Raw genomic sequence first — 115,343 nt, forward strand, 5'->3', positions numbered from 1 at the left:
AAACGCTCGTCCCGGGACTACCATCCCTGGTACGAGCGTTTTCGTCATTCCTTCGCCGGCTACAGCGGCCGGATGAGCACGGTCTCTCCCGCGCGCATCGACAGCGCGAGCAAGCCGTCGGGGTGCCGCGCCGCCGCGTCAATCGGGCTTCCGTCTGGCCATATCGCCCGGACCGGCAACCCTACGCCTGCGCGCAGCCGGAGCGTCTCGCCGCCGGTCGACGTCACGCGCGCTTCCGTCAGGCGGCCGTCGCGCCACGCCAGATCCAGCTCGAAGCCGCCGCGCGCGCGAAGGCCCGAGATGCTGCCCGCGGACCATGCCGCCGGCAGCGCCGGGAGCAGCGCGATATGGTCGAGATGGCTCTGGAGCAGCATCTCGGCGATGCCGGCGATCGCGCCGAAGTTCCCGTCGATCTGGAAGGGCGGATGATTGTCGAACAGGTTCGGCAGGGTCGACATGCGCAGCAGAGCCATCGTATGTTCGTACGCTTTCTCCCCGTCCAGGAGCCTCGCCCAGAAGTTGATGATCCAAGCGCGGCTCCATCCCGTATGTCCGCCGCCGTTTTCCAACCGGTGCAGAAGGGTCTCCTTCGCTGCATTCGCGAGCGCCGGCGTCGCGGCCGGACTGATCGTCGTGCCCGGATGCAGGCCGAACAAGTGGGAGATATGACGGTGCCCCGGCTCCTGCTCCTCATAATCCTCCAGCCACTCCTGCAGCCGGCCGCCCCTGCCGATCTTCATTTCCGGCAAACGTCCCTTGGTCTCCTCCCACAGGAGGCGATCCGCCTCGTCCGTGTCCAGAATCAGACTGGACTGAATGCAGGCATCCAGCAGCTCCGTAATAATCTGCGTGTCCATCGCCGGACCGTAGCACAGCGTGCCGGTCTCGCCGTTCGGCAGCCGGTAGACGTTCTCCGGGGAGACGGACGGATTCGTGACAAGATACCCTTCAGGGCTCTCCACGAGGAAGTCGACGAAAAACAACGCAGCTTCCTTCATCGTGTCATAGGCACGCCTTAAAAACCGCTCGTCCGGATTAAAACGGTAATGCTCCCACATGTGCAAGGTCAGCCATGCGGCGCCCATCACCCACTGCGTCGCCGGTCCGTAAATATCCTGCGGCGCGGTATCGGCCCAAATATCCGTATTGTGGTGCGCGACGAAGCCGCGGCAGCCGTACATCTCGCGAGCCGTCGTTCTGCCGCTCTCCCGCATGCGCTCGACCAGCTCGAACAAGGGCTCGTGGCATTCCGCGAGATTGCACGACTCCGCCGGCCAGTAGTTCATTTGCGTATTGATGTTGATCGTATATTTGCTGTCCCACGGCGGCGTCATCGAGTCGTTCCAGATTCCCTGCAGGTTCGCCGGGAGCGAGCCCGGCCTGCTGCCGGAGAGGAGCAGGTACCGGCCGAAGTGGAAATACAGTGTGATCAGCCCGGCATCCTCGGCGCCCTGCGAGACTCGCTCCAGCCGCTGCGCGACGGATCGGCCGTTTGCCACTTCCTCGCGCGAGCCTAACGTCAGCTTCATTCGATCGAACAGCGGCGCGAAATCTGCGATATGCCTCGTCTTTGACCGCTCATACGTCTCCGCCGCCGCGCCGTTCAACACGTCCAGACACTGAGCCTCGGGCTCCGGGTAACGGAACGTGCTTGCCGCCGTCAAAATCAGCGTCACGGCGTCGGCACCTTCAACGAATAGATGCTCGCCAATGACGCGGACCTTCCCGCCGCTGGCCACGGCTTTCACCGCTGCCGTGTAGGACAGCCCATCCCGTCCGCCGCAATCGTTGCTCATCGTGACCGTATCGGTGCCAACTCGGCCCGACCGGTCCATATAGCGACCTTTGTTCCGCTCGAATCGCGTATTAAAGGAGATCGCCCCCGGGCGGTCCGCCGTAAAGCGAATGAAAATCGCCTGATCCGGGTAACTGCTGAATACTTCCCTATGGTACTTAATCCCACCGTATTCGTAGTCAACCGACGCGACCGCCGATGCCAGATCGAGCTCCCTGCGATACAGCGACGTCTCGCCCTCGGGATGATCGTACCGGATGACCAGATTGCCCGCCGTCAGGTAGTGCCGCTCGCTCCGCGGCGTAGCGGACAGCGCGGCTTCCGCCAGACGATGCGCTTCCTTCAGCCTGCCCTCGAACACCAGCTTCCGCACTTCGGGCAGATAGGTCAAGGCGTCCGGATTGTTGCGATTGCGCGGTCCGCCGTACCAGACGGAGTCTTCATTGAACTGGATCAACTCCTCTTCGACCGTGCCGAACACCATGGCGCCCAGTCGCCCGTTCCCCACCGGCAGCGCCGAATTCCAGTCCTTCGCCGGCTCATCGTAGGACATTAGCGTTTCAGATGACAGATTCATTCGCCGCTCTCCTTTACTTTACGGGACTTTCCGAGCATTCCCCTTAAGTATAGGACAACAGATCGCCAATATCTTGGGAGAGCGGCGTTTCTTTTTCGCCAATTTATATATTTTTGTCCTTCTCACGCAAACAAGCCGACCGCTAGGGTCGGCTTGTTTGTCTATCCGCGCTTATCGCTATCGTTCAGCGGCTTCCGCATCCGCCTTCGTCGGATGAACCGTGCCGAACGGGTGCTGCGGCGGCGCATAAATGACGTATACCTTAAGCGGCTTGTCGCCCGTATTGGTCACATTATGCCAGGTGCCGGCAGGGACCATGATCGCATCGCCCTCGCCAGCCGCGACTTGGTAGTCCAGCCGGTCCTTGGATTTCCCCATTTGAACCAGGCCCTGACCCTCTTCGATCCGGATAAACTGATCCGTGTGCGGGTGCACCTCGAGACCGATGTCGCTGCCGACGGGAATGCTCATCACGGTCACCTGGAAGTGCTCCCCGGTCCATATGGCGGTTCGGAACGTCTCGTTCTGCTCCGTCGCCTTTTCAATGTTGCTGACAAGCGGTTGCTTCCCATAATCCTTCATGGCCGTCCCTGCTGCGGGCTGCGAGCTGAACCGCTCATTGCCGTAAGGGCTCGGATACGCAGGCTGCCGGAAATAAGGATAGCTGAAGTTGCGATACAGCTGCCATACATAATAGGAATACGCAGGGTTCGAAACGGCTTGAGGCAAAGCTTGCATCGGGTTCATCCCTTCATGCTTAATTACCTCATCCTATGCCCAGTATGGGTAAACGTACCTTGGTCATCGCAAGCCTGCTATGATAAGGGTATAAAGCGCTTTTTCATTTTGTGGAGGTGAGCTCCGTGTCAAAAGGAACCCGAAAAATCGCGCTTGCCGTCATCCTCCTACTCATCGTCTACTTCCTCTTTTTCCCTTCCATAACGCCTCAATTAGCCGTGAGAAAGCAGCTATTGATCTCCTTTCACCCGATTAAAGCCGTCACTGTTGAAGTGCGACAAGGAAAAAATAAACACGATCCTAAGTATGGCGACCTCTATGAAGTATCGGATCCTGATATCGCCGAATCATTTATCTATGTAAAAAAGTCATGGCTAGGTTGGCGAGTAACCTCTGTCGGATCGGGGCCTTAAAGGATTTGCAGCACGCAAAAATCCCCTCAAACGGCGCTTCCGTTCGAGGGGATTTCCGTTTTATTCTCGCTTCAGCTTAAGTCCCGAGTATCCGCTTCCGATTCAGCACCGCCGCATTCGGCGGCCCGTAATCGTGCATCACGTCGACCTTCGAGATCTCGTCGTTATACACTTTGAACGAGCGGATGGCCGAATACGAGTCGATCTCGGTGACATACACTTTGCCGTCGAAGTACGACATGTAATACGGCACGCCTTTGAAGCCCATTTTCGTATACAGATCCTCGGCGGTGCTAAAGTCGGACAAGTCCTTCAGTCGAATGAATCGGTTGTAATACACCGTGATGTAGTAATAGGAACCGATCTTCTTAATATCGTTCATTGCGCGGTAGCCTTCCGGCACGTCGTACTTTTGCTGCAAGGAGAAGGTGCCGTCTTTGTAGTTAGCGACCAGGATCTGGTTGGGTCCGCTTACGAAGTACATCAAGCCGTCGATGATCGAGAACGATCTGACATAAGACGCCTCCATATACGGAAGGTTCTTCTTGCTGTCGATCACGACATGGCCGTTTTTGACCGACAGGGTGTACATGTTCTGCGTGTCCGAGGTAAGGACATAAAACTTCTGGGTGGCAGGATCGTAGATGGTTCGATGCGGTCTGCCCTTGATGTCGCCGATCGCCTGGGTTCTGACGAAGCCCTTGGTCGTCAAGGTATAAACGATCAGGCGATCCCGGCCAGTGTCTTCGGCGATGAAGATGGTGCCGTTGCCCGCGATGGAGTGAGGAGCGGCTATGTAATCGTCAAGCACTTTCCATTGACTGATCGGAAGCTTTACGTCCTTGCTGTAGATGATTCTATGATTCCAGGAATCCGTGATGAAGTAGAGGCCCGAGATCTTGGTAATGTACATCGGCGAATACAAGCGGTCTGCATAGGTGGCGGTAGCGGCGTTTGTTGGCGTCGATTGGAACAATAGCGCGATCAAGGCTACGAGCATCGTCAAGCGCAAGCCAGCTTTTCTCAAAAAATATCCCTTCCCCTCTAGTTGATGGTCACAGAATATATAACCGCAATTTGCCTGTTTCGTAACAGGAGAGGACAATCTGGGACAAAAAGAGGGGCCGCTCGCGCAAAAAATATAAGCGCCTCTTCGAGAGAAGCGCTGCGGTACAACGAGTTTCTATTGTTTTGGATCGGAATCGGCTGGTATCGCCGGATGGCTGAGCGCGTAGCCTAACGGCACCGGCTTAGGATCTACCCATGTAAAATGCTTGCGCTCTTCTTGCGGACGCGGGGAAGGTTCTTTTGCGACAACAACGCCGGCATGATTGGCTTTGGCATAGTTGAGCGATTGAACGACAAACGTACCTCCCAGCACAAGCACGCAGAGTCCTCCGATCGCTACCGCCAACTTGGTTCCCTTTACGTTCAATGTATCGCCTCCCATTTATTGTTATTCATACAGACGCAATGGAAGGCGCGAAGTTGCAGTCATCGCCGGGCAGATATCCTTTGATGAAACATCTCGTCTAACAACAGGATTTCCGCTTTTTGGCTGATGGCATGGTTCCCAAGCTTCACATCGATGATGAAGTCATTGCTCAGCATCTGCTGGTATCGGGAAATAATCTCACTTTCGGGCAGCTCGCCCATTGCCATCGTTTCGGCTGGGATTACCGGAATTCCGGCTTGCGCGACCAGGCGAATGTTCCGTTTAATATCTACGGCGATCTTGCTTAGCGTGCTTGCACTTCTTGCCGTCTCGATATCCATCATTCCGTCATCCGTATAGAAATGTTTGTTGACGATCGCGAGCGCCGTATGCGAAATGTGAAAGGCCTGAATGTCCTTTTGGATTTCATAATGCAAACCCGCCGATTCAAATATTTGGGCAAGCTCTTTCACTCTTTCGGTCGTCAGTCCGTTTATTTCGCCAAAAATGGTTCCTTGATGTTTTTCGGAACCGAATTGGGCATACAGGACATCTTCCTTGATGTCTCCACCGGCGCCAGGGAATCCCGGAAGCAAGCGATCGCCCACGATATCAAGCCAAGCGTCATAGCCAATGGTGTTGGTCAAGGTGACGATGGTCTTGCTCCGATTGTGCTTGATCGCCGACAGGGCGGATTCGGCCTGATCGTATCGAACGGGAACAAAGACATAATCATAAATATCGTCGTTATCCAGCTTTTCTATCGTCTTGATCGATATTTGCTTGATCGTCCCGTCATCGTTGTATTTCAGACCGTCCCTTTTCAGCGCCTCCAGTCTCTTCCCTCGCGCCAGTATCGTGACGTCAAGTCCCGACTGTGCGAATCGGAGTGCATATACGCTGCCAATCACGCCGGCGCCAAAAATCAAAAGTCGATATGGTTTGGTAATCATAATGCTCCATCCTTTCATTGAATCAGTCACAGATTGTTTAAGCAACACCTGTTTGATAGGATATTAATATCGCATGCTTATGAATTCAACCGGCAGAGCGGGATGATCGTCGCATAGGCAACACATGGTAAGATCTGATGTGTAACAAGGAGATATAAAAATGGTCAATCAGGAAGATCCAAGGGTGCTGCGCACACGGGAGTTAATACAAGCGGCGTTTAGAGATTTATTGCGGAGAAAAGGATTCGATGCGATCACCATCAAAGATATCGCCCAGAAAGCAACCATTAACCGCGCCACCTTTTATGCCCATTTTGAAGATAAATACGCTTTGCTCGACGAAGTCACGGAACTGGCTTTTGATGCCATGATTCCTGAGCAAGTGACGCATGCGCAGGCGTTCACGGATGATATATGCGACCGGCTGATTTTGGCGACGCACCAGTACATCGTTGATTTTTATCGGAACTGCAGGATGGATTCCCATTCGATGGCGACGCTTGTCGATGAAAAAATAAAGAAAATGCTGCAGCAAACGATAGCGCGCATTTTCCTGAAAGGGGATTTTCCCCAACGGGAGGACAGGCATCATATAGAAATCATGGCGGCCATGACAGGTTCGGCGATCTATGGCGCTGCGCACTATTGGTTAAATGTCGAGGAAAAAGATCGAACCGACGTGCTTGCAGACTTGGTTCGTCCCTATGTCATGAACGGTCTGGGGCTGTATCGCAATGGCGATGCATAGCCCTATTGATGAATCGCAAAGTCCCTCGCGCACTTCTCGATCAGCATGCAAAAAGAACGATTGTGCCCGACAAGAAAAGAAGAACAGTCGTATCGGCCGCGAGCGGGCTCGAAAGTGACTAGCAAGCGATGCTTCATATAAGCCATCGCCGCCTGCACGAACCGATCCGCCAGAGGAGAGGAAATGAACGTAATATAGGCGTACAGGGAGTGATCCTCCGGCTCGTCGAGCACGCTGACCCCTGCGCAGGAAAACTCCGTGGCGATTCCGATTCGCTTGAACTGCGTCAGCGCGCCGAGCAGCTCCGCGTCGATCTCCGTTTGCCCGAGCCTGGCCGTCTGCTTGGCCTTTCGCCTGACCTTCGGCCGCTCCATCCATTCGGCGAGCTCCAGTCTTCGCCTCTGCCACCGCTGGTCGGAATGCCGGCTGACGACGAGCTCTCCGGTGTCGCCGATGTCTGCATAAGTCATCTTCCTCACCTCCCGCTGCGCTTGTTTCTTTCATTACCCCGCGGCCGATTGTTGTACTTAACGCGTCTCGCGTGTCTCGAGAGCAACTTTGGATTCATCGATGACGTCTAGTTTAAGGAAACGATTGTAAGGGGGCCCGATTCATATGACGATCCTCAACCGATTGCTCGCCGTCACGATTCTGGCGGGCGTTCTCGTGACGGCGATCGGCTGCGCTTCTTCCGAAACGAATCCTAAAATGAATGCCGTTGCTTCAGAGAGCGCCTCTATTATAGCCGAACAGACGATTCAGCCATCCACCGCGTCGGTGTCAGCCCCCATTGAGGCGTCGCAGGAGACATCCGCATTTGCTTTAAAAGTAGGAGATGAGCTGCTTCATCTGCAGGATTGGGACGACCGCACGGATCTTGAAGGCTTACTCGGCAAGCCGCTCTCGCAGAAGACCGAAGCGCTGAAAAACGCCTAGCGGAATCGTCGTCGGAAGTACGGTAGCAGAGGTGAAAAAGGCATACCCGGATGTTGGATTCGGCGACGGACGCACAGATCCGGATAATGCCGCTTATCGTCTAAGCGATAAGGACGGGCGAAATCTTGAGTTTGACGTCAAGAACGGAGCGGTCGCGAAGATTCGTTTGTTTTTCTTGATTCCATGAGTGAAATAAAGTCCTAAAATATGCAATTCAAAAAATATAGATTTATAGAATGAACATAAAAACGCTAGGCTTTTACTTCTCCTAGCGTTATTTCAATCGGCATCGATATTTATGCTTATCCCAAGTCTGACCACGATCAGGTTGCGAATCGTGCTCTTGCCACTGCCATTGTTCCCGGCAAATACATACATGATAGGTGTCCAATCAAGCATTCGAGGACCGTTCACTGACGGCTACAACATAAGATCTTTAATCTGATCCATTGACCTCACCATCCAAGCACGTTAGTTATATTTGCTTAAAATTATACCATACCGGCGCAGCAATCATTCCTCATACTCATTCACCCGCCACGCCCCTCCTTCTCGACCCCTTCATCGACACCGCGAAGCAAATCAGCAGCACCACGGCGGCGAGCGTATACGGCGCATTGATCTCGATGTCGAACAGCACGCCGGCGACGATCGGTCCGACGATGTTGCCGAGGCTCGTGAAGGCGGAGTTTAACCCCGCGACGTAACCTTGCTGGTCCTTGGCCAATTTAGACATCTGCGTGCCAATCGTGGGGCGCAGGATATCGATGGCGAGGAACACGACGAAGGTGACGGCAAAGATCAGCCAGAACTGGTGCACGAACAGCATCAGCAGGACGAAGATTCCCGCGACGAGCAGACAGGCGGTGATGATGCTTTTCTCCCCGAACCGGTTCAGCAGCCAGCTGAAGATCGTGAGCTGCACGAAGGCGCCGGCGATCGAGCCGAACGTGATGACGAAGGCGATGTCCTTCGGATCGAAGCCGAACTTGTGATCGACGAAGAGCGAGTAGATCGTCTCGAAGTTGGCGAGGCCGAACGACATGACGAACACGATGATCAAGCTGAGAAAATAAGGCTCGCGGTACGAATACTTCAGTTGCGTGAGCAAACTGTTGGGCTTCTCGGCCACCACAGCTTGCGCAGGTTCGGCTCCTTTTACAGGCAGAGATTCCTTGAGGAAAAACAAAGTCACGATGGCCGCGACGACGCCACCGACGCCTGCGGCATAGAACGGCGCGCGAATGCCGAATTCGGCGATATAGCCGCCGATGCCGGGACCGATGATGAAGCCGGTCGTGATCGCGGCGTTCACGTATCCCATGCCGGCCGCGCGCTCTTCTTCCGTCGTGATGTCCGCCGCATAAACCATGACGGCCGGCATGATCATCGCCGCGCTGAGGCCGCCGAGCGCCCGCGATACGAACATCAGCACCGGCGAGTGCGCGATGCCGAACAAGCCTTCGGAGGCGGCGAATATGAACATGCCGATGACGATCATCCGCTTGCGGCCGACCGTGTCGGACATACGTCCGGCCAGCGGCGAGAACAGGAACTGGGCAAGCGAAAAGACGGCGATCATCAGCCCCATCAGGCTCCCGCTCACGCCCAGCTCGTTCATGAAGCTCGGCATGATCGGAATAATCAGGCCGATGCCGGTGAATACCAAGAAAAGGTTCAGCATTAAGATGAGCAGCGCGCCCTGTTGTTTAACCAAGATAGCCATTTTCTAACGTCCTCCAAGTCGTTTCGCGAATACTGAATATTCATTCTAGATGTGGGCAAAAAAAAGGAAGGCCGCGGTCAGGCGATCCCATGCAGGAATACGTCCACGGCAAGCCGGTACGCCGCTAGCGCCTCGCTCCGTTCCATATGCCGGGCGTGCTGGCTCAGTCCGAACAGCAGGCTATCGAGAATCATGCCGAGCGCGGTCGCGTCCGCCGCCTTGAACTCTCCGGCGTCGATCCCCCCCTGCAGCAGCTGCTTGTTGAAGTCGACGTACCCTTTTATCATCTGGCGGATCCGTTCTTCAACCTCCGAGCCCTTCTCGGCATTGTGATAGAACTCGTCCATCGCCTTGGTTAGCGGATGGTTGAGCTGCTCGTGCGCCAGATGCTCGGCCATGCCGTACAGCTTGTCGGCCGTCGTCGCATAGAGCGACTCCTTCGCGCGCCACGTCTCCTCCCACTCCCGGTCCCATTCCTCGATCAGATGCAGGAACAGCCCTTCTTTGCTCTTGAAGTGGTAATAGATATTGCCCGCGCTGCACCCGGTCGCCTTCACGATCTCCTCGATCGCGGTCGCTTTATAGCCTTTCTTGATAAAGAGCGCTTTAGACGCGTCGGCGATTTTCTTCTTGGTCTGCTCGGTTTGAAGCTGCTTTTTGTTGATGGGGATCACCTCGAATGCGATGTGACACTAAGATACTGAATGATTATTCAGTATTATAGCGTGCGGGAGGCGGCGATTGCAATGGCGGCTTAAGCCAATGTGTAATTGCGGCTGCCCCTCCGTTATATTCAAACGTATTGGAGAACCCACTCTTTTATCCGAGAGGAAACTTCGGTTACATCCGTATCTGTCGTATCGATAGTCGGCATAGGCGGGTTATAGACCTCATCGGCAATCTCAAGCAATCGTTTCGCAAAGCTTTTATGGTTTTGAATTTCTTCCTCCGGCCAATTCCTTTCACGCAAACGTTTCTCCCGCGTTTCTTCGTCACAATGTAGGTTTAGGTAATATACATGTTTAAAAAAGTGAAAGTCCGCACATTTTTCAATATCCCAAGGCATCATTGTTCCGCATAGGATCGTCATGCGTCCGCTTTGAGCAATATTTCGAGCCACTCGAAGCCAAATATTCCGATTTTTCTCCCAATCGTGCCCGATGAATTCATTAAGATCATCCGGGTCGAAAATATCAAAATCAGACATCATTCTTCGTAGTTCCTTGATGACATAGGTTTTCCCTGAACCGCTTGCGCCCGTGACGATAAATAAAGGCAACTGCCTTTCCACTTTTGCATCCCCGCCTTATCAAAATTCAATTAAACGAATGCCGGCCCGTTATTTTAAATATGGCACCTTATACGGATGTCCGTTTCTAATCGTTCATTATCCCCATACAATGCGCCGAGGGGGTGATGAACAGTGGCGAATCCTGTTTTCATTGGCTCGAATTGTATCGTTAAGATAGGCAATCAATTTTTTCTGATCGCTGAAATTGAAGCAAAAACGACAGGCGTCGAAATCGACCCGATTTTCGCTATTAGAACGACTCCTTTTCAAGCTCGCCGTCTCATTCGTGCGGGTGTCATGCGTTGCAAGATCCAAACTACTGCCCCGAGACCGTCTCGAGGGAAAGAGGTTGAATTAAAAGGGGTACTTTTCGCAAACGGTCAGATCTTTTCAGTATTCGACGTTGAAAATTCCACCGATGTTGCGGTACTCGTAAAAATCAACGCAGCAAAGGCGCAGCAACTGATAAGTAAAGGGGTACGCATCATTAAAGTTATTCGGCGCCCATTTAACTAAACCAAGAACAAAGTGAAAGACGCAACTTTAGGGATGCCCGGATCATCGCCTAAATTGCGTCTTTTCGATACGCCCTCGGTTTTAATGCACAATGAGGACCGGGCAGCTTGATAGCTGTGAAACCTTGTGGCTGACGCTTCCAAGCATCATTTCTTTTATGCCCCTTAGCCCACGGCTTCCGATAATAATAAGTTGCTGCTCGGTATCCCTTGCATAATTTAATAGTTCATGTGCGGGATCTCCCTGAAGTTGAACGGTTTCCGGGTTAATCCCCGCAGATAGTAATTTAGATTTGGCTTGTTGCAGCTGTTCCAAGCTCGCTTTCTCCATTTCGTTCAACATTTCCTCTAAGAAATGCTCTGGTATATAGGTCATGCCATTCGACACAAATTCCTGGCTGACATTAACCAAGGTAACTTGCGTTTGTTTGTATCGGGCCATTTCAAAGGCTGCATCGAGGAGCTTGTTCGTTATTTCAGCTTGATCAATGGCCACCATAATCTTTTCAAACATATTTATCATCCTTTCCGTGGCAGATCGTGACGATTTCGGCTACCTACAAAACGGTTTTTTGCTGCGCCTATACCGACTAAAAAGAGTAAGACCGAAGCGCCAAGCAGAATGAAAAGCGGCAGGTTCCAACTATTCGTCGCATCGTGCAGATATCCGATTAGGGCAGGACCGACTGCGGCAAGCAGATATCCGATCGATTGCGCCATGCCGGACAGCTCCGCTGCTTGATGCGCATTTTCAGTACGCAACCCGAAAAACATCATGGACAAACTAAAGGCGAAGCCTCCGCCGATTCCGAGTAGGATGATCCACAACAGAACGATATTGGAGCTTCCGTAAAGAAGTCCGAGCGTTCCCGTCAAAAGCAAAGCGGTTGTGATGACCACCAGCAAACGTTGGCTAGACAAGCGCCCGGCAATAACGGGGACCATAAAGGTAAATGGAAGCATCGCTAACTGCATGATCGAGAGGTACCATCCCGATTGGTTGGATTGAATGCCTTGCTGCTTTAAAATTTCGGGCAGCCATGCGATCAACACGTAGAAGACCATGGACTGTATACCCATAAACATCGTTACTTGCCAGGCAAGCGGGGATCGCCAAACATTCACATCGTCGCCGGCCGTCTTCTGACTCGTGGTGGCTGTTTGCTTCGTTTGATTTCTTAATTGGGGTAACCAACAAAGGATCGATACAAAGCTCAGAATCCCCCATATTCCCAATGCGCCCTGCCATTTAAGACCTGCGTTCATGGCTAGCGGCACGCTGATTCCCGATGCGATAGCTCCGCTTAAACTCATTGAAATGGAGTAAACGCCAGTCATGGAGCCCATTTTATTCGGGAAATCCCTTTTGATTATACTTGGCAGCAATACATTACATACGGCAATCGCGAATCCAAGAATGGCCGTCCCCATAAACAGATTAGCCGCGCCAGATAAAGAACGTATGGCAATACCAACGGTCAGAAAGATGAGGGCAATCAGAATGATACGTTCAACCCCAAACCTTCGCCCTAATTTGGGTACGAGAGGCGATAATAAAGCAAAGGCAAGCAAAGGTACCGTCGTGATCAGGCCCGCTAATGTATTTGAAATATGAACGTCATCCCTTATGAGACTCACTAAAGGACCGACTGCGGTTAAGGGCGTGCGTAAATTAGCTGCAATAACAATAATGCCGAGAATGATCAGCCCTATAGAGGATGGTACGGCTTTATTATTTTGTTTGTTCGGCAATCTTCACTTCCCCTTCCTGAATGAATACTCAACAACATTCGCGCGAACAACAAAAGTATATTATAGTATATTATTTTTAACAATAAGTATTTTATAATAGACAATAGAACATTTAAAAACAAAAATACAACTCTGAAATCCCGCCATGGAATTCGGAGTTGTATTTAATAAGCGAATTTTCGATTTTTAGAAACCATACTTTAAGGAAATATGGAGCACGGTTTCGCTGTTCGTAGGGTTGGTATAAGCGTGAGGACAATCTGCGCGAAAACTGATCGTATCATATTGATTCAGGGTGTAAGTCTCTCCGTTGACTTGAATTTCAATGGAACCGGTCATTACTGTCGCGATTTCGGTTGTATTCACATGATGACCTTCAGGGTGATACGAGCTGTTGGGCTGTAAGTAAGCCCGACACATTTCAATATCGTTGCTTTTAAAAACGGGTTCAATGATCCAATTTTTTTGATCGTTCGAAAACCGCAGTCCTTCGCCCGCTCGATACAAACTAACGGGGTCCTCTGATTTGAACAAAGCCAATAGCGGTAAAGATATGCCTTTTGAAATTTTCCATATAATCGCCAAAGTCGGATTGGTCTCGCCGCGTTCGATATTGCCCAGCGTAAGTTTGCTTACGCCCGTTAATTCCGCTAAGTCGTCTAAGCTCATGTTTTTTTCTTTTCTGTACTTTTTCAAGGCGCCGCCGATTTGTAATACCATTTGTTTGGATTCATCGATTTCGTCCATTTGATATTCTCCTCAACAAAAACAGTTAAAGCTAGTATATGGTTTATCCAGATTCTTTTCTAGAACGTCTATATAACTAATCTGCCGGTTCATTGTCTATCTATACATCCACATCAGGGCGAAGTATCCCTCCATCCTAATAAAACAAGAAGACCGGGCCCCGGTCTTCTTGTTTTTCGTCGTGCTTAAGGACACGCGTCACTTTACAGAAGGAACCGCCTCTGGTTCGGCTGCAGCTTCGGTAGCCGTCGGAGCGGGCGCCGTCTCCGGAACGGCGTGTGCTTCGTCAGAGGGAGCCACCGCCGCCGATGCTCCAGCGGATTCGGCCGCAGCAGGAGCGGGCGCCGCCGTCGGAACGGCATGTCCTTCGTCGGAGGGAACCGGAGCGGCTGTCGGATCGGGAGCCGGCGCTGCCGTAGCATGCGGCTCGTCGGAGGGCCCCGCTGCTGCTTCTTCTTCGGCCGTTGCCGTCGGAGCAGGTGCCGTCTCTGCAGTAGGAACTGACGTCGCAGTCGGTTCCGCCCCGGATGGCGCCGCTTCGACTGGAGCAGCCACGGTTGGCGTATTGTCCGAAGCCCATACGGCTGCGGTCGTGCTGACGCCGGCAATCAAGAACAAGGCGGCCACCGTCAGAAACATCGTTTTCTTTTTCATTTTCTTTGCGTTCAGCATAAGCGTTAGTCTCCTTTTGAACTGTTTGCCGTCGCCGGATAAGGAGGCGCTAAACCGCGCCGGTAAATTCCCCGAACCGGCCATTACGTTAAGCAGCGTGATGCCATATCTTTTTCGCTCGGAATGGGACATCCCGATGACGACTTCTTCATCGCAGGACAGCTCGCTCCAGATCTGAATCTCCTTGCGGAGCAGGTGAGCCAGCGGGTTATACCAGTGCAAGGCGCCGACGGCCAGCGCGAATGCCTTGACCCACAAGTCCTTCCGTTTCAGATGGATGAACTCGTGACGGAGCACCATGTCCAAATCCACGTCCGCGGGAAGCGCTGCAGGAAGATAAATAACGGGCCGCCGCAGACCGACCAGAACGGGACTACGGATCATGGAACTGCCGGCGAGCGCGACGTTGCCTTTTAGACCGAGCTCCCGCTTGATCAATGAGAGCCGTTCAGCAGCTTCACTGCGATCCGGGAGAGCGATGCGCGTACGCGCCAGCGCCGCGGAGAATCTGCGATAATCGTACAACTGCCGCGCCGCAAATCCGATAGCGCCGATCGCGCATATCCCTAGAATGACAAAGGCTGCGCTGACCGGAATGGTCGGGACCGACAAGGGGGGCTCAGCTACCATCAAGCCTCCTCCGTCGGATACGGACGGCGAATCATGCACGGTCGCCGGATTGGAGCCGATCAGCGGCCAAATCCAAGAAATGCCGACGGCGATAGGCAGCAGATAGAACAAGATCGCGATCTTTTGAAGCCGGTAACGCCACTTGGCAGGGAACAGATCCACGGGGACTTTCCGCAAAAATACAATGCAGGCGGCGACAACGCTCCCGGCTACGGCCATCGCAAACAGCATTTCAAGCATCGCGTTCATCAGAAGCACCTACTTTTCCGAAAACCATTTTTTCAGATCGGCGATGTCTTGATCCGTCAGCTTGTCGCCGTCATACATAGCCGCAATCAGGTTTTTCACGGAGCCTTGGTACAACCCGTCCAAGACGTGCTGCGTCTCGAGCAGCTTATAGTCCTCGGGCGAAATGCGCGGCACGTACTTGTTGGTCCGGCCATCCCTGGTAGCCGCAAGAGCTCCTTTATCCACCAAGCGCGACAGAAAGGTGGAGATGGTCTGCGCCTTCCACTCGCGTCCCTTTTGCGCAAACATGCGCAGCAGCTCGGTAGATGTGACCGGGGGCGCGCACGCCCAGATCACTTCCATTAACTCCATTTCCGTATCCGACAGCTTTTGAATCAAGGTCACGGGGAAACACCTCTTTGCTCCGTCATGCGTCCATAACGGCATCGATTACTACACCACGTAGTAATATTAAATTACTACATCGCGTAGTAGTTCGTCAAGTGAGGCCGAAGACGAAAAACTTCGTTCGCGCGGACGGAAGTTCGTTTACAATCAAGGTAGCATGTGGAAATGGATTCAAAACAAGGGGGGACGAAGGTGCGGATGACGAGGGAGTCGGCTCCGGAGGAGCTGACGTGGAATCTGGCGGACTTGTATGCGGATCAAGCGGCTTGGGAAGCGGCACTGGCCGAGGTCGAGGGAATGCTGCCTGACCTGCAAGCCTATCGCGGGAAGCTAGGGGAAGGGGCGCTTACGGTTGCCGAATGTCTGCAAGCCCAGGAAACGCTGCACGTTAAGCTCGTGCGGGTTTCCACGTACGCAAGGCTTCAGCAGGCGCAGGACGGGACGAATTCGGAATTTCAAGCGAATTCCGCGCGCGTGGGGGATTTGATCTCCACCGTAAATTCCGGGCTGGCGTTTATTCGCTCGGAGCTGCTGCGCATGCCGGACGGCCTGCTGGAGCGCTTTCTGGAGGAGGAGCCGGCGCTTGGCGTGTATCGCAAAAGCTTGCTGGACCTCCTTCGAACGAAGCCCTACGCGTTATCCCCGGATACCGAGGCGGCGATCGCGGCGCTCGGCGAGGTTCTCGGTTCGCCGTACACGGTCTATCAGAGGAGCAAGCTGTCGGATATGACGTTCGCCCCAGTTAAGGACGGCGCCGGAGCGGAGAAGCCCGTATCGTTCGCCTTGTTCGAGGCGGACTATGAGGAGTCGCCGGACACCGTGCTTCGCCGGGCGGCGTTCGAATCGTTTACGCAGACGCTGACGGCTTACCGGCATACGATCGCGGCGGCTTATGCGACGGAAGTGAAGAAGCAGACGGTGTTGTCCCGGCTGCGGGGGTATCCCTCGGTCACCCATATGCTCTTGGAGCCGCAAGAGGTCGAGCAGGAGATTTACGAAAACGTCCTTCATACTATCCGAATCGAGCTTGCGCCGGCGATGCGCCGGTTTGCCAAGCTGAAGGAGCGCGTCCTCGGGCTGGACCGCATCCGATTTTCCGATCTGAAGGCGCCCCTCGATCCCGGCTTCAGTCCCCCCGTCACCATCGAGGAAGCCGGACGCCTCCTGAAGGACGCCCTCGCCGTGATGGGCACGGAATATTCGGACATCATCCATTCGGCGCTTACGGAGCGGTGGGTCGATTATGCGGACAATATCGGCAAATCGACGGGGGCGTTCTGCTCCAGCCCTTACGGCGCGCATTCCTACGTTTTGCTGACTTGGACGAACACGATGCGGAGCGCCTTCTTCCTTGCGCATGAGCTAGGACACGCGGGGCATTTCATGCTGGCGGCGCGGACGCAGCGGTACGTGAATGCCCGGTCTTCGATGTTCTTCATCGAGGCGCCGTCGACCTTAAACGAGCTGCTGCTGGCTCGCCACATCGTCAGGCAATCCGAGGACCCGCGTCTGAAACGATGGGTGCTGCTGCAGCTCATGAATACCTACTACCATAACTTCGTGACCCACCTGCTGGAAGCGGACATGCAGCGCCGGGTATACGAAGCGGCCGAGCTCGGCACGCCGCTGACCGCGGCCAAGCTGACCGCCTTGAAGGAAGCGGTGCTGCGGGAGTTCTGGGGCGACGCCGTGGAGCTGGACCCGGGCGCGGGTCTGACCTGGATGCGGCAGCCTCACTACTATATGGGTCTGTACCCGTATACGTACGCAGCGGGTCTGACGGTGTCTACGCAGGTCGCGGCGATGATCGAAGCGGAAGGCCAGCCGGCCGTGGACCGCTGGCTGCGCGTCCTCAAGGCGGGCGGCACGCGCTCGCCGTTGGAACTGACGCAGCTTGCCGGCGTCGACATGAGCGGCCCCGCGGCGATCCGGTCCGCGGTCGGACACGTGAGCTCCATCGTGGAGGAGCTGGAGCGGATGTTTTGAGCTTGTCCGTGGTGAAATGCGCAACAAATAGCCCTCGCCTGTTGGCGAGGGCTTGTCGACTATATCTTCCTAGCGCGTCACGCGCCGCTTGTCAGCAGCCTGCGCAGCCGCTCGTCCCGCAGCCAGAGCGCGCCCCAGACGAAGACGGCCACGTAGACCGGGAAGAGCGCGTTTGAGAAAAGCGGCGCGTCGATTCGAACTTGCGCCGCCACTGCGCCGCCCAGGTACCCCGTCAGCAGCAGCGCGCCCAGGAAGGAGGTGCGAGGCACGATGTACAGCAAGGTGGCCAGCAAGCTAAGGACGCCCATGATCGCCATATGGCTCTCGGCGAATCCGAGCTCGCGCGTCGCCTCGACGACCGGCGCCGGCCCGACGAGCTTGCCGATCCCGTCGAATAGCATGAACAAAATTACGATGCCGCCCAAAGTCCGCGCCGTCCAGCGCCTCGCGCTCGAGATATTCGCCCGATGCGCGGTTGCCTGCAAATTCATTTCCCGTTCGATGATCATGATTAAATCGCCCTCTCGATGTTGATATATTCGAATCTAACGAGGCCCCGAGGCTCTTCGCTTATTGCTTCACGATCTGCCAATGGATCCCGTACTTGTCCTCGACTTCTCCATGGTGGCCGCCCCATGGCTGCAGCCCGAACGGGAACTTGATCGTCCCGCCGTCCGCCAGGTTCGCGTACGCCGCGCGCGCCTCGTCTTCGCCCGAGAAAGAAAGCGCCAGGGTGACGGCGCGTCTGCCGCTCGGCACCGCGACGTAAGCGTCGGCCAGGAACAATACGTTCCCTCCCGCCACCTCGAGCGCCAGATGCATCACCTTGTCCTGCATGTCGGCCGGCGTGCCCGGCATCTGGCCGAGCGTCATGACGGAAAGAACCTGCCCGCCAAGCGCTTCCGCGTAAAAACTCGCCTGCGCTCTTGCATCCTCTGAGTGAATATAAGCGTTCAATTGTGCTTTCATGTCCAACATCCCTTTCGAATATGGTGGGTTTGGCTGCTTCTATATAGGCAACGAACGGCTGACGACGGAATCGACAGACCGGCGAATATTTTTTATAAAAAAAACCGCCCGAGAAATTTCGGGCGGTTCGCGCTAGGGATGAGTGAGCTACTTGCGCCGAATTATCGGAAGAAATCCGCCAGTACGGGCGCCAGCGCGGCGGGCTTGACGATGTGCGTCTGGCCGGGCAGCGTCCGATGCTGCGCATTCGGGAGCGCCTCGGCGAGCGCCTCCATGCCATGGCGCATCCAGGCCGGGCTCTTGCCGCCGACCGCGACCAGCGTAGGCGTCCGGACGGTCGACCACCGGTCGAGCGGCTCCTTGCGGCCCTGCTGCCCTTCGATCGTCAGCCGCGTATCGTACGGTAGCGTATGCGCGACCGCCTTGAGCTTGGCCCAGGCCGGCATCAGCGGCATCATTGCCACGATCGGCGCGGGCAAGCCGACGCCTTTTCGCATGAAAAGCTTGATCGCGGCGCCGCGCCTATCCTCCCGGATCAGCGCCTCCATCGCGCGCTCGTAGTCGCCCGTCACGGGCTCGCGGCTGTCGTCCGTCACGAACGGCGCCTCGTACAAAGCCAGCTTCCGGATCGACGGCAGTCGCATCGCCGCATCGAGCGCCAACGCGGCGCCCGAGGAGATGCCGTACACATACGCGGATCCGCCCGCTTCCTCGATCAACGCTTCGATATCCTCGACCTCGCGCTCCGTCGCATAAGGCGCACGGTCGCCGCTCTCGCCGCGGCCTCTGCGGTCGTACGTGTACACGGTAAAATGCGGCTTCAGCAGCGCGGCCAACGCGCCGTTCGGACCGTTCGTCCGGCTGCACAGCGCGCCGTCAACTAATATAAGCGGCATCCCTTCGCCGATCCGATCGAATCCGATCTTCGTGCCGTCCTTCGAAATGACTGTTTTCATAGCGTCCCCCCGATTGATATTGACCTCTATGAAGACGACGATCGGCCGAGGCGGCAATCGACAGCTCGGTCGTCATTTTAGAAAAACTTCGACGTTCGGGAGATGGAACCCTGCCTGCCGCCGCGCAAGTCGCCGGACATAGCCTCAACTATTGATCCACTTGCATACTTCAGACGCCAATCCCCCGCAAACGCGCCAACTATTGATCTTCATGCATACTCCAAGCGGTTTTTCTAAAAAAAACGAGCTCGCATCCGTAGATGCGAGCTCGCTTCGAATTCCCCATTCCTGCGTTAAGCTTCAAATACGACCGCAGTCGAGACTGCCGTATCCTGCGTAAGCGAACGGATCGTGCCGCCGAAGGTCATCGCGAACGTATAATTGCCGGGCAGCAGCTTCCTGCGGGCCTCGCCGCCGGCATCCGTCGTGCCGAAGGTTCGCCAGCCGCCAGCGTAGAAGCTAGCCTCGCCGCCTGCGATCGGATTGCCTTCGCCGTCCTCGAGTCGGACCGCGACGTCGGTCGTCTGGAAGACGACGTTCGCGTCCGTCCCGACGTCCTGCTGCTTGCTCAGATTCGAGCCTTCGTACAGCACGTTGAACGTATAGTTCACGGGCAGCAGCTCCTTGGTCGCTTCGCCTCCGTTCAGGACGCCGAACGTGTGCCAGCCGTTCATGTAGTAGCTGGCTTCGCCCCCGTCCAGCGGCTGGCCCTCGCTGTCTTCGAGCCGCACCTTGACGCTCTTGGTCTGGAAGACGACGATCGGGTCGCTGCCGACATCGTGAATTTTGTTCTGATAGGCGCCTTCGTACGACAGATTGAACGAATAGTTGCCCGGCAGCAGCTCCTTGCGGGCCTCACCGCCGCTCGTCGCGCCGAATGTCCGCCAGCCGTCCGCATAATAGCTGATCTGGCCGCTGCTTTCGAGCGGGCTGCCCGCGCTGTCTTTCAACTGTACCTTAACGAGCTTCGTCTGGAAGACGACGTTCGCGTTATCCCCCGTGTTCTGCGCCTTCTGGCTGCGCGTGCCTTCGTAGGAGATCGAGAAGGTATAGTTTTTGTCAGGCAGGGACTTGCTGACCGAGCCGGAGGCGCCGGTGACGCCGAAGTCCTTCCAGCCGCCGTCATAGTAAGACACGGCGGCGCCGCTAAGAGGCAGGCCCGCGCTGTCCTTCAGCGAGACCTTGACGGTGTCGGGGGCTTCTTCGATAGCGGTAGGCCGGTAGAAATACACCTCTCTCACGCTGAAGAAGGCGCCAAAGACATTGTTTCTATTGTTGCCTTTCCCGATCAGGCGAATATAACGCGCCTGTACGTCATCAAAAGTGTACGTCTCCACGCCCGGCGTCACGCTATCGCTTTGTCCGGTATATACGTTGGTCCAGTGAACCTTGTCGGTGGAGACGGCAAGGTCGAACAGCAGATGCCTGCCCACGCCGTTGTACCAAAGGATGCCCGCTTCGTTCACCGTCTTGACCTCGTTCAGATCGAACTGAACGTACGGATAGCCCTGCGGGTATTCGATATACTCGGGTTTGACGCTGTCCGACCAATAGGTGATCGGATCCTCGTCATAGGCATTCACCGGTTCCAATGAAGGAGGCGAAGTGCCGTTGGTCGTTATGCCGTAAATCTGCAGCAGCCTCGATGGATGAATATGCACCGTGTAGGTCCGCTCGGTTCCGTCACCGGCAGTGACATGCAGCTCGGCCGTGCCAGGGATGGCTCCGTCGTAGTCCACCTCGACGGACGCGGCGGCCGATCGCGGCAAATAGGTGATGACCGGCGTCGGTTTGTTGCTCATATAGTCTACGTCATACGTGAGCGTATCGGCTGAAAAGCCGGTCACGGCCTTGCCGCCCACCGAGATGGAAGCAAGTCCGGCATCGCTCTCGTCGGCGCCGGTGCCCGAGCCTTCGACCTCTGTCACCGCCCCCGTCGCCAGATCCAGCTCGACGGCGATGCCGTCGGTCTCGAACGTCCATTTGTCTCCGTCCCGGACAAGCGTCACGTTCGGTACGACCGTATTTTTCTTGCTCCAGCTGAATGCGACCGCATTTTGCAGGGAAGTCTTGTCATTGCCCAGCACGCGGAATGCCACGCGGTCGTTGGATGAGACCAGATTCGTGTAGGGGACCGCATCCGCCCTCAGCTCCGCCGCTTCCGGCGTCAAATCCTTGAATCTCAATTCGCTCTTGGTGCTGGAGATCGAATATTCGCCGGCGGATATGAGGTTCACCGCTTGCTGCTCCGGGAAAAACCGTAATTCCAGATCCTTCTGCGACGAAGTGGCAATGTCGTCCACGACGATCAGTACGTCCGGCTTCAAATAAATCAGATGACGATTGAATTTCGTCAATCCGACGCTTGCCGGATACGTCTTCGCAGCATCGCCCAGCATATAGTCGAACTTCTCGTTCGATATCGCATGGCGAATATAAGCGTTCGCTTTAGCATCCTTGGCCGGTTGAGATTGGAAAAAGTCGTTACCTTCCCCGATCTGCCCGACGCCGTCTACCAGCAGCGTGTTATGATTGGATGTCCGCTTGTGGGCATATCCGTCATCCCTGATCAGATATTCGCCATTGGCGTAGATCAGAAAATGGTTGGCATCCGGATGCTGATGGCCGCCTCCGAAATAGCCCTTCATCTCCATGTCCTTGTGCCCCATCGAAGGACCGGACTTGAAGGCGACGATACTCTCGTCCCCCGTCCAGCCGGAACGCGAGATGACCAATCCGAGATTGTCGAAATGGTGCATGGTCGGCAGTTCGCTCGTCGGCGTCGCGGTAACGGTCGGATCGTAATACAGGATGCCGAGCCATCTTGAGCCGCCGTTATATGCCTTTTTGCTGCGGATCCGCTCTGCCATCGACTGGGCCAATCCGTCCTTGTGCTCGCTTGCCATCACGCGCATCAGATGATCGGGCCCGGATAGATGATAGTCCGAGGTGTCCGCAATGTTGAGGAAGCTGCTGTTAAACGTCCAATAGTCTGCGCTCAGCATGGAATACGCCACATATTCGCTGCTGTTTTCGTAAAATTCGCTTTGCAGCATGTCCCAGCCCACGATCTTCCGGGCCAGCTTGGCGAACTTGATGTCCACATCCATGGTAAGTTCCCAATAACCAAGCCCCTCGTAGCTTGCGCCATCGTCCGGCGCCCAGGCATCGAAGGCCGCGAACGCGTCGATGCTGTATTTAAACCAGTCGACCGCCTCCGGCTCCTCGTCGTAGATCGCCAAGGCGGCGGCGGCCAGGCCGGTCACCAGGACATGATAATAGTTGTGCCCCGGCGTGGTGGACCACCAGACTTGAGCCGTCTGTCCGTTGTACGGCTGGCCGGTCGCTTTGCTGTAAATCTCTTTTCCATGCGCCTTCAACGCGTTTCGAATCGTCGATTTCTGCTCGACCGAGAGCTCGTCATACAGCCAGTCGTATACGGCGGCAAGCGCAAACAGCTGGTTGCCCGCTGCCAAGCCGGCATTCGTAGAAGCAGGATCAGTCGTGGGACCGATTCCCCAGAAAGGATATCCCGCAGATGCGATAGCGTAATCGATGGCTGCATTTTTGTACTTGGTCTTGTCAGCAACGGTCCCGGCCATGAGATAGGCAAATGCAAAGTTCACGGTCTTGTCCGAAGCCTGGCCTTGCCAACCCATTTCATCTGCGCCTTTATCATTGAGATTGACATGGTATGCCGGCACGGCCTCCAAGACCTGACTGTCTACGGTTTGTTTGAACTCACTCCATAGATCGGCATGCGTGCCTCCGGGCTGAATGGCCGTCTTCAATGCGTTGATCTGGTCCTGGTCCAGTATGAGACGGGCATGGATGCCGGCAAACGCCTGAAGCGCCGCAGCCGCGCTCTGCACTTGGATCGTCACGGTCGAGACGGCGGAATGTCCGGCCGCATCGACGACGCCCACCCTAAATGCATCCTCGCCGGAAAAACCGCCGGCCGGCTTATAGGTCCAAGACCCGTTGGACGATACCGTCGCGTTGCCATGCCCGGCGGGCAAGAGCAGCGAATACGTCAGCGCGCCGTTGTTCGTGTCGGTGGCCGCGACCTGTCCGCTGACGGGCACGCCGATCTTCGTCTCTTCGGTATAATCCGGCACGGCGATGTTGGTGCCGGCGCCAACCTGAACCACGCTGTGCTGCGTATAACCGCCATCGTCCGTTCGAACGGTGATGAGCGCCAAGCCGTTGCCGACCGCGGACACTTTGCCCAAAGCGCTCACGGTGGCCACCGCTTCGTTCGATGAGGACCAGGTTACCTTCTTGTTGTTCGCGTTCGCCGGAGACACCGTGGCGTGCATCTGCAAGGTGCCCCCGACTGCTAAAGATACCGAATCTGTATCCAGCGCGACTCCGGTCACGGCGTTCCATTCCTGCAGGACGACGCCGTCGAACCAGGCCGCGCCAGCGTTGCCGGCAGCCCCAATGTAGCTATTGGCTACGACGACGATCGCAGCCTTGTCGGCCGCAGTCGGACCGTCCGTCGCCTTGACGATGACTTCCGTCAAATGCCATTCGCCGTTCGAGCCGCCGGCCGGCACGTTGTAAAAGGCTGTTCCATTGGTATAGATCGGCGCATTGCTAGCGTTGCGGAAAGCATACTCCAGTCCCGCATTCGCATTCGTAGCCTCGTTGGTTCGGGTCCATTGCGACAGCTTGTACGTGCGACCGGGCACGACGGCCGCCGACTGGTACGCCGACATTTTTACGCCGGCGTCCGCGGTTAACTTCAACGAATAATCGCCGTCATGGTGCACGTCGCTCACTCTGGCAGCGCCGTATTGGCCGCCTGTCGGCTGAAGGTATCCCCAAGTTGCCGGCCGCCCGTTTGCGCCCAGCGATTCGAAGGAGCCGTTAACGAGCAGATTCACGACCGGCTGTTCCGGAACGGCTTCGACCGATATGTTCGCCTGAGCGACGAATCCGCTCGGCTGCAGACGGCATCCGGCCGGCGTCTGGATCGAACAGCTCGAACTCGTATAACCGCGGTCCTCAGTCGTCACTGTGATCGTCGCTGTTCCAGAGCCGACTGCCGTCACCTTGCCCTGGCTATCCACGGTCGCTACCGCCGGATTCGAGGACGCCCACGACGTATTCGGATTGCTGGCGTTCGCGGGCGCTACTGTCGCGGTCAGCTGCAGCTCGTCGCCGACCGTCATGTCCGCCTCGCTCTTGTTCAGCGCGACGCCGGTCGCCGCCGTCCATGCGGGATCCCATTCCTGAACGATGACGTCATCGAACCAGGCCGCGCCTGCGTTGCCTGCGGTCCCCGTGTACGCATTGGCTATGGTTAACTTAGACGCCTTGTCGGCCGAAGTCGGACCGTCCGGCGCCTTCAGGATGACCTCCGTCAGGCTCCATTCGCCGCCTTGACCGCTAGCGAACTCATTGTAAAAGGCCCTTGAATTCGTATAGATAAGCGCATTGCCGGCGTTGCGGAATACGTACTCCAGCTCAGATTTCGCATTCGTGGCATCATTCGTTTTGGTCCACACCGACAGCTTGTACGTTTTGCCGGCTACGACGGCAACGGTTTGGTACGCCGACATCCGCACGCCGGCATCCGCCGTTATTTTCAAAGAATACGCGCCGTCGTGGTGTACGTCGCTGTCTCTGACCGCGCCGTATTGACCGGGGCCCGTCGGTTGCAAATACCCCCAGGTTGCCGGACGCGAGTTTGCTCCCAACGTTTCGAATGAACCGTTAACGAGCAGATTCGGCCCCGCCGCACTCGCCGGTGCCGGGTGTACCAGCGTCAATGCGCCTCCCATCGCCAATAAGCTCATTACCATGCTGACGATGAGGGCAAACGACAAGCCTTTCTTCAGCCTCGCTTTTACTTTAGCCATTTCGAAAGCCCCTTCCTGTTTGAAAAAGAGCAAATGAATGCAGTCGCTTTCATAACGCAAGGAACCAATCGGAGAATTTGCTCAAATCTTGTCCTCCAATACGATTGGAATTCGCTTGAAGCAGCACGCGGAGCCTCCTTTCCCGATGTCTCCGCCTCAAGGGCTTTTCACTATTATCTAGCGGTCCAATTCGAAATCATAGGGGAGCCGTTTGACATTCGGGAAGCATTTTTTTGACTTTTGCGACGTAGAAAAAGGCCAACCAGAGATCCCTGGTTGGCCTGATCTAACGCTTATTTAGGAGATGAGTTCCGAGTTCCGCAGCAGCCGGCGAATCAGCGCCGCGACCTCGGATCTGGTCACGGGCGACTGCGGCGCGAGCAACGACGCGCTTCTCCCGTTGACCAGTCCGGCGCGCAGACTGTCGATCATCCGGTCGTGCGCCCAAGACGATACTTTGGTCGCATCGCGATATCCCGAGAGCAGCGCTTCGCCCTCTGCGGGCGTCTTCGCGGCCTCCAGGCCGGTGAGTTCGATCGCTCTGCCGACGATCGCGATGGCTTCTTCCCTCGTGATCTTCGCCTGAGGCCGGAACGTGCCGTCTTCGTAACCGACGATCAGTCCGCGGCCGGCTGCCGCGTTCACTTCGCCCGCGAACCAGTCCGCCGCGCCGACGTCCCGGAACTGCGAATCCCCCGTCACCGGACGAAGTCCCAATCCCCGGGCGATCATCGCGGCGAACTCCGCGCGCGTAATGTCCCGCTTCGGTTGAAACAGGCCCTTCTCGTCTCCGAAGACGATCATCCTCGATCCCATGTCGTTGCCCTCCGGCAGCGCCCAATATCCGGCCAGATCGGCGAACGTACGAGGATGACGAACGACGGCATTCGTGCCGTCCGCCAGACTGCGGGCAACGACGTAAGTGACGCCGTCGATCGATTCGAGCTTGGTCGGGACGTGCCTGGCGGTCCCGTCGGATGCCAAGACCAAGGATGTCGTCACCTGTGCCGGATCGATCGAATCCGGGAGCGCGAGGCCTTGCTGCACGTAATGGTCGTAGCCGGGTGCCGCTGCCTGCTTGTCGCCGAACACGGCGCGCACGGCATAGCTGAACGGAGACGCGAGGATCGTAAATTCTTCGCCCGACGCCGCTCGCCGGGCTAGATCCGCCTGCTCCGCCGTCGCTTTGGCGATCTCGATCTGCACGCGGGTGCCTTCTGACGTCGAAGCGGCGCCTAGCGAAGCCGTCAATGAAGCGGTGCCGATCTCCGGCACGGAAAGCGTGTAGAACGCCTTAGGCGTGCGAAGCGTCAGCGTGGCGTTCTTCTCCTCCAGCGTCTTCGCCATCCCGGCGCTGAGATCCGCGATGGCCGCGTCCGGATCGCCGCATATCGAAATCACGACGATGGGGCGATCCCCCGCATCGGCGATGCGCTGCGCGAGACGCTGCTCATTTACCTTTGCGACCACTACTGTGCGCCCGTCCTTTACGGTCTGCCGGCTTGCGCAATCCTGCTCCGCCTTGCCGTTCACGATCACCTGCACGCAGCAGATGCCAGGCGGGGTCGGGGTCGGCGTGGAAGGGGCGGGACCGCCCGCAGACACCGTTACCGCAGCCGCTTGGCTCGCCGCGTATGCTTTGCTCGCGCCGGTCAAATCGTTGTTCGTGTTCACTGCCACGGCGTAATAGTACTTCGTCCCGACGGCACCGGTCGGCGGCGTATACGTATCGCCCGTCGCGCCCGCGATCGGCGTTCCGCCGCTATTGCTGTCCGTCCCATTGCTGTACCACTGGTAGCCGAGCGTACCCGCATCGCTAATCGTGGCCTTGGCGCTCAGCGTGACGCCGTCGCCGACGTTCGCGCCGGTGTCCGCAGGGTCCTGAGTGATGGCCGGGGCGGCGGCCGATTCGAGCTCGACGTATCGCAGCCGACCGCCCGGCGCGGCTGGTGGAGAGACGTAAGTGGACAGGTAAAGACGATCTGTGCCCAAAGCAACGGCGTAAGGCATGCTTAATTTTGCGAGGTCCGACATGCCGCCGTCGCCGGAATTGCCAGCGGTTCCGTCGCCCGCCACGTTGATCAGAATGCCATCCGGCGTAATCTTGCGAATGCGATGGTCCGTCGAATCCGTGAAGTAAACGTCGCCTATGGCGTTCACGGCGATGCCCGTCGGGCCGCCAAGATCTGCGTCTACGGCAGCGCCGCCGGGGCTGGCATCGCCGGAGAGTCCGGTGCCGCCGATCGTACGGATATTGCCGTTCGTATCGATCTTTCTGATGCGGAGATTGCCTAAATCCGCGAAGTATACATTGCCGGCCGCATCCGCCGCCACGCCGACAGGCGATTTCAATCGGGCAGCGGCCGCAGAGCCGCCGTCACCAGCGAACCCCGCCGTTCCGTCTCCCGCCACGGTACTGACGATTCCGTCCGTGCCGATTTTTCGAATGACATGGTTGGTCAGCTCCGACACGAATAGATTCCCTTGGGGATCGAGCGCAACCCCGATAGGAGCATTCATCGCGGCTGCGGTCGCGGGTCCACCGTCACCCGAATAGCCTTGAGTCCCGTTCCCCGCTATCGTGGAGATAACGCCGTTCGCATCGATCTTGCGGATGCGTTGATTCCCGCTGTCCGCAATATACAGGTTGCCGGCCGCATCCAGCGCAATGCCGGTCGGAGACGTCAACTGAGCGGCAGCAGCCGGTCCACCGTCTCCGAAGAATCCCGCGACATCCGTGCCTGCGATGGTCGTGACGATACCCGCGGCGTCGATCCTTCGAATCCGATTGTTTTCGGTATCGGCGTAGAATAGATTGCCGGAGGTATCCATCGCCATGGCGTACACGTTGCCGAGCTGCGCGGTCGACGCCAATCGCCCGTCGCCCGAATACGACGTCGTGCCATTGCCCGCGACGGTGGAGAGGATGCCTGAGTTATCCACCATTCTGAGCCGGTTGTCGGTTGCCGTGAAATAGACGTCCCCGGCGCTAGTCTGAATATCTATCGGCGTGTCGAAGCCGGCATCGGTTGCTGCCCCGCCATCCCCCGGAACCGAGACCCCTCCCCCGGCGAAAGTGGTGATATTTCCGGTTATATCTACCTTGCGAATTCGCTTGTTAGTCGAGTCGGCGATGTAAACGTTGCCGTCGGAATCCGTCGCGACGCCGAGCGGTCGGTAAAGTTTGGCGAACTTGGCGTCTCCCCCGTCGCCCGCGTATCCAGACGAGCTGTCTCCTGCGAATGTACTCATCATGTCAACGGAGCCGATTCTCTTAACCTTCCATACCTTGTGGTCGGATACAGTCGCAATGTACACATTGCCGCTAGCGTCTACCGCCACATCGGAGGGATACTGTAGGATAATATCGGTAGCCGGCGCGTTGTCTAACGCGACTGCGATGTTCCCGACGCCCGCATATGTACTGATATCCCCGGCGGTGTCCACCTTCCGGACCCTGAGATTCTGACTATCGGCGATGTACAGATTACCTGAGGCGTCGAACGCCAGTCCCTTCGGTTTGTTCAATTCGGCGTCCCCGGCTGGCCCGCCGTCGCCGTCAAATCCTGCGGCGCCGGTGCCGACCACCGTGGTGATGATCCCCGTCGCGGCATCAATCTTTCGCACCCGATTATTTTCAATTTCGGAGATGTACAGATCCCCGCTTGCGTTCAGCGCGAGTCCGTACGCAATGCCAACCCGTGCTTCCTTAGCCGGGCCTCCGTCGCCAGAATAGCCGTCTACTCCATTCCCCGCGTAGACGACCTCCTGCTGCGTCGACCGGTCGATACGCCGGATGACATGATAGAAGAGATCAGACAGGTAAATATAATCGTGGTTCATCGCCATAGCCGTCACATTCTGAGCGACATCTGTCGCTTGTCCTACGCCGTAGCTCCCGGCGACGAATCCGATCGGCGCCTTGGCCGCCGACGCAGTGCCGGAGCCAAGTCCCTCCGCTGCTCCAACTAAAATCATGAAGGCCATCAGGCATTTAAAGATGTCTCCCAGGCTGCTCTTTCTGCGTTGCTTCACCAATTCGTCTTTCTCCTCTCGCGCCGTCGATCAACTTCCAAGTCGACTTCATTCGCCATAAATTTACATATTTCTCTCCCTATTATAAACACTGCCGGGTTGACCGGACATCCATCTTTTGGCGGATAAAAAAAGCAGACTCGGACGAAGTCGAAGAAGCATACGCAGCATTTTCCGGTTATTTCGGCTTCGCAGACCTTACCTTCAGCACCGTTATCCGTTTTTTCGGCTATCTCGTCTACCTTATTAACAGCATGGCTTACTCGGAACGAACCATCTAACCGTTGAACATCGCTTGTAAGTACAGCGCTTCCCCCGCTTGCGATTCGGTTATTTTACAAGATTTTCGAAAATAAAATCTCTAAAGGCTCCTGCTCTAGCAGCAGGCATCCCGCATCCCGATATCCGGAATTTCTATAGAAATGCTGCGCCTCTTCGTTAGACAAGGTGGATGTCATCACGACTTTAAAGCCTTTTTGCTTCATGTCCTCTTCCCAGAATCGCACGGCCTTCCTCCCTAATCCCTTACTGCGATAGGGTTCGTCGATCCATATCATATTCATAAACGGCGTGTTATCCCAAAAATAGCCGTAACGCATCCAGCCTATAACGACGTGGTCGTCGGTTGTAAAAATATATATTTCTTTTTGACTGATTTTTTGCGCAATTAAGCTTTCTAACAAATGACGATCATGCTTCTTGATGTAGTCGTAGTCCGATTCAGTCGCATAAATAATTCTCAAACGGTCCCCTCCTAACGAACGGTTCATATGTATAATCATACTATGTATCTAAAAATCTTAGCATCGCCTTCCGGGAGGTAGCACGTGAGCTACAAAGCGATTCTCTTTGATCTCGACAATACGCTGTTAAACTACTCGATGAGCGAACTCAAATCCATGCAAAACACAGTAGAAAAGCACGGACTCATCCATAAAGAAGCATTTTCGTGGGACGCTTTTTGGGCGCTTTTCAGCGACATCAACTTCCGTTATTGGAATGAGCGCCTCATATCCAACTATACGATTCATCAAGTATTAGAATATTCGTTCCGGGATACGCTCGAAGGACTTGCATTAGATCATTCGGAAGCGAGCATTCTCTCTGCGTTATACTGGAAAACCTTTTGTCTCGCTTGCGACTTCGAGGAGCATGCCATGGAGACCCTGACATACTTGCATGGCAGGCACAAGCTGGCCATCATCTCCAACGGCATCGGCGAAGCCCAAAGAAGCAGGCTCGCCGCGGGCGGGATGAATCACTTTTTCGACGCCCTGATTATCTCGGATGAAGTCGGCTACTGGAAGCCCGATAAGAAAATATTCGACGAAGCGCTTAAGCAATTAAGCATAGACCGTAGCGAGGCTTTGTTCGTTGGCGATTCGTTGCGGGACGACTACCATGGCGCGATCAATGCCGGCATCGATTTTTGCTACTACAATCGACAGGGTCAACCGATCGATGCGGATGTTCGCCCGAAGTATGTCATTAATAGTTTGATGAATGTGGCTAGCTTACTGGGGAATTAAGGGAAGACCGGCGCTTTATTGCAAACCAAAAAACGCCCGCGCCGTCTCCGTCGTCGCCTTCGCCACTTCCTCGGCCGGCCTGCCGATGCATTTGGCTACGGCTTGCAAAATGTGCTGTAGGAACGCAGGCTCATTCCTGCCCTCCGCCGGCTTCTCCTTCAGATCCCGAGGCGTCAGGAAAGGGGCGTCCGTCTCCACCATGAGTCGATCGAGCGGAATGTTCCGAACGAGATCGCGCAGCGGCTTGCCCCTTCGCTCGTCGCAGATCCAGCCCGTAATGCCGATATGGAAGCCCATATCGAGGTATGCTTTAAGCTCTGCGTACGTCCCCGTAAAGCAATGAACGACTGCTTTAGGCGCTCCATGCTCCTTCAGCATCGATACGAAATCCTGATGCGCCTCCCGCTCGTGCAAAAATAGCGGCATGTCCAACTCCATCGCCAGTTTGATCTGTTCGCCGAACCATCTGCGCTGCACGTCCCGCGGCGAGAAATCCCGATTGTAATCCAGCCCGCATTCTCCGATCGCGACGACTTCCGGCTGAGTGGCCAACGACTTCAGTTTTTGAATCGTTTCTTGGCTGCAGCTCTTCGCATCATGGGGATGCACGCCCGCCGTCGCATACAGCTTACCCGGATATTGTCGGGCGTAGCGCGCAGCTTCTTGGCTGCTCCTAAGGCTGGTCCCGGTAATAACGAGCGGCGCCACGCCGGCGGAGGTTGCCTTTTCCACGACCGTCTCCCGGTCCTGGTTAAACGAACGGTGCATCAGATTTACGCCAATATCGATGATTGGATCGGAATTATTCATCTCTTCTCCCCTCCAGTGCGTCCCATACTGAGCAGCACGATGGCGGTACCCGGTCAGCTAGCCACACCTCGTTGCCTGCATAATAAAATGAAATGCCCAGCTCCCGCGCGACGGCCGTGTTCACGCGTAGAATAACAAGCTCTCCCCTTCGGCTTCCTGCGATCGTCGCAAAGTGAGTGCCTTCCGAGAGATGGACATACTGACGGCTCATAGGGCTTAACCCCTCTGCGAGAATGGAGGGGAGCGCCTTCGTATTCGTGCCGTGATACAGAATCTCCGGCGGATCGCCAGGCGTATATTGAACTTTATCATGACTGTGTCCGTATCTAGCCCGTATACGTTCCTGTTCGATGATAAATCGCTGTTTATCGGAATTACGCACGACTTGCTCGAGATCTTCCCGCGTCACCCACGACCAGCTTGGCTGAGCTTGAATGGCTTCTATCAAGGAATTCAGCGGACATGAACCGTCTTCCGGATCGAGCGCCACGCCAAACATCTCGGGACTGTGCCGCAAAATCTTGGTCATCAATTTGCTCAGGTTTTTCTCCGATTGCTGATTCAACATAGTTATCCTTTCCTGTGCTACATCATGACATCGTATGATTTGATATGATATGGCGTTGTGGTCCGTATAGCTTAGACGGTAAATTTTGGAACAAAGTTGCGTTTGCGCATTTAATCGGCTAGCGCTTTTGCAACGATCTTGCGTTTCTACGCACATACTCGCCGACGCTCAACAAAAAATAGCCATGAAAAACCTCCCAATGAGGTTCTTCATGGCTCGCTTTCGTTAACAAACCGTCTATCGATCAGCTCAGCCTCATCGCCCCGACATAAGCGGCGAATATATCGGCAAACGCATCGGCCGTATTCAGCGCCTCCTGCAAGGTGTTGTTGGCGCCGCCGAACTCGAGCAGCATGCTGTTAGGCGACAGCGATTGGTTGTATTCGCCGTCTCCATGCGCCTTGTCCTTCATCAGCACGCCCCGCGACAGGCCGGGATACTTCTTTTCAAGCCGTTCATGCAGCGCTTCCGCGAACCGCTGGTTGGCCTTGTAGTCGCCATTCCCCATGCCGATGACGAACAGGATCCGGGCATATGTCTTGCCGCCCACCGTCACCGTCGTCTGCTTGCGCGGCACGTCGCCGTCCCGGTGAATATCGAAGAAATAGCCGAGCGACGCATTCTCCTTCATCGCCGTCTGCACGATCTTGCGGGATTCGGTATACGACTGCGAAAAGCTCAGGTTCTTTTCCGCAAGACGCTCCGTAATATCGTCATCCGCCGTGAAGGCCGAGACGCCTCTCTTCTGCAGCGCGGTTCCCAGTCGATCGCCCACCAACGTGATGTTGACCTTAGGGTCGTCGATGGACGAGCCTTTGGTCTGCGTCGCGACGTTCTTCCAAGATTCCCGGTTGTGCGTATGGTAAATATAAACCTGCCGGCCGCTCGTCGCCGTCACCGTCTTCGTTCCGGAAGTGCCTGTGCCGCCCGTCGATACGACCCATGCAGCCACGTAGGCTGTCCCCTTCGTACCGCGAGAGATTCGATACCAGTCCCCTACCTTAGCGAGAATGGGGTACGTCTCTCCCGGCTGCGCCTTGCCGACGATCTCGTCCTCGGTGCTCGGACCTTTGCGCAAATTCGTCACGTCCGTGATCTTCACGACCGCAGGCTCGTTACTCGTCTTGACGACCGCCGGGATGACGTTTCCGGTCGTTCCTCCGGTCGTCTGCTTGATATAATCGGCGAATACCCAGCCCGTCTGCTTGTCCGACAGTTGAATTTTCAGCCACTCGCCCTGCTTGTCCAGCACCTCGTAGCTGCCGCTTTTGCCGATCATCTGGATGACCGACGCAGTCAGCTTCGGCGACGTCCGTACGTTCAGACGGTCGACGGTGCTCTGGGCATACGTTTTGCTCGCCTTCACGTCAGCCGTTTTCACCGCGGCGCCGCTCTTCGACTGGGAGGAAGCCGCCTGTGCAATAGACGGTCCGGTCGTACCGAGCAGCAGACATGCGCTGATTACCGCGCTTCCGATCGCATAACGCAATAAGTCCGCCCCTTTCATATTAAAAAAATAGGAAGATGACTCATCCGGCTTCTCGACCAACACGAATTCGACATCAATCTCCGATTTCCTGCTTGGATCGCTAAATTCCGTCGTATAAACGGCAAAAAGACCAGCCGGATTTTCCGGCTGACCTGCTCTAGCGATTATCGAACCTCTTTTCGTTAGCAAAATCCCTTTGAAAGGTAAAGGTCGAGACTGCCTAAATTAAAAGCGAGATTTCGGCGCCAAGCGTGGCAAGAGACGCTCCACAGCGTCTCTTGGCGGGAATCCGGCGTCAAGCGTGGCGAAGAGACGCTCCAAAGCGTCTCTTGGCGGGAATTCGGCGCCAGGCGTGGCGAAGAGACGCTCCAAAGCGTCTCTTGGCGGGAATTCGGCGCCAGGCGTGGCGAGGAGACGCTGCACAGCGTCTCTTGGCGCCAAACAGGGTACCAGTTGACGAACGGTCCCCATTTGAGGCCGTACCACTCGAGCTCTATAACAGCCGCCCGCCGTCGTGCCACTGACCGTACAACTTGTTTTGCCTGGTGCATTGAATAAACTTCTCTAGTCTCTTGTTGAATAAATCGACATCCTTTTTATAGCTTTGAATGGTGTCGATTCGGACGGTTCGGTACAAAACCGGGAACTTGGAGAAATTCTCGTACGCCGTCTCATCCTCTCTTAGCCGTTGCTCGATGAGCGGATCTATCCTGAACGAGTCCGGACGCATATCCGGAAGAACGCGCCTGCCCTCCTCCGTCATCAGCCCCAGTCTCTCAAGACGGCGAACCCGCGCTTTATTCAGTTCGGTCCATGCGCTTTTTCGGCTCCTAGGGGATAGTCTCTGCGCGAGCGCCGTCTCGGAGATTTTCTTTCTCGTGCCGTCGATCCACCCAAAGCATAAGGCCTGCTCGACGACGTCCAGATAGAGCAAAGTACCCGCAGCCGGCTTCATGCTGACGATCGCCCAGCATTCTTTTTCGGTCCCGCCGTTTTCGCGGAGCCAGGCTCTTAAGTCTTCTTTGGTCGTTGCGGCCAGCAGATTTTTAATTTCCATTCATCGAGCGCACGCGATCCAGAAATTCATCGGCGTCGCTATTGAACTTCCAGACGATGCCGAACGGATCGACCAGCATCCCGAAGCAAGAAGACCACGGCGTATCGGATAGCGGCATGATCACGTGGCCGCCCGCCGATAGACGCTCGAAGTAACGTTCCAACGTCGGTTTGCTTTCATTGGCGATGCTGATGAGCACATTGTTGCCTATAACCGGCTCGCCGGCTCCTTGCTTCATCGCGGACAACAGGTCCGATATCATGATTTTCCCGCCTGCAAACGCGATCGACGACTCCATGACCATGTTTAATTCGTCTTCCGGCAAAGGATAATTGGGGTCCTGCGGGAGATCCCCGAACTTTACTTGCTTGACCTCGTCCGCGTCGAACGCCTTCGCATAAAAATCGATCGCTTCCGCCGCATTCCCGTCAAAATTCAAGTACGCAATGACCGCCATGAATAAAACCTCCTCTTTGTTATATCTGCAGCATACGCTATGATAGGTGACAGCATATTGTCATCTTTCTAAGCGAATGGGAGAAAAAGATGGAGAAAATCGAGCGGTTAATCGCGATCGTGATGATCCTGCTGCAAAAGGAAATCGTCGCAACGACGGAGTTTTCGCGGCTATTCAATGTCTTTAAACGAACCATTCTTCGCGATATGGAGACGCTCGGCTTGTCGAACATACCGATCTATTCGATTCATGGGGCGAATGGCGGCTACGGCATTATGAACGAATATAAGATCGATAAGCGCCTTTTGAACAGCGGCGACCTGGAAAACATATTAGCTGCCCTAGGCGGCTTGGAACAGATCTATTTGAGCCGGGAAGTCGAGGTCACGATTAAAAAAATAGAAGCCATGTTACACGCCGCACCCTTGAAAAGCGCCATTCAATTGTCCTTCTACGATTGGAACGGCCGCGGCGAGATTGCCGAGATCTTGAAGTCATGTCAAGAGGCGATCTTGCATAACAGGCAGTTGACCTTCGACTACATCGATAAAAACGGCATGCCGACCAAACGGACGGTCGAGCCCTATCAGCTTCACTTTAGCGAGATGAGCTGGTATCTGATCGGATACTGCTTGACGCGCTTGGAGTATCGAACGTTCAAGCTGTCCAGAACCGACAATCTGACGGTGGACAAGCATACGTTCGTGCCAAGAGATCACCCGGCGGACCGGGGATTCGCCGAAGATTATTCGCCGCGGCTCGTTCAAGTGAAGGCGCTGATCTCGCCTGCGATCAAGGATCATTTCATCGAAAGATACGGTCGCAAGAGCATCGAGCCCCACAGTGCCGAGTGGCTGTCGGCCACGGTCCCTATCCCTCAAAATCAATTCGGCTTCCGGCACTTAGCGAGCTTCGGGACGGAACTTCGAGTCATAGCGCCTCCTTCCTATGTGGAGGATTTTCGTCAGTATGTAGCGGACATCCTCAAAAATTATAGCTAAAAAAGAGAGGCTGTTCGCCTCTCTTCGTTCGGTGACTTTTATCTTACCGGCGCATACCGCCTCTACCGCCGCCTCCCATGCGCGATTGCGGCATCTCCGTGATTTTCTCGCCGTTGACCGTGACGTCTCCGCCGTTTAACTGTGCCGTGCCGTCCGCGTCGAACGATGAAGTCGGTGCCGTCACCTTGATCGTACCGCCGTTGACATACAGATCGCCGTTGGAATCGAACGCGTCCGTATCGCCGCTGCCCACGGTCACGTCCAGCGTGCCGCCGTTGACTTCGATCGCCACGTCGCCGTCGACCTTTTGCGCCGCATTGATGCCGTCGTCGTTCGCATACAGCGTGATCTGGCCGTCGTAGATCAGGATATAATTGGCTTCGATGCCTTCTTCGCTCTTCGTAATGCCGATCGTGCCGCCGTCGATTTGAACCAGGCTGGTGCCTTGGATCCCGTCGTCGGCTGCGGTGATATTGAGGGTGCCGCCTTTTATATAGATATATCCGAGCGTGGCATCATCGGCATTTTCGCTGTGCAGGGCATCCTTGCCCGCATCGATCGTCACGGTGCCATCGTTGATCAAGATCGAATCGTTGGCCTCCAGCGCATCCGCAGCCGATTGGACGTTATAGACGCCGCCGGTCACCTTCAGATCGTCCTTGGACGAGATGCCGTTCCCTTCCTTCGATACGATATCCAAGGTACCGGTCCCATTCAGCGTTAGATCCGATCGGGAAAAAATGACGGCATCCAGATTCGTTTCCCCATCCGCCGCATAAGTTCCGGTGACCTCCATATGATTCGTGCCTTCGGCAGAGGTCACGAATACTTTATCCGCCGCCTTCACATAGATGGCAGGCGCGTCTTCATTGGTGATGGTGACGCCATCCAGGACGAGCTGTACCTTGGCATCGTCGGGCGCCTCGACGATCACGGTCGCATCGGTCGCCTCGCCGCTCAGGACGTAGACGCCTTCGGCATCGATCGTTACGTCTTTGCCGCTTTGCAGCTTCACTTGCGCAGCCCCCGTCAGATCCGCCGTTTGCTCCAGATCCCGATCGCTGAACAGGGCCGATGCGTCCAGCTTGGTCGTTGCGGCTGCCGACGTTCCGCCGGATGCTGCTGTCGTGCTTGTCGTCGACGTCGAATCGGACTGCGTGCTCGTCGATTGCGTGCTTGCCGCCTGCGTGCTTGCTGCCGGCGTAGTGGCTGCGGCATTCCCGTTGCCGCTTTGCGCCTGGGAACATCCCGCAATGGTTGCGCTCAGCAGTACGGCCATCGTTACTGCGCTTAGGGTCTTCGCTTTTTTTGATTTCATTTTTCAACACTCCTCGAAGCTCGGTTGCGAGCATTTATGGATAAGACGGCGTCATCGCTTCATGTCTTACTTCAATCATGCGGGACGAGGCTTAAATCAACCTTAAACCTTTAACCTCGAAGCCCTAGATCGCGCAAAACAAAAATCCCCTCAAACGAATCGTTTGAGGGAATGCGGAATGCGTACAGACCTATTTAATTTTATGATGAGTACGATCATTAAACGTCGGCTGCAGCGGTCTCCGGGCCTGTCCGGCCGTCTTTCCAGATGACCTGTTCGCCGTAATTTTTGCCCCAATCGTACATCATCTTCAAGACAGGGATGAGACTTTCTCCATACGCCGTCAACGTATATTCGACCCGTGGCGGGACGACCGGATACACTTTGCGGAAAACCAGCTGATCCTCTTCCAGTTCGCGCAGCTGATTGGTCAGCATTTTCTGCGTGATATGGGGAATCAGCTTTTTCAGCTCGCTGAACCGTTTCGTGCCTTCCAGTCCCAGATGCCACAAAATAATTAACTTCCATTTGCCGCCGATCACCGCCAGCGTCAATTCCTTCTCGCAGTTGATCGTCGTCAAGTCGATTCGATCCTTGATCTCCGTCGCCATCGTTATCCCTCCTCTGGACAGTATACAATGAGGCCATATAAGAAGTAAAAGCTTATACTCCCCTTTTGGAAACTAAAGAACAGCCCTCGCCGCGAATGCGAGGACTGTCACTTCATTGCGCGGAGCAGAGTCCGCTATTCCAGGTTGGCATGCCTGCCGTACATCCGGCGGTTGTCCTGTCCCTGCTTTTCCATCATCCGGAGAATGACGGCGTCGTAAAAGATCAACAGCGTCTGTTCGAACAGCGAAGCCATCGGCTGAATCGTCGTATAGCTGCCGCTCGCTTGATCCTTGGGCGATCCCGGCAGCTTGACCACCGCGTCCGCCAGGCTTGCGATCGTCGACTCGGGCGCGATCGTGACGGCCGCTACGGATGCGCCGAGACTTTTCGCTTTTTGGGCCATCGGGATCAAGCTTTTGGTCTCCCCCGAGCCCGTCCCGATGATCAAGACATCGCCTTCGTCGATGCCAGGCGTGATCGTCTCCCCGACGACATAAGCGTTGGCCCCGGTATGCATCAGGCGCATGGCAAATGCCCGTCCCATCAGACCCGATCTTCCTGCGCCGGCAATGAAAACCTTTTTCGATTGCAAAATGAGGTTCGCCAGCTTCTCGGCTTCCGCATCGGCGATCTGTTCAGCGGACTGCTGGAGCTCCTTGACGATCTCGGCGACGTATTGGATCGCTTCCATGCGTTTAGGCCAAACTGACCAGTTTTTTCATTTCGGCCGCAGTGGCCTTCTTGTCATTCTGGCTGGTGATGCCTCCGCCGACAATGACCAGGTCCGGCTGGGCCTTGATCACTTCCGGCAGGGTGTCCAGCTTGATGCCGCCGGCGATGGCCGTTTTAGCTTGCTTGACGACGCGCTTGATCGCCGCAAGCTCCTCGAAGGAGTTTTTGCCTTCAGCCTGGTGGTCGTACCCGGAGTGAACGCAGATGTAATCCACGCCAAGCGCGTCGATCTCTTGGGCTCTGCCTTCAATGTCCTTCACGTTGATCATGTCCACCATGATTTTTTTGTTTTGCTTGCGGGCTTCCTCGACGGCGCCGCGAATCGTCGAATCGTCCGATACGCCCAGCACGGTGATGATATCCGCGCCCGCTTCGGATGCCTTCATGACCTCATAGCCGCCGGCGTCCATGATTTTCAAGTCGGCCAGTACGCGCAGCGACGGAAATGCTTCCTTGATTTCCTTGACCGCTCTCAGTCCTTCGTTGATAACGACCGGCGTGCCGATCTCCACGATATCTATATGATCCGCCACTTCCGCAACGACTTGCTTCGCTCCGGGAATATCTACAAGATCCAGCGCCAATTGAAGTTCCATGGAATGATCTCTCCTTCAAAATGTTGTCTTGTTCAGCTCTAGCCTATTGTAGAGTCAGCGTTTCATTTTCGTAAGTAGGCACTTTCGCGTGAGGGAGTTACCTGGAGGATACTATTACGGGACAAAAAAAGACGCTTGGGCAATCCAAGCGTCCCTCCGACCACTATGATAAAAGTTCTCCTCCCGGTCACGGTACCGTTCTCATACCGATAGCCGGTTTCCAGCCGCACATTCGTTAACCAGTAAGCAGGATCTGCCACTTCATCCTCCTCCTTTGCCGCAGCCGTTTGTCATTTAAAGGGGTCACGCCCCTGCTTTGATTAAAATGTCGGCAATTTCTTGATAGCCTCTTTGCCGCGCATGCCTCAAGGGGGTGATTCCCTCTCCATCGCCAATATTCACGTCGGCTCCATGGTCGACCAACAGCCGTACGATTTTTTGATGCTTGTCTCCGCCGTTGCCTAAAATGACCGCTTCCAACAATGCAGTCCAGTGCAGGTTATTGATATGGTTTACGTCGATGTCTGAACGGCTAAGCAGTTCTTCGACGACCTCAACATGTCCGCGTTCCGAAGCGGGAATCAGCGCGATTCCCCCGAACCGGTTCGTCAGCCTTGTATCGGCACCAGCGTCGATCGCGAGTTTGACGATATCTAGAAACCCCTCCGCCCCGGCATACAAGAGAACATTATTGAATTGGTTGTCGCGAATGTTGATGTCAGCGCCTTTTTGAATAAGAATCTTTACCATATCTGCTTTATTGTTATAGGTTGCTGCCATGACGGCCGTTCTTCCGCTTCTATCCGTTGCATTAATGTCAGCTCCGTCTTGAAGCAGCTTCAGCACGCGTTCAACCTCTCCTTTTTCTGCCGAAGCGATCAATTGCTCGTTCATTCCTTTCACCTTCTTCTCCTCAGAATGGGATTGACACCCAGCCATTAAGACAACCATTGCAATCAGCAAGAGACGCGCCAACGCTTGGCCTCCTTTGCCGTTCTTACACCCATGCTAACATGAAGATCATTAAACGAATAATATATAAAATATAAGTGTGCTATACGTTTTCCATAAGAGAGAGGCGCTTTAGACGAGAAATAAAAAATCCCCCCAAACCTGAGTTTGAGGGAACCCTAATTAATTACAACGAAGCCCAAACGGTTTCAAGCCACTTATCGAAGTCAGCGCCTCTTTCGCCTTCATAAGCATCGTAGACGTCGAGTCGCATCTTTTTTAGCTTCTCTTTAAATTCTTCGAAGGAATGACCTGCCGGCAAGCTTTTCTTAATTCGTACCAGGATTTTGGTAACGCCTTTTATTAAGTCGCCTGTTTTCCTCGATGGCAACTGAACGTCTTCGCCCAATTGCTTGAGCTTATGATACGCGGCCTCTTGAACTTGGTAGACCGTGTCGTTATTCAACCTGTGCTTGAGCACATCGATGGTTTTTGGCGTGTTCCACCGTCCTAGCTCCTCCACGGCGTTCAAACGTTCTCTCCAGCTGGACGTTCGATTCGCGGATACCTTTAATTCTTCATAATTCGGAGGCAATTCATTCTTCGCTTCATCTATGCTCAATCGAACCCATCCCGTCCATTGTGATGTTGCGCAAGTGGATACGCACCTTGATCTATATAGTATAGGCTTCGTTTCTAACAAGCAACATGGTGCGCCTTCCTCCACTCCATCTTCCGTCAAAAATGATAAGAGCGCCCCCATCCGGGACGCTCTCATGACCTGCATACATTCCTACACGACATTCCTACGATCAGTTGGTCTCCCGTAACCGAATCAGCTTGCCCGCGCCAGGCTCCAGACGGATCGACAAGGACGGCGCATGATCCAAGACAATGACGGATACGGCTTGATCATCGTGACTGAGGTTGACCACGAATAACGAATCGGGCTGCCCGTCGGCGGAGAAACAACCCGCGACGACCGGGTCTCCTTCCAGGGCGGTCACCGGGCCGAAGGACGGCAAGACGCGTTCGACGCCGTCCGGTACCTTTCCGCATACGAGAATGCCTTCCGGCCGCAAAGACTGCAGCACCGGACCCACGACGGCAAGCTCGTTATTTATTCGCTTTACCCTTTCGTACTGTTCGGTTCTGGATCCGTCCTTGCGGATGAGCGCTTCTCCGAAGGTCTCGTTATTCCAATCCTCGGGCGACCAATAGGTGAAGTATTGGATCCCCACCGCTCCGAAGGCAAGACTCAGATTGACCTGCCAACGAAGCTCTGCTTCATTCGGTTCCCTGTACTTGCCGTTGAACGACAACGTCTGAATGAAAAGCCAAAACGGCACGCCGTGCTGGCGGCAAGCTTCGCTAATCGACCATAAGTTCGCAAAGTAGTCCGGCTTGTTCTTATTCATAAGCAAAGGATAATGATCGTACGACAACACCTTCGGCTTAAACGTGCTGAGGAATTGCTCCAAATAGTCCGCGTACGTGTCCGTTCCCCACATCGGAGGCTTCGCGTATGTCGGCAGCAAATTAACGTAAGCCAGACCGTCTGGCACATGCGAGTAGTAGCGATCGGCAAGCGCGGCCAATCGTTCGAACTCTTCGGTGCCCGGCTCGTCGTAGAACAAATGCCCCAAATAGGCGGGATGCGCGGCATAAGGAGCGACGAGCGGACCCATTTCCGATAACTCGTCCAACGCCAGGTTTTTCACGCGCGGATCGCTGACCAGGTACATGAGGCCGTTCGCCTCGGCGCAATCGAGCGCCTTGAGCACCGCCTCCTCGCCATCCTCGATTTCCCTGAATCCGATCACGAAAGTAAATCCGCCGTCGCGTATTTCCTTGTATCGCTCGATCGAAATCTCGGATGACGGAGGCGGCACCCACATACCGACCGGAAAAGATTGCGCGCCAACAAATGAAGCCTTGCTCATGTCCCGATCCCCCTGGCTACATATAGTGGATTTGCGTTCGGTACTGCTCCAGCAGCGCTCGGTTATAGGCGTCCCCGCCGTCCCGATTGCCCGACATGAACACCGGCGGCGTCATGCCGCGTTCGACCAGGAGCCGGAGCGTTTCCGAGATGACCGCATGCATCATCGTAATGCCGGTAACCGTGGAGATGGCTCCCGTCTTGACCGGCAGTCCCGCGATATCCAATGCCGCGTCGCCTTCCGGGCACATCAGATCCAAAATGAAGTCCGCGATCTCGAACAGGCGAAGTCCGCTGGCATGCCGGCTCGTTACGGCTTGGGAGTAAGCCATCGAAGTCAATGCAATGACGGATATTCCTTTGTCCCGCGCCCACAAGGCCATCTCGACGGGAACGTCGTTGCGTCCGGACACCGAAGCGATGATCAGTACGTCCCCCGCTTCGATCGGCGATCCGGACAATACCGCTTCGGCGATGCCCGATATTCGTTCATATCGGCTCGTGAGCGTGACCGGCCGAACGTCCAGCGTCATGCCCGGCAGCAGGATCGGATTCATGAGCAGAAAGCCTCCGGCCCGATAGTACACTTCCTGGGCGAATATGCTGGAATGGCTGCAGCCCGTTATGTAAATCGAACGTCCGCCCTCCACCTTATCCGCGAGCAGCGCCGCGACGGCGGTCATCGCATCGCGCTGCTCGCTTTGGATCCGCCGCACCGCCTCGGTGATGCTATCGCAATATGCCGAGATCGGGTCCATCTCAATGTCCCGTCTCTTGATAGCGCTGCATCTGCGTTTCGTTAAACTTGTCGCTGCCGGGGTTATTAATCGACTTGAGCACGGTCGGCTTAATCCCCCGCTCCAGGAGGATTTGAACCGTCCTGGCTTCGATCGCCCACATGATGACGGCCGACGAGATGCCCGAAGCCGGGCAGATCGGCGCGTCCATGTCCGGCACCTCGATCATGGCATCCAGCGCAGGCGCACAGTTGTCGATCACCAGGTCGGCCAGCTCGAACAGCCTTTTACCGCTGGAATGGTCGCTCTTCAAGAGCTTCGAGTAAGACAGGCTCGTGAGGGCGATGACCGTGACGCCCAGCTTCCCGGCTTCGAACGCGAGGTCGACGGGAAATACGGTTTTGCCCGATACGCTGCCGATGACAAGAACGTCGCCGGGCTGGACGTTGCTCGACTTCAACGCATACTTCATCAGACCTTCAAGACTGCGATCCTTCTCCCCGTCCTGGGGGCGCTTGCGAACTTCGTTGTCGATCTCAAACTTCATGGAGAGCCGCTTGAAGCTGTACAGCCCTCCCGCTCTATCGATCAATTCGCTGTCCAGCATGTGGCCGGTGTCGAATACGTGAAGGCCTTTTCCATGCTCGATCGCCGCAGCGATGATGGCCGAAGCCTGATCGATCGCCTGGCTTTGCGTTTGCTCCACCCGTTGAATTAACTCGTTAATCTTCTGAAAGTAAACTTGCTTGAGATCGAACGGTTGTACAAGGATAACCATACGCCTCCCCATAATAGAATAACAGTTCGAAATAGCTGAAGACTTTCACTTTCTTTCGTTTATTAACGATTTTATTATATTTACCTGCTTTTAGACTGTCAATTTTTATATTTATTTCGTTTTCCATTGTAGATCGTAAGCTATTGATATAAAATCATCATAAATCCATCCGTATAAAGAATAGCGCAAGGAGAGATCGACGATGTTCGCTTCGCAAAGAAGAGACGAGATCTATAAGCTGGCCCAGGATCGTCAATTCATCTCGGTCGCCGAGTTAAGCGGGATCTTCCAGGTATCCGACGTCACCATCCGGTCCGACCTCAAGCTGCTGGAGCAGCAAGGCAAGATTACGAAAAACTACGGAGGCGCGTCCATCCTCAGGGAAGACGTGCAGCCGCTTTCTACGACCTCTCAACTATTGAGCGATATCAAAGCGGCGATCGCGCATGAAGCATCCGCTTTGATCGAAGAAGGCGACAGCGTCTTTCTCGATTCCAGTTCGACGACCATCCTGCTGGCCGACGCGATTGCCAAGATGAGCAACGTGACGGTCATTACGAATTCGATCCCGATTTTCGACAAGCTGAAGGAATACCGGAACGGAACGGTCATCGGCATTTCCGGCACCTTGAACCCGTACACCCAATCGTTCGTCGGCCCCTTCGCCGAAGAGATGGTGTCGAAGCTCAGGGTGAGCAAAGCCTTCATCGCGCCGAAAGGCATTTTGCCGGAAGGGCTGCGGGACAATATCGTGCAGGAAGCGGCGATTCGCGACAAAATGATCGCGTCCGCGGACAAGGTTGTCGTGCTCGCGGATCACAGCAAGTTCAATAACGAGAACGTCGTCTTCAGTATCAGCAGCTTCGACAAGGTTCAGCACGTCGTCACGGATCAAGCCCTGAAAGAGCCGTTCAGCAGCCTTTTTCAGCAGAAAGGAATCGAGATTCGGGTCGCTAACCTGACGTAGGCGGAGGATGTCGGATGAGATATGTCGCATCGTTGGATGGGGGCGGCACCAAGCTTAGCTGCCTGATCGCCGACGAACGAGGGAAGCTGGTGGGCCGGGCTATCGCGGGCTCGACGAACTCTCAGTTCGATACCGTCGATGAGATCCAGTCCGCCATTCGCTCGGGCGTAGCCGAGGCACTAGCGTCCGCGGGAATCGCAGCTGCCGACCTCTCGGCGATTTATACCGCCATGCCCGTTCTTCGGATCGAGATCATCGAACAAGCGCTGGACACGCTTGTCGGCGGGAATACGGCCCTTCATATCTCGGACGAATTTACGTTTTCCCTGTTCGGCGCCATACAAGAGCGACGCGGGAGCCTCGCGCTGGCGGGCACCGGATCGTTTGCCGGCGTGCGCAATCAGGGCGGTTTTGCGGCTGTCGGCGGTTGGGGGGCGATGATCGGAGACGAAGGCTCGGGGACGCACATCGGCCAACAGGCGTTGGCTGCTTGTGCGCGCATGACCGATGGACGCGGACCGTCCACGATGTTATTGGAGCAAATTCTGCGCCTCTGGCATCTTCCCCGTCTGCTGGACGTCATGATCAAGCTCTATGCGACGAAGCTGAACGAGCAGCGCAAGCTCGTCGCCTCTCTCTGCCCGCTCGTCGGGCAGTGCGCCGCATCGGGCGACGAGGTCGCCGTCCGAATCCTGAACGACGCCGCCGGACAACTCGCCGATCAAATGGTTCACTTAATCGGGAAGACCGACGCGCATGACTTGCCGCTCACGGTATCGGGCGGCGTATGGAAGTCAAGCCCGCTGCTCTTCCGGTCGTTCGGCCGGCGCGTGCAAGAGAGTTACCCGCAAGTCGCCATCCTCCCGCCGAAGTTCGACCCCGTCATCGGCGGCATCATGCTCGGACTCGAAGCGTTTGGCGTCGATGTTCGGCGGATGGAACAGGATACGTATATCGACTTTGCGTTTCCTCGCTTCTCTTTGGATTAAATAAAAAGAACGCCCAATCAAGGACGCTCTTCAACCTCGGCTCGCCAATTTTAGTCTTCTTGAGTCCTATCGACGACCGCTCATAGCTTCCTTAGCTCATCCAGAATATCCTCCGGCGCCAGACGCTTCATAAAATCAGGGTTGACGTACGCGGAACGGATCACGCCTGACTCGTCGATCATGAACGTGGACGGAATGGGGAGGATCCATCGGTCAGTCGCATTGTACTCGGCCAGATCCAGCTTGAACTGGTTCGTCATGAGCTCCTGAAGGTACGGCGGCACGTCGTATAAAATATTGTAAAAGGCGGCCACCAAACCGTTCGTATCGCTGAGCACCTCGAACTGCAGCTCTTCCTTCTCCTGATGAGACAGCGTGTTGTCCGGGCTCTGCGGGCTGACGGCGATGAGCCTGGCGCCCAGCGCGTTAATATCCGGGAGCACCTTCTGATACGCGCGAAGCTGCGCGTTGCAGTACGGACACCAGCCGCCCCGGTAAAAGGTGAGCACGACCGGTCCTTTGGCCAGTTCGTCGTATAAGTGAATCGGGGTGCCCATCGCGTTTTTTAGCGTAAAATCCTTCGCCTTCTGCCCTTCCTGCAGACCATACTGCACGCCCGACTCCTGCTGCTCCCGGATCGAACGGAACATCGCCGCCTGAATCTCGATAGGCGAATGGGCGATAAACTGCTGCTTCATTTCTTCGAGCGTTTGATTTAAGGACATGGATGATTCCCCTCCTAATGTGATCAACCTATTATTTCATAAATCCAATCGCGAGGAAAAGAATGCCAAGCACGATGGAGAGATAGCCGGCGACTTTTTTAACGGGACCGCCCCATTTTGCCAATTTGCGCAGGATCGAAATGGAGAAGACTGCAACAGCCGCGAGAATCACGCCTTTCCCCAGCGAATAGGCCGTCATGAGCAGCGCGCCGTGAAGCGGACTTCCTTGAAGGGCAATATAGCTGATCAGCGCGAAAAAGATCGGGATCGCACAGGGAGAAATGACGAGTCCGTAAGGAATCCCCAGTTTGAAAGCGGCCACGGCGCCTTTCGGACTTTCCGGCCGGTTCAACGACTTTTGAAAAGTCGGCATGGCGAATGAAATGACGCCAAGCAGCTGCAATCCGGCCAAGATGTCAAAAAGAGGCGGAACCCAGGTCAGTAACCGATATTTCTCGACAAAGGGCAGAAACTGTTGGCCGAGAAGCGCAATGATCAAACCGGTCAACAGCGAAGTGACAACCATGCCCAGAATAAAGTTGATCGCGATCAGCACGGCTTTTCTTTTATCGCCGACCGCTCCTCGCTGGACATAACCCGCAAACATTGCAAGCACAGGCAAGTAGCAGGCCAACACCGCACTCACGATGCCGACGAGAAACACAAGGATGTAGGTCGAGACGGAGACTCCGCCCGTAATCGTAAAATGATATAAGTCTTCCATTCGTTTCTCCTTTTATCTAGTGATCTTCTTCGTAATCCAACCATGCATACACACGTTCGCGAAGCTCGGACAATTTGGGTAAAGAGCCAAATTCCGTTTTGCCATTAATGAGAATCGCTCCGGCGCTGAAAATGTTCAGTTCCTGGAGACGTTCGAACTGCTCGACCACATGCAGCTCCCGAATCTCGATTTGCGAAAATTCCGCCGCCACTTGCTTCACGAGACTTAACGCCTTTTGGCAAATGGAACAACCCGGTCCGGCCGATACCACCTCGATTAACAAAAGACCTTCTCCTCCTTCATTCCATTCTGTTCAGCATCCTCCGCGCAAAAGGAAGATTTGCTTTGATTATAGAGATTGGGCTGTTAAATCCTTGTTAAGAAAGCGCAGGAGAGCTGTATGTTTTTCCTCGCATCGCGAAAACGCGAATGCTGTGCTATTGTCGTAACAGGAAGGAGTGGTCAAATGCGAATTCTCATCGTTGAAGATGAAGAAGACCTTTCGCGCGCGTTAGCCAAGGGTCTAAAGCGGGAGGGCTACGCAGTGGACAGCGCGCTTGACGGGCTGACCGGTTGGGAGTTGGCGGATACCAACGAATATGACGTGATCCTCCTCGACATCAACCTTCCGGAGCTGGACGGCATCTCGCTTTGCCAACGCATTCGCCGATCCTCGCACCAACACGATGTATGTATCCTCATGCTGACCGCGCGCAGCCATCCGGACGAAGTGGAAGAAGGGCTCGATTCAGGGGCGGACGACTACCTTCGCAAACCGTTTGTGTTCAATGAATTGCTCGCCCGCATCCGGGCGCTCCTTCGCCGGCGTTCGTCCGTAAAAAGCACGGTCCTGCGGTTCGACCGGCTTGCCCTGGATTCGAAGACCAAGGAAGTCTGGTTCGAAAATGCGCTCATACCTTTGACGAAAAAAGAATTCGGCCTGCTCGAATATTTGATGCTGCATCCCGGCGAGGTCATCTCGTCCGAGCGGCTGCTGGAGCATGTGTGGGATATAAACGCGGATCCCCTTACCTCAACGGTGCGGGTTCATATTAACTCCTTGCGCAAAAAGCTCTTGCACCATGATCCGGCAGCCGGAGAGGCGTATATTCAGACCGTTCAAGGTCATGGGTATCGATGGTCGCCGCGCGCAGCCGGAGAGAAAGAGGCAACGACATGAGACCCTGGAATCGCCTATCGCTGCGTTTCAGATTGACGCTGTTTGCCATTCTTAATTTGGCGGCCATGATTATTCTGTATGCCGCCTTAGAGTTCTTTTTCACGGCTTCCGGGATTGTATCGGAGCTGCAGGGGCGCATTATCAGCTTGCTTGTGGCGCTCGCAGGCATGATCCTCAGCGCGCAATGGCTCGCGGCGATGATCCTTAAGCCTGTGAAGCGGATGAGCGAGACCGCTGCCGGCATAACGGCGACCACGCTCGACAAGCGCCTGGAGATCGATCAGCTTCACGATGAATTGAAAAAGCTCGGGATCGCTTTTAATACGATGCTGGACGGGCTGGAACGCGCCTTCGATCAGCAGGCCCGCTTCGTCTCCGCGGCCGCGCACGAATTAAGAACGCCGCTGTCCATCCTGCGCACCAATCTCGAGGTGGCCGGCGACGGCGATGGCATAGATCCGAGCGATTGGCAAGATTACAGGGCGACAACGGAGCGGACGCTATCGCGATTGGAGTCATTAACGGAGGATTTGCTGCTGCTGGCCGACGGATCGTACGATCGTACGCAGCGTGAGCACAACGTTGTGGAGCTTGCCGACATCCTCACGGATGCAGTATCGTTTATGGAACCCATGGCAGTCGAATACGGCGTGAAGCTCCAACTGGTCGAGCCCTTCTCTGCTACGATCAAGGGGGACGAGAGCTTCCTGTTCTTGGTCTTTCGAAATCTGCTGGACAACGCCATCCGGTACAATCGGCCAAACGGGAGCGTTACGCTGCAAGTTGCGCATGAGGATGGGCGCATTGCGGTTCGGGTAGCGGACACCGGAAAGGGAATATCCCCTTCGGCAAGGGAACTGATTTTCGAGCGGTTTTATCGCGTTGATGCCTCACGGGCACGCAGGCATGGCGGGGCCGGTCTGGGTCTGTCGATCGTTCGCCATTTGCTGGGCTTTTTTGAGGGGACCGTTGAATTGGAGAAGAGTTCGGAAGAGGGAAGCGTGTTTAGGGTTACTTTGGTAAGGGGTTAAGGGACATGTTTACTTCGAAGGGGCTGTTAGCGGAAATGAGCGATACGCTCAGGAGGTTTGACCAGGACGAGCCGGCAATCGAATCGGCCCGCCCCAGCCGGCTTGCGGCAGAGGCGCGCTGACGTGGCCGCGGCGTATACGGCCGGCTGGTGGGTCGGCATGATCGCGGCTGGAGCGGCGCTGCTGGCCGTGTTCTCCATCGTCTGGCACAGCTGGCGCAACGGCATCTCGCCGATGCCGGCGTCCGGCCCCGTCCGCCGTGCGGTAGCGGCGGAGCTACTGCGGCTCGGCCCGCGCGGCTCGGCGGTAGAGGCCGGCTCCGGCTGGGGCAGCCTGGCGCTGCATACGGCGCGGCACTGTCCCGGCTGGCGGCTGATCGGCATCGAGAACTCGCCGCTGCCGCTTGCGGTGTCGCGGCTGCTGGCGAGGGGACGGCCGGGAATGCGATTCATGCGCGGAGACTTGTTCGCGTACCCCTACGAGGACGCCGACGCGGTGATCTGCTACCTCTATCCCGGCGCGATGAATCGCCTTGCGCCGCTGCTCCGTCGGTATCTGGCGCCCGGCGCCTGCGTCGTCAGCGTCTGCTTCGCGCTGCCGGGCTGGACGCCGGTGCGGACGGTCGTCTGCGCCGATCTGTACCGGACGCCTATCTACGTTTATATCCGCTAGGACGGAGAGATTACCGCGATCCGTGCATGCGTAAATCAACGATCGATTAAAAGCGAAGGGCCCTTCACGGGGGCTATCGCGCAAAAGTGCACGATCGAGAGCCGCACCCGTTCATCGCTTCTTTCTATCGCGCAAAAGTGCAGGATTTTCACCCGAGACAGCCCGGTTCTCTCTTAAATAGACGAGCTACCGTGCACTTTTGCGCGATAGATCGCAAATCTCCTCCCAACCAGGCTTGGATGATGCACTTTTGCAGGCTAGCGCTAGCGGGCTGCGGTTCCTCCGAATGCCCGGCACTTCGCCAGACACACCTGACACAAGCGAGCGCCTCGAACGGAGAAGTATTCCTCTGAATCCTCGGATGGCGTATTTTGGTTTGCGGAGATACAGTCTAAAGTGAGGTTAGCCGTTGCAAAAAACGGTTTATGCGCCACATAAAACGAAGTTTATCGTTGTTCAGATCGTCTTGTAGGCAGGATTATACCAGTACTCTATATTGGATGTATGCGCTTACAAAGCGCAAATCCATTGTGAGGTGGTTGATTTGATGCTTCGAAGAGTACGTCTGGTCTTGTTTGCTATTCTGGCGGTCTGCTTGCTCCTCCCCCCTGGCTGGGGTCCGGCAAGCTTCTCTGCCGCGCAGGCGGCGGGAGACAATCTGATCCAGAACAGCTCGTTTGAGACCTACACCACGGATTCCCAATCCGGCTGGACAGCGAGAAGAGCCGCCAACTGGTCGATTTGGGTGGACGCGGCATCCACGCCGGTCGCTCCGACGGTCAGCGTGGAGTTGTACCACGCGAGCGCGGGCAGCCGTTCCGTGAAGATTAGCTCGCCCTATCCGAACAAAAGCCGGTTAACGGTGTATCAAGGGAATATTCCGGTCGTTCCCGGCCAGGAATACCGGTTATCCGGCGCGTTCAAAACCCAGCAGATTACAGGAGCGACCGCCGCTTACGGCGTCAATATCCGGGTTGCCTACCTCAACTCGAATGGGCAGGTGCTGCGGATGGATTATTTGCTTCCTTCCACTAAGCCGGTCCGGGGCAACGTAACGGACTGGCCCAGCTACGCCACGGCCACGATTGCTCCCGAGGAGGCCGTTACGGCGAGAGTCGATCTCGATTACAACCAGGTTTATGGCTACGCCTGGTTTGACGACATTCAATTCAAACCTTGGACTTCCCTGAAGGGTCTCTCCTTCCAGGAGCAGGGGGCCATGATTCTCGTCGGCGACACGAAGCAGGCGCCCGTTCAGCTCACGCCCGCCAATCCGTCCAATCCGAGCCTGACCTGGTCTTCGTCCGCCCCCGGCGTGGCGACTGTAGACGGACAGGGCGCGATTACCGGGGTTGCGCCGGGCCTTGCCACGATTACGGCCACTTCGGCCGAAGGCGGCTATACGGCGTCCTACCTCGTGACGGTAGCCCCTGGCGGGCTTGTGAAGAACAGCGGCTTTGAAACGGTGACGAGCGGTTCGCAGAACGGCTTTACGGATAAGACCCCTTCCTTCTGGTCGGCTTTAACCCCTTACGGAAGCCCGGTCGTCACGGTCGATGAAGCCGTATACGGAGCTGGAAGCCGCTCGCTGCGCATCAGTGCAGCGGTTAACAGCAATGCTTCCGCCGTGCAGTATAATATGCCGGTGACCGAAGGTCATTGGTATCGCTGGAGCAGCCTGATCGCGACAGAATCGCTAACCGGCACCGGGGCCTCCCTCCGGTTGAAATGGAACGGTCCCGGGGGGACTGCGGTCAGCACGGAATACTTGCCGGCGACAGCAGTGAAAGGCACGCAGCCCTGGAAGAGCTACGCAGGCCTCGTTCAGGCTCCCGCTGGAGCGACTGGGGCTAGCCTATATGCGAATTACGATAAAGCAAAGGGAACAGCCTGGTTCGACGATGTACAGCTCACGCCTTGGATTCCCGTTACAGGGCTTACCGGGGACGTACCCTCCTATCAAGCCCTCAGTCCCGGCTCTAGCGTAACGCATGCCGTTTATGCCGCCCCGTCGAACGCGACGGATCGACGGGTGTACTGGACGTCCTCCCAGCCTGAGGTTGCCGCAATCGACGCATCCGGCAAGGTGAGCGCCAAAGCCGAGGGCCAAGCGGTCATTACCGCTGCGACCGTAGAAGGCGGCTGGTCGAAGTCTTACACGGTGATTGTGTCGGGGGCTTTTCCCAACGGCGGGTTTGAGAAAACCGTCAGTACCACCATGCCAGGTTGGTTGAATGGGACGAAGCCGGACATCTGGACCCGTTATTTTGGTTCGACGGGGACGAACCCCCAATTATCGGTTGATACGACGGTGAAGAAAGAAGGCGCGAATTCGGTCAAGATTGAGGCTTCCTCCCAGGGGAAGGCTGTCGTTTATAATGAAATCGTCGGGGCCGCAGCCGGCAAGAGCTATAGAGTTGGCGGCTGGCTGAAGCAAGCCAACGGCGGTACGAATGTCAGCCTGCGACTGGTCTACCAGGATGATAACAATGCGATTATTTCGAAGGACGGCAATGTCTATGAGAAGCTTCCCGCCATCGGAACGACAGGCGCAGACGGCTGGAGCTATTACGAAAAAATCGTCACTGTCCCTGCGGGCGCCACGAAGGCGCGGCTTGAGGTTGCCTTCGAGCTCGGTACCGGTACGCTGTGGGCGGACGATATCCAGGTGATCCCGTGGATTCCGGCATCCGGCATCCAGTTGGATAAAAACAAGGGCCTGATCGGCGTCGGCGAGAGCGTGGCCTTGACGGCAACGGCGCTGCCCGCGAACGCCACCAATCCGGCTGTGTCCTGGGAATCGAAGAATGAGACGGTAGCCGTCGTGGAGGCGAATGGAACCGATCCCTCCAAGGCTACGGTCAGGGGGGTCGCTCCCGGCATCGCTACGATCAGCGTGAAAGCAAAAGAAGACCCGCAAGTTTCTGCAACTTATGCCGTCGTTGTGGGGACGGATTCGGACATTGCCGCCTCCGACGAAACCGTCGACGTCAACGAGGATCAATCGATCAGCCGTCCGATACTGGCAACCGACGCAGCGGGAGACCCGCTTACCGCATCCGTGCTCCTGGCACCGTCGCATGGTACGGTCGCCGCGCGCGACAACGGAACATGGACCTATTATCCGAATGCCGAATATGTCGGAGCGGATACGTTCACGCTGCTGATCGCCGACGGCCATGATCACTTTGCTTTCTCGGTCATCCAGGTCAATGTCGGGTCGCAGCAGGATGCCCCGTCCATGGATAAGCTGCAAGTCAACGTAGGTACGGTTCGGGGTCAAGCCCTGTCGGGTCGCGTGACGGCCAAAGACAAGGATGGCGACCCGATGACGTTCGCCCTCCAAGCGGATCCGGCATCCCAGCCCCAGCACGGCAGCGCTGCCGTTCAGTCGAATGGCGATTGGACGTATACGCCTGCAGCGGGATATACGGGCTACGATTCCTTCCAGATCGGGGTTTCGGACGGACATGGCGGTACGTCCGGCACCAAGATCGTCGTGTATGTCGGCCTGCCGGGAGCGGATATGATTGCGTCCCTCGTCTCCAGGCATTCCGCACCGGGGTCGGCTCACCCTAGGTTGTTTGCAACAAGCGATGACTTCACGAGAATTCGCGGGCTTATTCAGACTGATCCGATCATGCAGGAGTGGTACGCCAAAGTGAAGGCCGACGCGGACCTCGAAGTCCCCAAGCCTTCGATCCAATACTATACGACCAGTTCGGGCTCCAACATCAATATCGTCAACCTGGCGGATGAGCTGAGGCCGCGGATTGAAAAGCTTGCCCTGATGTACCAATTGACAGGCGACGCCAAATATTCGGTTCCTGCTATCAATCAGTTAAATGTGATGGTGGATTATCCGGATTGGCATGGCGGCGTCAAAAATTTCCTCAGCATTTCGGAAATGGGCGTCGTGGCTTCCATCGGCTATGACTGGCTGTACGATGCGATGACGCAGCAGGAGCGGGACAGTCTCCGCGCCAAAATGATTCAGGAAGTGCTGATCAACGCAAAGTATGAATACCTGGAAGGCGGGGCCAAGAACAATGCCTGGTGGACGGTTTCCCCATCCAACTGGAACTTGGTAGTCAATGGCGGCATCGTGACAACCGTCCTGACCATCGGAGACGAAGCGGATGCCAATCGCGTCCATACGGAAGCTTCCGATCCGCGCTTCCAGGTTCCGATCGCCGAGTCGGTGCTCCAGTCGGCGCTGTCCTCCACGCAATACGGTCTCGGCGCCTTCGCCACCGACGGCGATTGGCCGGAAGGGACCGGGTATTGGAATTACGCGACCGAATATTTCGGGTATATGATGTCGGCGCTCCATACGACGCTTGGCGCCGATTACGGCTTTATGGACCAGACCGGCGTCCGCGAGACCGCGAAGTATATGGCAAACCTGCACGGCCCGAAAGGTCCGTTCAATTATGCGGATGCGCATCCGACGGTTCTCGATACGCCGCAGCTTCTGCTGTTCGCGGATTTGCTCGGAGACGCGGATGTATCCTGGTACAGGCAATTCAGCTATAAGGAGAATCATAAAGCGCTTCCGATGGATCTGATCTGGTACCGTCCGGGACTGTACGGCGCCAGCGTCGATCCGCAGCAGCTTGACGTGTTGTACGACCATCCGCTCAAGAACAATGTCGCGGCCTTCCGCGATTCCTGGAGCGATCCCGGCGCCAACTACGTCGCGATCAAGGGCGGGGTCAACGATTATGCGATATCGAATACCCTGCATAACCATCTCGACGTCGGGACATTCGTTCTGGATGCGCTTGGCGTCCGGTGGGCCGTCGATCTTGGGAAGGACGACAAGGACTATAACGTGCAGGGGTACTTCACGAGCAACCCCGAGGCCGATCCGAACCGATGGGATTGGTACCGCACGAGGGCCGAAGGCTCCAACACGCTGGTGATCAACCCGGACGACGGACCGGATCAAGCGCTCGACGCCAACGCGCCGATCATCGCTTACGATTCCAAGCCCGAGGGCGGCTACGCGGTCGTCGATATGACGTCGGCCTACAAGGATGACGTCGTGTACGCGAAGCGGGGCATGATGCTGGGCCAATACCGCAGCAGCTTCCTCGTTCAGGATGAGCTTCAGTTGAAAGCCCCTTCGGACTTGTATTGGTTCATGCACACGGATGCGCCGGAGATCACCGTTGCACCGGACGGCAAATCGGCGATCCTCACGAAGAATGGCAAACGGCTCTATGCCCAGCTCCTGTCCCCTGGCGCGGCTAGCTTCGAGGTCCGGACGGCGACCCCGCTCTCGACAACGGATAGTTACGCCGGCCAGACGTTGAATGCCAATGTGAGGAAGCTGACGATTCACATCCCGGCTGCCAAGGATCAACTGACGATTGCCGTTCGATTCACGCCGTTGTCCGTCATTGAAGCGCCGCCTGCCGATGTGCCGACCGTGACGCCGCTGCAGGCGTGGAGCCTGGATTCGACGCCTACCGCGCTCTTGTCGCAGCTCAAGGTCGATGGTGTGCCGGTGACCGGCTTCCGATCGATGAAAATGAAGTACGCGGTGGAAGTTCCCTTCCTGACCCAGACCGTACCTGCGATCACGGCTGTCGCTGCGGACCCGAACGACACGGTAACCATTACGCCCGCTTCCGGCATACCGGGAACGGCCGTTGTGGAAGTAACGGATGACCAGGGCGTCAATCGACCGGGTAAATATTTCATCGATATAACCCGGGGCATATTCTCGGGCGTGCTCACGGATGTCCCGGCATTGCCTGTCGCGTACTTGGCCGACAGCGGACCTGTTAACAACCAGTGGCCCGGGCCGCGCGCTGCGGATCACGATCTAACAACGTACTGGTCCGTCAGCGGACCGAACACCATTGATTTCGACCTCGGCTCCGAGACGACGGCCACGTATGTCGGCATCTCCTGGCGGTTTGGCAATCAGCGTCAATTCTACTTTGATCTGCTGACATCAACGGATGGACAGACATGGACGAAGGTCTATCAAGGGCCGAGCTCGGGGAAAGTGACCGACGATTACGAGATTTACGATATCCCGGATACGACGGCACGGTATCTTCGCATTGCCGTATCCGGTAACAACCTCTCGACGGCAACCAGTATTATGGAAGTGATGGTTTACGGCGAGTAAATAAAATAGCCGTTATGCCGAGGACTACGCGTCCAAGGCTAACGGCTTTTTATTGTATCCGACAAGGCAAAAGGGGAGCTTCACCCCTTAATCGCCCCGATCATCACCCCTTTAACGAAGTACTTTTGCAGGAACGGATACAGCAGCAGGATCGGCCCTGTCGCTACGATGATCGTCGCGTATTTGATCGTCTCTCCGATCGGCATCTTGTCGGAGCCGCCGACGCCGGTCATCATCGTATCGGTGCTGTTCGTGATCAGGATCTCCCTCAGAATGAGCTGGAGCGGATACAGGTCGCGCGTGCGCAAGTAGATAAGCGCGCTGAACCAGGAATTCCAATGGGCTACGCCGTAGAAAAGAATCATGACCGCAACGACGGGCATCGACAGCGGCAGAATGACGCGGAATAAGACGGTAAAGTCGTTGGCCCCGTCCAGCTTGGCCGATTCCTCGAGGCTGACGGGGACGCTCATGAACGAGGTGCGCATGATAATGAGATTATAAGCGCTCATCGCTGCTGGAATGATCAGCGCCCAACGGGTATCCACCATGCCTAAGTCGTGAATGAGCAGGTACGTGGGAATTAAGCCGCCGTTAAAGAACATGGTGAATACAATGAGGAACATGGCCGGGTTTTTCCACATCACCTGTTGCCTGGATAAGGCATAAGCGCCGAAGGAGGTCATGAGGATGTTCAGCGAGGTGCCCAATGCAACGTACAGGAGGGTGTTCAAATAGCCGGTTAGAATCGAAGGATTGCGGAAAACCAGCCTGTAAGCTTCCAAGGTGAAGCCTTTGGGATACCAGATCAGGCCGCGCGTTTGAAGCGCCCACGCCGGATCGCTTAACGAGGAGATCAACACGAACAGGAACGGATATAAGGTGATCAGAGACAATAAAATCAAGAGCAGGGAATTCGACACGTCGAAAAGATGTTCCCCCCAGCTTCTGCGCATGTTGGACGGCCTCCTTCTTACCAAAGTTTATGATCGCTGGTGCGCCGGCTTAACGCATTGGCCGACAGAAGCAGCGTAAAGTTAATGAGGGAGTTGAAGAGGCCTACGGCAGCGCTGTAGCTGAAGTTGGATTCGAGTATCCCTTTTCGGTAAACGAAGGTTCCGATGACATCGGCGGTCTCGTAAGTCGTCGGGTTATAGAGCAGCAGGATTTTGTCCGCGCCGACGGACATGAAGTTGCCGATCTGGAGAATCAGCAGGATGACCACCGTAGGCATGATGCCCGGCAATGTAATGTGAAAGGTCTGCCGCAATCGGCTGGCGCCGTCAACTCGGGCGGCCTCATAGAGCGAAGGATCGATGCCGGCCATGGCCGACAAATAGATGATGGAGCCCCAGCCGATATTCTGCCATATATTCGAGGAAATAAAAACAAAACGAAACCAGCCGCTCTCCTGCAGAAAGGCGATCGGCTGCGCGCCGAACCAGGAGCCGAGCAGATTGTTGACTAACCCGTCGCGGGCCAGGAAGTCGATCAGCATGCCCGAGACGACCACGATCGATATAAAATGCGGCATATAGGTAATCGTTTGAACCGTTCGCTTCAGCATCGCGCTGCGCAGCTCGTTCAACAAAAGCGCGAGCACGATCGAGGCCGGAAACGTGAACAGCAGCTCGTACAAGCTGATCAGCAGCGTATTGCGCAGAATACGAGAAAAGTAATGGCTTCCGAAGAAGTCCTTGAAGTGCTTCAGACCGACCCAGTCGCTGTGCAGAAAGCCTAAACCGGGCGAGTAATCCTTAAACGCGATCTGCAGGCCGTACATCGGCACATAGTAAAAGACGACATAATAAACCACGACGGGAAGCAGCATGAGGTAAACGTATTTATTGATTTTGGCATCGCGGACAAACCGATACTTGAACCCGCTCTTGTCGACCGCGGGCTTTAAAGAGTCCGATTTTCGCTGGATCGCCGTGGACATCGCGAGCTCCTCCTTGAGCGAAATGAGTGTGTCAAAACGGGCGCAAAAAGACGCCATACGGCGGGAAGGTTCTCCCCCACGCCGTATGTTCGCTCCCTGCTTTTCTTATTTTCTGCTGAGGTAACGATCCAAGGCTGCCTGACGCGCCTTGATCGCTTCTTCGATCCCCATGCTTTCCAGCGTCTTCACATACTTATCGAAGTTCTCGATCGGCTCGGCGCCCATGACGAATTTATTGAACATCTCGTCCCGGTAGGTCTTCACGTCGTTCATGATCGAAGCGGTTTTCGAACTTTCGTCGGCATTCAGGGCAATGCTCGGCATTTGCTTGGAATGGTCCGCTTGAGCCCACGTCTTTTGCGCTTCGCGCTGCGCGGGGATGGTGTAATATTGCTCGATCACCCGTTTATCCTGAACAAAAGGTCCATTCCAGCCGGATTGGAAATACTTCGCCATCGCCTGCGACATCGGCAGCTTATCGGGGTTGTTCATGATCAGGTCGGTATACTTCGGATAGCCGTTCTCCATCTTGTAGCTTTCGCCTTCGATCCCGAAGTTGATCAGCATATGGCCTTCCTCGCCATACTTGTAATCGAGCCATTTCACGATTTGTTCCGGGTTTTTGGCCCCCGCGGATACCGCCGCTCCGTAGCCGGTGAAAGGGTTCGTATATTGACCGAGCGGATTCGCGCCGCCTTCCTCAAGCTTCGGATACGGAGCGCCCACCAGGGAAAAGCTCGGATTCGTCTCTTGAACCAGGGTTAAATAGCGGCCAAGGCTGGACCCGGCAAATCCGGAATAGGCCCCGACTTGATTATTAAGGATTTTATTATCCTTCAGCTTGGCGTCCGTAATGCTGGCATAGTCTTTGTCGATCAGGCCGTTCTTGTACCAGCGCGCGAGCGTGGCCAGGAACGCCTTGTACTCGGGCTGGATCGGACCGTACTTCACCTTGCCGTTATCGTTGTAAAAGTCCGTGGTAATGCCCCAGGCGCCGACGAACAGGTGGTTCAAATCGAAGTCGCCGTACAGATTCATATAGAAGGGGATCTCGTCCTTCTTTCCGTTGCCGTTCGGGTCTTTATCGCGAAATGCCGTCAGAACCGTTTCCCATTCGGGGATCGTGGTCGGCACCTTCAAATTTAATTTATCGAGCCAATCCTGGCGGAAAATGGGACCGTTCACGACGCTTAACTGCTCGTCGCCCAGCAGGAACGGCATCACGTAAATATTTCCTTCATCGGTCGTGATCATTTTCTTAAACTCGGGATGGTCCTTCAATACTTGGCTCAAGTTAGGCGCGTACTGATCGATCAAACTCGTTCAGGCGCAGGATCTGTTTTCCTTTAATCAGGGCATCGGGACTTTGGGAGGCCGACAGCCCCACGGTCGAACCGAAATTGTATTCCACCACGTCAGGCAGGTTGCCCGAAGCCAGCATGATATTGAACTGGTCTTTCTCCTGCCCCGTCGGCGGATGCTGGAACTCGACCTTCGTGCCGGTTTTTTTCTCGATTTCCTGGTAGGCAGCCATCTCGTTGTACGTCTTCATGATTGCGCCCGCATTGCCGTTCATCTGCACCCAGTACGTCAGAGAAGCGGGATAGTTCACTTCGGCAGCCGTTGGATTGGCTTGGGCCGTCCCCGTCCCCGTCGCCGTCCCTGCCGGTGCCGAAGACGAGGCGGTTCCGGATGAATTGCCGTTACTGTTGCTGTTACTGTTGCAGCCTGTTGCCAAGACGGCAAGCAAGGTTGCCGAGACCAACGTGAGTCGAAGCGATTTCTGCTTTCGGTTCATCCTTCGATGACCCTCCCATGTACGATTGTATTGCGGTTGCGCCGTCCGCAATTTCAATATAGTCGAGACGTCTCAGGCTGCCTACATAACGTTCGAATGAAGGATAAACGCCGCTTTAGATGAAGAACAAACCGATTTTCACAGTACCTAACCTTCTTTTGGATCCCCGGATAATTGCAGCATTTCCCGGTACTTTCCGGGGGTAATGCCTTCTATTTTTTTAAAAGTGCGGATGAAGCCGATGTCGGTGGAATATCCGACCCGCTGAGCGATCTGCAGGACGGTCATTCCCGGATCGGCAAGCAGACGCTTGGCTTCGGATATCCGCAGCTCGATCATATAATCGGTCAGATTGAAGCCATACTGCTTCTTGAACAAGGCGGACATGTACGCCGGATTTAATCCGAAGTGATCGGCGACGTTGGTCAAGCTGAGCGAAGGGTCTGCGTAATGCAGGTCGATATACTGCTTCATCCGCTCTTGCCACCGTTCATGCTGTTCGGAACGCACTTCGCTCACGCGGTTGCAAATGAATTCAATCCACTTTTTGATTTTTCTTACCATCTCGTCCGCCGACGCGCTGTTCAGAATCTGCTTCACGGGATCGTTGTCCGTATCCAGCGACAGCTTCTCGTCGATCTTGAGCGCATTCGTAACCTTCAGCAAGGTGCCGAGGATGTTCATGAACAGCAGCTTGCCCAGTTCGGGCGTAGTCTCGCGGGAGCCGATATTTCGTTCGTAAAGCTCGTCCAAGATCCGCTCCGCGGCTTCCAGTTCGCCGCTTTTGAGCACGTTCATGAACCGCGCTTCGACTTCAGTCGGATAGTAGTAGTCGGTGCGTTCCATTTCCCGGATTTGATCATAGTGGATGATGGAGCTTATCCCGTGAATGATGCGATAATCAAGCGCGTTAAGCGCTTCGTTGTAGCAGCGGGAAACTTCCGGCAGCCCATGGTGAATGGAGCTGGTCGCTACCGTGATTTTCATGCGGAACCTTCCCTCGACGATCTCTTTAAGCTCGGCGATGAACCGGTCGCGGTTGAGCAGCGTCTCTGCCGACGGGTCGGGAACGTTAAGAACCAGCGCCAGCCGGTTGCCGTCGGTTTCCGTGGCATAGCCCGAATCTCTTAATAGCTCGCTGCTCAAATTCAATATAATAAAGCGGACCAGCGCATGATCCCGCTCGCTTTCTTCGACTCGAAACTCCTTGCTCTCATCCACCTCGATCAGCACCACCCCTACGCAGGGATGCGGGAAATGCAAGCCCATGAAGGCGAGAGAATCGGGCGTGAGCTCGGCCGGGTCCGTTTGTCCCTTCAGCAGCCTGCTCAAGAAATGGGCGCGAACGACCGGCAGATGACCGGCAAGCTTGGATTTCAAATCCATGCTCTCGGCAAACGACTCCGTAATGGAGGTCCGGATGAATTCGTACTCGTTCGCGGATCCGCTGCGCGGCACGCTCCTGCCTTTATTAATCGTGTAAACGAGATCGCGGATCGGGCTGTAACTGCGGTTGGCCATCCAGTAAGCCGCCGCGCTGCCGGCGGCGACGACGAAAGCCAGCAAGCCCAGCGCCCAGGCTTTAATTTCGTTAACCCTCTCCAGCACGACGTTTTTGGGCACCAAGGATATATATTTCCAGCCGCTTTGGCCGGTTGTATACGAGAGCATCTGCGTTTGGCCGTCCATCGGGTACGTCTCGTATCCGTTGGTGCCGGAAATCTCCGCGGACAGACCGGCGGGAAGCTCATGCCGGCCCGCCGTCGAGACAATGACTTGTCCCTTCGAATCAAGGATGAGCATCGTTCCCTTGTTCACCCACTGGATCTGCTTGAGAAGGTCGAAGATTTGTTGTTCGTCGATCAGCATGATCAAGGTGCCCTTCCCGTTGCTCCCCTCCCCGAGCGGCAGCGAGAAGGCGCTGGCAATTACGTTTGCCGCGTGATTTTGTTCGGCTTGCGGAGCCGGCCAGAAGTCCAGATAGTGATAGCCGGTTAAGATTTCGGAGCGCACTTGATCGAGGCTCCTGCCTGGAAGCGGATACAGTTCGGTGAAGAACGTAGTCGCGTCCGTTTTCAGTCTGGAGGAAATGACCGTATCGTCATCCCGCAAATAAATATATAAATCATCGATAAAGCGCGATCCGTTACGGATATTCCTAAGCGAGCGGACGGCTTCCTCGTATTGAATATATTTCTCGCCGTCTCTCACCGTCCATAGCGTTTGAAGCTTGGGCTGCATGGCGATTTGGACGCCGAGCTGCTCCATTTCCTGCAGATTGCTGTCCACCACCTGGCGGGCTTGTTCCAGCATGGCGAGGTTAGCGCGGTTGGCGTTGTCGATCAGCGTTTTTTCCATATTGGTATAGAGCACGAACGTAACGGTAACGGGAATAAGCAGGATGAGGATATAGGAAAGCCATAGGGTCAAAAAGATACTCTTGCGGCGGAGCAGCACGCGAGTCCCTCCCAAAGTTCGGTATTTATTGGCAATTAAAAGGCGATGCGTGGAGTGTATCATAACTCGTGTCGGTGCGCCATTATGAAATAATAATCGCCTTGCGCCGCTGCTCCGTCGGCATCTGGCGCCCGGCGCCTGCGTCGTCAGCGTCTGCTTCGCGCTGCCGGGCTGGACGCCGGTGCGGACGGTCGTCTGCGCCGATCTATACCGGACGCCTATCTACGTTTATATCCGCTAGGACGGAGAGATTACCGCGGTCCGTGCATGCGTAAATCAACGATCGATTAAAAGCGAAGAGCCCCTCATGGGGCTATCGCGCAAAAGTGCATGATCGAGAGCCCCACCCGTTCATCGCTTCGATCGCAAATCCCCTCCCTACCAGGCCTCGATGATGCACTTTTGCAGGATAGCGCTAGCGGGCTGCGATTCCTCCGGATGTCGTACGTTTCGAAATGCGCGCTTTCGGCTAATTCATAAAAAAGATGAGGGGAAGGGATCGTTGTTTGAAGAAAAATCCGTTCATCCTATTATGCGCTTTGACGGCGATGCTGTTCGCTTTAACGCCGTTTCCGGCGGCACATGCCGATTCACCAGTCACCTCCACCAATTTTTATGAAGCGTATACGGATGAACCGATCATCCAGAAGGCCCTCCAAGCGAGTGGCATGACTGCCGAACTGGCGACCTACCTGGCCGATGAATCTTCGCCGCTCGCCTTGCGTGCCGCCGTCATCAATGCCATAGGCTGGGAGACCGAGCCGACCCAACGCGCGGAAGCCTATGCACAGCATGCTTACGGCCAATCGCTTGCAACGCTCAAGCAGTCCGAACTGCGCGGAGATGAACGCTTTGTCATCGGCTACTTGCTGGCGATGGACGATTATCTGGATACGCGCGAGGCGGAGCAATGGCTGGAGGACGCACGCCGGCTGCTGCCGGATAGCTTCACCGCTGCGTTGATTCATGCCATTGTCCAAGCGCAGGAGGAGATGAAGGACGCCGGCTGGGCGCATGTGTGGAAAACCGTCGCAGACGTGGCATTCGATCCGGACTTGGAGATGGATATGCGGCCTGAAGCCGCCAAAATCATAATCGATTATATGGTCACGTACAGCGACAAAAAGGTGATCAACCCGTTTGCCGAAAAAAGCCGCCTTACGCTGCGAATCGGGGAACGCGACTTTAAGCTGAACGGCCAGACGTTCGAGATCGATCCCGGCTACGGCACGGCGCCCGCTTTGATCGAAGGCAGCGCCTACCTGCCGGTTCGTTTCCTGACGGAGGCTGTCGGCGGAGACATTCGCTGGGAAGCGGCCACGCACACCGTGCGGATAGACACCGCTCATCTTAAGATGAAGCTGACCATCGGCGAAAAGACAGCTGTGGTAAACGGCGAGGAAAAGCAGCTGCTAGGCGCTCCATACATCTCAAACGGGCGCACCATGCTGCCGTTCCGCTTCCTCGGAGAAGCGCTCGGGTTTGACGTCTCATGGGACGCTGCAACGCGCGAGATCGGTTTGACGCTGGGCTCGCAGTCGCACAAGTAATTGGATAAGAGCTCGGAAGAAGTGCGTTTAAGGTTACGTTGGTGCGGGATTAGGGAGAGGGACAACGTTATCAAGATTGCATTATAAAATGGTGACGGTAGCAATCTCACTTCCAGCCCATAACTTGAAGCTGTATCCTGGTTCAAGCAAGTGCCAAGGTGCCTCGTCTACGATAAAAGCGACATCCGCATTAGTACGCGTTTCATCGATCACTTCTGTGACGCGAACCAAGACAGTCCAAGCATCGCCATGAATGATCTTGCCGACGATTTCTCCAAATATGACGACAATATCGCGAAGCCATTCATTCAATGGAAATTTGCTTGTGTCTTTATCTTTATCCCATTGAATGATGGCTTTGCAGTGTCTTCTTTCCATCATAGCTCGTTCCCCTTTCAATAAGAATGCCTGCCAAGAGAGATAGGGTGCACCAACAATAAGGTGTCCAGCCTCTCATCGTCGAAACCTTCGCCAATCAGTTTACCAGTTGCTATAAATACCCGTTCCTCAGCATCAGGTATGCTGCCGATCTGCTCTCGTAATGCCTCACGCGGTTTCTCCCCCATCCCCCGCGTATGACGATCACATTCTTAGCAAACCCCTTTAATCGGTTCTCAAAATACTCCAGATGCGCTGTGCGTTCCCTTAACGAGAGTGGTGACCTGCCTTGTTCTAAGGCGTCCCTTACGTTGAACTCTTACCTTTGATTAAGATATGATACGGCTTTATCCCATTTGCGAATAGGCTATCGATCAGCTTAACCAATTCCTCGGACGATAAATCTTTGCCCTTGCGTATCCAAAGGCGAAACAAAGATAGTAATGTCGATATGTAAAACTCAATCAGGTATGGCGCTAAGATATCATTTGTTGGAAGATTCACAATCAATCTCTCGAAGGGAATTTCTCTTTTCAGGCGTTCAACAAAATGAACAGAACCATAGTCACCGAGGAGGGCTTTCAGGATAGAAATATCTTCTGTACTTTCCAAGCATTGAAGCGCATCTTGGAAAGTGTGCGTAGAAAGCTCCCTGCTTGCCATTTCCTCGTTAATGGATTTCAAAACCTTCTCTTCAACGTAGTTCAGCAGCTCATAAATATCCGTAAAGTATTGATAAAATGTACTGCGGTTATATCCTGATTTGTTGGCAATCTCTTGAATAGATATTTTTTCGATTGGCTTCTGGCTATATAAATCACAGAACACATTTATAAAGGTCTGCCTGGTTTTGTCCGTAATTTCAGGCTGCTTGTTCATGATTTACCTCCATTTCCGGTTCAAGAGATGATCCCACAGATATTGAAAATCTGATGGTTGATGACTGTATGGCGAATCCATACAATATCATTATACAACACGTTGTTGGATCATCGATAACGGATTATCAACTCTTTGGGGGAGTCTAACATGAAAATTTTATTCTTCGGTAGAGGCGTAATATCGACCCAGTATGCGTGGGCCTTCGAACAGGCAGGTCATATAGTTGAGTTTTACGTCAGAAAGGGGAGGAAAGAAACCTTAGGAAGCAGCATAAAGCTTGAAATGCGGGACGCACGAAAAGGGAAAAAGCTCATAATAGAAAGCTGGAACGTCAAACTGCATGAGGAGATCCTTCCAAATTATGATCTCATTATTGTGAGCGTCAACACGGAACAACTTCCGAAAGCAGCACAATTCCTATCAACTGCTGCAGGAAATACCCCGATCCTCCTATTCAATAACATTTGGCAAGATTTGAAATCATCGATCGCGCCATTGTCTATGAACAATGTTGTCTTTGGCTTCCCTGGAGCAGGAGGCGGCATTGCGGACAATAAGCTTAGAGGCGGCTTTTTGAAAATGGTATTTTTAGAAAAACCACGGGCTGGCACCGAGCATATTAACAACAAGGTCAAAGAACTATTTGAAAGTGCCCATTTTAAAATGAATTGGGTAAAGGATATGCAAAACTGGTTATGGAATCACTTTGCCATGAACGCAGCGATGGAAGCCGAGGTGTTAAAACGGGGAAGTTTCCCAGCAGTCATGAACCATAGTGACTCATTTTCCAACGTTGGGTTGAATATGAGGGAAATGATCCCTGTACTTAAAGCAAGAGGTGCAAAGCTTGATACCATTTCTCTCCTGTTGACTAAAATTCCACCTGGACTTCTCGGCACACTTTTTAACAAGGTTATTTTTGCAAAAGGCAGCTTGCCGCGGCTTTTCGTGGAATACAACAATAGTAAAGCAGGTTTTGCGGTACTTGAAGTTGTGAGAGAAGCAAAAAAGGCAGGCATACCTTTGCCGCGTCTTACGAAGGCATTTGAAAATACGGAATATGCAAAAGAAATATAAAAAGACACCGCTCCGGCGTCCAGCAGAACCGATTGAGATTTGGGGCGAGTGAGGCAAATGCCGCGCTCGCCCAATGGCAAACGATGTTACTCCCGACTCTTCTGTCCACCACTCCAATCAACCGATCCTAGTCTCCGCGTTCCTCGGCCTCATCATGCACCTTGCTTCCAAACTCGCCAAGCAGTGCGCGCACTTCACTGGTAGACTTTGCGTTCATTAAGTTATTTCTTAATTCGCTCGCGCCCCGGAATCCGCGGACATATATTTTGAAGAAACGGACAAGTGAACTGAACGAACGGGGTCCCTGTCCTGAATATTGATCATGAAGATCCAGATGCAGCCGCAGCAAATCCAGCAATTCCTCACTGCCGTGCGCCTTCGGCTCCTTCTCGAAAGCAAACGGATTATGAAAAATACCGCGCCCGATCATAATGCCGTCCACGCCGTATTGTTCAGCGAGCTTGAGGCCGGTCCGGCGGTCGGGGATATCCCCGTTAATGGTCAGAAGGGTATCTGGCGCCACCTCATCGCGAAGCTTCTTAATCTCCGGAATCAGTTCCCAGTGCGCATCTACTTTACTCATTTCCTCTCTCGTGCGCAGATGGATGGACAGATTCACGATGTCTTGCTTCAAAATATGGGTTAACCACCCGCGCCACTCGTCGACTTCGCTGAAACCGAGCCTCGTTTTTACGCTGACGGGCAGTCCCCCGGCTTTGGCCGCTTGGATGAGATCCGCCGCGATCTCAGGACGGCAGATTAGGCCGCTTCCCTTCCCGTTCTCCGCTACATTCGCTACAGGACAACCCATATTGATATCAATGCCTTTAAATCCCTCTTTCGCCATGCCTATGCTCATTTGACGGAAGAATTCAGGCTTGTCTCCCCAGATATGAGCGACGATGGGCTGTTCATCCTCCGTAAAAGTCAAACGCCCGCGGACGGCATGTTTCCCCTCCGGGTGACAATAGCTCTCCGTATTCGCAAACTCCGTAAAAAACACATCCGGTCTGGCTGCTTCGCTTACGACATGGCGAAACACAACATCCGTCACGTCTTCCATGGGTGCCAGTATAAAAAAAGGCCGTGGCAAATCGCGCCAGAAATGATTAGTCATATCGAAAACCTCTCTATAAATATTTGGACGCTGTAAGGCTTCTTTATAAAGGATACCTCATAACTACTCTGATTTACGAGTATATTTCCCGTCTTGGAAATGACTTATGATGATTTTGTAGCAAGGAACCCCCCAAAGAAGGGGAGAAAAATAGGAGGTCCTTTATAAATGAAAAACATCTTCAAATTAGGTTTGATAACCGCCATAGCTGCTCTTCTATTGGCTTTACCAGTGGCGGCTAGCGCTGAATCCCGAACGCAAGTCGTCGTGGTTGATCAGACACCGGAGGCGAGCGCCTATCCCAATGAGGTCTTAACCAGACCCACACCATCGATACAGGCGGTGCCGGTAGCGTTCAACCATTACTGGGGTACCGTGGATTTGCTTCCGGAGGGGCAAGAAACGGACGATAATAGCAGAATGTTGCCTGTAAATTTTAATTTTAGCGTGAAGTCCATTGAAATCACGGGTCCGAACAGTAATCTTGTGTATGCCAAGACTTGGGATCTGCAACACCCGATTGACTGGTATACAAACCCCTACTCGCAGTATTCTAACGAGACAGGTATCAGTTTCTATTCGCTGGGCGGGGCAGCCACGGTAACGGTTAAGGTTACGAACACCAAGAACGAGTGGGGGTATTTTATCGTTAATGTGTCGCCACCGGCGGTCAGTCATTTATTAGGAACAGTGAATTTGCACCCGGCCAAGGGCGCTTCGGATACGGTTGAGATGGAGTTGCCGGTATCCTTTATGTACGATGTCGCTTCTTTCCACCCCGATGGCCCCTATATCTGGGCCTCTCAATTGAAATTTACGCATAACGGCACAAAAGTCTCGTTCAGCACTTCTTTTATGTCCAGAACAACAATGAGATGGATTTTCTTCAATAGCAAAGGCCAGTGGGGCTACTATATCATCAACGTGGAACCGATAGGCTATTGCTTGCCGCCAGTTTAATGAGTGGATGCTAGTACCCCATAGGGGAAAATAAGAGGAGGCGTTTCTTCATGAAAAACAGGTTCAAATTAGGTTTGCTAAGTGCCGTAGCTACTGCGATGTTGGCTCTACCGTTGGCCGCGAGCGCCGAAACGCCTTCCCGGATCGAGATCTTATCCGCGCCATTGCAAAGCATCGGGACCATTCAGCTGCCCGTCATTGACGCGCATAATCCGCCTATGTTTCATGACCCGATAGACCTTCATAATCCGCCCATGTTTCATAATCCGCCAATGTACTTGATCCCTTGATCGTTCGATTGAAGACATAAACCGGACGTTCGCTACGCCCGGTTTATGCTTCAATCCAACAGCCTCAGCTGAATCGTCATCTCCAAGAGCTGTTGGCGGTTGTGCTTCTTGATTCGAAGCCACTCCAAATAGGGGAACCTGCCTTTGATGAGCTTGGTAATCTTGCACAGCTCGTTGTTGACGGACTGTTCATTGTAGTACAAGAGCTCCGCAATTTCGCTGCTGCTTTTGCCTTGCTGTAGAAATCGTAAAATTTCTTTTTGCAGCGTGGTTAACTTTCTCTTCAGTTCCTCTTCATAGGAAGAAGATACCCTTCTCATTAAAGTGCCGGCAGAGGAATGATGCAGGTTTCCCTTGCCTGCCGCAACGCCGCGAATGGCGTCGGGAATATCCCGGTAATGTTCTTTCGTAATGTAATTACTGACTCGTCCGTATGCGATGGCATGCGTCACGACGACCTCCTCGTCCAGCGAGGAGAGGACGATAATCTTCAGGTCAGGCGCTTTGGAGCGTAATTCGTAGGCGATTTCAAGTCCGTCATAATTGTTTCCCGTCAAATTAATATCCAAGAGCAAGACGTCGATCGGCGCTTCTCCGACTGCTTTGAGCAGTTGGTGCTTATTCGCGGCAGAACCGGAAATTGACAGATCAGGCTCGCGTGACAGATAATCAACGATCAGTTCTCGAAATAACGGATCGTCGTCGCATACGAACACTTGAATGGGTTTCATGATTCTCTCCTTTCCGATCGTAACTCACGAATAGGGGGCTGTTTATGGAAAAGGGAAACGAACCGACTCAATCCTTGTACGATCGTCTCGGAGGAAAAACCGGCATTCATTCGGTCGTGGAACGCTTTTATGGAAAAATCCAGGAAGATTCGAAAGTATCTCATTATTTCAGAAATATCGATTATGCAAAGCTTATGGAGCATCAAACGGTATTCCTCTCTTTTGCAACGGGAGGCCCGGATTATTACGCGGGCAAGAGCTTGACGCAAGCTCATGAACACCTAAAAATTACGCCGGCGCATTTTGACGATGTATTGGGCCACTTGAGCGATGCGCTCATCGAATCGGGGGTAATCGGCAGCGATATTGTTCAGGTGCTTGCCTTGCTGCTTCCGCTGAAATCCCGAATGACTCGGGATCCGATGAAGCCCTCCGTTTAACCTTAACCATCGAAATTTTTATTGTCAATATTTAGTTAAAAATGTTTAGATGGAAATGACGAGTCTAACCGCGCCAATGAACGGATATGCGATGTAGGGTTCGTTAGTGGGAGGTATAAGTTTGATCTATTCAACCATCCTGGATCTGTTGCTTGCCGGGTTTCTTTTCCACTATGGCCCGAAGCAGGAATCGAACAGATGGGCGGTTTTGTTTCTACTCTTTGTGGGATTGGGCAGTCTTTCCGACGTGGTTGCGCAGGCCGCGCTGCGCAGCTTCTTCTTCTTCCTCCTTCAAGCCTGCTCTCCCTATGGATTCGTTATGTTCGCGATTACCTATTCTGATGCAGCGACACCAAGAACCAAGAACGTCCTCGCTTACGCGCTTCTTATTCCGCTATGCGTGACTTTGCTCATTAGCCCGCTGCGCCCTGAGATTCAGATTGATTTTCGTCTCATGCTCCTATGGACGGCTCCTTATTATTTGGGTGGTTGTTTCCTGCTGATCTCTTCTTATTTAAGGGAAAGGGATCGCGATAAGAGAAAATATCGGCTCATTACGGCGTGCTTCTTTGTTCCGCCGATTCTCGCTATCGTCGTATTTAATCATGTTAATAGGGCTGTTCATCAGCATTTCGACGGATACTTTAACGTTTCCGTCGTCGTTTGGATCGCCTTTGCTTTTTTTATCGTTGCCGCCATTCGTTTCGGCGTACTTGGGGTGAGAATAAGGTTCGAGAAACAACTGCACGATCAGAAGATCAAAGGGATTGCATCCGGTGCCGCTATGTTTAACCATGCCGTGAAAAATCGCATAACCAACATCGACTTGCTGACGGGGAGAGTAAAGGAGCTCGTGCATGCCCAAAGCAACGATCAAATCGACGAAGATATTGAGCGGATATTGGCAGAAACAAAGCAAGTGATGCAAATGGTCAAACGGATCCAGAAGCAAATCGAGGACGTTGAGCTTGTGGAAGGTACGGCGAACTTAATCGATCTGATGACGCATGCGCTGCATTCCAATCATTATCTGCTCGAAAGCAAGCGTGTTTCCGTTACCACCGATTACGCCGTAGACTATGATATCCGATGCGATAAACTCCATCTGCAGGAAGTGTTCAGCAACATCATCGGCAATGCGGTTGAAGCTGTGGATGAGAACGGCGGAACGCTTGCGATTCGGATTTATGATGGCAAGGGCGGGATTCTGATCGATTTTGCCGATAACGGCAAAGGCATGGCTAAGAAAGCCAAAGCGCAAATTTTCGATCCGTTCTATTCAACGAAGCAAAGCGACGCGAACTTCGGACTCGGCTTGTCTTATTGTTATCTGATCGCCCAGAAGCACGGCGGAAGCATCGAGGTGTCAAGCAGCGAAGGCGAGGGGTCGACCTTTACCCTGCACTTGCCGAAAAATCGTAAGATGTAACCCGTTCACAGAATGGATAGATGTATTCCCTAAATGGAACCCTGATCTGTTCGTCCGCTATAGCCTTACTTTAACCCCTTATAAATCAAAGATACTACCGTCTCCACATGGGTGGAGGCTTTATATTTGAAATAAGACAAGGGCTATCCCCTATGCAGTTTATTAACCGCTCTAAGGATAACCCTTGTTATTAACATAATATCAGTTTAGGTTGACGATTTTACTTTACTTGCTTTTGAGACCAGCCGTAAAACCTTCATTTTCTGCTCGGTTAGTATTTCTTGATTAAATAGTTCTTCCTCTGTCGTTTTATGGGTAACCTCCATGGAGGACTCTGCAGCCGCGCTCCGAAGTCTTCTTATGATTTTGTCCACCGTTTTTGAAATACGTTGGGCGGTTACAGGCTTCACTATATAATCCAAAGCACTCATATCGAAGGCTTGAACCGCATAATTGTCATAGGCGGTTACAAAGACCACGTCTATGGAAGCATCGAGATCAAGCAACATGCCGGAAAGCTTCATACCATCAACCTCCGGCATAGAAATATCCAGAAACGCAATATGTATCGAATTGTTCTTCACAAATTCGTAAGCTTCAACTGGGTTAAGAAACGCAGCCTCCAGTCTGCTTGATCAGTCATGTCGGAATGTCGAAGCAAACCTTCGTCCCTATTCCTTCTGCACTTTCAATATGCAGGCTATTTCCGTAAAGAAGCTTGATGCGCTGGCTTATGTTCCATAGCCCTACGCCTTTCTTATTCACAGCCGGATTAAGTATTTCCTCGCGTTTTGTTTCGCTCATCCCACATCCATTGTCCTCTACAGTAAAGCTGACTATGGCGTTTGCTCCCTTTTTAATGGATACTATTACTGTACCCCCACGTAAACTGGACATCAGGCCATGTCTAATGGCGTTTTCCACCAATGGCTGTTGAATCAATGAAGGAATCCCGATATCCACCTACATCTCTAACCAAAGCAAAAAAGTAGATCTGTGAATTCAGATCTACTTTTTGCTTACTATTCACATTGTCCACCCTAGTTATGATTTCCCTTGTTCGTACAACATATCGTTTACATCGTTTACCATTGATATAATCTCATCTACGGTATCCAAACTACCTTCTGCAGCTGATAGAATAGCAGTTCTATAAGCTTCCAAGCCTTCCACCGTCACGTAATTATGTCCAGTTGCAAGAATAAGATCGTCAATTGTAATGAGCTTGGCAGAATCGGCATCTGTAACGGCTTCAATTTTCGCTACTACAGCTAATTGTTCTGCTCCTGATTCTCTAAAGATATTAACCGTATAAATATCGTAATAGTTATTACTTTCAGGCTGAACATAAACTTGAACTTCATTCCATTGGCCTTCATTCAGCTGCTTGATCCCATTATCATAATTTAGATGTATGGATGCCTTCGGATTTGTTGTAGTCGCAAAAATAGTTGTGCTATAAACATTTGACGATACGGTTGCCGTATAACTCCAAATATCTGGTGAGAATGCGGGTTCTAAGGTTACATTCGTTAATACCAATGCACTTAAACTCTTATCCTCTAAACGGTTTACTTTTGCCACTAGTGCTGCAATTTCTTCTGAAGTATCGAGTTCACCATCTGCAGCCGCAATAATCGCTGCTCTATAAGAATAATGATTTTGTACAATAGCTGTATCTAGCCCTGTTGCTTTGTTTAGTTCGTACAATACATCCATATCCGTAGACACATCGAATGACTCGATGGTTGCTATGGCATTTACCTTTTCTATCATGTCATTAATTTTATCCTCTGAATTTAATGCACCATCCTCCGCTGCTAGAATAGCAACGATATAGAGAGCTACATTCTCTTCAATAACTGAATCTCCACCGGATGCCGTGCTTAGCGTCTCGATGAGATCTATATCTTCTCCAGTGTAGGATTCAATAGCTTCAATCGCTGTTTGTTGTGCTAACATTGCAGCTGTTTCTTCTTCTGACTGCCTATAAACTTGAACCGAGTAGATTCCATAGTAAGACCCACTTGCCATATTCACATAGATCTGAACTTCATTATTACCAACCTCTAGCTCTTTGACGCCTAAATCATAATTTAAGTGTATAGACCCCCCTGGATTCAATGATTCAGCTAATATGGTTGTGTTTGTCACATTGTAGGGTACGGTTGCACTGTAAGAGTAGATATCCGGGTGAAATGTTGGAATTAATGTCACATCGGATAAATTAAGGGACTTCAATCTTGTATCATCAGGGAATGTAGCCTTTAATACTGTGACTTGAAACGATTTGGTCTGCGGTGTCCCATTACCCTTAGTAAGGGTCGCAATCAATGTCACAGATGAGTTACCACTATCAGAAGGTGAGATAACTCCCGTATTAGCGCTGATCGCTTCGCTGTCTGAACTCCATTCGATTGTTGAACCGTGTTGTCCCGTTGTAATTAGTTCAAGATCGGTAATTACTTGGTTCAACGATACATTTCCATTCTTAATGGTATCTTCTACGAGCGCTGCTATGTCCTCCGTAATTACCTCATTTGCCGCTGCAGTCTCTGCTTCCGCTATTCTAGCGTCTGATGCCGGTTTTGCAGAGATGATCGCTGCACTTACTGTTGTTTGGATGAATGCTTTGGTTGTTATTGTTGCTCTCGTATTAAACAATGCTGTTGCCACTTCTGTCTTACCTGTTACATCTAGTCCAGCATAGTCGGTTAAAGTTAACTCCAATGCATTCGCATCCAGTAATGCTCTAACTGCCGCAATGTCAGCTGCGTTCATATATTCCGCTACCAAAGTCGGTGTCGTTATCGTTATTACTTTCGTCCCTGTAACCTTAGATGCCGCATTCAAGGCTGTTACCGTTACCGTCCCTACTCCTGTTGCTGTTAATAGCCCCGTTGCATCGATTGTTGCTGTTCCTGTTCCATCAGTAACTGTCCAGTCAATCGTCTTATTGGTTGCATTAGCTGGCGCTGCCGTTGCACTCATCTGTAAGGTTGCCCCATTAACAACATAGACTGCATCCCCTGAACTTGTGACTGTAATCGTACTTACGTTAACGACTGTAGTTCCACCGCCGCCTTCACCGTTACCCCCATTGCCACTTTGAGGTGTTGTCGTTGTTTGAGGGGGTGTCTGAATGGTAGACCCCGGTATGTTTATCGTTGCCGCCACAATTGTTCCAGGGCCGAGGATATTAACCACTGCATTCAAGATGATCTTGTTGATTTGGGTTTCTGCTGCAAGATAGAGAGCCATCCCTGTTGCATTCGCATTCGCATTTAGATTTTCAATGCTGCCTTTAGATAAATCGACTTGAATTTGCTGTGAGCTTACATTCACCGTGTTGAACTCACCTAGCAAGGTTACTTTGGTTCCTGCCGGAATCGCAGAACTCAGATTTACATTTGCGAAGCCGCTACCCGATATATTCATCTCGCTTATCGTTGCTGGCGAATTTACGACGACCATTGCTACAGTCGTTGAACCCTCTGCAACAATACGCACAATACCTGTTCCGGTTTTCTTATCAATAACAATATCAACTAGAACAGAGTTGTTAAAATGAATGCTGTTCTCACCGCCGCCTTGAACGGTTACTGTCCCTGTAACGGTGACATTATTTAAGAATGCATCTCCATTGCCAATTCCCTCTCCTAATAATAAGTCGCCGTTAATGACCATGTTCTGTAAGGTGACTCCCGCAACAAGAACAACGACATTAGAATTTACGGTTTGCTTCCCTGTAGCAGGACCATACGTACCGGCTTTGTCATAAGTGACGGCCTGTGTGTTAATCGCGCGATCTAGCGTAACCACTGCTTCTGCGCGTGTAGTCCATTTACTTGGTTTGAAGCTGTTGTCTTCTGAAAAACCCTTCATAATGCCTTTAGCCACAACCGCGTCTACAGATCCCTTAGCCCATACTGCGATAGAGTCGGAGTCGGTGAACGTTGTTGGAACATTTTCGTTATCCGAAAGTCCTAACAGACGATCTACAATCGCCGCAACCTCTAGTCGGCTAATCGGATTGTTGGCACCGATCGTACCGTCTGCATACCCCTTTATGTATCCAACCTTTACTGCCTTAGCAATTTCCGCGTAAGCCCAGTTTCCTGCTGGGGCATCATGGAACGATATAGCTGCCTCTTCTGTAAATCCAAAGGAACGATTAATCAATGCCATGAACTCTGCACGTGTAATCAACTTCCCTGGCTTGAAGCTTCCATCTTCATATCCCTTAATAAGTCCTTTGTCCAGCCATGCAGAAATCTCATCCTCTGCCCAGTGTCCCTTAATGTCTGAGATTTCAGATGCTGAAGCACCAAACGCTACCCCATATGATGAGAATAATAGACATGCAATAACTAGAAATGACACTAACCTCTTAAACAATGAATGATTCATAAAAATGCCCCCTATTTAATCCTACTTCTCATGGACAAGGTTAGCACACTCCAATGACAACAGAATGACAAACTTCGACAAAAAAGTTTATGGATTTTTACGGGTCTCTATAAATGGAGGTAAAAAATTTTCGTGGTATTGTGGAATCGGACTTCCAATTGGGTAAATTCGGGCACTTGCAAGATGGTGAAGTGAACCATTTCTATTAGGGGAATAATAATGATGAGGCCTTACGGAGCTGTGATGGGACGAATGACTATTCCGAAGATGGAGGGGCGGCGGCTGCAGCTTACTTCACAGACTAATTGACCGTATCGAAATAAAAGCAGACGGAAGTCCGAGGATCTTCTACAGATTCTTGGCTCCCTTTGCTTATTCTTTACTTCTCACTATCAACACACAGCATTCCACATGGGTCGTATGAGGAAACATATCCACCGGCTGAACCTCAACCGTTCGATAGCCGCCATCCTCCAGCACGCGAAGATCGCGCGCGAGCGTAGCCGGATCGCAGGAAACATAGACGATGCGCGCCGGTCGGAGCTCCAGCATCGTTGCCAGCAGCGCAGGATCGCAGCCTTTGCGCGGCGGATCGACAACGATGACGTCGGGGGCGACGCCTTCGGCTTGCCACTGCGGCATGATCACTTCGGCCGGGCCGACGGCGAATTCGGCGTTTGCGATGTGGTTGAGCAATGCGTTGCGGCGCGCGTCTTCGATGGCTTCGGGGATGATCTCGACGCCGTAGACGCGGCGGGCGTGGCGGGCAAGGAAGAGAGTAATCGTGCCGATGCCGCAGTAGGCGTCGATGACGGTCTCTTCGCCGGTGAGGCCGGCGTAGTCAACGGCAGTCCGGTAGAGGCGCTCGGTCTGGGTCGGGTTGACCTGGAAAAAGGACCGCGCGGAGATGGCGAAGGTGATGCCGCCGATCTCGTCGTAGATGACGTCGTCGCCCCAGAGGACGCGGGTCTCTTCGCCGAACACCTGGGAGGTCGAGCTGGTGTTGATGTTCTGGCAAATGCTCGCTACGCCGGGGATGTCTTCGCGGATGAGTCCGCAGAGCTCGTCGGCGTGCGGCAGGTCGCGGCCGTTGGTGATGAGGACGACCATGCGCTGACCGGTCGTTTCGGCATGGCGGACGACGACATGCCGAAGCAGACCGCGCCCGGTGGCGCGGTCGTAGGCGGAGTAGCCGAGAGACCGGGCGATGCGCTTGACGGCGCGGACGGTCTCTTCGTTCTGCTCCTGCTGAATGAGGCAGGCCTCCATGTCCACGACCTGGTGGCTGCCCTGCTCGAAGAAGCCGCCGATGAGTCCATGGCCGCCGATGCCGGCCGCCATGGGGACCTGCGCCTTATTGCGGTAGCGCCAAGGCTCGTCCATCCCGATGACGGGATGGACGACGACCGGCGCGCGCCCCGCATCGGGGGCGCTCTCGCGGCCGCCCGCTTCGCCGGCGGCCTCTTCCAGCGGCGCCACCGGCAGCTTGCCGATGCGCGCCAGCACGCCCGCGACGTGCTCCCGTTTCCAGCGGAGCTGCGCCGCGTAGCCCCAATGCTGCAGCTGGCAGCCGCCGCAGGCCTCATAGATCTCGCACGGCGCCGCGATGCGGTCCGGGCTCGCCGCGACGAGCGCGGCCATGCGCGCGCGGCCGAACGACTTGCCGATGCTCTGCACCTCGGCCTGCACCCGGTCGCCCGGCACCGCGCCGGATACAAACAGGGTGTAGCCCTCGACCCGGCCTACACCCTGCCCTTCATGCGTCATCCCGACGACGTCGATGACGACGGAATCGCCGACCGCGACCGGCACGCCCGCGATCTGGCGCGGCGCCTCGCCCTGCCGGCGGTCCCGCGCGCCGCGCGAATGCTGCGGATGGCCCTGCGGCCGCCCGCCGCCTGCACCCGAAGCTCCGCGGCCGCCGCCGGCGCCGCTTCCGCGCGAATCCGCGCGCTCCGCCGCTCCGCTCGACTGCCCCCGCTCCTGCTGGCCGCCGCTCGCCCGATCGCGATCGCCGGCTCCGCCTGGCGCACGTCGCCCTTCTTTCCCGACGCCGCCCCCGGACTTGCCGCCTCGATTCGCTGCTCCACTCCGCGCGCCGTCGCCTCGCTTGTCCTTGTCACTCATGCTGTCCAGCCCCGTTCATAGGTTCCGCTTCTATATAAAGATGAAATCCCGTCAGTGATACTTCGACTCTCCCAGCTCATCCATAATGATCCGCACATGTCCAGGCAGCATCGTGAACGTCCGGGCCATCTGCCCGCCGTATTCCCCGTCGAGATTCATGTCCAGGTCCGCGTCCGACTCGACCGTGACCCGGTTCGTCTGGAACATCGTGATGTGCGAATCCTGCAGATGCTCGCCCCGCATGGCCAGCGTCGCGATACGGATGAATTCGCCGAGGTTGCACTTGCGCATGAGCAGCACGTCGAACATGCCGTCGCTCGCCGAGGCGCTTGGCGCGAGCTTCTCGAAGCCGCCGACGGAGTTGCTGTTGGCGATCAGCATGAGCATGTACTCGTCCTCGAACTCGCCGACGCCGTCCATCGAGATCTTCATATGGAAGGAACGCAGCCGCGCGATCTTCTCGAATCCCCGTATGTAATAGGCCAGATTCCCGATCATCGTCTTGAGCTTGCTCGGCACTTCGTAGGAGAGCTCGGTCAGCGAGCCGCCGCCCGCGATATTAATGAAGTACTTGCCGTCGGCTTGTCCGATGTCCACCGGCTTCGCGTAGCGCTTCACGATCAGGTCGCAGGCCTCGTCCCACTTCTTCGGGATACCGTGCGCCCTGGCAAAATCGTTGGTCGTCCCCACCGGCAGAATGCCGATGACGGGACGGCGCTCGTGAGGGGAGATGCCGCTGATCACCTCGTTCAGCGTGCCGTCGCCGCCTGCCGCGATGACGATATCGAAGCCCCGTTCCACCGCCTCGGAAGCGGCATGAACGGCATCGCCCTCCGACTCCGTCGCGTGGCAGGACGTCTCGATCCCGCCGCGTTCGAGACGCTGTAAAATCTGCGGCAGCCTCCGGCGCATCTCCTCGCGGCCCGAGGTCGGATTGTAGATCAACCGCGCTCTCACAATATCCAACTTGAATCCCCTCTTCTATAGCTCTCTATCCGATCCGATTCAACCTTTACCTATTCATGCTACTGAATCGTCATGCCAATGTCAACGCGGCCGGCGGGCGACGCGCAGCCTCGGACACGACTTACGCCGTCCTGACATCGAACGGCAAAAACCCCCGCTTTTTTCATCAAGCGGAGGCCTCTCTTCGTCCTATTTATTCGGTCAAACTTCCAATTGTTCCGTGCGGCGCGAGAGCCAATGCCGGACCCTGCCGGCGATCCAGTCGCTGACGAGCGGATGCGGCAGCAACGCGCTCTCGGCGTAGTCGATATCCAGCCCCGCTAGCCGGTTCGGTACGGCCGACGAGGTGAAGTACCCTTCGCTCAGGAAAACGGGCACCGCCAGCAGCCGCGCCTCCGGATACCGCGCGCGCAAGCCCGCGATCCGCGCCGCCGGCTCGTCCGGTCGCAGCAGCGCCGCATCCGCGCCGGCATAGCCGCCGATGCGCGCGAGCTCTGCCGCCAGCCCCTCGAGCTCCCGGCGCCACGCTTCATAGAACCAAGGCTCGTCGCTGCCGTGACCGACGAGCAGCACGCACTCGGACGCCGGCTCGCGCGACCGCGCGGCGAGCTTGTCCGCCAGCGCGCGCGCGATCTCCGGATCGCTGCCGATCGGCTCACCATACGTGAGCCGCGCGGTGACGGCGATCGGCTCCAGATCCGTCTCGCGCCGCGGCTCCGCATACGCGCCGAGCGCCCAGCCGATCTCGTCGACATGCGTGCTGCCCGACGAGACGAACAACGGCAGCGCGTAGATGTCGGTCACGCCCTGCGCCTCCAACGCGCGCACGCCGTCCTGGATCAGCCGGCCCTCGACCAGTTCGAGGTAAGCGGCCACGACCGGCAAGTCCGCCGGCAGCTTCGTCCGCGCCTCCGCGACGGCCTCCTCCACCTGCGCCACCCAGCCCGGCTCGCGCGAGCCGTGGCTGATGACGAGGATGCCGGGACGGCAGACTCCGTCTGCCTTGCCTCGCCCCTCCTGCTCTCTCTCATTTCCTCCGACGAGTTCCTGCATCCCGCTTCCGCACCTCCGGCTAGACAGCTATTTCCTTCATGCTATCCAACGCGATGGTCGGTGTCAACGATGAGAAGGCGCGGCAGTGGCCGTGGCACCGTTCGTTCAGACACTGCCTCGCACAAGCGACTCTATCCTGCAATTGGACGCGATAGACCTCCCGATAAAGCGCTTTGCGACGTCTATCGCGCAAATCTGCAGGATACAACCCCTTAATCGCCTCTTGATCGCGAATTAAGCCGCGCTATCGCGCAGATTTGCGCGATAGCCTCGCACCAATCGTCCTTCCCCCCGCTATCCTGCACTTTTGCGCGATACGACGTGCAGCCGCGGACATTCTCGCTCGTCTGCCCACTATCTAGCCTCACTTATCTTCGAACTTATCCTCAAACGGAATATACTGCGGCGGCTTCTCGAACTCGCTGCCCTCAAGGCCGCCGTTGTCGTAGATCGCGAGCTTCCACGCGCCATCGGGGATGGCGGTGCCAGCCGGGATCTCGAAGTAGCGGCTTTCGCCCAGTACCGTGTCGAGCGTATCGCCGATCGGCTGCTGCCATTCGTCGATGAAGTGGAGCGTCGCCCCGTAGTCGGGGAAGCGCGGCTTCACGTATACGGTGCCGCCGATCTCGCCTTTTGCATCGTCCGTATCTACGAAGAGCGGATCGGGATCTCCGCCGACCGGAACGGACACGGCTGCGGAATGTCCATCGTCGCGCATCGCGAAAACGGCGACACTATCAACGCCGTCCAGCTTAAATTCGGGCAGCGTCACGCGGCACGCCCTGCCGTCGAACGGATAGTCGTTCGTCACATCGATGAGCGGCTGGATCGGACGCCCCGCTTCATCCGCGCTGTACACGACGTAGCTCACCGCCGTGGAGCTGTTCGCGTCGTACCAGCTCAACTCGCCGGAGACACGCGTTTTGCCGCTGGAAAGGACGGGCTTGAAGTGAATATCAGACACGGGCGCACTGGCAGAATTTACATCTCCCGGATCGACCCAGCTCGTCGCCTCGTCGCGAATATCGTCGTACGCCTGCACCCGCGCGCTGGCACTATAATCGAATACGCCGCCTTTCCGAAAAGGCACGACCGTCACTTCGCCGAGGATGTCGAGGTCGAGCAGCGGCAGCTTGTAGCGGCCCGACGCCGACTTTGCGATCTTCTCCGTGCCGCCCGGATATTCGACCTGGTAACCGTCGTAAACCGTGCCGTCCGCCGGATCGCTCCACGCGATCGAAGCCCAGGCGCCTGCGCCGGGATTGGCGTCCTTGTAGGTCAGCTCCCCGACGCGATATGCGGGCTCGTCCAGCAGCGTCGCCTTCGCGATCGGCACGGCCGCGGATTTACCTTGGTCAGCCGAGTTGAAGAGGCCGAGTGCCGCGGCTTTGCCGGTTACCTTCGTGTCCTCGGGGATGACGATAGACTGCCGTTCAGCGACGTATCTGCCGAGCGCCTTGCCGTACCGCTTGCCTTTATCGTCCACCAGGTATGCCTCATAGCCCTTCGCGGCGTCGGCCCCGGTCGTGTTCCAATAGAAAATGCCGCCGATCTCACCCGCCTCGGGATCCCGGTCCTTAAAGGTAGCCGTTACCGACGCGGCCGCCTTCGCGTTCCCCGTCGTTCCCGTTGACGCTGCCAGCGCGGAGCCGGCGGGATGTCCGAGCGACCATATGAATCCTATTCCAAAAAGAGCGACCCCAAGCGCGCGTAGTTGCCGATACATGAATGTCCTCCTTGATGAAAAATGTCAGACTCTCCACGTATTAAACCTTTTTTTCCAGCTTCAATCGGACGATATCGGGCAAAAAAGAAACGCTTGCCAAAGGGCAAGCACATCGTATCAATATTGGACAAATCAGCGTGAAGCGAAGTGTATCGGCGCTTCGGTCGAACGCAAGTCGCCCTGAGGATGGGCTGACGGCGGGGGGAGCGGGACGCGCAGACTTAGAACGGAATTACAACTGGTCTCCACAACACTTCGAGCGAGCACGACTGTTCCTACCTAAGACTACCTGGTCCGAACAGCGCACCGCTCGCCACACACATGCAAAAACCGCCGAGCGCTCTCGCGCCCGGCGGCCTTCCGACTAACCTATCGATTATTTGCCCAAAAATGCGTTCAGCTGCTTCTGCTTCTCGGCGATGATCGCGTCGAGGCCGTTCGCCTTCAGCTTTTTGTAGTACTCGTCGGCCTTGGCCGGATCGATCGAGCCGGTGTCGAGGCCCGGATCGTACTGCTTGCGGATGTTGGACTCGACGGACACCTGCGACTTGACCGGCTCCGCGTTGAACGTGAAGCCCAGGCCCGGCGAGTTATGCGCGCCTTCGTTGAACTTCTTGAATTGCTCCCACTTGTCCGGCGCTTCCGTATTCCAGACGTAGTTCAGGAACTGGCTGCCCAGCATCCAGGTCGCGCCGATCGCGTAGTTGCCCGTGTTGGCGGTCGGCGTGATGATCTCGCCGCTCTTCGTATAGTGATCGCCCTCGATGCCGAAGTTGAGCAGGTTGTTCAGGTACTTGTCGGTGTGCAGCAGGTCGATGAACATCATCGCGCGCTCCGGATCGCCGGACGTCGTGGAGATGCCGAGCATCGAGCCGGCCGTGTCGCTCGTCGCGACGGTGCGGTCCGTCATGGCGACTTGCGCCAGCTTGCCTGCGAGACCGGTCGCGTTCGCCGTCTCGGCGTCCTTGCCGGGCTTCAGCGCCGAAGTCATCATGAACACGTTGCCCTTTTTCATCGCGTCGTTGCCGCTCAGTTGGGTCGTTGCCGCGTCTTTATTGATATAGCCCTTCTTGAAGAAATCGCGGGTGATCTCCAGCGTTTCCTTGTAGCGCGGCAGCTCGAAGCGCGGCTTAACCATCGTCTCGGTGCCATCCTTCATGATCGCGCCTTCGATCGTATTGTCGCCCAGGAAGTCGTACTTGGCAAAGTAGTGCGCGTTGAAGTTATCCCCGTCGCGCAGGAAGACCGGCGTCATTTCCGGCTTCTCAGCCTTCACCTTGGCGAGAACCGGCTCGAGGTCCGCGATCGTCTTGGCGGCCATCAGCTGGTCGGTGACGCCCAGCTCGTCGGCGATATCTTTGCGGAAAATGATGCCGCCCTGCTCGGCAAGCTCCTTGTTCGTCGGGATGCCGTAGTTGAAGCCGTTGATCTTGGCGCCCTTCAGGAACGCCTCGGGCAGCGTGGACAGGATGTCCTGGCCGTATTTCTCCAAGAGGTTGCCGTACTTGCCGTTCGGATCGTTCAGCGGCAGGAAGGCGCCCTTGGCGACGTTGGTCGCATGACCGTTCCAGCTGGCGGTGAAGATGATGTCCATCGGATCGCGGGAAGCGATTGCAAGATTCATCTTGTTGTCCCACTGGCCCCAGTCGACGAGGTTCAGATCGAGCGTCGCGTTGATCTTTTCCTTGAGGTACTTGTTGATCTCGGCCTCGACCTTGGCTTCGTCCTTGGGCGGCGTGCCGGGGAGGTACAGCGTCAGTTTGTATTCCTTGAGGTCCGGTGCCGCGGCGGACGCGGACGGGGACGCCGATTCGCTCGCAGGCGCCGATGCGCTGGCGGATGCCGACTGCGAAGCGGACGCCGAGGACGACGGAGATGCGTCGGCGCCTTTATTGTTGTTATTGTTGTTGCCGCCGCAGCCTGCGAGCACGACGGAGAGCGCCGCGAGGGCGAGCGCGGACTTGCCGAGCTTGTTCTGTACGAGCATGGGTTTTGCCTCCCTTTTCATAGTGAGTAAGGCTTATATGCATGAACCGGCCGGTAACCGGGTTCTGCCTGCAGGATCGGTCCGGCAGTCGCCGCGCGTGGCGACGACCGGAGCGGGTCAGCCCTTGACGGCGCCGACGGTGAGTCCCTGAATGAAGTAACGCTGGAAAAACGGATAGATGAAGATGATCGGCCCGATCCCGACGACGGCCATCGCCATCCGGGCGGTCTCGCTCGGCATCCGGAAGTTCGGGTTCGCCTGCATGATGGCCGAATACGCCTGGGAGTTCGAGCTTAAGTATGCGATATCGAGCAGCGTCTTGTACATCCGAAACTGAATGCTCATCGGCCCGTCCTGGTTGATGAAGAGGAGACTCAGAAACCAGTCGTTCCAGTAATTCAGCGTACATAGAAGGCCGACGGACGCGAGCACGGGCAGCGACAGCGGCAGCACGATCCGGACGAAGGTGCGCAGCTCGCCCGCCCCGTCGATCTTGGCCGATTCGATGAGCGCCGGCGGGATCGAGCCCGAGAAAAACGTGCGGATCAGGATGACGAAAAACCCTTGGACGAACATCGGCAGCATGAGGACGAGCATCGTATTTTGCAGATGAAGCCCTTGCTTGTAAGTCAGGTAGAACGGCACGAGTCCGCTGTTGAACAGAATCGTGAAAAATACGATGAAGGAAAAGATGCCGCGATGCTTGAAGTCGCGCCGCGAGATCGGATACGCGTACAGCGTCATGATGGAGAGCGCGACGATCGTCCCGACGACGGTGACGAAGATCGAGACCCCGTACGAATGAACGATCGGCTTCCAGTCGTTCAGCAGGAAATCATAAGCGCCAAGACTGAATTTTTTCGGCCAAATATTGTAGCCTTCGATCGTGACCGTCTTTTCATCGGACAGCGACACGGCCACGACGATGAGCAGCGGAATGACGCAAAGCGCGCTGTAAATCCAGAAGATCGTATTGATCACGGCGTTGGTGCCGGTCGATATTTCGTTCGCGTTGAACTTGCGTTTTCGGATGACGCTGGTTGCCATGGATAGGTTCCTCCTTCTGTGGTCGCGGATGTCGCCTAGAACAAGGCGTCGTCCTTGCTGACGCGTCTGACGACCAGATTCGCGGTGAGTACGAGGATGAAGCCGATGACCGCCTGGTAGAGGCCGGCCGCCGAGGACATCCCGATATCGCCCGAGACGAGGAAGCCCTGATACACGTAGGTGTCGATGACCAGCGTCTTGTCGTAGAGCGCGCCGGCATTGCGCGTCACCTGGAAGAACAAGCCGAAGTCGGCGTAGAAAATCCGGCCGATCTGCAGCAGCGTCATCGTGACGATGACCGGGCGGATGAGCGGGACCGTGATCGTCCAGATCTGTCTCCATTTGGTCGCGCCGTCCATATGGGCGGCCTCGTAATATTCGTTGTCGATGCCGACGATCGCCGCGAGGAAGATGACCGCGTAGTAACCGATGCCCTTCCACGTATTGACGAGCGGCAGGATGAGCGGCCACCATTTCGAATCCGAGTACCAGTCGACCGGCTGGGCGCCGAACAACGGCAGGATGAACTTGTTCAGAATGCCGATGTCCGGATTGAGGAAGGCGTACACGAGATACGACAGGATGATCCACGACATGAAGTAGGGTAGAAAAAGAATCGTCTGGTGCAGCTTGGACTGCGCGCGGCTGCGCAAGACGTTCAGCCCGATCGCCATCGCGACGCCGATGACCGTGTTGAGGACGATGAACGCCGCGTTGTACGCCATCGTATTGCGCGTGATGACCCAGGCGTCGCTGCTCGCGAACAAATACTTGAAGTTGCCCCAGCCGACCCAGGGACTGTCCATGAAGTTCTGGATAAAGCTCGGCGACGCGTACGTCATCTGCTTGAACGCGATCAGCGCGCCCGCCATCGGAATGTAGTTATTGACGATCAGCACGATCAAGGCCGGCGCCATCATCAGATAAAACACGCCGTACCTTTTCCAGTAGCCCTGGTTCAGCGTCTTCGCCCTGGCCGCTTTGCGCGCGGGCTTGTCGATCGCGGCCGGCACGGCCGGCGTGGCCTGTTCCATCTCCATCACGTTCCTTACTTTTGGTCTGTGATGTCATTGTACAGGGGGCGCCGGCGCGCCATCTATCTACTGGGATGACCGAGATAGCACAATTGTGACTTGTTTTCGATATTTTACCATTTGCATGTCTCTCCAGATAGAATTCGTCGGCGAGACGCCAAAAAGAGACGCCAAAAAGCGCTCGCCTGGGGCAAGCGCTTCTCGTCAATACTGAACGACCTCTGCTGCTAAACTTAAATCGCGAAGCTCGGATTTGAGCGGGTAACGGCGACGTCCCTATAGGAGGCGATCAGCTCGCCCTGCGCGTCCGTCGCGAACAGCACCGAGCGTTCGCTGGGCACGGTGAACCGGTAGCTCGCGTCCCCCGCGCCGATCGCCACGTCGCAGTCGGAGCCGGACTCCGAGATAAAGATATACAGGCTGCCGCTCTTAAAAGTAAGCTTCGTGCCGTAAACGCCAGGGTGGTCGCCGCCTACTTCCCATACCATGGCGCCGCTTCCCGCCTGCGCTTCTTGCAGCGCCGCCGCATACAACGCCTGCAGCGTATCCGTTCGCTCGTTCAGCTCGAGCGGCAGCGGGCACCAGAGCAGCTTGCCGGCGCCGAGCGGCCGGACGAGCAGCTCCGCGTTCTGGCTCCAGCCTTCGCCGTCCGGACTCGGCACGACCTCTTTGTTCAGCTGGCCGATCTTGCGGTCGCCGAAGGAAGCCCGGTACGTTCGGCCCGCGATGCGCACCAGCTCCTCCCGCGACAGGTTGGTCAGCCGGTAGGCGCCAACCGCCCCGGCCGCCCGCGCGGTCGGCTTCCAGTACGCATCGAGGCCGATCGGTCCGGTGAACAGCAGGGTGCCGCCATGGAGCGCGACGTGAGCGAGCAGCTTGTCCAGCGCTTCGTCGCTGAAGCTGTGCGCGCTCGGCACGACGATGAGCCGCGGCTTGTCCTTGGACAGCGAATCGAGATGCAGCTCGCTGATGCCGTAGAACGGCACCTTCATGTCGCAGGCCAGTACCCGGGTCAGGCTCTGCGTCGCCTCGCAGGCGAACCTGCGGCTCGAAAAGTCGTTCGTATACGGATAGACGACGGCGACGTCCGCCAGCTCGCGATCCTCGAACAGGTCCGCGATGCGGCCGATGAAGCGGCCGAAGTCGTACGACACGTCCGCCTCCGGCTTCTCGGTGCCGTCCGCCCGCAGCGCGCCGATATTGGATTCGCACACGTTGTCCATGAAGTAATTCGTGTTCCACAGCCAATGCACGGCTCCGGCGCTGCCGCCCGCGAAGGCATAGGCGTATTTGCGCTCCAGCAGATTGCGCAGCTCCTCTTCCGTCCGCTTGGCGCGATTATCCGGCATTTCAACGTACATGATGCCCGTCTCCTGGATGAGCGTGGGCTTGCCCGGATCCTTGCCGAACAAGCCGTCCCACAGCAGCTGATCGTTGAGCCACCACGTATGCACGTTGGTGTAGTCGACACTCTGCGCGTACATGAACGGCGACGGCCGCGGCCCTCTGCCCAGCGCCTCGTCCTGCCCGACCGTAACGAGATGGCCCGGCACGAGCGACCGGATCGTCGCGCTCAGCGTCTCGACCCAGCGGTTGTGCATGTCCATCGTGAACAGCGTATAGTCGAGCCAGCGCCCGTTCTTCTTGAGCCGCTTGATGTCGTGGATGTCAAAAGCGATATCGATCTGCTCCGGCGGCTCGGCGGATGCGAAGTCCGGCAGCTCGGTCGGCGTCATGTTCCAGCACGCCTGCAGCCGGTCGATTGCGCCGTGCCGCTGCCGCAGCCATTCGCTGAACGCTTGCCGCTCGAACTTGTCGTGCACCGCGCGGGGACCGGTGAAGATCCGCGTCGGATCGAACAGCGAAGGCTCGTTGATGAGGTCCCACTGCACGTTCGACGTGTCCTTGTGCCGGGAGACGATGGACGCGATGAAGCGTTTCTGCGCCTGGACGCTGCGCGGGTCCAGGTATGGATTGCGTCCCTCCCACGCCTCCGGCGCGAAGGCAAAAAACGTGAAGGTCACTTCCAACCCATGCCGCGCCGCAGTCAGGATAAAGGCGTCGATCGCGCGCAGCTGTTCCTCGGAGGCATGCCCGTCCTCGAACATCAGGTGACGCCACGCGCTCCACATGCCGGTGCGGATCCAGTTGATGCCGGCCCGCTTCATCGTCGCCATCTCCCGGTCCCAGATCGCAGGGTTCGGGAGGTTGATGAACTTGCGGCCGGTATCCGACGCCATGTAGGTCATGCCGACCACGGGAAAAGGCTTGCCGTCCTTGATGAAATAATCCCGGCCGGCGGCCAGCGGCGAGCCGCGCCGCAGCAGCTCCCGGTCGTAGCACCAGAAGCCCTGGCGCAGCAGGATCCGCTCGCCGGAGGCGGACACGGCTTCGCAGGCGATCGCGTAGCTGCCCGGCGCGAGCGCTACTGGCGCCACGAAGTTCGCGTACGCGATCTCGCTTCCCGCCGTCAGCGTCAGCTCTTCTTGCCAGACAGGCGTGCAGCCGGACGCGTCGCCAAGCAAGACTCCAGCAGCCTGTTCTCGCTCCTGCTCCAGCGCCAGCTCCAGCTCCGGCTCCGGCTCGCCCCGCTTGCGCAGCGAGATCCGCAGCCGCCAGTCCTCCGGCTCGCGCTGCATGCGGCCAGCCGCCGTAATCCGCTGTGCCTGCACCGTCAAATGCGGCGTCTCGCCCGCATGGTACGCCGCGTAGCTTGGCTTCAGCCAGATCTCGGTCACGCCCGCTTCGCAGAAAGCCGCCCAATTCAAGAGCGCCGCCGCGCCGCCGCCGGACCAGAACCGCGACGTCAGCCGCTGGTTCGCCAGCAGCCAGCGCCCCCCGGCGAAGTCGCCGCGAAAGTGCTCGAGCAGCACGACCGGCGCGGTCACCTCCCGGCCGTCGTCGCTCACGCCGACGAGCAGCGGCTGGATGCGCGCGTTCATCGGCCCTGACGAGCCCGTCGCTTGGTTCAGCTGGTCACGCTCGTGCGTCACGTGCAGCACGAGGCCGTACGTTTCGCCGATGTCGAACAGATCTTCGCTCCCGGCCAGCAGCGGGCGCTCGGGATTGTGCCGCAAAGTCGCGGCGCGCGCCCCGTCCGCCACCAGCGCTTCGTGAATATGGATCTCTTGATGGTAAGCCGTCATCTCGGACTCGGCGACCCATCCATTCGCCGTAAGGCCGACCGGCCGCTTCAGCGGCGCGCCGCCTGCGTGAACCCATCCCTTGCCTGAATGAAGGTGCTTTGCGATGGCGGGCCAGGCGTCTTTGGGAAAATACGGGCCGTGCAGGTGAACGAACGTCCCCGCCTCCTTGGCATCCAGCGCCTCCGCCAATCCCGTTGCATCGACGACCCCGCCGCCGCGTCGCAGTTCGTTCAGTGCCGCTTCGTCCGGCACCGCCCCCTCGTATGGAAACTGCGCGTCGTAAAAGACGATCGTTGCCATGTGGCACGCTCCTTTATATTTGAAATCGTTTCCTTTCCTTAAAACCCGTTTTATCGTTATAATGATGAATATTGATTTATATCATTATAATGTTTGAATGCCGATGAAGATGATGGCCGTAAAAGCCGAACCCCGCGTCCGCTGAATTAGATTGAAGCAAGGAGCGATGCCGATGTGGAATCCCGCGAATAAGCGAGCTTTCGTTTCTCGCGTGCGCCTGAACTGGAGTCATTTCAAGTCCAAGCTGCTGTTTAAATACACGCTTTCCTATATCCTCATCTTTCTGATCCCGCTGACCGGCGTCACTGCCTCCGTCTACGAGAGCGCGGTGCGCAGTCTCCGTACCGAGATCGAACAATCGAACCTGAACCAACTCAACCAGGTGAAACGGACCTTGGACGGCCGCATCGCCGAACTGCAGGAGATCGCGGGACGCATCGCCTACGACGAGCATCTGACCTCCTACATGGTGCATCACGACTACTACGGCATGGAAGCGATCCAGACGCTGGCAAACTACAAGGCGAGCAGCAGCATTCTGCAGGATCTCTTTCTGTACTTCCACGACGATCCCGTCGTTTATTCCTATCGCGGGCTGATGAACCTCGACGTGGCGTTCGGCAGCACCTATCAATTCAGCCACGCGAGCAGGCAGGAGCTGACGCGCGAGATGAACGCCGCGATCCAGCCGGTCATGCGTCCCGCCGAGCAGGTCACGATCAACGCCCGCCAGGAGACGATGCTGACGCTGCTCGTGCCGATTAAACCGAACAATCCGTTTCCGTACGGCACGGTCGTTTATCTGATGAAGGAATCGAATCTGACCGGCATGATGGCATCGATATTAAACGACTTTTCCGGCAGCAGCTATATTTTCGACGCGCAAGGCATTAAGCTGACGGGCACCAGCCACGGGGAAACGGTGGACCGGGCCGGACTCAATCGGCTCGCGTCCCTGTCGACGGGCATTCACAGCTTGACGCTGGGCGGCAAGCAGCAGTCCGTCGTCGCGGTGAAGTCCGAGACCAACGGCTGGATTTATGTGACCACAATGCCGAGCCGCCAGTTTTTCAGCCGGGTCGCGCACATCCGGTCGCTGATTCTGGTCGTCTTCTGCTTCGTCGGCCTCATCGGCATCGCGGCGGCCATGGTGCTGGCCAGACGGCAGTATCACCCGATCAAAAATCTGATGGAATTCGTCAAACTCAGGGGCACCGGCGCAGCCGAAGCCGCGGACAGCCGGAACGAGTGGGACTGGATCCGCCACACGATCCACGAATATAGCGCGCGGGCTGACATGCAACAGCCCTATGTACGCAACCAGTGCCTGCTCCTGCTCCTGAAGCACGGCAAGCCCGAAGATCCCGAGATCGAGCGGCTCGTGCAGAGCGCGGGCCTGGAGCTGGCGCCGGGCAAAAGCCTGTGCTTCTCCGTCATCCTGACCTGGGAGGAGCTGCCCGAGTCCGGTTCCTCGCGTATGATCGTCGCGCAGCTGGCCGAGCGGTTCCGCGAAGCGATGTTCCCGCAGTGGGGAGCCCGTGCCTACGGCGTGGACCTCTCCCCGTCGGAGCGGTTCGCGCTGATGGTCTCCATGAGCGCCGAAGGCGTTGAGCCCATACAAGCGCGCGTGGAGCAGGTCGTCGATGCCGTGCTCGCGTATATCGGCGACGAGCTGCGGAAGCAGCTCTCGCTTGGCGTCGGTACGCCTTACGACAGCCTCGGCGAGCTGAACCAATCGTTCATCGAAGCGGCGACGGCGCTGCAATTCCGCCTGATGGGCGAGCAGGGCCGCGTCACCTACTTCGAGCGGCTGGCCCAGCAGGAGCATGCCTCCGGCGACGCCTACTGGCTGCCCAAGAAGTCGATGTTGAAGCTCGAGCAGAGCCTGAAGCAGGGCAACGAGGCGGTTGCCGCGCAGACGCTTCACGGTCTCGTGGAAGAGATCCGCGGCGTGAATCTGTCCGTCTCCCTGCTCCGCTGCGTCTGCTTCGATCTGCTCAACGCCCTGCTGCGCACCGCATCGGAGTACGGCATGACCGACGTGCTGAACAACATTCCCGGCTTCACGTCGTTCGAGACGCTCGAGGAGCTCGAGAGCCAGCTGATCGAGCTGTCGTCGCGGATCTGCCGCCAGGTGGAGCGCAATACGGAGACCGAGCAGCAGTCGCTCATCGAGAACATCGTCGAATACGTGGACAGCCAATATGCCGACTATACGCTCAGCCTCGAGCATATCGCGCTCAAGTATTCCGTCTCGACCTCGTACCTGAGCCGCAGCTTCAAGGACAAGATGGGCATGACCTTCTCCCAGTACATCTGGCGGCTGCGCACGGACGAGGTGATGCGCCAGCTCGTCACCACGAGCGCGCCGCTCAAAGAGATCATCGAGCGAGTCGGCTACCTGGACGCGCCGAACTTCATCCGCAAGTTCAAGAACGAGACCGGCTACACGCCCGGCCAATACCGCAAACTGTACGCGCAGGTGAACGTCCCGGCAGATTAATCGCATGTGCCGATTTTTCCGGCTACCTCAGGCCCACACACACTAGATGGGCTCCTTAGCCGATTTTTTCGGCTATCTCGGCCCTGAACACACTAGTACAACAACAATTGGCCCCGCTATCGAGTAAAAGTACACGATCGGGATCAGCACCCGCTCGCCGTTCCGCCTATCGCGCAAAAGTGCAGGATTTTCACCCGAAACACGCTGGATTTCGCTCAAAGAAGCGAGCTACCATGCACTTTTGCACGATAGATTGCAAAAACCGGCTATACTAGTCGTGAATGATGTATTTTTGCAGGATAGCACTAGCTTAGACCCCTAATGCCGCGTCGCGCCTATTTTGCCTTCAAAAAACAAATTCTCCGTATCGGCGCGCGACGACGGAGAATCGTTGAAGCGGTCTGGCCGAAAGGCAGACGGAAGGCAAACGGAAGGCCGTCGCCTGGGCGGCGGCCTCCATCCGTTCGCTGCATTTTAATGCCCTTCATCCGGGCAGCTTCCGCAGCTTTCTGCTTTTCACTGCCCTTCCATCCGAGCAGCTTCCGCAGCTTTCTGCTTTTCACTGTCCTTCCATCCGGGCAGCCTCCACAGCTTTCTGCTTTTCACTGCCCCTCCATCATGCAGCCTCCGCAGCCCTTAATCCGCAGCCTTTAGTTAGAAGCCCAGCGATCATACGCGCCCTGATAGATTTTCGCCATTTTCTCGGCGCCCATCTTCTTCAGCGTGTCCACGTACTTGTCCCAGTTGCTCAGCGGCTCGGCGCCGGTGATGAACTTGGCTTCCATCTGGTTGACGTACGTATTGAGATCGGAGGTCAGGCTGTTGACCTGCGTCTGCTCCTCGGACGTGAGGAACAGCGTCGGGAACGGCGGACGCGCGCCTTGATCGAGCAGCTTCGTCTGCGTTTCCTTCGCGACCCAGATCTCGAAGTCGCCCTTCAGTCCCTTTTCGATATCGTCCGTGTTGATCGTCGGCGCGGGGATGCCGTAGTTCGGCGTCAGCGTCGAGCGATATTTCTCGCGGTCGGTGCCGCCGTCCGGGATCGGCAGATATTCCTTCGTGCGGGTCGCTTCGTCCGTGTACTTCCACAGGATGCCTTCCGGTCCTTTGTTGAACAGCAGCGCGCCTTCATAGGAATAAAGGTAGTCAACCCAGCGCATCGACGCTTCCGGAGACGGGTTCGTGCTCGAGATGGCGAACGCCCCCGGCGTGATGCCCGCGTTCGCCGCGATGGCCGGCTTGTCGACCATGTCGCTTTTCACCGGCGCGTACATCGGATCGTCCGTCGAAGGCTCGCCGCCCAGGGACATATAGGCATTCCAGTTGGCGAACATGCCGACCTGGTTGTTCTGTACCTTCGCCTTCTTCTGCTCGTCCGTCTGCGAGAAGCTCTCGTGATCCAGCAATTCCTCGTTCCATAGCTTGTTCATGAACGTGAGATACTGCTTGAAGCCTTCCTCCAACGGCGTGTAGTGAACGGTCTTGTTGTCGTCGACATAGATCGTGTCCTCGTATACCCCGAAGGAGCCGAGCAGCCAGTTTCGGATATCGCGCAGGTTGACGTCTCTGGCGTTGCTGGCCGTCAGCGGGATCTCGTCGGCCTTGCCGTTGCCGTTCGGATCCTCGGTCTTGACGCGTTTCAGATACGTGTACAGCTCATCGGTCGTGGTCGGCAGCTTCTTGATGTTCAGCGCCTTCAGGAAATCGCCGTTATACCAGATCGGATTGCGGTACCAGTGCTGGCTCATCTCGATGACCGGCAGCGCGTAGATATGGCCGTCCGGCGCGGTGATCGACTTGCGCACTTCCGGATTGTCTTCGAGTACCTTTTTGAAGTTCGGCGCGTACTCGTCGATCAACGTCTCGAGCGGGATCAGGATGCCCTGCTCGCCGTAGTTGATCTGCTCGGCCGTCGTCAGCCCGGCGGCATAGAACATGTCGGGATAGTCGCCGCTCGCGAACACGAGGTTTTTCTTCGTGTCGAAGCTGTCCTTGGGCGCATTGCGGAAGTCGAGCTTGATGTTGCTCTGCTCGGCCATGATGTCGAGGACCTTCATTTTGGTCCAGTCCTGGTCGCCCGTGTCCGGCGCCATCAGCGTCAGCGTGAGCGGCTCGCTCACGATCGGAAAGCCTTCTTTGTTGACGGTCGCGCCCGCCGATTCTTTTTTCTCGTTCGATGCGCAGCCGGCCAGCAGGCCGACGCCAATGGATGCCGCGAGCAGCAGCTTGCCTGTTTTTGCGTACGATGCCATGAATGAACCCTCCCGTTTATAATGATGAATCGCGTAATCGGTCGCCCCGTTCGCGTAAGCGACGGCGGGGCATCTATAATAAGCGGCCGAAACCGATTATTAATAAACCCGCACGCCGTCAGCCCTTGACCGAGCCGATCATGACGCCTTGAACGAAGTAACGCTGCAAAAAAGGATAGACCGCGATGATCGGCAGCGTAGAGACTACGATGACTGCATATTTGAGCAGGGAGGCCGTCTCCGCCTTCGAGTTCATCGCCTTGGCAATGTCCCCGCTGATCGCGGCGCCGGTCGTCTCGGCCGTCATTTCCTGGAGTACGAGAATCTGCCTGAGCACCATCTGGAGCGGATACTTCGCGGCGTCGTTCAGATAGAGCAAGGACGGCAGGTAGCTGTTCCAGTGGGCGACCCCGTAGAACAACGCCATGACCGCGATGATGGGAAAGGACAGCGGCAGCACGACGCGCGTGAACAGTCTCAGGTTCGTACAGCCGTCGATCTGCGCGGCTTCCTGCAGCTCCCTAGGGATCGTCGTCTGGAAGAACGTCCGGGCCACGATCAGGTTCCAGACCGAGACGGCCACCGGCAGGATCAGCGCGCCCATCGTATTGATGAGATGGAGGTCCTTGACCACGAGATAAGTCGGCACCAGTCCGCCGTTGAAGAACATCGTCACCAGAATAATGATAACGAAGAACGTTCGTCCTACAAAATCGGAGCGGCTGAGCGCATAAGCGGCGGGCAGCGTCACGACCAGGTTGAGCGCCGTCCCGAGCACGGTGTAAATGATCGTATTGAGATAACCGCTCCAGATTTTGGAGTTTTGGAACACGAGCGTGTAACCGTCCCAGGTGATGCCCTTGGGCAGCAGCCACATCTCTCCGGCGTTCACGAGCTTCGGCGAGCTGATCGACGCGCTAAGGATATAGATCAGCGGGTACAGCACAACGATAAGGGCAATCGCCAGAAACAAGTACACGCCGAACATGAAAATCCGGTCGCCTTTGGACGCCTTTATCGCTGAATTGGCAGGGTTCATATACGCGTTCTCCTTTCTACCACAGACTGGTCTCGCTGGTCCGCTTGGCGATGCGGTTGACGAGGATCAGCAGGATGGCGTTGATGACCGAGTTGAACAATCCTACCGCGGTCGAGAAGCTGTACTGCGCGTCGACCAGACCGGTCCGGTAAACGAATGTGGATATGACGTCGGAAGACTCCATGTTAAGCGAGTTCTGCAGCAGCAGGATCTTCTCGAAGCCGACGCCAAGAATGTTGCCCATGTTCAGGATGAGCATGATCGTGATCGTCGGAACGATCGTCGGCAGGTTGATATGCAGGACGCGCTTGAAGCGGCTCGCGCCGTCCACGATGGCGGCTTCGTGCAGCTGCGGATCGACGCCCGCCAGCGCCGCCAAGTAAATGATCGTGCCCCAGCCCGCGCTCTGCCAAACCTCGGACAGGACGTACACCGTCTTGAACCACCGCGGATCCGTCAGGAACTGCGGCGCGTCGATGCCCACCCATTCCATGATCTTGACGATGATGCCCGACGACGGCGACAGGAACGTGATGATCATCCCGGCCATGACGACGACGGAGATGAAGTGCGGCGCGTACGTCACGGTCTGAACGGACTTTTTGAACCACCCGTTCTTCGCCTCGTTGAAGGCGAGCGCCAGAATGATCGGCAGCGGAAATCCGACCGCAAGCGCATACAAGCTGATGCCGAACGTATTCCAGATCAGATCCCAGAAGTAATAAGAATGGAAAAACCGTTCAAAGTGGGCGAATCCGACCCAGGGACTGTCCATGACGCCTTTGGCCGGCATGAAGTTTTTGAACGCGATCTGAATTCCGTACATCGGCAGGTAATGAAATAGAATAAAGTAGACAAGCGCCGGGGCGACGAACAGGTACAGCTCCCAGTTGCGCCAGATTCGTTTGCCGAGCGACGCGCGTTCGGCAAGCTTCGTCGGCAGCGGCAGGCTGCCGTCCAGAACTTGAACTTGCTGCGTTTCTGCTTTCACGTTGCTCCTCCCTTCTCGTTGCTAGGCCGTTTTTTCTGTGAGCGCATTCAACTCGTCGGGTATCGGCCTGGCCGCGATTACAATTCGAATTGTAGGGAAAGCGGGTGCGCACCGTAAATATGTGAGATGTGCATTGTCATTGTCAAAAGCGGGCAAACCCTTGCGGCCCAAGGGATTTGCGATGTACGCGCTATCATTCGGACCGAGGCGGAATGTGTAAAGTTTTAACCGTTTTCAAGGCTGCAAACGATACATATTGCGCTGTCATGCGAGGTGTGCCAACCTGATTGATGATTCGTTCGGCGGTAGGCCGACCCCAGCGACCCCAAGGAGGAAAATGAACATGACGCAATCCGTATCCGCCCTGCCCGCTTCGATCCGCGAATTTCTGGACCAAGCCGACCGGCGCCTCGCTCACCGTCCCAAGCTGCAGCGGATGTTCCGCAATTGCTTTCCCAATACGCTCGAGACGACGACCAAGCTGCTGGACGACGGCACGACCTTCGTCTTCACCGGCGACATCCCGGCCATGTGGCTGCGGGACTCTACCGAGCAGGTTCGCCACTATCTGCCGTTCGTCCGCGAGGACGAGGAGCTTCAGCGGATCATCGGCGGGCTCATTCGCCGCCAGCTTTTTTATATTAATCAGGACCCCTACACCAACGCGTTCAACGAGACGGCCAGCGGCAAGCATTACAACGACGGAGACCTGTCCCACATAACCCCTTGGATGTGGGAGCGCAAGTACGAGCTGGACTCCCTCTGCTTCCCCGTGCAGCTGCTGTACGACTATTGGCAGGGGTCGGGCAAGACGGACGTGTTCGACGACGCGTGCTACCAGGCGCTCGTCTCGATCGTAGGCGTCATCGGCACCGAGCAGCGGCATATGGAAAAATCGCCTTATCGCTTCCTGCGTCCGGGCTTCAAAGAGACCGAGACGATGCAAAACGAAGGTCTCGGCCTGCCCGTCAACTACACGGGCATGACGTGGTCCGGCTTCCGGCCGAGCGACGATGCATCCCTGTTCGGCTACAACGTGCCGGGCAACATGTTCGCCGTCGTCATCCTCGGCCATATCCGCGACATCGCCAGCGAGATCTATAAAGACGCCGGTCTCGCCGAGCGCGCGCAGAAGCTGCGCGAGCAGATCGACTTCGGCATCCGCGCCTACGGCATCGTCAACCACCCTCGCTTCGGCCGCATCTACGCGTACGAGACCGACGGCTTCGGCAACTACTGCCTGATGGACGACGCCGGCACGCCGGGCCTCATGTCCATTCCGTACTTCGGCTACGCGCCCGCCGACGACCCCGTCTATCAGAACACGCGGCGGTTCGCGCTCAGCTCCGACAATCCGTACTACTTCGAGGGCAAGTACGCCAAGGGCATCGGCAGCCCCCATACCAAGGACGGCTATGTGTGGCACATGGCCTTGTCCATGCAGGCGCTGACCAGCACGGACGAGCAGGAGGTCAAGGACCTCATCGAGGTGCTCATCGCAACGGACGCCGACACGGGCTTCATGCACGAGGGCTTCGATTGCAACGATCCCGCGATCTTCACCCGCCCGTGGTTCGCCTGGTCCAATTCGTTGTTTGCGCAGGTGATTTGCAGGGCGATGGATAAGGGGTGGGTGTAGGAAAAAACAAAAACGGGATGGAGCAGAAAAGCTGCTTCATCCCGTTTTTTTGTTGCGTTTGATTAGGAAAAGAAAGACCGAATGCGTTAGAGCGTGCCGTCGATGTACCCGGCCTTCACGAGCAGCCGGCGCGCCATGGCCGCCGTCTCTGCGCGGGTGATGCCAGCGCCGGGATCCAGCTTGCCTTGGTTGCCCTGCGCCAGACCGCCGTCGACGACCGACGCGACCGCATCCTTCGCCCAGGCGCCGATGTCGCCCGCGTCCGCGAATCCGGCCAGCGTATCGTTCGTGCTGCGGCCGCTGCCGGATGCCAGGCCGGCTAGCTTCATCGCGCGGGCCAGCATCGCCATCGCTTCTTGCCTGGTAATCGGAGCTCCCGGTTTGAACGTGCCATCGTCATACCCGCCCGCGATGCCATAGGAAGCCGTGATTCGGACCGCGTCCTCGTACCAGCTGCCGCTTGGCACGTCGGTGTAGGCAGCCGCGGCTTCCGTGCCCTGCGGGACATGCAGTCCCAACCCTCTCGACAGAATCGAGACGAACTCGGCGCGCGTAACCCCGCGGTTCGGCGCGAAGGCGGTATCCGTCGCGCCTTTTATAATCAGCCTGGAGGCCAGATCGTTCACGTCATTTCGGCTCCAATGAGCAGCCACGTCGGCAAAGGCCTTAGGATGCCAGATCACCGCGTATACGCTGTTCGTCAAGCTGTGAATGGCGGCATAGTACTTGCCGTCCTTTTGCGTGACAACCGTCGGCACGTGCGAGACCGTGCCGTCTGCGTTCAGCACGACGCCCGTCGTGATGCGGGACGGGTCGACGCCGTCGGGCAACGCTACGGTCCGTTCGACGTAACTGCTGAACTTGTTGACGTTTATGACTTGACCGCCATAAGACGCCTCGACTTCGAAACTGACAGGCTTGCCGACCTGGGTAGCACCGGCGCTCTGCGCAGCTTGCTCGAGCTTCCCGAGTTCCGACTCGTCGGGATCGGCGATGCGGACGCTGATCTCGATATCCTGCAGCGCGACGTCCTTGCCGATCTGCGAAGCGATATCGTCGATACGCACCTGCGAGGCCGGCAGCGTATAGCCGCCCTTGTCCGTTTCGATCGCCAGCACGGCTTCCTTGCTCTCCATCGCCTTGACGAGTTTGCCGTTCAGCATGGACTTAATCACGCCGGAGGCATCGCCTCGCGCGTCGAGGAGCAGCGTTTTCGTCTGGTTGCTCTCGATCCGCGAGGTTACCGCTTCATTATCGACCGCGATGGTCGCCACTTTGCGCCCGTTCGCTTCCGCCCTGGTTACGGTCGCTGACTTCGGCTGCGCCTGCCCGTCGATGTAGACCTTCAGCTCCGAGGCGGGCTCGGCCGAGACGGGGCTATTTACGCTCAGTTGGCCGGCTTCGACGCTGACCGTGAGCGCATTGGCCTTCGAGCCTTCGAACGCGCTGCCGGTGAACGACAGATTCTCCGCGCTTGCGGCGTCGACGGACAACGCCTGGTTGCCGGTCAGGTTCTTGGCCTGAACCTTGATCTCGAACAGCGTCTGCTCGGATGCGATCGGATGCTCCGCGGCACTGCCCGTGCTCGGATCGATCCAGGCGGCCCGGAGCCATCCCGCTTCATTGTCGTAGCTCGTCCGGATGCAGCCTTTCTCGTCGGTCAGACACTTCGTATCGTCGGCGCTGCCGTACTTCGGCGTAACTTTGACGATCTCAATCGCCTTGGGATCGTAGTCGATTTGTACATTGTAAGAAGCGATCGCCTTCTCCGTATTGACCGAGACCGGGATCGTCGTCTGACTGCCCGTCATCACGGACGTTTTACCGATGACGAGCTTAACGTCGGGCGCGACCGGCGCGGCCGATGCGGCCCGGAAAGTGGCAGCCGGGATGCCAAGCAGCAGGACTAAGACAAACAGCGCTGCGCTGCGCACGATGGACGAAAAATTGCGTATGCTCATGGTGAACCTCCGTTAAGTTAAAATCATGGGCTGCCGGAAAAGAGGCTAATTAATTCGTATGCGTGCCAAAATACTGCAGCGTTCCCTTCGGGTAGACGTTCCACTGACCGAGCTGGAACTTCGGGGAACCGCCGTAAGTCTGCGGCTTGCGAATGATCGTGCCGCCGTTCGGCATGAACTGGATATCCGTCGTTGCGGCCGGGTCGCCCAACACGTCGATGACTTTGCCGTTGCCGTCTTTCAGAACGAGCGCCGTCACGGAGAAGCTGCTCGGATTGTACAGATCCAGTTCGTCGTTATAATACCAAATATTCATGATATCCATAGCATCGTAGAAGATTGTATCCAGGTAGATAAACGGCATACTCGGAATAATCTTCAGAATAGGCACGTTCGTCGCCGAAATTTGGTGCGTCGACTTCATGTATTTGTACACGACGACGCTGTAGCCGGTCGCATCCTGAGAAGACGTATTGTAAAGTTCAAGCGCAATCCTTCCGTCCCCCGCATCCAAATACTGCGAGAAATACGGCCCAGGAATCTCCTCGATCGTCCTGAACGACCAATCGGCGTTAGCGCTCATCGCCGGGCTGGATGAGCCGTCCGAACTGGTGAACGCGCCAGCCTCCATCGTCACGTAATATTCCGTGAAATTGTTCAGCGTGTTCGGCTGGATGGTGACCGTCGCTCCGTTGATCGTCACTCTGGACGTGTCGTTCGCAGAGATGTTCTGAATAAGGAAACCGTCCGATTTTCTGATAATTCTTATCGTCTTGCCCGGTGCGGCCACGACGGGTTTGTCATACGTGAGACTAAGCGAGCCCCGCTTGTCCGTATCCGTCGCGCCTGCGGCCGGCAAGCGGCTCGCGATCGACAAAGAACGCGGCAAGGCGGCAATTGTCATTGCGTTCGAAATAATGGTTTTTCCGCTCGCTAAGCCAGACGGCATTACGGATACGCTAAAGTCGGTCACGTCGGCCCCCATCGGCGTACCGTCGAAGTTCAGACTGAGCATGAGCGTCTCATCGTCGATCTTATCCGCGCCAATGACCGTAAGACCTGCTGGAGCACGGTTCAGTTGAATGTTCGTTTGATCGAAGACTTCAATCGTATCGCCGTTCGAATCTTCTTGGGTGTCAAAATGGAATTGATCGCCCGCGATCGTAAGCAACAGGACCGCTCCGCCGTCATTGTTCATTTGCGCTTCGGTGAAGTCTGCTACATTTTCCGCACCGAAGGTACGCGAGTCAGCGGAAACGAACCGCCATGCGGTCTTGCCGTTAATTCCTCCGAAGGCATTTCCCGCCATGTCCGCGATCGCTCCAGCCTCAATGTCGACGTAATAATTCGTCGCGTCATCGAACTTCGCATGAACAATCGTGAGCGTCTTGCCGCTGACGGTCACGTTCGTCTCGTCCGTCGCATCGAATTCGGCGAACAGGCTGTCGTCCGCGGCGTTGCGTATTGCAATTTTCTTGCCGCTCGCGACTTTGATATCTTCGTTAAACATGATCTTCATATCGTCCGTCAAGCTGACACCCGTCGCTTGATCGGCCGGCGCCAGCGTACCAACGACCGGCGCCACCGTATCCGGGGTCGTGAATGTCCAACCGGATGTACCTGCGTAGCCGGCGAAGGGGTTGCCCCACGCATCCTGGAAGGCACCATTTTGAATCACGATAAAATAGCCTGTCTCGTCGGCAAGACCGGGATTTCGAATCGTCGCCTGCGTGCCGGCAATCGTGATCTTGGACGGATCCCCGGCCGGATAGGTAGCGACCGTGCCGTTATCCGTCGCCCGCTTGATGACGATCGTACCGTTGCCCGCGACGACCGGCTCGCTGAAGTCGATGACGAAGTCCGCGCTCAAGCTGACGCCGGTCGCCCCTTGAACCGGACTCAGCGTCACGGCCGTCGGCGCGGTCGTGTCCGGCGTTATGAAGTGCCAGCCCGTCTTGCCTGAGATGCCCGCGAATTCGTTGCCCTCTGCGTCCGCGAAGGCGCCGGCGTCGATCACCGCGTAGTAGGCCGTGTTCTCTTCCAAGTGCAATTCGAGCAGTTTGACGATATTCCCGTTTACGGTCACTTTCGTGGCGTCCGTTGCCTCGAGCTGCAGCGCCTCCGTATCGTCCGAAGTTTTGTAGATCGTCACGTGCTTGCCGGCGAAGCCTTGGACAGGCTCGCTGAAGGTCAGCGTCGCTTCGAAGTCCTTGCCGCCTGTCATGCTGCTGTCGACCGGCGACTTCGACGTCAGTGTCGGCGCGACCGTATCCGGCGTCATGAAGGACCACGCGCTCGAGCCCTTGATCGCCGGAGCGTCGTTGCCCGTGACGTCCGTGAAGGCGCCGGCTGGCACGTCCACGTAGTAAGCCGCGTTGTCGCTCAAGCCCGGATTCGCGATCGTGACCGTCCCGCCGCTGATCGTGACGCGTGTCGTATCGTCGGCATCGATGACGGCCAGCGGCGTCGACGGGGAGGACGCATCGTAGATTTTAATGACGTGTCCCGCCGCCGCGATGACATCCTCGTTATAAGTGATCGTCAGATCGGACGAGGCGTCGACGCGAGTCGCTTGGTGCAGCGGCGCCAGCGTGCCGACGGACGGCGGCGTAACGTCCGGCACGGTAAACATCCAGCCCGATGTCATGCCCGCGAACGCGTTGTCCGACAAGTCCGCGAATGCCCCCGCTTCGATCCGCACCTCGTAGGTTTCCGACTCTGCCAGATCCGGGTGCTTAATCGTCACCTTGGTGCCGTCCACCTCAACATGCGAGGCATCCACGACCGCGTCGTAGAACTCGACCGGCCTCGCGCTGCCCTGCTTATAAATTTCAATCGTTTTGCCTTCTACTGCCTTCACAGGCTCATTAAATGTCAGCACGAAGTCCGCGCCCTTCAGCACGTTTGCCGTACCCGTAGCCGGCGACTTCGTCGACACGACGGGTCCTGTCGTGTCCTGCGTCTCAAACGTCCACGTCGTACTGCCGTTCGTGCCCGCATAGGCATTGCCCGCCAAGTCGACGATCGCCGTCGGCTCAACCTCCACATAGTACGCGGTTACGTCGGCCAGCCCTGGATTTTTAATCGTCACCTTGTCGTCCGCGAACGTCACATGCGCCGTATCGCTTGCCTCGTAGGACACGGCCACGCTGTTGTCCGACACTTTACGCAGCTTTATGCTGCCGGCGCCAGCTTTCACCTTCTCGTTGAACGTCACGACAAAGTCCGCCGTCATGTCGCCCTTGGCAATCGTTCCGGTCGGCGTCACCGAATTCGTAGCAGCTAATGCCGGAGGCGTCGTATCCGGCACTGCCCGATCCGTCGGCACCGTCACCGGCGTGCCGCGCGGCGCGCCCTCGGCGGCGACCGGCGTAATTTCCGCGAACAGATAATAGCCTACGTCTTCTTCATGAACGACATAGGTCTGCTGATCGGCGCCTGCAATCGTCGTTTTGTCCGAACTGTCGGCCTCGAGGCCCTTGTACCATTTGAATTCGGTGGCGGCTTCTGCGTCCCGTTCGACGTCTCCATACGAATAGACAGCCGTCAGTGTACCGCCCTTCTCAAGCGTGCCGGTAATGGCGTTCCCGATCGCGAAAGGCGCATCGTTCGATTCCTTGATATTTACGATATAGGTGACCGACTGCGGCCCCGTCTTGCCGACATAATTGGCGAGCAGCGCCGTGGCGTCGGCAGTGGTCACCTTGCCGTCGCGATTGATATCCAGCCGGTTGATCTCTTCATCGCTGAGAGCTACTTTGCTGTTTACGACTTTAGTGATGTAGAGGGCATCGGCAGACGTGACCAGTCCATCCCCGGTCGTATCGCCGATTTTCGTAATTAGAAATTGAATATGATCGATAATGGGGGGTGCCCCGTCCTTCGCCGCCTTGAGCTCGATATTCGCCGTTCCGGCGCCAAGCACCTTGACAGAGAGCTTGCCGCCATCGATGAAAGCGGTTGCGGATGCGCTGTCCGATGTAGCCGAGAGCCGCATGCCAGGCTCGAGCAGCCATGTCGTGCGTCCGGCCAAGTCGATCGTCACCGTGGAACCGTTGACGGCGATCGGAGCGCCAGAGGCGCTGTTCCCTGAATTGTCGGCGATCCATTTGACGTCCAGGTTTTTGACGGGAGCTGCCAGAATCGCGCTGTCCGCGGCATGTACCGGGCCTGCGCCTACAAGCGGCGCCACCCCGAGCAGTATGGATAGCGTCAGCATCTGGATTTTTCGTTGCCAAACAAAGGGCTTGCCGGTAATCTTGTTGTCCACGATCCTCTTCCCTTCTTGTCGGAGCCATCTCTCGATGGTTTTGTAGACATTAATCGTCATTATACGACAAAAAGTTTATAGCAAATTTAGGTATATTTTCGCTACCAACCACGCCTAATTACCTATACCCTCTCGACTATATCGCATTCAAAGCGACTGATGCTTCTTCCGGTAATCCTGCGGCGTCACGCCGGTCACCTTCTTAAACAACTTGGCGAAATACGAGAAGTGCATGTACCCGAGCCCCTCGGCGATGTTGCTGATCTTGTCGTTCGTGTCCGTGAGCAGCCTTTTGGCGCGCTCGATCTTCGCCTGGGCGATATAATCGGTGAGCGACATGCCCGTCTCCTTGCGGAACAGGCGCGAGAGATACGCCGGATTACGGAAGACGGCCTTCGCGATCTCGTCGCGGCCGAGGTCTTCGTTCAGGCGCTCCTGAACGAAGCCCTGGATCTTGGCGATGACGGCGGACGCGTCCCGCTGCCGGTCCAGCAGCGCCGCGTGCGTCTTCGCGAGCAGCCGCAGCGCCCATGCCGACATGCCGTCCGGCGTACGCGCCGAGAGGCCCTCGGCCAGCTCCTGCTGCGAGAGCAGCTCGCCGGCCGGCACGCCGCGCCGCAGCGCGGATTGATAGAGCAGGTGAACGAAGCCATAGTAGAAAAGCTCGAGACCTTCGCGGCCCGCCCCTTCTTCTTTCATCCGCCGCAGCGCGTCCGCGATCGCCGTTTCCAGCTCGGCCACGCTGCCGCCCTCCAGCAAGATGCCCCATTCCATGAACGGCGGCAGCGCCTGCCCCCCGCCCGCGCTGCCGGCAGAAGCGCCGCCGGCCGCCTGGTCCGCGCCCATCGCCGCGTCGACGACCGATTCCGGCTGCATGACGTTCGCCCGTTCGAGCCGGGAGAGCCGCTCCAGCTCGCCGGCCAAAGCTTGAGGCGCCGCCGGCTCGCCCACGTAGCAGGACACCTTGCAGTGGAAATATTCGCGGCATGCCCGAATATAATCCCGGCAGCGCGCCATCAGCGCGGTCCGTTCCCGCTCGCCGCAAGCGCCGTAGAGCAGCACGAGGCTCTGCTGGGCGCGATCCTGCAGGGCCGCCCCCGCCCCTTCGGGGCCGACGATGATCTCCGCCGCGGCCTTGCGAAGCGCGTACTCCATGATGCGCTCGTCGCGTCCGTCGAGCGCCATGTCCCACTGCTCGACGCTTAGCAGCACCGGCAGCACCGTATCGCCAGCGGCGAGCGGAATATCGTACGTCGCGTACTCCCTTGCGAGACGTTCCGGCGACGCCGGCAGCCCGCCCGCCATCGCCTCCTGCCAGAATCGCTCCACCAGGATGGGGAGCTGGTTCGTCCACTGGCGGCGGTACGTCTCCAGCGTCTCCTCGAACGCGAGCTGCGCCCGGCGCTCCTCGATCTTCGCTACGGCCCGCCGCACGATCTCCTTCAGCGCGTCGTGGTCCACCGGCTTGAGCACGTATTCGAAGCAGCCGTGGCGCATCGCCTCCTGCGCGTACTCGAACCGGGCATGCCCGGTCAAGAAGATCGTCAGCGTGGACGGCCGCGCCTCCTTGATGTGCCGCAGCAGCTCCATGCCGCTCGCGCCGGGCATTTCGATGTCCGAGATGACCAGGTCGACCTGATTCTCCTCCAGCTGCCGCAGCGCCTCGGGAACGCTGTCGGCCTCCAAGATGCGCGCGATCGGCAGATCCCCCCACTCGATCCCCTGCGTGATCCCCTTGAGCGCATAGATCTCGTCGTCGACGACCAGCATCGTCACCATCGCGTTTCCCCCTTCGATTATCGAGTCCTGCGTCCGATCGTCCGTCCGTTCCTTTCAAGACTTCGCTCCGTCCTAGCCCGCTTGTTCCTCGTCGCCGCCATCGCCGCTCGGCACGTCCGCGATCGCAGCCGCCGCTCCTTTGCAAGGCAGCCGGATCGTCACGACCGCGCCGCCTTCCTGCGCGTTCGCGAACGCGATGCCCCGCTCGTCCCCGTACAGCATCCGGTAGCGCCGCAAAATGTTCCAGATGCCGAGGTGCTCCTCGCCCGTCCCCTCCGCGTATGTACCGGCTGCCAGATCCGCGAGCATCCCGGCCGGGAACCCGATTCCGTTGTCCCGAATCCGCAGCAGCATATGCGCCTCCGGATCCTCGGCATCCGCCTCCGTCTCGATCTCGATACGGAACATCGTGCCGTCGGGCATCTTTTTGCCGAAGCCATGGATGACCGAATTTTCCACGAAGGGCTGCACCATCAGCGGCGACAGCTCGCAGCCGAGATGCTCCGGCCGCACGCGCACGTCGAAGTCGAGCTTGCCCGCGTAGCGGATCTTCTGAATCTCCAGATAGTGCCCGATGTGCCGCAGCTCGTCCTCAAGCCGCACCGTCTGCCGATGGCTCTGCATGAGGAAACGGAAGTAATCCGCCAGATGCAGCGACAGCTTTTGCACCGATTTGAAGTCCTTGAGCGCGGCCAGATTGTACACGATATTCAAGCTGTTCATATAAAAATGCGGGTTGATCTGCACCTGCAAATGCTTGTACTCCGCCTTCTGTACCCGCAGCTGCTCCTCGTACACGTCGATCTTGAGCTTTTCAATCTGTCCGGCCATATTGTTAAACGTGCCCGACATGAACGCGAACTCGCTGCTCTGGTCGGTCGGCAGGCGGATGTCGAAGCGTCCCTGGCCGAGCTTGCGCATGCCCCGGATGAGGTCGACCAGCGGCTTGAACATGATGCGCTGCAGGAAGAGGAGATAGATCATGAGCAGCAGCGCGACCAGAAGCGGGATCCAGTAGTAGAGCACCTTTTGAAAAAACGGGAGGTTCTGCAAAATATAGTCATCGCGCATGACGATCGCGTAGACGGCGTCGACCTGGTCGGAGGCTTGAGACAGGACGAGATACGACTTTCCGCCCTGCTTCACGATGCCGTAGTTGCCCGCGCGAGATGCGATCGTTCGACGGAAAACGTTATCATTCATGAGCGCCGAATCGCTGTTCGCGAGCAATTCGCCCTCCTTGTTCAGCAGAAACGTGCCGCCGTCCGGTCCGACGTCGAAGCCTTCGAGCACGCGCAGCAAACTGCGGTCCCGGACCAGGACGCCGGCATAAACGTCGAGCCCGAGGTCGTACGTCCACATCAGATAGCGCGAATCCGGTTCGGTGCCGATCACGATGGGCGTCCACTCGCCGGCGTCCGGCTGCAGGCGGCCCTTGCTTCGCAAATAATTGCGCGACCAGCCGAGCAGCACGTCTTTTTTTTCGGTATAGGTGCTGTTGTCCTGCGTGACGTAGTACAGGTCGTCGGCCTTGCGGTCGAAAAGGAACAGCGTGTCCATCATGCCGTAGTATATGCCGCTCGAATCGCGAACGAACTGGTTCAGCAGCCGGATCTTCGCCAGCATGAAGTCGCTGTCGGCTGCGGTCAGCGCCTGAATGAGCGGCACGTCGGGATTGCTCTCGAGCCGGTTGAGATAGACCATGTATTCGTGGAGGATATTGTCGTTTTCGGTGATATTGGTCTGCAGCAGATTGTCGTAGTGGGCGGAGATCTGCTGGCGGACGACCTTCATCGCGTAAAGGTTGTTGTAGATCAGGAAGACGACCATGGGAGCGATTACAACAAAGAAGCCGAATACGATCTTGAACCGCACAGATTGCCAGATTCGCATGGATGTCTCTCCCCGGGCTGACGCGTATGTTAATAGAATAACTGCCGCCCGGCAGTCCGGCAATGCCAAATATGTAAATGATGGGGAACCGAATCCGACCTCCCCGAGGCTATAGAAATAATGAAAGGGCTGCTCGTCAGCCGCCCCCGGCGCTGTGCGAACACCCCTGCTTCCATCCGATCGGTGATCCTATACGTGCTCCGCAAGCGTCCCTGGCCGGGCACTTATCGGAGAGCTAGACTTGCTCAATCTCCGTCTGTTGCTCCGCTTCGTCGGTTGTCTTGCCGAAGCGGCCCAGACGGTCCAGCGTCAACTTGTAGCCGTCGTTGCCGTAGTTCAGACACCGCTTCACGCGGGAGATCGTCGCCGTGCTGGCCCCCGTCTCCGCTTCGATCTGATTGTACGTCTGACCCTTGCCGAGCATCCGCGCGACCTCGAGTCGCTGGGACAGCGACTGAATCTCGTTGACCGTACACAGATCGTCGAAGAAAACGTAGCATTCCTCCACCGACTTCAGTGTCAGAACCGCTTCGAACAATTGGTCGATCGACTTGTCATTCAGCTTCTTCAGCTGCATTCGGGCACACCTCAGTTTCTAACGAGTAGCTCCGTTATATGAACGGAACATGAATAGCGGTTCACTCTATTGTACTGCGTTTGGTTAAGCAGTTCAACCTGTAACGTATTCGCGCTTTACAGAGCTAAAATCGGGCGAACGCCGCAAATTTAAGCTTCTGGGCGGGCATTCGTCCATTCGGCGCCGGGCCATCGCACATATGTTGTATCATCGGACGCCGCCATAGGTTGATCCTGCCCTGCGGCATGGGCGGGCGCGGCGATTCAGAGCAGAGAAGGAAGTGATGGCATGAACCGCATACCGTCTTCGTACAATCGCAACTGGACCGGCGGTCCCGGCGGATTCCCCGCGCAAGGCGGCGGAGCCGGCCTCGATTCCTTCGGCGGGCTCGGCGGCAGTGCCGGCGGCGGGCTTGGCGGGTTCGGCGGCGCTGCCGGCGGCGGCTTTCCAGGGCTCGGCGGCGCGCCGGTCTCCGGTCCGCCGGCGCTCTTCGGCGGCGCCCCAATCCAAGCCGCGGCGCAGGCGGCCGCGCCGGCCGCGAAGGGCGGAGGGCTCGGGTCGCTGCTGAACGCGGCCAACTTGGAGAACGTCAAGGGCTTTATCGACAAGATGGGCGGCATCGAAGGCTTGATCAGCAACATCGGCAAGATCCAGAAGATCATGTCGTCCGTCCAGCAGATCGCGCCGCTCATCAAGATTTTCACGTCCAAAGGCAAAAAATCCGCGGAAGCCGACGACGACGAGGATTACGCGCCTCGCAGGCGGCGCCGCAGACGGAGACGCTCGTCGCGCCGGCGTTCGGGCAGCGGCAGCCGCAGACGGCGCACGGACGGCGGAGCCAGACGGCGCGCGGGCAGCCGTCGGCGATGAGGCGGGCGGCGGCAGCTCACGCCCTGTCGTTCTCCGCCGCCGGGCGGCTCTATCGCCTTTGGACCCAGGATCCGTTATTTCCGGTCATCGGGTCCGTTCTGCTCGACTTCGGACTGAGGATCCACTATTCCTGAGCCGAAGCCGCTTTTCCGCCGCTGAAGCGCCGAATAGCGGATCCTGAGTCCGCTTAGCTGCTAATCGCGCGGCATTCAAGCAAAATAACGGCTCTCATGTCCGTCTGACCGCTCATGCCCCGCCATTACGCACGCCTCGCGAACCGCACAGTTCTTGTGCGGTTCTTCGCCATGCACCACAGGTTACTCCACTAACCGCACGCAGCGCGCGCCTCGCCTTCTCGCACATACGCAAACCGCACATTTTTTGAGCGGTTCCCAGCCATGCACCACAGGTTACTCCACTAATCGCACGTAGTGCACGCCCCGCCTTCACGCGCAACCCGCGAACCGCACATTTTTCGTGCGGTTCTCAGCCGTGCACACAGGTTACTCCACTAACCACACTCCCGCGCACACCCCACCGTTACGCAAAGACCGCGAACCGCACATTCTTTGTGCGGTTCCCAGCCATGCACCACAGGTTACTCCACTAATCGCACGCAGCGCGCGCTCCGCCTTCTCGCACACCCCGCGAACCTCACAATTCTTGTGCGGTTCTGCGCCACAGGCTTCCTGCCAGCGGCACGATGCCCCGTCGACACCGCTTGCAACGACAAAGACCGCCCCAACCGGAGCGGTCCTTGTTACTAGCCTCTTGTGCCTTGTACTCGCAAACGCTTTATGCCTTATACTCGCTAACGCCTTACGCCTCGTACTCGACGAACGGGTCATCGATGACGATGCGTGCGGCCTCGGCGTCGCTAACGCCGGTGTACAGCGTCGCGGTGCCGTCGCCGTTGCGGCGCAGGCCGCCGCTGAACAGCACGTCCTCGAGGTCGGGCCGCTTGGCCGGACCTTCGGGGAACAAGCTGCGCGTAGCGATCAGCTTGAGCGGCGTATGCGCGCGGGTCGCGGGATCGAGCGCGAACACCATCGGATAGTAGTGGCGAATGTTGCCGTAGTCCATCCAGGCGACATGGCCGAGAACGCCGAGCCTGCCGTTGTTCAGCAGATGGACCTCGTTGGCGCCGCCCCATTCGACCTTCAGGAACTGGCCTTTCAGCACTTCGGCGTTCGCCATCAGGTCCTCGGTCAGCTCGTCGAGATCGGAGATCTCGGCGTAGCCGATCATCGCCCGCGCATCGCCGACGGGCATCGGCCGAGTGAAGACGCCGATCCGGCCGTTCTGCTGGTCGACGAGGCGCACGTCCTTCATCGTCAGCGGTCCCTGCGCGAACTCCCGCAGCTCGCGAACGCGGTAGCCGCGATAGAACACCGTGCGCCATGTCGTCACGTAGTGGGGATCGTCGGGATCGAAAAACACCTGAACGCCGCCGAGCACGAGCTCGCCGCGGACGAAGGTGAAAAAAGGATCCTGCAGTTCAAAGACGGGCGCGCCCTCGCGCGGCGTCCACTTCCCGTTTTTCTCCACAAAAAACATGATGGACGAACGCTCGCTCGCGCGGTCTTCAACCCGGCCGGCGATGACCCATTCCCCTTCGTCGAGGAACGGCGCTGTCACGTTGTACACGTCGCGTCTGCCCACTCCGGCGAAAAACAGCTTTTCGCCCCTGGCGTCCGTACCTTTGAGGCGGAACTCCTTGAGCAGTTCGACGCATGATTTGGCTTGCTGTGCGGATGCTTGGATCATAGGCGTGAATTCCTCCAGACTCCGTCCCGTGGAGAACACCATGTTTCTCTATATTGTAATGTGGTAACGGCTGCATTGGCGCGTGCATCGGTGCCCATTTTTTTTAGTGAAACAGGCTCAATACCGCGTAGATGGCCGCCGCGATCAGGGCCGAGATCGGGATCGTGATGATCCACGTCATGATGATTCGGCCGGCCATGTCCCAGCGTACGCTCGAGAAGCGCTTGGCCGCGCCCACGCCAAGGATCGAGGAAGTGATCGCATGCGTCGTGCTCACGGGCAGATGGGTAAGCGTCGCGGTGAAGATGACCGCCGCGGAGCTCGCGTCCGCCGAGAAGCCGTTGATCGGCTCAATCTTGAAAATCTTGGTGCCCATCGTCTTGATGATCTTCCAGCCGCCGACCGACGTGCCGAGCGCCATCGCGAGCGCCGCGGAGATCTTGACCCAGAGCGGCACTTCAAGATGATCCTGCCAGCCCGCGGATACGAGCGCCAGCGTGATGATGCCCATCGCCTTCTGCGCGTCGTTCGTGCCGTGGGTGAACGATTGAAGCGCGGCGGTCAGAATCTGTCCGGTCCGGAATCCCTTGTTCACTTGGTGCGGGCTCGTCCTCGCGAAGAGATGCTTCAGCAAGAACATAATTATATACCCCAAAATGAACGCGATGATTGGCGAAAGGAGCAATCCAATCACGATTGTCGAAAATCCGCCCACATTTATGCCGTCCCAGCCCTCGGAGGTGACCGCCGCGCCGGCCAGCGCGCCGATCAGCGCGTGCGAGGAGGACGACGGAATGCCCCTCCACCAGGTGATCAGGTTCCAGATGATGGCCGCGATCAGCGTGGCGATGACGACCGTCAGGCCGTGCTCCAGCTTGAACGGGTCCGTCACCTTGCCGCCGATCGTCTTGGCCACCCCGGTATACAGCAGCGCGCCGACCAGATTCATGACCGCCGCGAGCAGAATCGCCACGCGGGGCTTGAGCGCCCGGGTGGATACGGAGGTGGCTATGGCGTTAGCCGTGTCATGAAAGCCGTTAATAAAGTCGAACCCCAGCGCCAGGATGACGATGATGACGACTAATAAGGTGTTATCCATGCGATGTATTCAGTCCTGTCCCGGGCGCATCAAGAATTGCGCATAATAATGGATTGCAGCGTGTTGGCGACATCCTCGCAGGAATCGGTCGTCTGCTCGAGCCGCTCGTAGATCTCCTTGAGCTTGATCAGTTCGATCGGATCCTTGAGGTTCAGGAACAGCGTCTTCACGCTCTCGCGCAGCAAGTCGTCGCCTTCGTTCTCCAGCTCGTTCAGCTTCACGCAGTGCGTCTGGATGGCGAGCAGCTTCTTCTGGCCTAGAAGGTAGATCGCCGACTTGATCTCGACGGCAGAACGGTTCAGGCAATCCGCGAACTTGCGGATGCTTCCGTCAGGCTTTTTCACATGATACATATCGAAACGGGAAGCGACGGCCTCGATGCCGTCCAGCACGTCGTCCAGCAGCTTGGTCAGCTCGAGAATGTCCTCGCGCTCGATCGGCGTGATGAACGTCTTGTTCAGCTCGGTGATGATCAGATGCGCGAATTGATCGCCGCGGTGCTCGTATTCCTTCATTTCCTTGGAAAACGCGCTCGGGTCGGGAATCTCGCTGCCGACGGCGGCCAGGAACCGCTCGGTCGTTTCCATGATCAGATCGGCCATATCCTCGAGCGTTTTAAAAAAGATGTCTTTTTTTCGGAACACGTTTAAGCCCCTTCTTTCACCAATGGATGCCTAGATTTTACATGCTTCGTCACGTGTTTACACAGCGATGACACAAATTGCCTTACATATTTTATCACAGCGGACAAGCATGGTATAGGGTCTGGCAAGGCGAGGATTACGATTAGTTTTGCCTCCCGCCGATCTTCTAATCCGTTCTGGCCCGCTGCGGCGGACAATTCGCTCCCTTCCCGGATTTTTGAACAAGCTTCGCGGATTATTGCCTTTAAGGCGTACGGCTCTGCTACTATACTTATACCATTGTAGAGCCGCCGGCTTAAAATGGATTGAAAATTCGCCGACCGCGCGCTTAAAAAAGGAGCGACTGCCATGACGGAAATCCCGCTTAAACTCGACTTCGGAAGCGCGCCGCCCGCTCCCGGCTTCGCCAAAGCGGACGCGGACTGCCGCTATGCCGCCGAACGAGGCTACGGCTTCGAAGAAGCAGGGTTCGTCACGGCGCGAGACCGCGGCGAGCCGGGCCCGCTGAAGCGCGACCTGTGCATTCCCGCCGGCGCGGTCTTCAGGGTCGACCTGCCCGACGGCAACTATACGGTGTCGCTGCTGAGCGGAGACGCCATCGCGCCCTCCCGCACGGTCGTGACCGCGTCGCCGCGACTGCCCGTGCTGCCGCGTCTTGACGTGCCCGCCGGCCAATTCGCGCGGGAGACGTTCGCCGTCCACGTCCGCGGCGGCTGCCTGCGGCTCGCCTTTTCGGGCGAAGCGCCGCGTCTGAACGCGCTGGAGATCGCTCCAGCGCCGGAGTCGATCACGCTGTATCTCGCTGGCGACTCGACCGTGACCGATCAGCCCGAGGACGGCTTCCCCTATGCGGGCTGGGGACAAATGCTTCAGCGCTTCTTCAAGCACGATGTCGCCGTCGCCAATTACGCCGTATCGGGGCGCAGCTCCAAGAGCTTCGCCGGCGAAGGACGCTTGGACGAGATGGCAGCCAAGCTGCGCGCGGGAGACTGGCTGTTCGTCCAGTTCGGGCACAACGACCAGAAATCGGACGAAGCGCGGCATACGGATCCCGGCACGACTTACAAGCTTCATTTAAAAATGTACATCGACGCGGCCCGCGAACGCGGCGCCCATCCCGTGCTGGTCACGTCCGTGCACCGGAGAAAGTTCGCGCCGGACGGCGCTTTGCTCGATACGCATGGCGCTTACGCCGAAGCGGTCCGCGAGCTGGCGGCGGACGAAAGCGCCCCCCTCGTCGACCTGGCCGCGATGAGCGCGCGCCTCTTCGGGTCGCTCGGACCGAGCGGCACCGAGTCGCTGTTCATGCACGGCGCGCCGGGCGAGTTCGCGAACTATCCGGTCGGCGTCGCCGACGACACGCACTTCCAGGAGCGCGGCGCCGAGGCCGTCGCGGCGCTCGTCGTCCAGCGCGTGCGGGAGCTGGCGCTGGCCCCGCTGTTTCTTTACGCGCGCTGACTCCTTTGCCGTCGCGTACGCGTCCGAACGCCTTCCGGCGCACGCAAAAAGCCGCAACGACGGCGGCTTTCGCTAGTCGTTGCGGCCGAGCTGGCGCATCATTTTTAAAAACTGCTTCGTATACAGCTGCGACGAAAAGTTAATACGGATATGCGTCTCCGCAGCCCCGACGATGGAGGCGCGGAGCCAATGATCGTTCAAGAGGGACAGCGCCTCCTCCGTCGCGTGCGCGATGTCGCCCCTTCGATAGAACTTCCCCGTCTTATTGTGCCGGATGAACCTGCGCACGCCGTCCGAATCCGTGGAGAGCACCGGACATCTGCACAGCATCGCCTCCGCCACCGCATACCCGAAGCCCTCCATGATCGACGTGGAGCACAGGAATCCGCCGGAATCCCCGATGATCGACATGTAGTCCGCCATCTGCTCATGCGGAATGTTCGAATGGCGCACGAGCCGGTCCGATAGCTTCAGGTACTGCAAGGTCTGCTCGAAGGCGGCCTTTTCGGGCGGTTCCGACAACGTATTGTCGTCGAACATCCAAAGCCGCAGATCCGGATAATAGCCCCTCAAGTTGTTGCCGATCAGCAAAAAATCCTGCCAGTTTTTGTTCTTCTCCAGCCGCCCGACCCACCCCAGAATCGGATACGGCTTTTTGGGATACGATTCATAGCCGAATTGCTCGGCATCCACCGGATCGTCGAAGCAGAAGTGAGGGAGCTTGGGAAAAAGCTCGCGCATCAGCTCGATCAGGTGATCCGTCTTGGGGTAGAGCAGCGCGTCCGCGTAGATTCGCACTCTGTGCGCGAAGTCCTCGAGAATCGCACGCGCGGTCTCGTAGGTACCGAGTCCCTGGATCTCGAAGATCAACGTTCCTTCGTACGCCCAATTCCGGACCTTCTCCAGCAAAAAGATGTCCGTGCACACGACGATCGCATCATAGTTTTCCCGCTGGATCAGGCGCTCGATCAAAAAGTCGTTTCCCGTAATGAACGTCTTGATGCCGCTGATGTTTTTGCGTCCCTCGCCGTCGTGCGTGTATAGGAGGTGGCACTCGTGCCCGGCGCGCATCAAGGCCCGGCTGCGAACCCGGTTCAGCGTCTCCATGCCGCCGCTTGGATTATAGAAGGTGAACAGGATTTTCATTTTATCACTCATTCACAAGGATTTTAAGATCGCGAGCAGGGCTTCCGTGCGAAAAAGCTCGTTGTAGATGTTCGGTTTCCATGGCCCCCCGGAGGGCAGACGGTATTGAATATCCGTGCGGTCCTCGGTATAAAAGCTGGACAGCGCGGCAGCGTTGTTCGGCTTGGACAGCTGCGCGACCAGGAACTCCATATCCATCGGGTCCGGGAAAAGCGCGGGGC

93 protein-coding genes (1 of these 93 running past the window's edge) are annotated in these 115,343 nt (G+C 56.3%); 23 read left to right on the plus strand and 70 right to left on the minus strand.

Translation table 11 applies throughout. From position 1 onward, the window contains the following. Nucleotides 1–59: 59 nt before the first annotated feature. Both BM235_RS01675 and BM235_RS01680 read right to left on the minus strand, forming a co-directional pair. Entirely contained in the window at nt 60–2,372 is a 2,313-nt protein-coding gene (locus tag BM235_RS01675) for a glycoside hydrolase family 95 protein (RefSeq protein ID WP_090108798.1), read from the minus strand. Between the two features lie 177 nt (nt 2,373–2,549). Continuing rightward, nucleotides 2,550–3,110 (minus strand): cupin domain-containing protein, encoded by a 561-nt coding sequence (locus BM235_RS01680; RefSeq protein ID WP_255374014.1) that lies wholly within the window; start codon nt 3,108–3,110, stop codon nt 2,550–2,552. A 125-nt stretch (nt 3,111–3,235) separates the two neighbouring features. On the opposite strand from BM235_RS01680, the gene BM235_RS01685 reads away from it, so the two are divergent. After that, the gene (locus BM235_RS01685; RefSeq protein ID WP_090108799.1) at nt 3,236–3,523 is read left to right on the plus strand and encodes a hypothetical protein; all 288 of its coding nucleotides are present in this window, start codon (nt 3,236–3,238) and stop codon (nt 3,521–3,523) included. A gap of 76 nt (nt 3,524–3,599) precedes the next feature. On the opposite strand, the gene BM235_RS01690 is transcribed toward BM235_RS01685, so the two are convergent. The 3 genes from BM235_RS01690 to BM235_RS01700 form a co-directional block, all read right to left on the minus strand. Further along, nucleotides 3,600–4,550 (minus strand): NHL repeat-containing protein, encoded by a 951-nt coding sequence (locus tag BM235_RS01690; RefSeq protein ID WP_090108800.1) that lies wholly within the window; start codon nt 4,548–4,550, stop codon nt 3,600–3,602. Between the two features lie 156 nt (nt 4,551–4,706). Then, nucleotides 4,707–4,958 carry a hypothetical protein gene (locus BM235_RS01695; RefSeq protein WP_090108801.1) on the minus strand — a complete coding sequence of 84 codons (252 nt, stop codon included), beginning with the start codon at nt 4,956–4,958 and terminating at the stop codon, nt 4,707–4,709. 59 nt (nt 4,959–5,017) lie between these two features. Further along, nucleotides 5,018–5,911 (minus strand): ketopantoate reductase family protein, encoded by an 894-nt coding sequence (locus BM235_RS01700; RefSeq protein WP_090108802.1) that lies wholly within the window; start codon nt 5,909–5,911, stop codon nt 5,018–5,020. Between the two features lie 160 nt (nt 5,912–6,071). Here BM235_RS01700 and BM235_RS01705 point away from each other — a divergent pair, with 160 nt between their 5' ends. Beyond that, nucleotides 6,072–6,659 carry a TetR/AcrR family transcriptional regulator gene (locus BM235_RS01705; protein ID WP_090108803.1) on the plus strand — a complete coding sequence of 196 codons (588 nt, stop codon included), beginning with the start codon at nt 6,072–6,074 and terminating at the stop codon, nt 6,657–6,659. Nucleotides 6,660–6,661: 2 nt separating this feature from the next. On the opposite strand, the gene BM235_RS01710 is transcribed toward BM235_RS01705, so the two are convergent. Next, complete coding sequence (locus BM235_RS01710) at nt 6,662–7,129, minus strand: hypothetical protein (protein ID WP_090108804.1); 468 nt, start codon at nt 7,127–7,129, stop codon at nt 6,662–6,664. Nucleotides 7,130–7,274: 145 nt separating this feature from the next. On the opposite strand from BM235_RS01710, the gene BM235_RS01715 reads away from it, so the two are divergent. Further along, nucleotides 7,275–7,595: a hypothetical protein gene (locus BM235_RS01715; protein ID WP_090108805.1), complete on the plus strand. Its 321-nt coding sequence runs from the start codon at nt 7,275–7,277 to the stop codon at nt 7,593–7,595. A 526-nt stretch (nt 7,596–8,121) separates the two neighbouring features. On the opposite strand, the gene BM235_RS01720 is transcribed toward BM235_RS01715, so the two are convergent. The 3 genes from BM235_RS01720 to BM235_RS01730 all read right to left on the minus strand — a co-directional run bounded on the left by BM235_RS01720 (nt 8,122) and on the right by BM235_RS01730 (nt 10,612). Beyond that, nucleotides 8,122–9,321, minus strand: coding sequence for an MFS transporter (locus BM235_RS01720; protein WP_090108806.1), 1,200 nt, complete (start codon nt 9,319–9,321; stop codon nt 8,122–8,124). A 77-nt stretch (nt 9,322–9,398) separates the two neighbouring features. Further along, complete coding sequence (locus BM235_RS01725) at nt 9,399–9,986, minus strand: TetR/AcrR family transcriptional regulator (protein ID WP_090109555.1); 588 nt, start codon at nt 9,984–9,986, stop codon at nt 9,399–9,401. A 128-nt stretch (nt 9,987–10,114) separates the two neighbouring features. After that, on the minus strand, nt 10,115–10,612 hold the full coding sequence (locus tag BM235_RS01730; protein WP_090108807.1) for an AAA family ATPase: 498 nt from the start codon (nt 10,610–10,612) through the stop codon (nt 10,115–10,117). Nucleotides 10,613–10,744: 132 nt separating this feature from the next. Here BM235_RS01730 and BM235_RS01735 point away from each other — a divergent pair, with 132 nt between their 5' ends. Next, a complete protein-coding gene (locus tag BM235_RS01735) occupies nt 10,745–11,128 on the plus strand; it encodes a hypothetical protein (protein WP_090108808.1) in 384 nt (127 codons plus the stop codon). A gap of 81 nt (nt 11,129–11,209) precedes the next feature. Here BM235_RS01735 and BM235_RS01740 read toward each other — a convergent pair whose 3' ends face one another. The 5 genes from BM235_RS01740 to BM235_RS01760 all read right to left on the minus strand — a co-directional run bounded on the left by BM235_RS01740 (nt 11,210) and on the right by BM235_RS01760 (nt 15,561). Then, nucleotides 11,210–11,641 carry a universal stress protein gene (locus tag BM235_RS01740; protein WP_090108809.1) on the minus strand — a complete coding sequence of 144 codons (432 nt, stop codon included), beginning with the start codon at nt 11,639–11,641 and terminating at the stop codon, nt 11,210–11,212. 5 nt (nt 11,642–11,646) lie between these two features. Then, on the minus strand, nt 11,647–12,879 hold the full coding sequence (locus tag BM235_RS01745; protein WP_090108810.1) for a CynX/NimT family MFS transporter: 1,233 nt from the start codon (nt 12,877–12,879) through the stop codon (nt 11,647–11,649). Nucleotides 12,880–13,065: 186 nt separating this feature from the next. Then, nucleotides 13,066–13,626, minus strand: a complete 561-nt coding sequence (locus BM235_RS01750) for a helix-turn-helix domain-containing protein (RefSeq protein ID WP_090108811.1) — start codon at nt 13,624–13,626, stop codon at nt 13,066–13,068. A gap of 198 nt (nt 13,627–13,824) precedes the next feature. Then, nucleotides 13,825–15,177, minus strand: coding sequence for a M56 family metallopeptidase (locus BM235_RS01755; protein WP_090108812.1), 1,353 nt, complete (start codon nt 15,175–15,177; stop codon nt 13,825–13,827). Between the two features lie 9 nt (nt 15,178–15,186). Beyond that, nucleotides 15,187–15,561, minus strand: a complete 375-nt coding sequence (locus tag BM235_RS01760) for a BlaI/MecI/CopY family transcriptional regulator (RefSeq protein WP_090108813.1) — start codon at nt 15,559–15,561, stop codon at nt 15,187–15,189. Nucleotides 15,562–15,762: 201 nt separating this feature from the next. On the opposite strand from BM235_RS01760, the gene pepF reads away from it, so the two are divergent. Then, a complete protein-coding gene (gene pepF, locus BM235_RS01765; protein WP_090108814.1) occupies nt 15,763–17,550 on the plus strand; it encodes an oligoendopeptidase F in 1,788 nt (595 codons plus the stop codon). Between the two features lie 77 nt (nt 17,551–17,627). Here the strand turns inward: pepF and BM235_RS01770 are convergent, their stop codons facing one another. The 6 genes from BM235_RS01770 to BM235_RS01795 form a co-directional block, all read right to left on the minus strand. Next, entirely contained in the window at nt 17,628–18,059 is a 432-nt protein-coding gene (locus BM235_RS01770; protein WP_090108815.1) for a DoxX family protein, read from the minus strand. 61 nt (nt 18,060–18,120) lie between these two features. Beyond that, nucleotides 18,121–18,519 (minus strand): VOC family protein, encoded by a 399-nt coding sequence (locus BM235_RS01775; RefSeq protein ID WP_090108816.1) that lies wholly within the window; start codon nt 18,517–18,519, stop codon nt 18,121–18,123. Between the two features lie 161 nt (nt 18,520–18,680). After that, nucleotides 18,681–19,475 carry an alpha/beta fold hydrolase gene (locus tag BM235_RS01780; RefSeq protein WP_090108817.1) on the minus strand — a complete coding sequence of 265 codons (795 nt, stop codon included), beginning with the start codon at nt 19,473–19,475 and terminating at the stop codon, nt 18,681–18,683. Between the two features lie 293 nt (nt 19,476–19,768). After that, nucleotides 19,769–25,342 carry an Ig-like domain-containing protein gene (locus BM235_RS01785; RefSeq protein WP_143106613.1) on the minus strand — a complete coding sequence of 1,858 codons (5,574 nt, stop codon included), beginning with the start codon at nt 25,340–25,342 and terminating at the stop codon, nt 19,769–19,771. A 297-nt stretch (nt 25,343–25,639) separates the two neighbouring features. After that, nucleotides 25,640–29,377, minus strand: coding sequence for an NHL domain-containing protein (locus tag BM235_RS01790; protein ID WP_143106614.1), 3,738 nt, complete (start codon nt 29,375–29,377; stop codon nt 25,640–25,642). Between the two features lie 335 nt (nt 29,378–29,712). Then, entirely contained in the window at nt 29,713–30,120 is a 408-nt protein-coding gene (locus tag BM235_RS01795; protein WP_090108820.1) for a GNAT family N-acetyltransferase, read from the minus strand. Between the two features lie 84 nt (nt 30,121–30,204). Here BM235_RS01795 and BM235_RS01800 point away from each other — a divergent pair, with 84 nt between their 5' ends. Next, the gene (locus BM235_RS01800) at nt 30,205–30,906 is read left to right on the plus strand and encodes an HAD family hydrolase (RefSeq protein WP_090108821.1); all 702 of its coding nucleotides are present in this window, start codon (nt 30,205–30,207) and stop codon (nt 30,904–30,906) included. 15 nt (nt 30,907–30,921) lie between these two features. Here the strand turns inward: BM235_RS01800 and BM235_RS01805 are convergent, their stop codons facing one another. From BM235_RS01805 to BM235_RS01825, 5 genes are all read right to left on the minus strand, one after another. Next, complete coding sequence (locus BM235_RS01805; RefSeq protein WP_090108822.1) at nt 30,922–31,716, minus strand: TatD family hydrolase; 795 nt, start codon at nt 31,714–31,716, stop codon at nt 30,922–30,924. Further along, the gene (locus tag BM235_RS01810) at nt 31,709–32,284 is read right to left on the minus strand and encodes an RNA 2'-phosphotransferase (protein WP_090108823.1); all 576 of its coding nucleotides are present in this window, start codon (nt 32,282–32,284) and stop codon (nt 31,709–31,711) included. The genes BM235_RS01805 and BM235_RS01810 overlap by 8 nt, the downstream gene beginning before the upstream one ends. Before the next feature lie 244 nt (nt 32,285–32,528). Further along, nucleotides 32,529–33,773, minus strand: a complete 1,245-nt coding sequence (spoIIP, locus tag BM235_RS01815) for a stage II sporulation protein P (protein WP_158543654.1) — start codon at nt 33,771–33,773, stop codon at nt 32,529–32,531. Nucleotides 33,774–34,266: 493 nt separating this feature from the next. Continuing rightward, nucleotides 34,267–34,830, minus strand: a complete 564-nt coding sequence (locus tag BM235_RS01820; RefSeq protein ID WP_090108825.1) for a YdeI/OmpD-associated family protein — start codon at nt 34,828–34,830, stop codon at nt 34,267–34,269. After that, complete coding sequence (locus tag BM235_RS01825) at nt 34,820–35,287, minus strand: VOC family protein (RefSeq protein ID WP_090108826.1); 468 nt, start codon at nt 35,285–35,287, stop codon at nt 34,820–34,822. The genes BM235_RS01820 and BM235_RS01825 overlap by 11 nt, the downstream gene beginning before the upstream one ends. An 89-nt stretch (nt 35,288–35,376) precedes the next feature. Between BM235_RS01825 and BM235_RS01830 the strand changes: the two genes are divergently transcribed. Further along, a complete protein-coding gene (locus BM235_RS01830) occupies nt 35,377–36,288 on the plus strand; it encodes a helix-turn-helix transcriptional regulator (RefSeq protein ID WP_090108827.1) in 912 nt (303 codons plus the stop codon). A gap of 43 nt (nt 36,289–36,331) precedes the next feature. Here the strand turns inward: BM235_RS01830 and BM235_RS01835 are convergent, their stop codons facing one another. The 9 genes from BM235_RS01835 to BM235_RS01875 all read right to left on the minus strand — a co-directional run bounded on the left by BM235_RS01835 (nt 36,332) and on the right by BM235_RS01875 (nt 43,954). After that, nucleotides 36,332–37,606 (minus strand): carbohydrate-binding domain-containing protein, encoded by a 1,275-nt coding sequence (locus BM235_RS01835; protein WP_090108828.1) that lies wholly within the window; start codon nt 37,604–37,606, stop codon nt 36,332–36,334. 218 nt (nt 37,607–37,824) lie between these two features. After that, nucleotides 37,825–38,217, minus strand: coding sequence for a winged helix-turn-helix transcriptional regulator (locus tag BM235_RS01840; protein WP_090108829.1), 393 nt, complete (start codon nt 38,215–38,217; stop codon nt 37,825–37,827). A 134-nt stretch (nt 38,218–38,351) separates the two neighbouring features. Next, nucleotides 38,352–38,909 carry a 6-phospho-3-hexuloisomerase gene (gene hxlB / locus BM235_RS01845; protein ID WP_090108830.1) on the minus strand — a complete coding sequence of 186 codons (558 nt, stop codon included), beginning with the start codon at nt 38,907–38,909 and terminating at the stop codon, nt 38,352–38,354. A gap of 4 nt (nt 38,910–38,913) precedes the next feature. Continuing rightward, nucleotides 38,914–39,546, minus strand: coding sequence for a 3-hexulose-6-phosphate synthase (hxlA, locus tag BM235_RS01850; RefSeq protein ID WP_090108831.1), 633 nt, complete (start codon nt 39,544–39,546; stop codon nt 38,914–38,916). Between the two features lie 303 nt (nt 39,547–39,849). Continuing rightward, complete coding sequence (locus BM235_RS01855) at nt 39,850–40,521, minus strand: ankyrin repeat domain-containing protein (protein ID WP_369803449.1); 672 nt, start codon at nt 40,519–40,521, stop codon at nt 39,850–39,852. Nucleotides 40,522–40,684: 163 nt separating this feature from the next. Further along, a complete protein-coding gene (locus BM235_RS01860) occupies nt 40,685–41,119 on the minus strand; it encodes a HEAT repeat domain-containing protein (RefSeq protein WP_090108832.1) in 435 nt (144 codons plus the stop codon). A 190-nt stretch (nt 41,120–41,309) separates the two neighbouring features. Beyond that, complete coding sequence (locus BM235_RS01865; RefSeq protein ID WP_090108833.1) at nt 41,310–42,440, minus strand: beta-galactosidase; 1,131 nt, start codon at nt 42,438–42,440, stop codon at nt 41,310–41,312. A 16-nt stretch (nt 42,441–42,456) separates the two neighbouring features. Continuing rightward, a complete protein-coding gene (locus BM235_RS01870; RefSeq protein WP_090108834.1) occupies nt 42,457–43,197 on the minus strand; it encodes a sugar isomerase domain-containing protein in 741 nt (246 codons plus the stop codon). A gap of 1 nt (nt 43,198) precedes the next feature. After that, a complete protein-coding gene (locus tag BM235_RS01875) occupies nt 43,199–43,954 on the minus strand; it encodes a sugar isomerase domain-containing protein (protein WP_177244172.1) in 756 nt (251 codons plus the stop codon). A 202-nt stretch (nt 43,955–44,156) separates the two neighbouring features. On the opposite strand from BM235_RS01875, the gene BM235_RS01880 reads away from it, so the two are divergent. Both BM235_RS01880 and BM235_RS01885 read left to right on the plus strand, forming a co-directional pair. Continuing rightward, on the plus strand, nt 44,157–44,921 hold the full coding sequence (locus BM235_RS01880; RefSeq protein WP_090108836.1) for a DeoR/GlpR family DNA-binding transcription regulator: 765 nt from the start codon (nt 44,157–44,159) through the stop codon (nt 44,919–44,921). 14 nt (nt 44,922–44,935) lie between these two features. Continuing rightward, nucleotides 44,936–45,910, plus strand: a complete 975-nt coding sequence (locus tag BM235_RS01885; protein WP_090108837.1) for an N-acetylglucosamine kinase — start codon at nt 44,936–44,938, stop codon at nt 45,908–45,910. Between the two features lie 80 nt (nt 45,911–45,990). On the opposite strand, the gene BM235_RS01890 is transcribed toward BM235_RS01885, so the two are convergent. Genes BM235_RS01890 through BM235_RS01900 form a run of 3 tightly spaced genes read right to left on the minus strand, consistent with a single transcriptional unit; the run spans nt 45,991 to nt 47,642 of the window. Next, a complete protein-coding gene (locus BM235_RS01890) occupies nt 45,991–46,635 on the minus strand; it encodes a peroxiredoxin-like family protein (RefSeq protein ID WP_090108838.1) in 645 nt (214 codons plus the stop codon). Nucleotides 46,636–46,666: 31 nt separating this feature from the next. After that, nucleotides 46,667–47,359, minus strand: a complete 693-nt coding sequence (locus BM235_RS01895; protein WP_090108839.1) for a cytochrome c biogenesis CcdA family protein — start codon at nt 47,357–47,359, stop codon at nt 46,667–46,669. A 16-nt stretch (nt 47,360–47,375) separates the two neighbouring features. Continuing rightward, nucleotides 47,376–47,642, minus strand: a complete 267-nt coding sequence (locus BM235_RS01900; RefSeq protein ID WP_090108840.1) for a thioredoxin family protein — start codon at nt 47,640–47,642, stop codon at nt 47,376–47,378. Nucleotides 47,643–47,759: 117 nt separating this feature from the next. Between BM235_RS01900 and BM235_RS01905 the strand changes: the two genes are divergently transcribed. From BM235_RS01905 to BM235_RS01920, 4 genes are all read left to right on the plus strand, one after another. After that, nucleotides 47,760–48,539, plus strand: coding sequence for a response regulator transcription factor (locus BM235_RS01905; RefSeq protein WP_255374015.1), 780 nt, complete (start codon nt 47,760–47,762; stop codon nt 48,537–48,539). Beyond that, a complete protein-coding gene (locus BM235_RS01910) occupies nt 48,536–49,570 on the plus strand; it encodes a sensor histidine kinase (protein WP_158543656.1) in 1,035 nt (344 codons plus the stop codon). The genes BM235_RS01905 and BM235_RS01910 overlap by 4 nt, the downstream gene beginning before the upstream one ends. 123 nt (nt 49,571–49,693) lie before the next feature. Then, nucleotides 49,694–50,242, plus strand: coding sequence for a class I SAM-dependent methyltransferase (locus BM235_RS01915; protein ID WP_369803450.1), 549 nt, complete (start codon nt 49,694–49,696; stop codon nt 50,240–50,242). A gap of 547 nt (nt 50,243–50,789) precedes the next feature. Beyond that, on the plus strand, nt 50,790–56,387 hold the full coding sequence (locus BM235_RS01920; protein WP_143106615.1) for an Ig-like domain-containing protein: 5,598 nt from the start codon (nt 50,790–50,792) through the stop codon (nt 56,385–56,387). Nucleotides 56,388–56,467: 80 nt separating this feature from the next. Here the strand turns inward: BM235_RS01920 and BM235_RS01925 are convergent, their stop codons facing one another. The 5 genes from BM235_RS01925 to BM235_RS01940 form a co-directional block, all read right to left on the minus strand. After that, nucleotides 56,468–57,343: a carbohydrate ABC transporter permease gene (locus tag BM235_RS01925; RefSeq protein WP_090108844.1), complete on the minus strand. Its 876-nt coding sequence runs from the start codon at nt 57,341–57,343 to the stop codon at nt 56,468–56,470. Between the two features lie 17 nt (nt 57,344–57,360). Beyond that, complete coding sequence (locus tag BM235_RS01930) at nt 57,361–58,329, minus strand: ABC transporter permease (RefSeq protein ID WP_090108845.1); 969 nt, start codon at nt 58,327–58,329, stop codon at nt 57,361–57,363. Between the two features lie 105 nt (nt 58,330–58,434). After that, nucleotides 58,435–59,622 carry a type 2 periplasmic-binding domain-containing protein gene (locus BM235_RS01935; protein ID WP_255374016.1) on the minus strand — a complete coding sequence of 396 codons (1,188 nt, stop codon included), beginning with the start codon at nt 59,620–59,622 and terminating at the stop codon, nt 58,435–58,437. Between the two features lies 1 nt (nt 59,623). Next, a complete protein-coding gene (locus tag BM235_RS32430) occupies nt 59,624–60,127 on the minus strand; it encodes a type 2 periplasmic-binding domain-containing protein (protein WP_255374017.1) in 504 nt (167 codons plus the stop codon). 147 nt (nt 60,128–60,274) lie between these two features. Next, nucleotides 60,275–62,584 carry a helix-turn-helix domain-containing protein gene (locus BM235_RS01940; protein WP_158543657.1) on the minus strand — a complete coding sequence of 770 codons (2,310 nt, stop codon included), beginning with the start codon at nt 62,582–62,584 and terminating at the stop codon, nt 60,275–60,277. 506 nt (nt 62,585–63,090) lie between these two features. Here BM235_RS01940 and BM235_RS01945 point away from each other — a divergent pair. Beyond that, nucleotides 63,091–64,134: a copper amine oxidase N-terminal domain-containing protein gene (locus BM235_RS01945; RefSeq protein ID WP_158543658.1), complete on the plus strand. Its 1,044-nt coding sequence runs from the start codon at nt 63,091–63,093 to the stop codon at nt 64,132–64,134. An 81-nt stretch (nt 64,135–64,215) separates the two neighbouring features. Here the strand turns inward: BM235_RS01945 and BM235_RS01950 are convergent, their stop codons facing one another. Together BM235_RS01950 and BM235_RS01960 are read right to left on the minus strand one after the other, a co-directional pair. Then, a complete protein-coding gene (locus BM235_RS01950) occupies nt 64,216–64,515 on the minus strand; it encodes a hypothetical protein (RefSeq protein WP_090108848.1) in 300 nt (99 codons plus the stop codon). 303 nt (nt 64,516–64,818) lie between these two features. Continuing rightward, the gene (locus tag BM235_RS01960; RefSeq protein ID WP_090108849.1) at nt 64,819–65,391 is read right to left on the minus strand and encodes a TetR/AcrR family transcriptional regulator; all 573 of its coding nucleotides are present in this window, start codon (nt 65,389–65,391) and stop codon (nt 64,819–64,821) included. Between the two features lie 150 nt (nt 65,392–65,541). Between BM235_RS01960 and BM235_RS01965 the strand changes: the two genes are divergently transcribed. Next, complete coding sequence (locus BM235_RS01965) at nt 65,542–66,471, plus strand: ketopantoate reductase family protein (RefSeq protein WP_090108850.1); 930 nt, start codon at nt 65,542–65,544, stop codon at nt 66,469–66,471. A 127-nt stretch (nt 66,472–66,598) separates the two neighbouring features. On the opposite strand, the gene BM235_RS01970 is transcribed toward BM235_RS01965, so the two are convergent. Continuing rightward, entirely contained in the window at nt 66,599–67,588 is a 990-nt protein-coding gene (locus BM235_RS01970; protein ID WP_090108851.1) for a tRNA dihydrouridine synthase, read from the minus strand. Nucleotides 67,589–67,756: 168 nt separating this feature from the next. On the opposite strand from BM235_RS01970, the gene BM235_RS01975 reads away from it, so the two are divergent. Further along, on the plus strand, nt 67,757–68,548 hold the full coding sequence (locus BM235_RS01975; RefSeq protein ID WP_090108852.1) for a hypothetical protein: 792 nt from the start codon (nt 67,757–67,759) through the stop codon (nt 68,546–68,548). 50 nt (nt 68,549–68,598) lie between these two features. Next, on the plus strand, nt 68,599–68,838 hold the full coding sequence (locus BM235_RS01980; protein WP_090108853.1) for a hypothetical protein: 240 nt from the start codon (nt 68,599–68,601) through the stop codon (nt 68,836–68,838). A 50-nt stretch (nt 68,839–68,888) separates the two neighbouring features. Here BM235_RS01980 and BM235_RS01985 read toward each other — a convergent pair whose 3' ends face one another. Continuing rightward, on the minus strand, nt 68,889–69,569 hold the full coding sequence (locus BM235_RS01985) for a response regulator transcription factor (protein WP_090108854.1): 681 nt from the start codon (nt 69,567–69,569) through the stop codon (nt 68,889–68,891). A gap of 44 nt (nt 69,570–69,613) precedes the next feature. Between BM235_RS01985 and BM235_RS01990 the strand changes: the two genes are divergently transcribed. Together BM235_RS01990 and BM235_RS01995 are read left to right on the plus strand one after the other, a co-directional pair. Beyond that, nucleotides 69,614–70,009, plus strand: coding sequence for a group I truncated hemoglobin (locus BM235_RS01990; RefSeq protein ID WP_090108855.1), 396 nt, complete (start codon nt 69,614–69,616; stop codon nt 70,007–70,009). Nucleotides 70,010–70,130: 121 nt separating this feature from the next. After that, the gene (locus BM235_RS01995) at nt 70,131–71,438 is read left to right on the plus strand and encodes a sensor histidine kinase (protein ID WP_090108856.1); all 1,308 of its coding nucleotides are present in this window, start codon (nt 70,131–70,133) and stop codon (nt 71,436–71,438) included. Nucleotides 71,439–71,644: 206 nt separating this feature from the next. Here BM235_RS01995 and BM235_RS02000 read toward each other — a convergent pair whose 3' ends face one another. From BM235_RS02000 to BM235_RS02050, 11 genes are all read right to left on the minus strand, one after another. After that, nucleotides 71,645–72,064: a LytR/AlgR family response regulator transcription factor gene (locus tag BM235_RS02000; RefSeq protein WP_090108857.1), complete on the minus strand. Its 420-nt coding sequence runs from the start codon at nt 72,062–72,064 to the stop codon at nt 71,645–71,647. 13 nt (nt 72,065–72,077) lie between these two features. Next, entirely contained in the window at nt 72,078–72,401 is a 324-nt protein-coding gene (locus BM235_RS02005; protein ID WP_090108858.1) for a sensor histidine kinase, read from the minus strand. 81 nt (nt 72,402–72,482) lie between these two features. Continuing rightward, complete coding sequence (locus BM235_RS02010; RefSeq protein ID WP_090108859.1) at nt 72,483–75,848, minus strand: S-layer homology domain-containing protein; 3,366 nt, start codon at nt 75,846–75,848, stop codon at nt 72,483–72,485. Nucleotides 75,849–76,220: 372 nt separating this feature from the next. Continuing rightward, the gene (rlmD, locus tag BM235_RS02015; protein WP_090108860.1) at nt 76,221–77,975 is read right to left on the minus strand and encodes a 23S rRNA (uracil(1939)-C(5))-methyltransferase RlmD; all 1,755 of its coding nucleotides are present in this window, start codon (nt 77,973–77,975) and stop codon (nt 76,221–76,223) included. Between the two features lie 51 nt (nt 77,976–78,026). Then, a complete protein-coding gene (locus BM235_RS02020; protein WP_090108861.1) occupies nt 78,027–78,941 on the minus strand; it encodes a diacylglycerol kinase in 915 nt (304 codons plus the stop codon). Nucleotides 78,942–79,142: 201 nt separating this feature from the next. Further along, nucleotides 79,143–79,994, minus strand: a complete 852-nt coding sequence (locus BM235_RS02025; RefSeq protein ID WP_090108862.1) for a sirohydrochlorin chelatase — start codon at nt 79,992–79,994, stop codon at nt 79,143–79,145. 364 nt (nt 79,995–80,358) lie between these two features. Further along, complete coding sequence (locus BM235_RS02030) at nt 80,359–81,720, minus strand: hypothetical protein (RefSeq protein ID WP_090108863.1); 1,362 nt, start codon at nt 81,718–81,720, stop codon at nt 80,359–80,361. Nucleotides 81,721–82,096: 376 nt separating this feature from the next. Continuing rightward, nucleotides 82,097–83,707: an ABC transporter substrate-binding protein gene (locus tag BM235_RS02035; protein ID WP_090108864.1), complete on the minus strand. Its 1,611-nt coding sequence runs from the start codon at nt 83,705–83,707 to the stop codon at nt 82,097–82,099. Between the two features lie 117 nt (nt 83,708–83,824). After that, complete coding sequence (locus tag BM235_RS02040) at nt 83,825–84,754, minus strand: carbohydrate ABC transporter permease (RefSeq protein ID WP_090108865.1); 930 nt, start codon at nt 84,752–84,754, stop codon at nt 83,825–83,827. Nucleotides 84,755–84,789: 35 nt separating this feature from the next. Next, nucleotides 84,790–85,788 (minus strand): ABC transporter permease, encoded by a 999-nt coding sequence (locus tag BM235_RS02045; protein WP_090109562.1) that lies wholly within the window; start codon nt 85,786–85,788, stop codon nt 84,790–84,792. A 233-nt stretch (nt 85,789–86,021) separates the two neighbouring features. Then, entirely contained in the window at nt 86,022–89,234 is a 3,213-nt protein-coding gene (locus BM235_RS02050) for an alpha-amylase family protein (protein WP_090108866.1), read from the minus strand. A gap of 172 nt (nt 89,235–89,406) precedes the next feature. On the opposite strand from BM235_RS02050, the gene BM235_RS02055 reads away from it, so the two are divergent. After that, the gene (locus tag BM235_RS02055) at nt 89,407–91,737 is read left to right on the plus strand and encodes a helix-turn-helix domain-containing protein (RefSeq protein ID WP_177244173.1); all 2,331 of its coding nucleotides are present in this window, start codon (nt 89,407–89,409) and stop codon (nt 91,735–91,737) included. 650 nt (nt 91,738–92,387) lie between these two features. Here the strand turns inward: BM235_RS02055 and BM235_RS02065 are convergent. The 3 genes from BM235_RS02065 to BM235_RS02075 all read right to left on the minus strand — a co-directional run bounded on the left by BM235_RS02065 (nt 92,388) and on the right by BM235_RS02075 (nt 95,977). Further along, nucleotides 92,388–93,989, minus strand: coding sequence for a type 2 periplasmic-binding domain-containing protein (locus tag BM235_RS02065; RefSeq protein ID WP_090108869.1), 1,602 nt, complete (start codon nt 93,987–93,989; stop codon nt 92,388–92,390). Between the two features lie 118 nt (nt 93,990–94,107). After that, the gene (locus tag BM235_RS02070) at nt 94,108–95,028 is read right to left on the minus strand and encodes a carbohydrate ABC transporter permease (RefSeq protein WP_090108870.1); all 921 of its coding nucleotides are present in this window, start codon (nt 95,026–95,028) and stop codon (nt 94,108–94,110) included. Between the two features lie 16 nt (nt 95,029–95,044). Next, a complete protein-coding gene (locus tag BM235_RS02075) occupies nt 95,045–95,977 on the minus strand; it encodes an ABC transporter permease (protein ID WP_369803463.1) in 933 nt (310 codons plus the stop codon). Between the two features lie 385 nt (nt 95,978–96,362). Here BM235_RS02075 and BM235_RS02080 point away from each other — a divergent pair, with 385 nt between their 5' ends. Then, nucleotides 96,363–97,658, plus strand: a complete 1,296-nt coding sequence (locus BM235_RS02080) for a glycoside hydrolase family 125 protein (RefSeq protein ID WP_255374018.1) — start codon at nt 96,363–96,365, stop codon at nt 97,656–97,658. 86 nt (nt 97,659–97,744) lie between these two features. Here the strand turns inward: BM235_RS02080 and BM235_RS02085 are convergent, their stop codons facing one another. The 5 genes from BM235_RS02085 to BM235_RS02105 all read right to left on the minus strand — a co-directional run bounded on the left by BM235_RS02085 (nt 97,745) and on the right by BM235_RS02105 (nt 108,138). Further along, complete coding sequence (locus BM235_RS02085; protein ID WP_090108872.1) at nt 97,745–99,619, minus strand: S-layer homology domain-containing protein; 1,875 nt, start codon at nt 99,617–99,619, stop codon at nt 97,745–97,747. Between the two features lie 49 nt (nt 99,620–99,668). Next, complete coding sequence (locus tag BM235_RS02090; protein ID WP_158543660.1) at nt 99,669–103,889, minus strand: Ig-like domain-containing protein; 4,221 nt, start codon at nt 103,887–103,889, stop codon at nt 99,669–99,671. 147 nt (nt 103,890–104,036) lie between these two features. Then, complete coding sequence (locus tag BM235_RS02095; protein WP_090108874.1) at nt 104,037–105,668, minus strand: response regulator; 1,632 nt, start codon at nt 105,666–105,668, stop codon at nt 104,037–104,039. A gap of 72 nt (nt 105,669–105,740) precedes the next feature. Beyond that, nucleotides 105,741–107,561 (minus strand): cache domain-containing sensor histidine kinase, encoded by a 1,821-nt coding sequence (locus tag BM235_RS02100; protein ID WP_090108875.1) that lies wholly within the window; start codon nt 107,559–107,561, stop codon nt 105,741–105,743. A gap of 235 nt (nt 107,562–107,796) precedes the next feature. Then, complete coding sequence (locus tag BM235_RS02105) at nt 107,797–108,138, minus strand: YerC/YecD family TrpR-related protein (RefSeq protein WP_090108876.1); 342 nt, start codon at nt 108,136–108,138, stop codon at nt 107,797–107,799. A 288-nt stretch (nt 108,139–108,426) separates the two neighbouring features. Here BM235_RS02105 and BM235_RS02110 point away from each other — a divergent pair, with 288 nt between their 5' ends. Then, nucleotides 108,427–109,008, plus strand: a complete 582-nt coding sequence (locus BM235_RS02110) for a hypothetical protein (RefSeq protein WP_090108877.1) — start codon at nt 108,427–108,429, stop codon at nt 109,006–109,008. 819 nt (nt 109,009–109,827) lie between these two features. Here BM235_RS02110 and BM235_RS02115 read toward each other — a convergent pair. From BM235_RS02115 to BM235_RS02125, 3 genes are all read right to left on the minus strand, one after another. Continuing rightward, nucleotides 109,828–110,772 carry a DUF1861 family protein gene (locus tag BM235_RS02115; protein ID WP_369803464.1) on the minus strand — a complete coding sequence of 315 codons (945 nt, stop codon included), beginning with the start codon at nt 110,770–110,772 and terminating at the stop codon, nt 109,828–109,830. 106 nt (nt 110,773–110,878) lie between these two features. Further along, nucleotides 110,879–111,874, minus strand: a complete 996-nt coding sequence (locus tag BM235_RS02120; protein WP_090108879.1) for an inorganic phosphate transporter — start codon at nt 111,872–111,874, stop codon at nt 110,879–110,881. 29 nt (nt 111,875–111,903) lie between these two features. After that, nucleotides 111,904–112,518 (minus strand): DUF47 domain-containing protein, encoded by a 615-nt coding sequence (locus BM235_RS02125; RefSeq protein ID WP_090108880.1) that lies wholly within the window; start codon nt 112,516–112,518, stop codon nt 111,904–111,906. Nucleotides 112,519–112,866: 348 nt separating this feature from the next. Between BM235_RS02125 and BM235_RS02130 the strand changes: the two genes are divergently transcribed. After that, entirely contained in the window at nt 112,867–113,976 is a 1,110-nt protein-coding gene (locus tag BM235_RS02130; RefSeq protein ID WP_090108881.1) for a rhamnogalacturonan acetylesterase, read from the plus strand. 72 nt (nt 113,977–114,048) lie between these two features. Here BM235_RS02130 and BM235_RS02135 read toward each other — a convergent pair whose 3' ends face one another. Together BM235_RS02135 and BM235_RS02140 are read right to left on the minus strand one after the other, a co-directional pair. Further along, nucleotides 114,049–115,122: a glycosyltransferase family 4 protein gene (locus BM235_RS02135; protein WP_090108882.1), complete on the minus strand. Its 1,074-nt coding sequence runs from the start codon at nt 115,120–115,122 to the stop codon at nt 114,049–114,051. Between the two features lie 12 nt (nt 115,123–115,134). Then, nucleotides 115,135–115,343, minus strand: the 3' end of a protein-coding gene (locus BM235_RS02140; RefSeq protein ID WP_090108883.1) for a glycosyltransferase family 2 protein. Its footprint extends 997 nt past the window's final position; only the last 209 of its 1,206 coding nucleotides appear in the window; its start codon lies off the right edge, out of view; its stop codon occupies nt 115,135–115,137.

It is taken from the genome of Cohnella sp. OV330, from assembly GCF_900112065.1.
Taxonomy (GTDB): Bacteria; Bacillota; Bacilli; order Paenibacillales; family Paenibacillaceae; genus Cohnella.

Bases quoted from the DNA above. Each gene is read 5' to 3' on its own strand.
- BM235_RS01950 (WP_090108848.1), bottom strand. From the start codon at position 64,515: ATGATGGAAAGAAGACACTGCAAAGCCATCATTCAATGGGATAAAGAT.
- BM235_RS02105 (WP_090108876.1), bottom strand. From the start codon at position 108,138: ATGCAGCTGAAGAAGCTGAATGACAAGTCGATCGACCAATTGTTCGAA.
- BM235_RS01925 (WP_090108844.1), bottom strand. From the start codon at position 57,343: ATGCGCAGAAGCTGGGGGGAACATCTTTTCGACGTGTCGAATTCCCTG.
- BM235_RS02035 (WP_090108864.1), bottom strand. From the start codon at position 83,707: ATGCTCGTACAGAACAAGCTCGGCAAGTCCGCGCTCGCCCTCGCGGCG.
- BM235_RS01830 (WP_090108827.1), top strand. From the start codon at position 35,377: ATGGAGAAAATCGAGCGGTTAATCGCGATCGTGATGATCCTGCTGCAA.
- BM235_RS01700 (WP_090108802.1), bottom strand. From the start codon at position 5,911: ATGATTACCAAACCATATCGACTTTTGATTTTTGGCGCCGGCGTGATT.
- BM235_RS01680 (WP_255374014.1), bottom strand. From the start codon at position 3,110: ATGCAAGCTTTGCCTCAAGCCGTTTCGAACCCTGCGTATTCCTATTAT.
- BM235_RS02110 (WP_090108877.1), top strand. From the start codon at position 108,427: ATGAACCGCATACCGTCTTCGTACAATCGCAACTGGACCGGCGGTCCC.
- BM235_RS02095 (WP_090108874.1), bottom strand. From the start codon at position 105,668: ATGGTGACGATGCTGGTCGTCGACGACGAGATCTATGCGCTCAAGGGG.
- BM235_RS01755 (WP_090108812.1), bottom strand. From the start codon at position 15,177: ATGAACGCGATGCTTGAAATGCTGTTTGCGATGGCCGTAGCCGGGAGC.
- BM235_RS01910 (WP_158543656.1), top strand. From the start codon at position 48,536: ATGAGACCCTGGAATCGCCTATCGCTGCGTTTCAGATTGACGCTGTTT.
- BM235_RS02045 (WP_090109562.1), bottom strand. From the start codon at position 85,788: ATGGAACAGGCCACGCCGGCCGTGCCGGCCGCGATCGACAAGCCCGCG.
- BM235_RS01835 (WP_090108828.1), bottom strand. From the start codon at position 37,606: ATGAAATCAAAAAAAGCGAAGACCCTAAGCGCAGTAACGATGGCCGTA.
- BM235_RS02120 (WP_090108879.1), bottom strand. From the start codon at position 111,874: ATGGATAACACCTTATTAGTCGTCATCATCGTCATCCTGGCGCTGGGG.
- BM235_RS01865 (WP_090108833.1), bottom strand. From the start codon at position 42,440: ATGAGCAAGGCTTCATTTGTTGGCGCGCAATCTTTTCCGGTCGGTATG.
- rlmD (WP_090108860.1), bottom strand. From the start codon at position 77,975: ATGAGTGACAAGGACAAGCGAGGCGACGGCGCGCGGAGTGGAGCAGCG.
- BM235_RS02070 (WP_090108870.1), bottom strand. From the start codon at position 95,028: ATGAACCCTGCCAATTCAGCGATAAAGGCGTCCAAAGGCGACCGGATT.
- BM235_RS02130 (WP_090108881.1), top strand. From the start codon at position 112,867: ATGACGGAAATCCCGCTTAAACTCGACTTCGGAAGCGCGCCGCCCGCT.
- BM235_RS01905 (WP_255374015.1), top strand. From the start codon at position 47,760: ATGTTTTTCCTCGCATCGCGAAAACGCGAATGCTGTGCTATTGTCGTA.
- BM235_RS02010 (WP_090108859.1), bottom strand. From the start codon at position 75,848: ATGAATCATTCATTGTTTAAGAGGTTAGTGTCATTTCTAGTTATTGCA.
- hxlB (WP_090108830.1), bottom strand. From the start codon at position 38,909: ATGGAAGCGATCCAATACGTCGCCGAGATCGTCAAGGAGCTCCAGCAG.
- BM235_RS02065 (WP_090108869.1), bottom strand. From the start codon at position 93,989: ATGGCATCGTACGCAAAAACAGGCAAGCTGCTGCTCGCGGCATCCATT.
- BM235_RS02030 (WP_090108863.1), bottom strand. From the start codon at position 81,720: ATGTATCGGCAACTACGCGCGCTTGGGGTCGCTCTTTTTGGAATAGGA.
- BM235_RS01750 (WP_090108811.1), bottom strand. From the start codon at position 13,626: ATGGACGAAATCGATGAATCCAAACAAATGGTATTACAAATCGGCGGC.
- BM235_RS01675 (WP_090108798.1), bottom strand. From the start codon at position 2,372: ATGAATCTGTCATCTGAAACGCTAATGTCCTACGATGAGCCGGCGAAG.
- BM235_RS01885 (WP_090108837.1), top strand. From the start codon at position 44,936: ATGAGATATGTCGCATCGTTGGATGGGGGCGGCACCAAGCTTAGCTGC.
- BM235_RS02040 (WP_090108865.1), bottom strand. From the start codon at position 84,754: ATGGCAACCAGCGTCATCCGAAAACGCAAGTTCAACGCGAACGAAATA.
- BM235_RS01990 (WP_090108855.1), top strand. From the start codon at position 69,614: ATGGAAAAGGGAAACGAACCGACTCAATCCTTGTACGATCGTCTCGGA.
- BM235_RS01710 (WP_090108804.1), bottom strand. From the start codon at position 7,129: ATGACTTATGCAGACATCGGCGACACCGGAGAGCTCGTCGTCAGCCGG.
- BM235_RS01740 (WP_090108809.1), bottom strand. From the start codon at position 11,641: ATGTTTGAAAAGATTATGGTGGCCATTGATCAAGCTGAAATAACGAAC.
- BM235_RS01770 (WP_090108815.1), bottom strand. From the start codon at position 18,059: ATGATCATCGAACGGGAAATGAATTTGCAGGCAACCGCGCATCGGGCG.
- BM235_RS01920 (WP_143106615.1), top strand. From the start codon at position 50,790: ATGCTTCGAAGAGTACGTCTGGTCTTGTTTGCTATTCTGGCGGTCTGC.
- BM235_RS01825 (WP_090108826.1), bottom strand. From the start codon at position 35,287: ATGGCGGTCATTGCGTACTTGAATTTTGACGGGAATGCGGCGGAAGCG.
- BM235_RS01720 (WP_090108806.1), bottom strand. From the start codon at position 9,321: ATGGCTATCTTGGTTAAACAACAGGGCGCGCTGCTCATCTTAATGCTG.
- BM235_RS01970 (WP_090108851.1), bottom strand. From the start codon at position 67,588: ATGACTAATCATTTCTGGCGCGATTTGCCACGGCCTTTTTTTATACTG.
- BM235_RS01965 (WP_090108850.1), top strand. From the start codon at position 65,542: ATGAAAATTTTATTCTTCGGTAGAGGCGTAATATCGACCCAGTATGCG.
- BM235_RS01980 (WP_090108853.1), top strand. From the start codon at position 68,599: ATGAAAAACAGGTTCAAATTAGGTTTGCTAAGTGCCGTAGCTACTGCG.
- hxlA (WP_090108831.1), bottom strand. From the start codon at position 39,546: ATGGAACTTCAATTGGCGCTGGATCTTGTAGATATTCCCGGAGCGAAG.
- BM235_RS01930 (WP_090108845.1), bottom strand. From the start codon at position 58,329: ATGTCCACGGCGATCCAGCGAAAATCGGACTCTTTAAAGCCCGCGGTC.
- BM235_RS01870 (WP_090108834.1), bottom strand. From the start codon at position 43,197: ATGGACCCGATCTCGGCATATTGCGATAGCATCACCGAGGCGGTGCGG.
- BM235_RS01985 (WP_090108854.1), bottom strand. From the start codon at position 69,569: ATGAAACCCATTCAAGTGTTCGTATGCGACGACGATCCGTTATTTCGA.
- BM235_RS01805 (WP_090108822.1), bottom strand. From the start codon at position 31,716: ATGAATAATTCCGATCCAATCATCGATATTGGCGTAAATCTGATGCAC.
- BM235_RS01890 (WP_090108838.1), bottom strand. From the start codon at position 46,635: ATGTCCTTAAATCAAACGCTCGAAGAAATGAAGCAGCAGTTTATCGCC.
- BM235_RS01880 (WP_090108836.1), top strand. From the start codon at position 44,157: ATGTTCGCTTCGCAAAGAAGAGACGAGATCTATAAGCTGGCCCAGGAT.
- BM235_RS32430 (WP_255374017.1), bottom strand. From the start codon at position 60,127: ATGAACCGAAAGCAGAAATCGCTTCGACTCACGTTGGTCTCGGCAACC.
- BM235_RS01960 (WP_090108849.1), bottom strand. From the start codon at position 65,391: ATGAACAAGCAGCCTGAAATTACGGACAAAACCAGGCAGACCTTTATA.
- BM235_RS01975 (WP_090108852.1), top strand. From the start codon at position 67,757: ATGAAAAACATCTTCAAATTAGGTTTGATAACCGCCATAGCTGCTCTT.
- BM235_RS02025 (WP_090108862.1), bottom strand. From the start codon at position 79,994: ATGCAGGAACTCGTCGGAGGAAATGAGAGAGAGCAGGAGGGGCGAGGC.
- BM235_RS01780 (WP_090108817.1), bottom strand. From the start codon at position 19,475: ATGAAAACAGTCATTTCGAAGGACGGCACGAAGATCGGATTCGATCGG.
- BM235_RS01715 (WP_090108805.1), top strand. From the start codon at position 7,275: ATGACGATCCTCAACCGATTGCTCGCCGTCACGATTCTGGCGGGCGTT.
- BM235_RS01895 (WP_090108839.1), bottom strand. From the start codon at position 47,359: ATGGAAGACTTATATCATTTTACGATTACGGGCGGAGTCTCCGTCTCG.
- pepF (WP_090108814.1), top strand. From the start codon at position 15,763: ATGACGAGGGAGTCGGCTCCGGAGGAGCTGACGTGGAATCTGGCGGAC.
- BM235_RS01810 (WP_090108823.1), bottom strand. From the start codon at position 32,284: ATGTTGAATCAGCAATCGGAGAAAAACCTGAGCAAATTGATGACCAAG.
- BM235_RS02050 (WP_090108866.1), bottom strand. From the start codon at position 89,234: ATGGCAACGATCGTCTTTTACGACGCGCAGTTTCCATACGAGGGGGCG.
- BM235_RS02080 (WP_255374018.1), top strand. From the start codon at position 96,363: ATGACGCAATCCGTATCCGCCCTGCCCGCTTCGATCCGCGAATTTCTG.
- BM235_RS01785 (WP_143106613.1), bottom strand. From the start codon at position 25,342: ATGGCTAAAGTAAAAGCGAGGCTGAAGAAAGGCTTGTCGTTTGCCCTC.
- BM235_RS01875 (WP_177244172.1), bottom strand. From the start codon at position 43,954: ATGGTTATCCTTGTACAACCGTTCGATCTCAAGCAAGTTTACTTTCAG.
- BM235_RS01775 (WP_090108816.1), bottom strand. From the start codon at position 18,519: ATGAAAGCACAATTGAACGCTTATATTCACTCAGAGGATGCAAGAGCG.
- BM235_RS02055 (WP_177244173.1), top strand. From the start codon at position 89,407: ATGTGGAATCCCGCGAATAAGCGAGCTTTCGTTTCTCGCGTGCGCCTG.
- BM235_RS01820 (WP_090108825.1), bottom strand. From the start codon at position 34,830: ATGGAAATTAAAAATCTGCTGGCCGCAACGACCAAAGAAGACTTAAGA.
- BM235_RS01705 (WP_090108803.1), top strand. From the start codon at position 6,072: ATGGTCAATCAGGAAGATCCAAGGGTGCTGCGCACACGGGAGTTAATA.
- BM235_RS02085 (WP_090108872.1), bottom strand. From the start codon at position 99,619: ATGAGCATACGCAATTTTTCGTCCATCGTGCGCAGCGCAGCGCTGTTT.
- BM235_RS02100 (WP_090108875.1), bottom strand. From the start codon at position 107,561: ATGCGAATCTGGCAATCTGTGCGGTTCAAGATCGTATTCGGCTTCTTT.
- BM235_RS01840 (WP_090108829.1), bottom strand. From the start codon at position 38,217: ATGGCGACGGAGATCAAGGATCGAATCGACTTGACGACGATCAACTGC.
- BM235_RS02135 (WP_090108882.1), bottom strand. From the start codon at position 115,122: ATGAAAATCCTGTTCACCTTCTATAATCCAAGCGGCGGCATGGAGACG.